We start from the raw sequence: 95,170 nt of genomic DNA, 5'->3' as shown, positions 1-95,170 counted from the left end.
TAGGGGTCGGTGGGCGGGTAGGTCCGTCCCACGAAGGACTGGTCGAGCGCCATGGCCCGGCACCTCCTGATCTTTGCTGTGCTGGCCCCAAATTAGCCGGATCCCGGCCGGGAATTGCGCGGGGGACGGGTGGCCGGCCAGTGGTTGAGCCGGTGACCGCCCAGCGAGTGAGCCGGTGAAACGACGCGAGGCCGTCCCCCCGGAAGGGGACGGCCTCGCGTACGAGCCTGTTTATCGCGTCTCGCGGTGCGCGGTGTGCGCGTTGCAACGCGGGCAGTGCTTCTTCATCTCAAGACGGTCCGGGTTGTTACGCCGGTTCTTCTTGGTGATGTAGTTCCGCTCCTTGCACTCCACGCAGGCCAGCGTGATCTTCGGGCGGACGTCGGTGGCAGCCACGTGAGTGCTCCTAAGACGAACGGATGGACTGATTCAACGCAAAAAAGAGTAGCCGATCGAAGGACCGACCCCGCAATCGGCTACTGTCAGTAGCGGTGACCGGACTTGAACCGGTGACACAGCGATTATGAGCCGCTTGCTCTACCGACTGAGCTACACCGCTGCGATGCGATCGTGCCCCGCCTTTCGACGGGGACCTCTCACACCAGAGCCCCAAAACGGAATCGAACCGTTGACCTTCTCCTTACCATGGAGACGCTCTGCCGACTGAGCTATTGGGGCGAGCGATGAAGACATTACACGGTCCGCCGCCGTTCACCCAAATCCGTATCCGGCCGCCCTCCACACCTCCCATCCCGGCCCTCGCAACGGCCTCATGAGCCGCAGCGGTGGCCGCCGACGGCCGCGGGAGAGGCGGCCGGGCCGCTCAGGGAGCGGGGCGTGTACGTCGCTCGCCGGGAGCCGAACGCCGAGCATCGAGCACGCGGTGCGAGGAACGGGCACGCGCGCGTGGGCGCCGTCGGGAGGGGCGGGGCCACGCGGGCGCGGGTGGGCGCCATAGATGCGAGCCGGAGCGGCTCGGGTGGACGTCATGGAGATGGGCCGGAGCCACGCGGGTGGGCGACAGATGTACCGCCAAGGGCGGACCACACCGGTACGACTATTGCGCTCCTGCGCGCCCCACGCGGCTCGCCACCCTAGGCTCGACTCACTCAGCGTGATCTTCGGGCGCCCGCGCCCCGGTCCCTGACGCGGGGGCCCGCCCGAGCCCCCGGCACCGACCCTGGAGCGCGATGCCCGACAGCCAGCCGCAACCCCACCCGCCGTCGAACTCCTCGGGATCCTCGGGACAGTCCGACCCGGCCGCCCTGCTGTTGTGCGGGGCGCGGCTCACCGACGGCCGGACCGTGGACGTACGGCTGGGAGGCGGACGCATCGAGGCGGTGGGCACGGCGGGCAGTCTGGCCCCGGGCCCGGCCCGGTCGGGCGCCACGCGCGTGGACCTGAGCGGCTACCTGCTCCTGCCGGCCCCCGCCGAACCGCACGCCCACGGTGACACCGCACTGTCCGCCGAGCGCCCCGGCCCGGTGTCGTACGCCCCGGAGGACGTGCAGCGCCGGGCGACGGAGGCGGCTCTGCTGCAGCTCGGGCACGGGGCGACGGCGGTACGCGCGCACGTGCGCGTGGGCGATGTCCAGGGGCTCGGCGCGCTGGGCGCCGTCCTGCACGCCCGGCGCTCGCTGCGGGGGCTCTCGGAGCTGACGACGGTGGCGATGCCGCGGCTGCTGACCGGCGCGGCGGGGGCCGACGGGCTGGCGATGCTGCGCGACGCGGTCAAGATGGGCGCCTCCGTGGTCGGCGGCTGCCCCGACCTGGATCCCGATCCCACGGGCTACGTCGAGGCCGTCCTGGATGTGGCCTCGGAACACGGCTGCCCCGTGGACCTGCACACGGATGCCTCCGACCCGGCCCGGTTGTCCCGGCTCGCGGCCATGGCGGGCGGCTTGCGCCCCGGCGTGACGATCGGGCCGTGCGCCGGTATCACGCGCCTGCCCGCCGAGGCCGCGTCACGTGCCGTGGACCAGCTGGCGGCGGCCGGCGTGACGGTCGTGTGCCTGCCCCAGGGGGGCTGCTGCGGCGCCGACCGCCGGGGCACCGCTCCGGTGCGGCTGCTGCGCTCGGCCGGGGTGCGCGTGGCGGCCGGCAGCGGCGCGCTGCGCGACGCCTCGAACCCCGTCGGCCGCGGCGACCCCCTGGAGGCCGCCTACCTCCTCGCCTCCGCCCACGGCCTGCGTCCCGAGGACGCCTACGAGGCCGTGAGCGGCTCAGCCCGCTCGGTGTTGGGCCTGCCGGAGGTACGCGTGGAGGCGGGCTTCCCCGCCGACCTCCTGGCCGTGCGCGGCGACCGCCTGCCCGGCGCCCTGTCCCTGGCCTACAGCCGGATCGTGGTCCACCGGGGCCGGGTGGTGGCGCGTACGAGCGCGGTGCGGGAGTACTGCAACTCGGCGGTCTCGGTGGAACTCGGATTGCCGCGGCAGGGGCGGGGCGAGTTGTCGTGAGGTGGCCGAGGCTGTCGTGAGGTGGTCCTGGGCCCGGTGAGGGGCTCGGCAGCCGTAAGCCCGCCCTGGCGCATGGTTGCGTTCGTGCGCCTCGCGCGCGCCCCTTGGCCCGCGCCACGCGTGTGACCGCGCGCCGGGCGCGTTCTGGTGCAGGTGAGCCCGGCGCGCTCCGGCCATGCCGGTTAACTCGTGCGGCGGATGCGCCCCTTCCGGCGTACGGTCGGAATCATGCGCATTGTCATTGCTGGTGGTCATGGTCAGATCGCGCTGCGGTTGGAGCGTCTGCTCTCCGCGCGCGGGGACGAGGTCGCGGGGATCATCCGCAAGTCCGAGCAGGGCGACGATCTGCGGGCGGCCGGTGCCGAACCGGTCCTGCTCGACCTGGAGTCCGCCTCGGTGGAGGAGGTCGCGGCGCACCTTCAGGGCGCCGACGCAGCGGTCTTCGCGGCCGGCGCGGGCCCGGGCAGCGGAGTGGGTCGCAAGGAAACGGTGGACAGGGGCGCGGCGGTGCTGTTCGCGGACGCGGCCGTCCGCGCGGGGGTGCGCCGTTTCGTGGTCGTGTCCTCGATGGGCGCCGATCCCGCGCATCAGGGCGGCGAGATCTTCGACGCGTACCTGCGCGCCAAGGGCGAGGCGGACGCGTATGTCACCCGTCAGGAGGCCCTGGACTGGACGATCCTGCGCCCCGGCTCGCTCATGGACGACGCGGGCACCGGTCTGGTCCGTCTGGAGGCGCACACCGGGCGCGGTGCGATCCCGCGGGACGATGTGGCGGCCGTCCTGGCGGAGTTGGTGGACACCCCGGCGACGACCGGCCTGACGCTGGAGCTGATCAGCGGATCGACGCCGGTGTCGGTCGCGGTGAAGTCGGTGGCCGGGAACTGAGGGCGGCCACCAGCCGTTGAACGGTCACCAGCCGTAGAACGATCAGGCTCGCCACCAACCCCTGCAGCACACCCGCTGTCACCTCGTCAGTTCTCGCACTCCCGCATCCCGCACCCCCCGGCATGCCTCAACCCCGCGGCTCAGAACAGAGGCAGCTGCCCGGGAAACTCCGGTACGGCGTACCCGTCCAACGCCGGCTGGACAGCCCCGAGTTGCGCCTGTCGTCGCGATCCGGCGCAGGAGACGAGTCCGCCGTTCTCCCGCGCCCCGGGCGGGTCGTGCCGCGCGAAGCGGCCCGCGACGACGGCGATGTCACGGCGGCACACGGGACAGGTTCTGCGTCGGGAGGACATGCCGCCAGTGTGCCCGCACCGAGACGGCTGCGACACCGCCGTCAGGTGCGGGTCTCTGCCTCCCAGCGATCGGGCCCCACCCCGCGCCAGTCGATCAGCGGCGAGTCGGCCACCTGCTCCGGCTCGATCTCCAGCCCCGCCCGGCGCAGGAACTCCACCAGGTCCCCCACGCTGTGCGCCAGGCCGAGGATCTCGCCGTCCACCCGGACCCGGCGGCCGCCGGTCGGGGACGGCAGCTGCACGATGATGGGTCGCTTCCCGGCCATGGCTCCAGCATCGTCCCGACCACCCGGGCCCGCACCCGGACCGGTCGTTCCAGAAACCCCGGCACGGTGTCGGGGCGCCGCAACAGGCACACGGAGACGCCCCCTTCGGCATATCCGCCTTCGGCCCGCGCCCGGTCGGCCTCGGAGGATCCCGGCGCCCCCGCCACTGAGACGCAGGTCACATTCACCGCTGTCACAGCACACGGGGCTGTTCGGTCTAAGAGGCGTAGCCATCGGACAACGAACGCAGGAGCACACCGTGGAAGCTCGTCTGAACGTCATGGTCAGCCCGGTCGCCGCCAAGGCCTTCAAGCACATCATCGCCGCGGGCAAGGCGCTCTCGGAATCCACCGTGCCGGCCTCGACGCGTGAACTGATGATGCTGCGCGCCAGCCAGATCAACGGCTGCGCCGGATGCATCGACATGCACACCAAGGAGGCCGCCGCGGCCGGGGAGACCGCGGTGCGCCTCCACCTGGTCGCCGCCTGGAGGGAGGCCAAGGTCTTCACCGACGCCGAGCGCGCCGCGCTGGAACTGACGGAGCAGGGCACCCGCATCGCGGACGCGGCCGGCGGCGTCCCGGACGAGGTCTGGGCCAACGCGGCCAAGTACTACGACGAGGAACAGCTCGCCGACCTGGTGACACAGATCGCCGTCATCAACGCCTTCAACCGCGGAAACGTCATCACCCAGCAGCCCGCCGGCGACTACGAGGCCGGCATGGCCGCCAAGTTCCACTGACGGTCCGCAACGACGAGAGCCCCGTGATCTGCTCTCACAGATCACGGGGCTCTCGTTCCCGTGTGGCGGCGCCAGGATTCGAACCTGGGAAGGCTGAGCCGGCAGATTTACAGTCTGCTCCCTTTGGCCGCTCGGGCACACCGCCGGGTCGGCCACCAGATCGAACCGCTCTGCGGCGGTGCTCCCTGGCGACGTCGTAAACAATACCCGATAGACGGGGGTGCTTCGCCACCCGGTTGATCTCCACCCCTTGGCTCGTGAGGTGACTAGGCTGGTGCGGATGCGGCCCGACGTCAGGCCGGGCCCGGCGGCCGCCGCGCGCACGCCGGCACGCACCCGATTCACACCCCGATACAAGGAGCCACAGGACATGGCCGACTCCAGTTTCGACATCGTCTCGAAGGTCGAGCGGCAGGAGGTCGACAACGCCCTCAACCAGGCCGCCAAGGAGATCTCGCAGCGCTACGACTTCAAGGGCGTGGGCGCCTCGATCTCGTGGTCCGGTGACAAGATCCTCATGGAGGCGAACTCCGAGGACCGGGTGAAGGCTGTCCTCGACGTCTTCCAGTCCAAGCTGATCAAGCGCGGTATCTCACTGAAGGCCCTGGACGCGGGTGAGCCGCAGCTGTCCGGCAAGGAGTACAAGATCTTCGCGTCGATCGAGGAAGGCATCTCCCAGGAGAACGCGAAGAAGGTGGCGAAGATCATCCGCGACGAGGGTCCGAAGGGCGTGAAGGCCCAGGTCCAGGGCGACGAGCTGCGCGTCTCCTCCAAGAGCCGGGACGATCTGCAGGCTGTGATCGCGCTGTTGAAGGGCAAGGACTTCGACTTCGCGCTGCAGTACGTGAACTACCGGTAAAAGACCGGAAGGACATCGGCAAGAGGCACGAGGCAAGAAGGGTGGGCACCCCCGAGCGGTGCCCACCCTTCCGTGCTGTCGGCTCCGTGCTGCTGACTCCGTACCGTCGACGCCGCGTTCAGTCGCGTGAGTTGCCGAACAGGATGCGGTAGACGATCAGCAGTACCAGGGAGCCGCCGATGGCCGCGGCCCAGGTGGCGCCGTCGTAGAAGTTCTTGGTGATCGGGTGGTGCAGCCAACGCGCCGAGATCCAGCCGCCGATGAACGCGCCCGCGATGCCGATGAGAGTCGTGCCGATGAAGCCGCCGGGGTCGCGGCCCGGCAGGAGGAACTTGGCGATGGCTCCGGCCAGCAGTCCCAGGATGATCCAAGCGATGATGCTCATGCCGTGAACCTGCCCTTCCGCGCTGTGTCCGCACTGTCCGACCGCTGAAAATCCGGTGAGGACTCGCTGTCCACGCGCGCGTGTTCGTGCCGTGTCGATGAAGAGGACGCCACGGGTCCACCACACGGTTGCCGTGCTCAGTAGGGTGCGGCGCATGACACCTTCCGGTACCGAACTGCGCCGGACCCTCGGTGTGCGGGACGCCGTGGTCGTCGGTCTCGGATCCATGGTCGGGGCCGGTGTCTTCTCGGCCCTGGGACCCGCCGCCCGTGCGGCCGGAACGGGGCTTCTGCCCGGACTGGCGCTCGCGGCCGTGGTGGCCTACTGCAACGCCATGTCCTCGGCCCGTCTCGCGGCCCGCTATCCGGCCTCCGGCGGGACGTACGTGTACGGACGGGAGCGGCTGGGCCCCTTCTGGGGGTACCTCGCGGGCTGGGCGTTCGTGGTCGGCAAGACGGCGTCCTGTGCGGCCATGGCGCTCACTGTGGGCGCGTACATCTGGCCGGGGCAGGCGCACGCGGTGGCGGTCGCGGCCGTGGTGGCCCTGACCGCCGTGAACTACGGCGGCATCCAGAAGTCGGCGTGGCTGACGCGCGTGATCGTGGCGGTGGTGCTGGCCGTGCTCGCGGCCGTGGTGGTCGTGTGCCTGGCCTCCGGGCGGGTGGCCGCCGGGCGGCTGGACATCGGGCTGTCGTCGGGAGCGGGCGGGGCGCTCCAGGCGGCGGGGCTGCTGTTCTTCGCGTTCGCCGGGTACGCGCGGATCGCGACCCTCGGTGAAGAAGTACGGAATCCGGCGCGCACGATTCCCCGTGCGATCCCGCTGGCTCTGGGGATCACACTTGTGGTGTACGCGTGCGTGGCCGTCGCGGTGCTCGGTGTCCTCGGCGCGGACCGGCTCGGGCAGGCGACGGCTCCGCTGGCCGACGCGGTACGCGCGGCCGGCATGCCGGGGCTCGTGCCCGTGGTGCGGGCCGGTGCAGCGGTGGCGGCCCTCGGCTCGCTGCTCGCGCTGATCCTCGGCGTTTCCCGTACGACACTCGCCATGGCCCGGGACGGGCATCTGCCGGGGATGCTGGCGGCCGTGCACCCCCGCTTCAAGGTGCCGCACCGGGCCGAACTGGCCGTGGGCGTGGTGGTCGCCGTACTGGCCGCGACGGTGGACGTACGCGGCGCGATCGGCTTCTCCTCCTTCGGCGTGCTCGCCTACTACGCCGTCGCCAACGCCTCCGCCTGGACCCTCAGCCCTGCCCCGGCGGCCAGCATGGTCCCCGTGATGGGCCTGCTGGGCTGCGCCACCCTGGGCCCACGGCCACACGCGCGTCCCCCGTCGTCCGCAGGGCCGGTGTGCTCAGCGGGTCGCGAACGGCTGGTCCGTGGGGACGATCTCGCGGCCCAGCGGCAGCAGGGAGACCGGGATCAGCTTGAAGTTGGCGATGCCGAACGGGATGCCGATGATCGTGATGCACAGGGCGATACCGGTGACGACATGCGCGATCGCCAGCCACCAGCCGGCCAGGATCAGCCACAGCACGTTGCCGATGCAGGAGGGCGCGCCCGCGTCCCGGCGCTCGACCGTGGTGTACCCGAAGGGCCACAGGGCGTAGACGCCGATGCGGAAGGCGGCTATCCCGAAGGGGATGCCGATGATCGTGATGCACAGCAGGACGCCGGCGAACAGGTAGCCCAGGAACAGCCAGAAGCCGCTCAGGATGAGCCAAATGACGTTCAGGATGGTCTTCACTGGTAGCGACCTGCCATCTTCTCTAGCCGGGCGATGCGGTCCGCCATCGGCGGGTGTGTGGAAAACATCTTGGTCAGTCCCTGGCCCCCGCGGAAAGGGTTCGCGATCATCATGTGGCTGGCGGTCTCGATCCGGGGCTCGGGGGGCAGCGGGAGCTGCTGGGTGCCGACTTCCAGCTTGCGCAGGGCACTGGCGAGGGCCAGCGGGTCGCCGGTGAGCTGAGCGCCGGAGGCGTCCGCCTCGTACTCCCGAGAGCGGCTGATGGCCAGCTGGATGAGGCTGGCGGCGAGCGGGCCTAGGATCATGATCAGGAGCATGCCGAGCAGGCCGGGGCCGTCGTCGTCGTCCGAGCGGCCGATCGGGATGAGCCAGGCGAAGTTCACCAGGAACATGATCACCGAGGCGAGCGCGCCGGCGACCGAGGAGATGAGGATGTCCCGGTTGTAGACATGGCTGAGCTCGTGGCCGATGACGCCGCGCAGCTCTCGCTCGTCCAGCAGACGCAGGATGCCCTCGGTGCAGCACACCGCGGCGTTGCGCGGGTTGCGGCCCGTGGCGAAGGCGTTGGGGGCCTCGGTGGGCGAGATGTACAGCCTGGGCATGGGCTGGCGGGCCTGCGTGGACAGCTCGCGGACCATGCGGTAGAGCGCCGGGGCCTCGAACTCGCTGACCGGGCGGGCGCGCATCGCGCGGAGTGCCAGCTTGTCGCTGTTCCAGTACGCGTACGCGTTTGTACCCAGGGCGATCAGGACCGCGACGATCAGCCCCATGCGGCCGAAGAAGCTGCCGATGACAATGATGAGTGCGGACAGTCCCCCGAGGAGTACTGCGGTCCTGAGCCCGTTGTGCCGGCGGTGCACCGTGCGCCCTCCAAGTCGTGCAGCTGGGGAACACTTTGGTCCAGTGGACCCTCCCGCTTGTGACAACGCCAGGCGACGGCCACGAGTTCCCTGTCACCTGCGCGAGCACCGATCGGCCGTACGGGTGACGTGCTCGTTCACGCGGACGCGCGCGTAACGGGGCGGATGCGCCACGCGCGCGGGGCGGCTTCTCCCAGCCGTCCGGTGTCCCTCTCGGAACGATCCGGCAGCCGTCTCAGAACAGGCCTGTGGCCGCGAAGCGAAGGACCAGCTGGGGCGCTCCGGACAGGGCGACGCCGAGGACGCCGGTGAGGGCGAGGGCTGCGGTGAGCGGGGCCGGGACGCGGTGCCGGGCCGGTTCGCCCTCGGGGGCGCGGAACAGCAGGGCCGTCCACTGCAGGTAGTAGAACAGGGCGATCACCACGTTCACGGCCATGACGACGGCGAGCCAGCCGAGGCCCGCGTCGACGGCCGCCGAGAACACCGTGACCTTGGCGAACAGCCCGATGACGCCCGGCGGCAGCCCAGCCAGACACAGCAGGAAGAACGCCAGCAGGAGCGCGGTGAGCGGGTTGGTGGCGTACAGGCCCCGGTAGTCGCTGATCCGGTTCAGGGCCCGGCTGCGGCCCACCAGGGCGGCCACCGCGAACGCGCCGAGGTTCACGGCGGCGTACATCAGCGCGTAGGCCACCGTGGAGCCGATCGCCTTCTGCGGGTCCTTGGCGTAGCCGGCGGCGGCGATCGGCACCAGCAGGTAGCCGGCCTGGCCGACGGAGGACCAGGCGAGCAGCCGTACGGCGCTGTACGCGCGCGTGGCCTGCTGGCGCAGCGCACCGACGTTGCCGACGGTCATGGTGAGGGCCGCCAGGGCGGCAAGCGCGGGACCCCACACGGCGGCGTACGAGGGGAACGCGACGACGGTGACGAGGATCAGGCCGGAGAAGCCGACCGCCTTGCCGACGACCGACAGATAGGCGGCGACGGGCAGTGGCGCGCCCACGTAGGTGTCGGGCACCCAGAAGTGGAAGGGGACGGCGGCCGTCTTGAAGGCGAAGCCGACGAGGGTGAGGACGACGCCCGCCTGGGCGAGCGTGTGCAGCTGGCCGTCGACGTGCGGGAGGCGCTGGGCGACCTGGGTGAGGTAGAGGGTGCCGGTGGCGGCGTAGACGAAGCTGATGCCCATCAGGCTGACCGCGGTGGCGGTCACCGAGGACAGGAAGAACTTCAGGGCGGCCTCGGAGGACCGTTTGTCGCCGTGCCGGATGCCGACGAGGGCGAAGGCGGGCAGAGAGGCGACCTCCAGGGCGACGATCAGGGTGGCCAGGTCGCGGGAGGCTGGCAGCAGCGCGGCACCGGCCGCGGAGGACAGCAGCAGGAACCAGAACTCGCCCGGCGGCACGCGCCGCTCGTCGTCCTTGAGGTTCGTGACGGACAGCAGGGCGGCGAGCAGGGCGCCGCCGAGGACGAGGAACTGGATGACGAGCGCGAAGTGGTCGGCGGTGTAGCTGCACGCGCGCGTGGCGCCGTTCACGCAGAAGGTGCTGCGGTCGCCGTTCAGGAGGGGCAGGAGCATCAGTGCGGCCACGGCCAGTCCGGCGACCGAGATCCAGCCCAGGACGGCCTTGCGGACCTCGGGCAGGAACAGATCGGCGACCAGGACGACGAGTCCCACGGCGGCGGCGATGGTCGGCGGGGAGACGGCGAGCCAGTCGACGGACTGGACGAGCGACTCGGCGACGGGCTGGACGCTCATCGGGTGCCTCCTGCGAGGAGCTGGTGCACGGCCGGGTCGGTCAGGCCGAGCAGCGCCCTCGGCCACAGTCCGGCGACGACGGTGAGGGCGACGAGCGGGGTCCAGGCGGCGAACTCGTAGCCGTGGACGTCCGCGAACTTCGGGACTTCCTGTTCCACGCCGCCCATGCAGACGCGGCGGACCACGATCAGCATGTAGGCGGCCGTCAGCAGGGTGCCGAACGCGCCGATCGCCATGAAGGTGAGGTATGCGGGCCGGCTGAGGTCGGCGGCGGGCTTGAACGCGCCGAACAGGGCCAGCATCTCCCCCCAGAACCCGGCGAGGCCCGGCAGGCCGAGCGAGGCGACGGCGCCGAAGGCGAGCAGCCCGCCGAGGCGGGGCGCCTTGCCGTACAGCGCGGCGCCGGTCTCCTCGGCCAGGGAGTCGAGGTCGGTCGTGCCGGTGCGGTCCTTCAGCGCGCCGACCAGGAAGAACAGCAGGCCGGTGATGAGGCCGTGGGCGATGTTGGCGAACAGGGCGCCGTTGACGCCGGTCGGGGTCATGGTGGCGATGCCCAGCAGGACGAAGCCCATGTGACCGACGGAGGAGTAGGCGATCAGCCGTTTGAGGTCGCCCTTCGCGCCCCGTTTGGCCAGGGCCAGGCAGGCCAGGGACCCGTAGATGATCCCGACCACGGCGAACGCGGCGAGGTACGGCGCGAAGGTGTGGAAGCCGTGGGGCGCGATCGGCAGCAGAATCCGGACGAACCCATACGTACCCATCTTCAGCAGGACGCCGGCCAGCAGGACCGAGCCAACGGTCGGCGCGGCGGTGTGGGCGTCCGGCAGCCAGCTGTGCAGCGGCCACATCGGCGCCTTCACCGCGAGCCCGATCCCGATCGCCAGAACGGCGATGACCTGCACGGATGCGGTCAGCGACCGGCCGTTGTCAGTGGCGAGTGCCACCATGTCGAACGTGCCCGCCTTGATTCCGATCAGGAGCAGGCCGAGCAGCATGACGACGGAGCCGAGCAGCGTGAACAGGATGAACTTCCACGCGGCCCGGGTCCGGCCCTCGCCGCCCCAGCGGGCGATGAGGAAGTACATCGGGATGAGCACCATCTCGAAGGCGAGGAAGAACAGCAGCAGGTCGAGGACGGCGAAGGTCGCGAGGGTGCCGGACTCGAGCAGGAGCAGCAGCGCGACGAAAGCCTTCGGGGAGCCGCCCGCGGGCGGCTTGAAGTAGGAGTACAGCGCGCAGAGGAAGGTCAGCAGCGCGGTCAGGACCAGAAGGGGGAGGGAGATGCCGTCGATGCCGAGGTGGATCCGCACGTCGAGCGCGGGGATCCAGCTGATGTCGGTCGTGGCCTGCATCTTCGACGGATGGTCGTGGTCGAAGCCGAGCGCGAGGACGATCGCGGCGATGAGGATCGCGCCGGTCACGGTCACGCCGTGCCGCAGCACGGCCTGCTCGGGCGACTTCCCCTTCAGTCCCGGCGGGGCCGGCAGGAGGGCGGCGACGGCGCCGAGGAGCGGGCCGGCGACGACGAACGCCAGAAGGAACTGCATCACGGACTCGTTGATATCGATCACGCCTGCTCACGCTCCCGTGGCGACGAGGACGACGGCGACCACCAGGACGACGGTGCCGGCGAGCAGCGCGCTCACATAGGTCTGCACATTGCCGGTCTGCGCCCGCCGTACGGCGGCCCCGAGCAGCCGGGGCAGCGCGGCCGCGCCGCGTACGTAGGTCTCGACGACCTCGCTGTCGAGGAAGCGGACGAGACTCGCTCCGGCCTGGACCGGGCGGACGAACAGCGCCGTGTACACGGCGTCCAGGTGGAAGCCGACGGCCGCGTGCCGATGGAGCCGGCCGAGGAGCAGCCGGCCGGGGTCGGGCGTGTGGACGAGGTCGGCCGGCCCGTGGTCTGCGAGGGCATGTGCCTCGACCAGGCTCGCGTCGCCCTCCGGATGGGCGGCGGCCTCGCCCTGGAGGTGCTCCCACTCGAAGGAGGGCGCGGGCACCGCCGGCACCCGTGCGGCGAGCGCGCTGGTGCGCTGCCAGGCGCCGTAGGTGAGCAGCCCGCCGACCAGGGCGAGGCCCGTGCTGAGGATGGAGGTGAGCAGGGTCGGGGTCAGATCGCGGCCGTCGAACCAGCCGGGCAGCGAGCGGTAGGCGAGCCCGCCGAAGGCCAGGGACGGCACGGCGAGGACCCACAGCACCACGGTCATCGTCAGCGGCTGGCGGCCGTGGTCGGGAGCCTCGGCGCCCCGGCCGCGGAAGGCCAGCAGCCACAGGCGGGCCGCGTAGGCGGCGGTGAGCAGCGCGGTGAGCAGGCCGGCGACGAGGACGATCCAGCCGGCGGCGCCCGGGGCGTGGCCGGTGCTCCCGGTGGCGACGTGCTCGGCGGCGCCGAGCACGGACTCCTTGGAGAAGAAGCCGCTGAACGGCGGGATCGCGGCGAGCGCGAGGAGTGCCACGGTCATCGTCCAGTAGGCGTCCGGGACGCGTTCGCGCAGGCCCTTCATGCGGGACATGGCGGCCAGCGAGTTGGTGCCGGCGGCGTGGATGACCACGCCGGCTGCGAGGAACAGCAGCGCCTTGAAGGCGCCGTGGGACAGGAGGTGGAAGACGGCGGCCCCGCGGTCGCCGACGGCGAGGGCGCCGGTCATGTAACCGAGCTGCCCGATCGTCGAGTAGGCGAGGACGCGTTTGATGTCGTCCTGGGCGAGCGCGGCGAGCGCCGAGCCGGCCATGGTGACGGCGGCCATGACGGCGAGGACCACCATCGCGGCCGAGGATGCCTCGAAGACGGGAAGGAGACGGGCGATGAAGTAGACACCGGCGGCGACCATCGTCGCGGCGTGGATCAGCGCCGAGACGGGCGTGGGGCCCGCCATCGCGTCCGGGAGCCAGGTGTGCAGCGGGAACTGCGCCGACTTGCCCGCGACGCCCGCGAGGAGCAGCAGGGCGATCAGGGTCGGGTGGTGCAGGTGGCCGCTTGCCACGGCGCCGAGGACGCGGGTGATGCGGAAGGATCCGGCGTCGGTGGCCAGGGCGAACAGGCCGATGAGGAACGGCACGTCGCCGAGCTTGGTGACCAGGAAGGCCTTCAGGGAGGCGGCGCGGGCCTCGGGGGTCTCCCAGTAGTGGCCGACCAGGAAGTAGGAGCAGATGCCCATGACTTCCCAGCCGACCAGCAGCACGATCAGGTCGCCGGAGTAGACGACCAGGAGCATCGCGGAGGTGAACAGGGAGACGAGGGCGGCGTACGAGGGGTAGCGCGGGTCGTCGCGCAGATAGCCCGTCGAGTAGATCTGCACGCAGGTCGCGACGAACGCGACGAGGATCGCGACGAGTGCGGCGAAGCCGTCGATGTGCAGCGCCAGCTCGATCGGGACCGAGCCGGTGGGCGTCAGCCCGGTGTGGGCGTCGACGGCCTGGTCGCCGCCCTGGCGTACGGCGACCAGCACGGCCAGGACGAGTGAGGCCAGCGGCGGCAGCACAGCGAGCGGGCGGACGAACCCGGGCGCGGTGCCGCCCAGCAGCAGTCCCGCCGCGGCGCCCAGGAACGGCAGGAGGGGGACGAGGACGGCGAGGGTGGTCGTGGTCACGCGGTGGCCTCAGCCTTCTCGCCCGCGGAGGTGCCGGGGCCCTCGGTGCCGGGACCGGCCGTGTCGGGGCCCTCGGCGGTGTCGCGGAGCTTGTCGATGTCGGAGGTGCCGCGGTTGCGGTAGACGGCGAGGACGATCGCCAGGCCGATGCCGATCTCGGCGGCGGCGATGGCGATGGTGAACAGGGTCAGCGCCTGGCCGGAGTGCAGGGTCTCCTTCGCTGCCCGGCTGAGCCAGACGTCGAAGGCGACCAGGTTGAGGTTGACGGCGTTGAGCATCAGCTCGACCGACATGAGGACCAGGATGGCGTTGCGGCGGGCGAGGACGCCGTACAGGCCGGTGCAGAAGAGGAGGGCGGAGAGTACGGCCGGGTAGGCGAGGTGCATCAGCGGGCGCCTTCCTGCTCGACCGGGTGAATTCCGGAACCCGTGACGGAAGGGGAACTCTCGGTGACCGCTCGGGAGTTCACAGGGGGAGGGTTCGACTCCGCCTTCGCCTTGCGGGACAGGACGATCGCGCCGACCAGGGCCGCGAGAAGGAGGACGGACAGGGCCTCGAAGGGCAGCACCCAGTTCCGGAAGAGGCTTGCGCCGGTGACGCGGGTGGAGCCGGCAGCAGGGCCGCTCAGGTCGATCCACGTCGTACGGAAGGCGTCGACGACCACCCACACCAGGGCGACGGCGGCGGCGACCGCGACGGTCAGGGCGGCCCAGCGGTTGCCGGAGTCGGCGTCCGGGGAGCGGCCGATGGGCGCCTTGGTGAGCATCAGACCGAACAGAAGGAGGACGACGACGGAACCGACGTAGATGAGGACCTGCACCCAGGCGATGAACTCAGCCGTGAGCAGCAGGTATTCGACGGCGAGACCGCCGAGCGCGGCCACCAGCCACAGGGCGGCGTGCACCAGCTGGCGGGTGGTGACGGTGACCAACGCGGCGCCGAAGGTGACCAGGCCGACGAGGAGGAAGGCGATCTCGACACCGGTCGGGGACAGGAAGCCGTGCTGAGCCGCGGCCAGGCTCAGGGACGAGGCGAGTCTCACGCGTCACCCTCCCCCGGCTCGGCCTGCGCGGCCGCCAGCTTCTCGGCGGTCTTGCGGGCAGCGGCGATCTCCTTCGGCTCCTCGGCGGCGGGATCCAGGGCCGGCGGGGCCGGGACGGTCCACATCCACTCGCGGAGCTTGTCCCGCTCGTGGGTGAGGTCACGGATGTCGGTCTCGGCGTACTCGAACTCCGGGGACCAGAACAGCGCGTCGAAAGGACAGACCTCGATGCAGATACCGCAGTACATGCACAGGGAGAAATCGATGGCGAACCGGTCGAGGACGTTGCGGCTGCGCTCGCGGCCACCGGGGGCGGCCGGCGGGACCGTCTCCTTGTGGGAGTCGATGTAGATGCACCAGTCCGGGCACTCACGGGCGCAGAGCATGCAGACCGTGCAGTTCTCCTCGAACAGGCCGATCACCCCGCGGGTGCGGGGCGGCAGTTCGGGCTGGGCTTCCGGGTACTGCTCCGTGACCGACTTCCTGGTCATCGTGCGCAGGGTGACGGCCAGGCCCTTGGCGAGTCCGGCACCAGGGATGGGGGCCACTACGAGATCACCACCTTGACGATGCCGGTGAGGGCGATCTGGGCGAGGGAGAGGGGGACGAGGAGGGTCCAGGAGAGCTTCTGGAGCTGGTCCTCGCGCAGCCGCGGGTAGGTGACGCGGAGCCAGATGACGAGGAAGGCCAGGATCGCGGTCTTCAGCAGGGTCCACAGCCAGCCGAGGCCGTCTGCGCCCCAGGGTCCGTGCCAGCCGCCCAGGAAGAGGACGGTGGTCAGGCCGCACAGGACGACGATGCCGGCGTACTCGGCGAGGAGGAAGAGTGCGAACCGCAGGCCCGTGTACTCGGTGTACGCGCCGAAGATGATCTCCGAGTCGGCGACGGGCATGTCGAACGGCGGGCGCTGCAGTTCGGCGAGTCCGGCGACGAAGAAGACGACCGCGCCGACGATCTGCCAGGGCACCCACCACCAGTGGAAGGAGTGCAGGATCCCGGGCAGGGAGACCGTTCCCGCGGCCATGGCGACCGAGGCCGCGGCGAGCAGCATCGGGAGTTCGTAGGCGAGCAGTTGGGCGGCTGTGCGCAGACCGCCGAGCAGGGAGAACTTGTTCGCGCTGGCCCAGCCGGCCATGAGCGAGCCGAGCACGCCGACGCCCATCACCGCGAGCACGAAGAACACGCCAGCGTCCAGGACCTGGCCGACGGCGCCCTCGCTCGGGCCGATCGGGATGGCGAGCAGGACAAGGAGGTACGGCAGCAGGGCGACGGCGGGGGCGAGTTGGAAGACGCGGCGGTCGGCGCCGGCCGGGACCACGTCCTCCTTCTGCGCGAACTTCACACCGTCGGCGATGAGCTGGGCCCAGCCGTGGAAGCCACCCGCGTACATCGGGCCGAGGCGGCCCTGCATATGGGCCATCACCTTGTGCTCGGTCTGGCCGACGATCAGCGGGAAAGTGAGGAAGACGACGAACACGACCAGGAGTCGCAGAGCGACGTCCAGCGCGCCGTTCACTGCGGGCCTCCTGTGGGGTCGTCGTCGGGGGTTTCGGGGACGGGCGGTTCGGCTTGCCCGCTCTGCGGCTCCGGCCGCTCGGGTCCGGGTTCGGGTTCGGGCTTCGGCTCAGGTTGCTCGCGCCGCGGTCCAGGCTCCGGCTTCGCCTCGGGCGCGGGCTCCGGCTCCGGTGCCGGTTCCGGTGCTGATGGCGGTTCGGGCTCTGGTACCGGTGCCGATTCGGGCTCCGGTGCCGATTCCGGCTCTCGTGCCTGTTCGGGCTCCGGTGTCGGCTTCGGCTCGTCGAAGGCCGGTCGGGCGTGGTGCCACGGAGCGTCGGAGCTGCGGGGGGCGGTGCTGCGGCGGGCCGTGCCCTCCGGCTCCGCCGGTGCGGGCTCCTGCGCTGGTGCAGGCGGCTGCTCCTGCTCCGGCCTTGGCGGCTGGGCCTCGGCCCGTTGTGAGGTCGAGCCCTCCGAGGCGCTGCGCACGCGGCGCGGGCCGGGCGGGGCGGGCGCACCCTGCGGCGGCGCCTGTCCAGCCTCCCCCTCGGCCGCAGGCTGCGCCCCCGTCCGGCTCACCGAGCCCTGGCTCGCGCTCCGCATCCGGCGCGGCTGGGCACCGGCTCCAGCGGCGGCGCCCGCGTCCGCACCGGCACCGGGAGTCGCGGCCCCCGGAACGGCCTCTCCGGCCGCCGGTGTCGGCTGGCTCGCCGAGCCCTCCGCCGCCGTACGGGTGCGCCGTACCGGGCGCTCCCCGGCCGCGCGGGCCGGGGCGGGCGGGAGCTGGCCCTTCAGGGGGCCCCACTCGTTGGGGTCCGGGACGCCCGGGGGCAGCATCTGGCGCCGCTTGGGGCCGCCGTGTTCGGATTCGCCGGGCTCCTTCGCGCCGGGCCAGGCCTTGGCGACGCGGGCGGCGAGGACGAAGTCCTTGCGCAGCGGATGGCCTTCGAAGTTCTCAGGGAGGAGGAGGTGCTCCAGCGACGGGTGGCCCTCGAAGCGGACGCCGAACATCTCGTGGGTCTCGCGCTCGTGCCAGGCGGCGCCCGCGTAGACGCCGACGGCGGAGGGCAGCGTCGGCGCCTCGTGCGGGACGGTCGTACGGACGAGGAGGCGGCGGACCGGGTGCAGGGCGACGACATGGGCGGAGACGCGGAAGCCCGCGCCCGGTTCGTCGACCGCGCTGAGCCAGTCGAAGTAGGTGCAGCCCAGGGTCGTACGGGCCGTCTCCAGTGCGGTCAGCCAGGAGGACGGCGGTACGTCCACGGTCAGGAGGTCGTACGACTCCTCGGCCGTGGCGTCCGTACCGAAGAGGTCCTCGACCGGGGCGGGGAGCCAGCCGACCGTGCTCATCGGGCCTCCCCCTCGGGGGCAGTAGCCGGGACCGGGGGCTTCACCAGGTCGCTGGTCAGCGCGGCTGCCGACGGGCGGAAGTCGCCGTACCGCTCCCCCAGGGACTCGCGGGCGATCTTCTCCTGGAGCTTGAGGATGCCCTGGAGCAGCGCCTCCGGGCGCGGCGGGCAGCCGGGGACGTACACGTCCACCGGGATGATCTGGTCGACGCCCTTGGTGACGGAGTAGGAGTCCCAGTAGGGGCCGCCGCAGTTGGAGCAGGCGCCGAAGGAGATGACGTACTTCGGCTCGGGCATCTGCTCGTAGAGCCGCTTCACGGCCGGGGCCATCTTGTCCGTGACCGTGCCCGAGACCACCATCAGGTCGGCCTGGCGGGGCCCGGGTGCGAACGGGATCACGCCGAGGCGGATGAAGTCATGCCGGGCCATCGACGCGGCGATGAACTCGATCGCGCAGCAGGCGAGGCCGAAGTTGAAGACCCAGAGCGAGTAGCGGCGGCCCCAGTTCAGGACCACCTTCATCGGCTCGGGGGCCAGGCGGGACAGGGCTCCGAGCCGCCTGGGCTCCGGCAGGTAAACGGAATCCGGGGTCACGTCCATGCCAGGACGCCCTTCTTGTATGCGTACAGCAGGCCTACGGCGAGGAAGCCGAGGAAGACGAACATCTCCACCAGGGTCGTGGCGCCGTAGCCAGGTGCGGCGAAGACCGTCGCCCAGGGGAAGAGGAAGATCGAGTCGACGGCGAAGATCACGTAGAGGAAGGCGTAGACGTAGTAGCGGACCTGGGTGTGGGCCCAGCCCTCGCCGACGGGGTCGACGCCGCACTCGTAGGTCAGGAGTTTCTCGGGGGTCGGTACGACCGGGCGCAGCAGGCGGCCGGCGCCGAAGGCGACCGCGACGAACAGCACGCCGATGAGAGCGAGCAGGCCCACCACCGAGTACGACCGGAAGTATCCGGCCGCGACGACCCGCGCCGCGGCGGCCGTCGAGTCCCCCAACGTCTCCCGCACCGTCGTCCGACCTCGCTCCCTGACCTCGTGACCCTGGTGAACCGTGAACCCTGAGATGCGCCGTGGTTCGGTTGACGCACCGTGATTCGACGATCTGTACGCACGGGAGTCTAGGCCCTGATAAAGAACTGGTAAGCAGCCCGTCACCGCGTGAGACAGGTGACGAGCCCGGGGGTGGGGTTTTCCCCCGTCGGCGGAGGGCGGCGTACCGCATGGCGCTCAGGGCGCCGGGCACGGCAGGCTGACCGGTATGACCGCTACCAGCAGCTCCGTCGCCGGGCGGGCGGACGGCACCGACCGGCTGCCGCCGACCCGGCCGGCGTACGACGCGCACACATGGAAGGAGATCCTGTATCTCCTGCTGAACCTGCCGGTGACAGTGTTCGGCTTCGTCTACGCGATCACCGCGCTGTCCGTCGGCGGGGCCCTGACGATCACCGTCGTCGGTCTCCCGCTGCTCGCGTTCAGTCTGCTGGGCGCAAGGCAGCTGGGGAAGCTGGAGCGGGCCCGCGCCCGGTGGCTGCTCGGGGTGCGGGTGGAGGAGCCGACACCGCTGCCGCTCGCGAAGAGCGGCGGGCCCGTTCAGCGGCTGTGGATGGCGCTGAAGGACCCGGTGGGCTGGCGGACGCTGCTGTACGACGTCATCCGGCTGCCCTGGGGCGTCGTCACCTTCTGCACGGTGCTGACCTCGCTGATCGTGCTGTGGCCGGTGCTGCCGTATCTGGCGCGGGGCCTCGCCAACGTGGACCGCTTCATGGTGTGCGGGCTGCTGTCGCCCTCGGACGAGCTGGAACGGCGTATCGCCGAGCTGGAGTCGGACCGGGGGGTCGTGGTCGACACGGCCGCCGCCGATCTGCGGCGCATCGAGCGGGATCTGCACGACGGGGCACAGGCCCGGCTGGTCAACCTCGCCATGGGGCTCGGTCTGGCCAAGGAGAAGCTGCTGGAGGACCCGGACTCGGCGGCGGCGATGGTGGAGGAGGCGCACGGCGAGGTGAAGCTGGCCCTGCAGGAGCTGCGCGACCTCGCCCGCGGCATCCATCCGGCCGTGCTCACGGACCGGGGACTGGACGCGGCTCTGTCCTCGGTCGCCTCGCGCTGCACGGTCCCGGTGAACGTCACCGTGGACCTGCCGGACCGCCCGGCGCCGGCCATCGAGGGCATCGCCTACTTCACGGTCTCCGAACTGCTGCAGAACATCAGCAAGCACAGCCGGGCCCGGTCCGCGTCGGTGGACGTCTGGCGCACGGAGAACCGGCTGCTCATCCAGGTCCAGGACGACGGCCGCGGCGGCGCCCGCCTGGAGGCCGGCACGGGCATGCGGGGCCTGGCCGGGCGACTGGGCGCGGTGGACGGCCTCTTCGTACTCGACTCGCCGCCGGGCGGCCCGACGGTGATCACAGCCGAGCTCCCGTGGCGAGACCGTACGGAGTAGCCAGCGGCTCCCCATGCGGGTGCGGCGGCTGCAACCCCCAGGGCGCGGGGAACTGCGCGACCGGCCAGGCCGCACCCGCGGGAGACCAACTGCAGAACCCCCGCGGCGACCGCGACCAACGGCACCGGAAAGACACCGGGCACTGGACAACGGCCAATCCGCCGGAGGCCGAGGTGGGGAAAACCCCCGCCCCAACACGCCGACGGCCTCCATGGCCCGGCAGCCCCACGGCGCACGACTCTGGAAACGCGGCTGAACCGCCGCACGGACGACGAGAACGGGACGAGATCGATGGCCACGGAGTACGGACAGGGGTACGGGTACGGGCGGGAGGACGGCGGGTCCACCGGAACCGGACACCGGCTGCCCGCCGCGCTGCGGGCGCCCTTCGAGGCGCGCAGCTGGCGCGAGTTCGGCTATGTCCTGTTGAGCCTGCCATTGGCCATCGTGCTGTTCACCTGGACGGTGACCATGGTGTCGCTCGGCGCCGGTCTGCTGGTGACCTTCATCGGCGTCCCGGTGCTCGCGGCGGCGCTCGCCGGCTGCCGGGGCTTCGGCGCGCTGGAGCGGGCGCGGGCGCGCGGGCTGCTCCGGCTGGACGTGGCCGAGCCGGAGCCGCTGCGGGTGCGCGGGCCGGGCGCGCTGGCCTGGATCGGCGCGGTGCTCAAGAGCGGCACCTCCTGGCGCAACGCGCTGTACGCGCTGCTGCAGTTCCCGTGGGCGGTGTTCTCGTTCTCGGTGGCGGTGAGCCTGTGGACGACTGGCTGGACTCTGCTGACCTACCCGCTGTGGTTCTGGGTCTTCCCGGCGTACGCCGGCCAGGGCGGGCTGCAGCTGTACGGCGACGAGCACCACAGCGTCTATCTGGACAACCCGTTCGAGATCACGGTGACCGCGCTGGTCGGGCTGCTGTTCACGCTGGCTGTGCCGTGGATCGTACGGGCCCTGACGACGGTGGACGGGCTGCTGGTCCGGGGGCTGCTGGGGCCGTCGCCGCTGTCGGCGCGGGTGGTGGAGCTGGAGTCGGACCGGGGGGTCGTGGTCGACACGGCCGCCGCCGATCTGCGGCGCATCGAGCGGGACCTGCACGACGGGGCACAGGCCCGGCTGGTCAACCTAGCCATGGACCTGGGGCTGGCGAAGGAGAAGCTCCAGGAGGATCCGCGCGCGGCGGCGCAGATGGTGGAGGAGGCGCACGGCGAGGTGAAGACGGCGCTGCAGGAGCTGCGCGACCTCGCCCGTGGCATCCATCCGGCCGTGCTGACCGACCGCGGTCTGGACGCGGCCCTGTCCGCGGTCGCCTCCCGCTGCACGGTCCCGGTGCGGGTCGAGGTCGATCTGCCGGCCCGCCCGGCGCAGGCCATCGAGGGCATCGCCTACTTCACGGTCTCCGAACTGCTGCAGAACATCAGCAAGCACAGCCGGGCCCGGTCCGCGTCGGTGGACGTCTGGCGCTCGGAGGACCGGCTGATGCTGCAGGTGATCGACGACGGGGTGGGCGGCGCGGACGTCTCCCGCGGCTCGGGCCTGGCGGGCCTCGGCGGCCGTCTCGACGCGGTGGACGGCGTCCTCGTCGTGGACTCCCCCACGGGCGGCCCCACCCGGGTGATCGCGGAACTGCCCTGGCGTGCCGCCTGAAACCCGGGACAGCACGCGTCGGCAGTCCCCGGCCCCCCGTCACCCATCACCCGTCACCCGTCACCCGTCACTCATTCGTCATGCACTCGTCACTCACGGCGACACCGCCGGTCCCCCCGCCCTCCCCCGGCGGGGGGATTGTTCTGGTGGGGCGGCGGCACGGACCGAATGCTGGAATGCTGGACCTTCGTACGGCGTACCGGCGTACCGACGACCGTCGTCGGAGAGCGGGATCGGGCTTGGGGGGCCAGGAGATCGTGAAGGACAGGGTGCGGGTGGTCATCGCCGAGGATTCAGTGCTGCTCAGAGAGGGCCTGACCCGGCTGCTGACCGACCGCGGGCACGATGTCGTGGCCGGTGTCGGCGACGCGGAGGCGCTGGTGAAGACCGTCGCCGATCTGGACGCACAGGGCACGCTGCCCGACGTGGTCGTGGCGGACGTACGGATGCCGCCGACGCACACCGACGAGGGCGTACGGGCGGCCGTACGGCTGCGGAAGGCGCATCCGGGGCTCGGGGTGCTGGTGCTGTCGCAGTACGTGGAGGAGCGCTACGCCACCGAGCTGCTGGCCGGTTCCAGCCGGGGTGTGGGCTATCTGCTCAAGGACCGGGTCGCCGAGGTGCGCGAGTTCGTGGACGCGGTGGTTCGGGTGGCCGAGGGCGGTACGGCGCTGGACCCGGAGGTCGTCGCACAGTTGCTCGGGCGCAGCCGCAAGCAGGACGTGCTCGCGGGGCTGACCCCGCGCGAGCGCGAGGTGCTCGGGCTGATGGCCGAGGGACGGACGAACTCGGCGATCGCCCGGCAGCTGGTGGTCAGCGACGGGGCGGTGGAGAAGCACGTCAGCAACATCTTCCTGAAGCTCGGCCTGGCCCCGAGCGATGGTGATCACCGGCGCGTTCTGGCCGTGCTCACTTACCTGAACTCCTGAGCGAACGACACTCGATCAGCGCAATCCGCCCGCACGCTCTGTCCGCACGCTGTCAGCACACGCTGTCAGCAACGCGTCAGACCGTCCGGCTTCTGTGGGAAGCCGGATACCGAGGTGGAAGACCGGAGGAGGCGACGGGGGAAGGACGTTATGGCGCGTCAGTGCTCAAGGCCGACTCGAAATCAGCGCTCAGTGCCGCCTCGATAGCGCTACAGGCCGACTCGAAATGTCGACCAATCTGCGGATCGCCTCGGGAAGGCGACCCTAACCGACGTAGTGTTGATCCTGGGATGGTCCGTGGGACGACCACGCCCCGGACAGCCGCCTCGAAGGAGGTCCAGTTCAGTGACCAGCCAGGTCAGCAGCCCAACGGAGCAGGCCGACGGAACCGTCGTGGGAGAGCAGCGCACACCGGGCGGCGCGAAGGACGTGCGGCGTCTGGACCGGGTCATCATCCGGTTCGCGGGGGACTCGGGTGACGGTATGCAGCTCACCGGTGACCGGTTCACCTCGGAGACCGCGTCCTTCGGCAACGACCTCTCCACCCTTCCGAACTTCCCCGCCGAGATCCGCGCGCCCGCCGGCACCCTGCCCGGCGTCTCCAGCTTCCAGCTCCACTTCGCCGATCACGACATCCTCACCCCGGGCGACGCGCCGAACGTGCTCGTCGCGATGAACCCGGCCGCGCTGAAGGCGAACGTCGGAGATCTGCCGCGCGGCGCCGAGATCATCGTCAACACGGACGAGTTCACCAAGCGCGCCCTGCAGAAGGTCGGCTACGCCGCCTCCCCGCTGGAGGACGGCTCGCTGGACGGCTACCACCTCCACCCGGTGCCGCTGACCACCCTCACGGTGGAGGCGCTGAAGGAGTTCGACCTCTCCCGCAAGGAGGCCGAGCGCAGCAAGAACATGTTCGCGCTGGGTCTGCTGTCGTGGATGTACCACCGGCCCACCGAGGGCACCGAGAAGTTCCTGAAGTCGAAGTTCGCGAAGAAGCCGGAGATCATGGCGGCGAACATCGCCGCGTTCCGCGCCGGCTGGAACTTCGGCGAGACGACGGAGGACTTCGCGGTCTCCTACGAGGTAGCCCCGGCCGCCCAGGCCTTCCCCGTGGGCACCTACCGCAACATCTCCGGCAACCTCGCCCTGGCCTACGGCCTGATCAGCGCCTCCCAGCAGGCGGACCTGCCGCTGTTCCTGGGCTCGTACCCGATCACGCCGGCCTCGGACATCCTGCACGAGCTGAGCAAGCACAAGAACTTCGGTGTGCGCACCTTCCAGGCGGAGGACGAGATCGCGGGCATCGGCGCGGCGCTGGGCGCGGCGTTCGGCGGCTCGCTCGCGGTGACCACGACGTCCGGTCCCGGTGTGGCTCTGAAGAGCGAGACGATCGGCCTCGCCGTCTCCCTGGAGCTGCCGCTGCTGGTCGTCGACATCCAGCGCGGCGGCCCGTCCACGGGTCTGCCGACCAAGACCGAGCAGGCGGATCTGCTGCAGGCGATGTTCGGCCGCAACGGCGAGGCGCCGGTGCCGATCGTCGCGCCGCGGACCCCGGCGGACTGCTTCGAGGCCGCTCTGGAGGCGGCGCGGATCGCGCTGACGTACCGCACGCCGGTGATGCTGCTCTCCGACGGCTATCTGGCCAACGGCTCCGAGCCGTGGCGGATCCCGGACCTGGACGAGCTGCCGGATCTGCGCGTGCAGTTCGCCTCCGCCGCGAACCACGCGCTGGAGGACGGCACCGAGGTCTTCTGGCCGTACAAGCGGGATCCGCAGACCCTCGCCCGGCCGTGGGCGATCCCGGGCACGCCGGGTCTGGAGCACCGTATCGGCGGCATCGAGAAGCAGGACGGCACCGGCAACATCTCCTACGACCCCGCGAACCACGACTTCATGGTCCGCACCCGGCAGGCCAAGGTCGACGGGATCGAGGTCCCGGACCTGGAGGTCGACGACCCGGACGGCGCGAAGACGCTGGTGCTGGGCTGGGGCTCGACGTACGGACCGATCACGGCGGCGGTACGGCGGCTGCGCCGCGCCGGCGAGTCGATCGCACAGGCCCATCTGCGCCACCTCAACCCGTTCCCGGGCAATCTCCAAGCGGTGGTCACGTCGTACGACAAGGTGGTGATCCCCGAGATGAACCTCGGGCAGCTCGCCACCCTGATCCGGGCGAAGTACCTGGTCGACGCCCACTCCTACAACCAGGTCAACGGCATGCCGTTCAAGGCGGAACAGCTCGCCGCGGCGCTGAAGGAGGCCATCGATGACTGACACCGGCAACGGGCTGCTGCAGCTGGTCCCCAAGGCCGAGGCCAAGCAGTCGATGAAGGACTTCAAGTCGGACCAGGAGGTGCGCTGGTGCCCCGGCTGCGGTGACTACGCGATCCTCGCCGCCGTCCAGGGCTTCATGCCGGAGCTGGGGCTGGCCAAGGAGAACATCGTCTTCGTCTCCGGCATCGGCTGCTCCTCCCGCTTCCCGTACTACATGAACACGTACGGGATGCACTCCATCCACGGCCGCGCCCCGGCCATCGCCACCGGCCTCGCCACCAGCAGGCGGGACCTGTCGGTGTGGGTGGTCACCGGTGACGGCGACGCGCTGTCCATCGGCGGCAACCACCTGATCCACGCGCTGCGCCGCAACGTCAACCTGAAGATCCTGCTGTTCAACAACCGGATCTACGGCCTGACGAAGGGCCAGTACTCGCCGACCTCCGAGCTCGGCAAGATCACCAAGTCGACCCCGATGGGCTCGCTGGACGCGCCGTTCAACCCGGTGTCGCTGGCGATCGGCGCGGAGGCGTCCTTCGTCGCCCGCACCATCGACTCCGACCGCAAGCATCTGACCGAGGTGCTGCGCGCGGCCGCCGACCACCCGGGCACGGCCCTGATCGAGATCTACCAGAACTGCAACATCTTCAACGACGGCGCCTTCGACGCCCTGAAGGACAAGCAGCAGGCCGAGGAGGCACTGATCCGGCTGGAGCACGGGCAGCCGATCCGGTTCGGCGCCGACCGGGCGCGCGGTGTGGTGCGCAACCGGGCCACCGGGGACCTGGAGGCCGTCACCGTGACGCCGGAGAACGAGGCGGACATCCTGGTCCACGACGCCCACGCCGCGTCCCCGACCACCGCCTTCGCGCTGTCCCGGCTCGCCGACCCCGACACCCTGCACCAGACCCCGATCGGAGTCTTCCGCTCGGTCGAACGGCCCGTCTACGACACCGCGATGGCCGAGCAGCTGGACACCGCGATCGAGCAGAAGGGCAAGGGCGACCTGGCCGCGCTGCTGGCGGGAGGCGACACCTGGACGGTCGTCGGCTGAGACCGCCTTCGCTCGCATACGCCTTCGCTCGGCTACGAGGCCCGGGACTGGATTTCCCGGGCCTCGTCGTATGCCAGGCGCGCCTTCTCCACCGCCGGCATGCGGTCGTGGGTCCACTGGGCGAGGGAGCGCACCTGCTCCGCCGCCTCCCGGCCGAGGCCGGTGAGCGAGTAGTCGACGCGGGGCGGGATGACCGGCTTGGCGTCCCGGTGGACCAGGCCGTCGCGCTCCAGGGTCTGGAGGGTCTGGGTGAGCATCTTCTCGCTGACGCCGCGCCCGCCGACGAGGTTGATCGCCCGGCGCAGCTCGCTGAACCGGTACGGCCGCTCCAGCAGAGCGATGAGGACGAGGACACCCCAGCGGCTGGTGACGTGCTCCAGGACGAGCCGGTAGGGGCACATGGCCTCGACGTCCGCCGCGTTCTTGCTTACTGCCATGCCAGTACCTTACTTCAAAGTGGGTACTTTCGCTTGGTTAGTGCCTCTCCTAGGGTGAGTGTCATACAGCGATACGGCCATACGGCACCCCCACAAGGAGTTCTGAACCATGAGCATCGTCGTCACCGGAGCCACCGGACACCTCGGCCGCCATGTCGTGGAGCAGCTGCTGGAGCAGGTGCCGGCGGGGCAGATCACCGCGGTCGTGCGCGACGGGCAGAAGGCCGCCGGCCTCGCGGCCCGCGGGGTGAAGCTCGCGATCGCCGACTACAACGCGCCCGAGACCTTCGACGACGTCTTCGCCGCAGGCGACAGGGTCCTGCTGATCTCGGGCAACGAGTTCGACAAGGGCCGTCCGGCCCAGCACCAGGTCGTCATCGACGCCGCGAAGGCGGCCGGCGTGGCGCTGCTCGCGTACACCAGCGCGCCGGGCAGCCTCACGGCCGCGCTCGCGGACGACCACCGGGCGACGGAGGCGGCACTGCTCGCCTCCGGCCTGCCCTACACCCTGCTGCGCAACGGCTGGTACTTCGAGAACTACACCGAGAACCTCGCCCCGGTACTGGAGCACAGCGCGGTCGTCCAGGCCGCCGGTGACGGCCGGGTCTCGGCCGCCTCCCGCGCCGACTACGCCGCCGCCGCGGTCGCGGTACTGACCGGCACGGGCCACGAGAACCAGACGTACGAGCTGGGCGGCGACGAGGCGTTCGGCTTCGCCGAGTACGCGGCCGAGCTGAGCCGGCAGACCGGTAAGGAGATCGTCTACACCCCGGTCTCCGCCGAGGCCTTCACCGGCATCCTGACCGGCGCCGGGCTTCCCGGCCCCCTGGCCACGACCCTGGCGGGCGTGGACGCCTCGATCGAGAAGGGCGAGCTGGTGATCTCCTCCGGCGATCTGTCGCGCCTGACCGGCCGCCCGACGACGCCGCTGACGGAGGCGGTCACCGCCGCGCTCAAGAGCTGATCCCTCCGAACCCTCCGGCCTGTCATGACCGTATGCCGATACACACATGACAGGCGGGGCGCTCGGCGCTACCTTCGTTCTCGCATGCCTGATGTGAGAGGGAGGGCCGGTGACCGGGACGTCCAGGGGTGAGCACCGAATAGGCCTGCTCAACGGCTTCGCCGCCTACGGCATGTGGGGCCTGGTGCCCCTGTTCTGGCCGCTGCTCAAGCCCGCCGGGGCGGTGGAGATCCTCGCCCACCGCATGGTGTGGTCCCTCGGCGTCGTCGCCGTGGCGCTGCTCTTCGTACGGCGCTGGGCCTGGGCCGGGGAGCTGCTGCGTCAGCCGCGCCGGCTCGGGCTGGTCGCCGTGGCCGCCACCGTCATCTCGGTGAACTGGGGCGTCTACATCTGGGCCGTGAACTCCGGCCATGTGGTCGAGGCCTCCCTCGGTTACTTCATCAACCCGCTGGTGACCATCGCGATGGGCGTACTGCTGCTGAAGGAGCGGCTGCGGCCCGTGCAGTGGGCGGCGGTCGCGACCGGCTTCGCCGCCGTCGTCACCCTGACCGTCGGCTACGGCCGGCCGCCGTGGATCTCGCTGGTCCTCGCCTTCTCCTTCGCCACCTACGGCCTGGTCAAGAAGAAGGTCGGCCTCGGCGGTGTCGAGTCGCTGGCCGCCGAGACCGCGATCCAGTTCCTGCCCGCGCTCGGCTATCTGCTGTGGCTCGGCGCGCACGGGAAGGCCAGCTTCCTGAACGACGGGACCGGACACGCCGCCCTGCTCGCCTCCACCGGCCTCGTCACCGCACTGCCGCTGGTCTGCTTCGGCGCGGCGGCGATCCGCGTGCCGCTGTCCACGCTGGGCCTGCTGCAGTATCTGGCGCCCGTCTTCCAGTTCCTGCTCGGCATCCTCTACTTCCACGAGGCCATGCCGCCCGAGCGCTGGGCCGGGTTCGCGCTGGTCTGGCTGGCGCTGCTGCTGCTCACGGGCGACGCGCTGCGCGCCGCACGCCGGGCCGTCCGCAGGCTCGCCGGGACGGCCGGAGTGCCCAGCACCACCGTGACGACCGGCGCGATCAGGGCCGTACAGAACGTGGAGAGCGCGCCTTGCGGGCCGGAGCCGGACCCCGAGGCCGCGCGGCCGTAGCCGGCAGCCGGCGGTCACGGCTGCTCCTCATCGCGCTCACCGCGCGAGGGTGAGCCGGCCTCTTGCCGTGGCGACGGGCAGTGAGCGGCCACGCGGAATCAGCGCGTCCGGCACGGGCGGCGGCTATATGTGGTCTCCATGACCACCCAGACACCCGAACCCACGCCCGCCCCGCTGCACTGGAAGCTCGTCATCGACGCCGCCGACCCCCACGCACAGGCCGACTTCTGGGCCGCCGCGCTGCACTACACGGCCGAGGACAACAGCGCCCTCGTCGAACGGCTGCTGTCCGCAGGCGCGCTGCCCGGCGAGGCCACGGTCGAGTACCACGGCCGCCCCGCCTTCCGTGACCTGATCGCCGTACGGCATCCCGACGACCCGTACGACCCGCAGACCGGCACCGGACTGGGCCGGCGCCTGCTCTTCCAGCGCGTCCCGGAGCCGAAGACGGTCAAGAACCGGCTCCACCTGGATCTGCACGCCGGCCCCGAGCGGCGTGCGGCGGAACTGGCCCGGCTTCGGACACTGGGCGCGCAGGTCGTGCGCGAGGTCAAGGAGCCCGGTGGGGAGTGGCTCGTGCTGACGGACCCGGAGGGCAACGAATTCTGCCTGCAGTAGGGCGCGTCGCCGCCCATGCCACCGGTTACGGCTGTGCGGCGCGGGCCGCCCGGCCGGCCAGGCGGACCATACGGGCGCGGGCGGACTCCAGCGGGCCCGGGTCGTCGGCGGCGGGGCCCGGCTCGGTGGCGAGGTCCGTCCACAGCTCGATCAGGTCCCGGCCCAGCCGCAGGCCCTCCTCGGGGTCGCGCACGGCACGCCACGCGGTCGCCGCGCTCCGCACGTTGCCGTAGGCGGACTCCGCGTCCCGCGCCTGCCGGCGCAGCCGGGCCAGGTCCAGGGACAGCTGGAAGGCACGGACCGGCTCACCTCCCAAGTAGGCAATGTAGGCGGCCAGTTCACGCAGGTGCAGCACCTCGGCATGGCGGGGGCCCAGCATGGTGGTCGCCTCGGTGACCGCATGGTCGGCGAGTTCCGCCGCCGCCTCGATACGACCGGCCCGCACGGCCTCGTTGATCCGCGTCATCGGCTCGGTGAGCAACTCGGCACCCTCCGCGGTCTCGGTCACGGGCCCGTCCCCGAGCACCTCCTCGGCGACGGCGTCGAAGCCTCGCGCGGGGGTGTGAGTCGGACCGGGGTCGGGAGCGGAGAGCATGGGCTCGGGTTCGAGATACAGGGCGGGGGCGGGGGCCATGGGAGCCGGCGTCGAGTTCGGGAGCGGGGCGGGGGCCATGGGGGCCGGCGTCGAGTTCGGGAGCGGGGCGAAGGCGGGGGCCACGGAGGCGGACACAGGGACCGGGGCGGGGGCCGGGACGGGCGCCGCGTAGGCCGGCTCGGGGTCCCGGACGTCGGCGGTGGGCGCCGTCGCCTGCCTGGCCGGCATGACCGGCGCGGGCCCGAACTGTCCCGTCGGGGCCTGCACGGTACCGGCCGGCACGGGTGCCGAGTCGCCGGCCGGGGGAACGTCCCGCGCACCCGCGGGCGAGGGCACCGCGCTCACGCCCCGCAGCACGCCCTCCCGGGCGCCCTCCGGTGAAGCCACCCGTACCGGCTCCCCCGTCATCCGGCTGGAGCCGTCCGCGAAGACCTCCAGGGGGACCACACAGCCCGCGCCGTCGTCGTGGATTGTGGCGCGTATCGGGGCGCCGAGGCTGATGGCCAGGCGCTGGAGGTGGTTGAGGACGGCCTGCTGGATCTCCTCGCCCGGCGCCACCACCACCGACGTCCCGCCCACCGACGCGCCTCCCGCGCCGAACACCCGGACCGGTACCACCGCCGGATACGCCGCGGGCTGCTGCGCCCGCTTCTTCTCGAAGCTGAGTCGAGACATCGGTTTTCCCTCACTCCCCCGGCGTCGCGCGATCCGGTCGTACGCGTCCTGCCCACCAGTGTGTCGGCTCGCCCCGGCTTCCGCGTCACCGCAGCGTCACAGCCTCGCACCAGCCGCACCCTGGTCAAAATTGATTGCGTATGCATAAGATGCGCATGCCTTTAATCCTCGTGCGGCAGTACTCATCTGGGGGACCCATGAGCCGTCGTTTCCTCTTCGTCCTGGGCAGCGCCCGTGCCGAGGGCAACACCGAACTGCTGGCCCGCGCCGCGGCCGAACAGCTGCCCGGTGACGTCGAGCAACGCTGGATCCGCCTGGCCGAGCATCCGCTGCCCGACTTCATGGACCTGCGGCACGACAGCGACCATGTCCGGCCGCCTTCGGACAGCGCCACCGGTCGACTGCTGGACGCCACGCTCGCGGCCACGGACATCGTGATCGCCTCCCCGCTGTACTGGTACTCGGTGTCCAGCCTCACCAAGCGCTACCTGGACCACTGGTCCGGCTGGCTGCGCATCCCCGGTCTCGGCTTCAAGGCGACCCTGGCCGGCCGCACGCTCTGGGGCATCGCCGCGCTCGCCGACAGCGAGCCGTCGGTCGCCGACCCCTACGCCGGCACGCTCAACAACTCGGCCGCCTACATGGGGATGCGCTTCGGCGGGGTACTGCTGGGCAACGGCAGCGCCCGCGGCGACGTGCTGAAGGACACCGTCGCACTGGCCCGCGCGAAGACGTTCTTCGCACAGGACGCGCCCCTCGCCCGCTTCCCGCACCAGGCCGTCTGAGACTGCCCGAAAGGGTCAGGCGCTGATGTCCTTCGTCGTGAACCGCGCCCAGGCCGCAGATCCGAACACGGCCGCGTACAACGCCTGGAGGCCGAGGTTCTTCACCAGGTCGTCCCAGTAGAGGGGGTCGCGCATCAGGTCGGCGAAGGACAGCCAGTAGTGCGAGAAGAGGTACGGCTGGAGCGCGTGCAACTGGGGTATCTGGTCGAGGATCTGCACGCTTATGAGCAGGCCGACGGTGGTCGCCATCGCCGCGATACCGCTGCCCGTGAGCGTCGACACGAACAGGCCGAGCGCCGCCACGCCGACCAGTGAGGCGGCGACCACCAGGGCGATCAGCAGAGCCCGGCCGAGGCCCTCGGTGAAGCTGATCCGGGTACCGGAGATGGTCGTGAGGTCGCCCAGCGGGAAGAGCAGCGCGCCGACGAGCAGCGCCGAGACGGCGACGACCAGGGTGGCCAGCACGCAGAAGGCCATCACCGTCGTGTACTTGGTGAGCAGCAGCCGGGTGCGGCCGGCCGGGGCGACCAGCAGATAGCGCAGGGTGCCCGCGCCCGCCTCACCCGCGATGGCGTCGCCCGCGACCACTCCGACGGCCATCGGCAGGAAGAACGGCAGGGTCGCGGCCAGCGCCGTGAACACCAGGAACAGGCCGTTGTTGGTGATCTGTGAGATGAAGGCCGGGCCCTGGCCACTGTGGTCCGCCGTCCCGCCGCCCCGTGTCTGGATCTTCACCGCGATCCCGACCAGCACCGGCACCGCGGCCAGCACACCGAGCAGGGCGAGCGTGCGCCAGCGCCGGACGGTCGTGACCAACTCGCTGCGCAGCAGCCCGAACGTCCACAACGGACTCGGCCGGCGGACGGCGGATCCAGGGACCGGCTTGTCTCCGCCGACCGGCTCGGATCCGGGAACGGTCTCTGCGCCGGCCGCCGTCTCAGCCCGCGACATCGAAGCCCTCCCCCGTCAGCGCCACGAACGCGTCCTCCAGCGAGGCCCGTTCGACCATGAAGCCCCGGACCCGCACCCCCGCCGCGACCAGGGCCGCGTTCACCTCGGCGAGGTCCCGCACGGGCGGTTCGCCGGTGACCCGGTCGCCGTCGACGGTGACGTCCCCGACACCCTGCTCCTTCAGCACCCGGGCCGCCTCGGCCGGATCCGGGGTGGTCACCACCAGCCGGCCGCGCGCCCCGGCCGCCAGGTCGGCCACCGCGCCCTGCGTAAGAAGCCGGCCCCGCGCCATCACCGCCGCATGCGTGCACACCTGCTCGATCTCGTCGAGGAGGTGGGAGGAGAGGAAGACGGTGGTGCCGTCGGCGGCCAACTCCCGGATCAGGGTACGGATCTCACGCATGCCCTGCGGGTCGAGGCCGTTGGTGGGCTCGTCCAGGACGAGCAGCCGACGCGGCTGGAGCAACGCGGCGGCGAGGCCCAGGCGCTGTTTCATGCCGAGCGAGTAGGCCTTCGCCTTCTTGCCCGCTGCCGCCGCGAGACCCACCCGGTCCAGGGCGGCGGCGACGCGGGCGCGCCGGGTGCGGGGGTCGGCGGTCGGGTCGGCGGCGTCGTAGCGCAGCAGGTTGTCCCGGCCGGAGAGGAACCCGTACAGGGCCGGGCCCTCGATGAGCGCGCCGACCTGCGGCAGTACGGCACGGGCCGCCCGGGGCATCGGGCGGCCCAGCACGCGGGCCGTGCCCGCCGTCGGTTCGATCAGGCCCATCAGCATGCGGATGGTGGTGGTCTTGCCCGAGCCGTTGGGACCGAGGAAGCCGAAGACGCTGCCCGCCGGGACGGTCAGGTCGAGCCCGTCGACGGCGAGCTGTCCGCCGCGGTAGCGCTTGGTGAGACCACGGGTGACGATGACGCCGTCCTGCACCCGCCCCGGCTCCGGGGCGGTGACAGCGCCGCTCGCCTCCGCACGGCCCGGAGCCGGGGCTCGCTGCTCGGCGTCCCCCGCTTCCCCCGCGCCCCTCGCGTCCCGCTCCGTGGCGGACGGTTCGTCCATCGGCTCCCCCTCGATTCGTCCTGCCCCCGAAGGATCAACGTACGATCACGTCCCGCCGTGCCCGGAAGGGGTCACTCACTTCCCCGCGTCGGCCGCCTTCACCAGGGCGTCCTTGGTCACCGTGCCGGCGTAGACCTTGCCGTTGTCGGTGATCAGGGCGTTGACCAGGCGGGTGGAGAAGACCGTGCCCTTGCCGAACTTGCCGGAGACCTTCTCGCCGAGCGAGCCGACGAAGCCGCCGAGGTCGCCGCCCTGGGAGCCGGTCGGCAGGCCGCCCTTGGCACCGGTGTCGAAGGTCGCGATGGACGTCCAGCCCTTGCCGAGGACGCCCGTGCCCTTCATGCCCTTGGCGAAGCCCTCGCGTGACTCGCGCCCGTGCTCCCGGGCCGCGGAGTCCTGCTTCTCCTCCGTCACCTTCGCGCCCTTGGGCGGCGTGAAGCTGAAGGCGGACGCGGCCGGCTTGGCGAAGGAGACCTGGGTGAAGCCCGCGTCGAGGACGGCGGCGCCGCCGCTCTTCGGCGTCAGCGTGAACTTCAGCGGCATGCCCGTCTTCGCGTCTACGGCGATGCTGATCGCGCCGACCGTGGTGCCGGACTGCCGGGGCTTGATCAGCAGTTTGTAGGCGTCGCGGCCGGCGACCTGCTCGGTGCCGTCGACGGTGACGGACGTGGTGTCGTCCACCGACTTCAGCGCCTGGTCGGCGAAGTCCTTCGGCGTGGCCGGGGGCTCGGCCTTGCGGTCCTTGCCGGAGTCGGCCGAAGTGGAGTGGTAGACCGCGTTGCTCTTGCTGTCGTACCCCCACACGTCCTTGCCGTTGTGGATCAGGCTGTACTCGGAGCCGCTCTCCAGCAGCGACAGCTTCTGCTTCTCCGGGCCGTCGGCGGCGACGCGCAGCGTGTGCGTGCCGGAGACGAGCGAGGTGAGCTGCGACTGCGGGTCGGCGGAGGAGCCGTCGCCGGAGCCCTTCGCGGCGCCGGAGGCCAGGTTGTTCTCCAGCCCCCCGAGGTTGGGCAGGCCCAGGTCGGTGCTGACTCGCACGGTGCCGGACAGCTGCTGCACGTCCGACTTGGCGATCTTCTCGATGAGCTGCTTGGCAGTGATCTTGGGCAGGTCCGGGTTACCGGAGGCGGCGAGCGCCGGGACCAGCCCGATCGTGGCCGCCGCCACCCCCACCACCGCGACCGGGACCGCGTAGCGGGCGGCCTTGCGGCGTCCGGCGCGCGGGTCCTCGTCCCGAGCGGCGTCCGCTTGCGCGGCGTCCACTGCGTCGTCGGATTCGTACGGTGCCATGTGTGCCTTACCTCCGTCGTCGGCGGCGGCTGTCCTCACGCTGGTCCACCAGAGCCGCCATTCTCACCCGAATCGGTGAGGGGTGGTGATTTCCGTGGCTTCCATCCCATCAAATCAGCCTTGAGGAAGCGTCAGACCTCGGAGCCAACTACGTGTACGACTGCGGTATGACACGTAGGGGCAGTCGCTCCCCCGACCCGTAAGGGTCTCACCGGAACGGACAGGGCTGTAAGGGGTCGCACGGGTCCGTACGACCGGCCGCACCGCGAGGCGTGAACACGGCGGCCGGCAGCCGGCCAGGGCCGGCCGGGGGCGAGCCGACACGGCCGACCGGGCATCAGCCGCTGCGGTCAGCCGGGGTCGGCCGACCATGTCGGCCGAGGTGATCGGCCGGACGTCAGCCGGCGCGGTGGACCACCGCGTCGCACAGCTCCATCAGCGCTGCCTTGGCGTCGCATTCCCTGAGCGGCGCCAGCGCGGCGCGGGCTTCCTCCGCGTACCGGACGGTGTCCCGGCGGGCCTGCTCCAGCGCGGGGTGCGCGCGCAGCCCGGCCAGCGCCTCGGCGTGCCGGGCGTCGTCGCTGAGGTCGGAGTCGAGGAGTTCGCACAGCGCGATGTCCTCGGGCAGGCCGAGCCGGGCCGCCCGCTCGCGCAGCCGGAGCACGGGCAGGGTGGGGATGCCCTCGCGCAGGTCGGTACCGGGAGTCTTGCCGGACTCGTGCGAGTCGGAGGCGATGTCCAGGACGTCGTCGGCGAGCTGGAAGGCGACCCCGAGCCGCTCGCCGTACTGGGTGAGCACGTCGACGACCGTCTCGTCGGCACCCGACATCATCGCGCCGAACCGGCACGAGACCGCCACCAGCGAGCCCGTCTTGCCGCCGAGCACGTCCAGGTAGTGCTCGACCGGGTCGCGGCCGTCCGAGGGGCCGGCGGTCTCCAGGATCTGGCCCGTGACCAGCCGCTCGAACGCGAGGGCCTGCACCCGGACCGCCTCGGGGCCGAGGTCGGCGAGGATCTGGGAGGCGCGAGCGAAGAGAAAGTCGCCGGTGAGGACCGCGACGGAGTTGCCCCAGCGGGTGTTGGCACTGTCCACACCGCGCCGCACGGCAGCCTCGTCCATGACGTCGTCGTGGTACAGCGTGGCGAGATGGGTCAGCTCCACGACCACGGCGGACGGCACGATGCCCGGCGCGTAGGGGTCGCCGAACTGGGCCGCGAGCATCACGAGCAGCGGCCGGAACCGCTTCCCACCGGCTCGCACGAGGTGCTGCGCGGCCTCCGTGATGAACGGGACCTCGCTCTTGGTGGCCTCGAGCAAGCCTTCCTCGACAGCCGCCAATCCGACCTGGACATCGGCTTCCAGAGCCTGGTCCCGCACGCTCAGCCCGAACGGCCCGACGACGGTCACGAGGGGTCTCCTGTCTGCTGGTGTCTGCTGGCGATTACACGGTTTGTCGATAGGTCGCTGCCATCACTCAAGTCAGCGTATCCGGTCCTCTTTCGATCACCGATAGCGCCCACCGGTCCAGCCCAGGCGGTATCAGATCATGACCGGTATGTTTTTGATCAAGTGCTAATAACGGACATTCATCGACTTAACAGGAACCCGCCCGCTTTGTCGCGAACCAAGAGGCGAGCGGAGTAACGCGCACCCCCTCCGCGCAACCCTCCCGCACACCCCTCCGCCATGATTCCCCCTGCGACCCTTCGCGCGGACGCGACCGCCACGACAACGACAGGCATCGCACCATGGGCTCCACCATCCAACCGAACCACCCAAATCCCCTATGTCCGATTTGCTTTACTTTGCTACTTCGTGAGTTGAGTCACTGACACCCACCCGCATCCCTACGCTCGCGCGAAACCCCTCCCCCCTTGCCGCGTCGACGAGTTGAGAATTGGCAACCGCAAAGGATCAAGCACCTCATAGGGCACAGATCAAGGTCAAATGGTGCGTTCTGTGAATCTGGTACTTGTTCCCGACATGTGCTCTCGCATACGTTCCCGGCCACCGGGCGGACGCCGAATCCTGCCGCCGCCCGCATAACCCATCGACGACCCCATTCGTACGGCAGGAGCGGGGGACCCAGGTAAGTCGCCGGACCGGTCGGCACACGTCGCACCGGAACGGCTAGGGGTGAAGCCGTGCCTTTCCCGAGGCACGGCCGGGCACCTCCCCGCCCGAACCCGACAGCTCACCTCGCAGGCGCCGGAGAGGACTTCCCCATGCCTGCTTCCGCTCAGCACCGCCGTACCCGGACCAACCGTCTCTTCCGCGCCCTTGCCGCCGTCGGCACCGGTGCCGCCGTCCTCGCCGTGCCGCTCATCGGCGCCACCAGTGCCTCCGCGGCCACCGGCACGAAGGCCGCCAAGGTGGCCTCCACCACCCCCGTCAGGTACCCGAACAACCTCGACGGCTGGATCCGCGAGTCGCTCGCGATCATGGCCCACAAGGGCATCCCGGGCAGCTACTACGGCATTTACCGCAACATCATGCGCGAGTCCTCCGGCAACCCGCTGGCCATCAACAACTGGGACTCCAACGCCGCCGCGGGCACCCCGTCCAAGGGCCTGCTCCAGGTCATCCAGCCGACCTTCAACGCCTACCACGTGGCCGGTACGGCGTTCGACCTCTACGACCCGGTCGCCAACATCACCGCGGCCTGCAACTACGCCGCCGCGCGCTACGGGTCGATCGACAACGTCTACAGCGCGTACTGACAGCCCCCGCCCGTCCGGCGGACCGGAGTGACACCGGCCGTTCGGCACGCACCCGCACCTGACGGACGGGGGCGTGCCGGACGGCCGCCGGGCATCCACCGGACCTGCCACGGGCGGTCGCGCACCGAGGGGCCGGTCAGCCGGTCGGGTAGCGATGTGCCGGTCGATCGGCCGTGTGCCGATGTGCGGTTCCATCGGTCGTGTACTGATGTGCCGGTCAGTCGGTCGGGAACAGTCTTTCGAGGACGACCGCGATGCCGTCGGCCTCGTTCGACAGGGTGATCTCATTGGCCACCGCCTTGAGTTCGGGATGTGCGTTGGCCATGGCGACCCCGTGTCCGGCCCAGTCGAACATCGGGATGTCGTTGGGCATGTCGCCGAACGCCAGGGCCTCCTGTGCGGCGATGCCGAGCCGCTCGGCGGCCAGTGCGAGACCGGTCGCCTTCGTCACCCCGGACGGCTGGAGTTCCACGGTCCCCGGCCCCGACATGGTGACCGTCGCGAGCGAGCCCACCACCGCGCGCGCGATGGCGGCCAACTCGTCGTCGGACAGGGTGGCATGGCGCAGCAGCACCTTGCTGATGGGCTCGCACCACAGGTCGTCACGCCGGCCGACCCGCACCGCGGGCAGGGTCGGGTGCGGCATCAGATAGCCGGGCTCGATGAGCGTGAGCCCGTCGACGCCGTCCTGGTCGACGGCCGCGTAGACCTGCCCCACCTCCGCCTCGATCTTGCCGAGCGCGGTCTCGGCCAGTTCCCGGTCCAACCGCACCGACCACAACAGGCGCCCGGATCCGGCGTCGTAGACCTGTGCGCCCTGCCCGCACACCGCGAGCCCCGTGCAGCCGAGGTACGCGAGGAGGGGCCGAACCCGCGGGGCCGGGCGGCCCGTCACCACCAGGTGCCGGGCACCGGCCCGCGCCACCCGCGCGAGCGCGGCGAGCGACCGTTCGGAGACGGTGTCGTCGCCGCGCAGCAGCGTTCCGTCCAGGTCGGTGGCGATCAGTGCACATGCGGGGGAGGCTGCCATGATCAGAGAATACGGATACCGCGCCCCGCCGACTCATCTTGTCGTCCTGCGTACTTACGTACTGATCATCCCCAAGTGGTACCCACCGCCTCCTTGCTGACGTCCTCAAGTGCTCGCGCCGGCCTTGCTCGGATTCAGCCGAAGGCCGCCGCCAGGTGTTTCGTCAGCCGCGGGGAGGCGAACTCCGTGCCGCAGACGAAGCGCATCACCGGGCCGTACGACGACGCCGCCGGCAGGCCGGTGAAGTACAGGCCGGGCACGGAGGAGACACAGCCGGGGCCGAGCTTGGGTGTGCCACGGCTCACCGCGAGCCGGGTGCGCAGTTCGGGGCCGAGGAAGTCCATCGCCGCAATGTCGACGCGGTAGCCGGTGGCCGCGATGACATGGTCGGCGGTGAGCCGCTCGGTGCTCCCGCCGTGCGTACGCACCGTGAGGACGGGGCTGCCGTCCGCCACCTCGGCAGCCACGACCCGCTCGACCTCCTGCACCTGCACGGCGCTCTCGAAACGCTCGCGCAGCCACCAGGCGCCGAGCGGTCCGAGGACGCGGCGGACCAGGTAGTGGCGGATGGCCTCGGGCAGGTAGCGGTAGGGGTGCGGGTAGTAGCTGAGCGCCCACAGCGACCACGCGTTGCCGAAGGGGGACTCGGGGCGCAGCTTCGGCTGCTCCCAGGGCGGGGCGCCGAAGGCGACCCGGCCGCGGCCGCGCGCGACGACACGCACGCGTGCCCCCGCTTCGGCGGCGAGCGCCGCCGTCTCCAGCGCGGACTGGCCGGCGCCGACCACGATCAGCTCCTTGCCCGCGAACCGGCTCAGGTCGTGGTGCTGGGAGCTGTGCGAGACCGGGCCCGTGGGTGCCGGTCCGTCCGCCGCGGCGCCCGCGAACTCCGCCGGCAGGTGCGAGAGGCCCGACAGTCCGGTGGCGACGACGACCGCGCGCGCGGTGAACATCTCACCCGAGTCCAGCTTCAGTTCGAAGCCTCCGCTCCTGGCGCGGTCCACGGCGACGACCCGCACCCGCTCCAGGTCGGGGACCAGCTTCTGCTGGAACCACTCGCCGTAGCCGATGAACGTATCCGCCGGGATGATGTCCTCGTCGGTCACCAGGCGGCGGATCCCGGCCGCGTCGCAGTAGTCGGCGAGGGCGTGGCCGGGCTGCGGGCAGTCGAAATTCGAGGCGGCGGGTGTCGACTTCAGGAGCATGCCGTCGGGCATGTGATCGCGCCAGCTGACCATGGGGTCACCGAAGACGCGGACGGGAATGCCGCGCGCCCGCAGATGGGCGGCGGTGGACAGGCCGAACGGCCCGGCCCCGATGACTGCAACCGGTCGAGTCACGAAGTCCCTCCCCAGGACACGGTGCGCCACTCTTGGTGGCCTTGCCTACTTCGTGGAGGTGCTGCTGCCGCGGCGGTTGGTCCGCCACAGCTGATAGAGGTGCTTCGCGCCCGGGCGCACGAAGCGGGCGAGCATCGTGAGGAACGGCAGCGGGTCGTCACCCGCGAGCCAGGCCAGCTCCGTCCCGCTCGCCCGGGCCGGCGCGTGCGGCGTCGTATAGCCGCTGCGGCGGTAGGCGAGAAGGGCGGGGAGGTCGATGTTCTCCACGATGTAGCGGTGGCCGGCGCGCTGCTCCCCCTCCGGTACGGCGCGGCCGGTCAGATTCAGGTGCATCGCGCGTACGACGTCCACTCCCGACTCGTTCTCGAAGAGGCGGAACTGGGCGCCCATGCGCGGGTTGAAGTCCAGGAGCTTGTACTGGCCGTCGCGCCGGTCGAAGCGCAGGTCGAGGTCGATGATGCCGCTGTAGCCGATCTGTTTGATGAAACGCGCGGCGAGGTCGGTGAGTTCCGGGTTGTCGACCACGTACGCGTTCGCCGTCATGCCGGCGTGCGGCGGCCACGAGCGGACCTTGACGCCGGTGAACAGCGCCAGGGGGCTGGAGTCCTGGTCGAAGCAGGCGTGCACGATCCAGTCCTCGGCCTCCTCGCGCGGCAGGTACTCCTGGAGGATCACGCCCGGCTCGTCGCCCCAGTCACGCGCGAGGGTGAGCAGGCCCTCGCGGGTGGCGATCCTCGTGGTGCCGTTGACTGCGGGCCTGCTGCGCCGGACGAACGCCTCGCGGTTCTTGGCCACCACCGGGAAGCGGGCCGTGTCGGCGAAGGCGACGATGTCGTCGTACGACTCCGGGAACGCCGACGCGGGGCTCGCGATGCCGTGCTCCACACACAGTTCGTGCAGGCCCTGCTTGCTGGCGAGCCGGCGCGGCAGCTCGGGGTCGACCCGCGGGAAGAGAAAGGATCCGGCCAGCTCGTCCTGGTGCTCGGCGATCAGTACGGCAGCCTCCTCGTCGGTCGGGACGAGGACGCTGGGGCGGCCGATACGGCGGCCGATGCGCAGCAGTCCCTCGACCAGGCGGCCCGGATCCTCCGCACCGGTCGTCGGCCACACGAAGGCCTTCTTCAGATAACGCGAGGAGGCCGCGGGCGTGTACGCGTCCTCGGTGACGGCATACATGGGCACGCCGAGCCGGCCCAGGCTGCGGATCGCTCCGACGCCGCCATGATGCAGCGGATAGTCGCCGAACTTGACGATCAGTCCCGGCACTTCACGGTCCGCCTCGAACGGCACACCGACGACACTTTCGGCCACGGGTCCCCCCACGTGTCCCCCCATTGGAACGGACCCACCCCGTCCGTGTCCCCAAAGGACGCTAAGCCGGAATTGCCCCTTCCGACAAGGCCTATTCGGACATTGCGAACTCTTTAGACAGGGTGCGAGCAACCTTTCGAAGACATCACTACGCACGCCTTTCGGACACCCCTGAGGGTGCCGTCCGAGGCACTGCCCAAGACACGCGTTGCGGCCGTAACGTGTGGCGCGACCACATGGAACGCATCGCCACGCACGGCCCGGATGAGAGTGAGGCAGTACCCCATGCCCCCCTTCGACGTCCCCGAGGGCAACCCCTTCGGCCCGCACAACCTCCCCTATGGCGTGTTCTCGCCGTCCGGCAGCACGGAACGGAGGGTCGGTGTCCGGTTCGGGGAGCACGTCCTCGACGCGGGCGCCGCGGCCGCCGCCCTGGGCTCGCCGTACCACTCCCTGCTCGCGCGGCCCACCCTCAACGCGCTGCTCGCCGCCGGCCGCCCGGTCTGGTCGGACGTACGGCGCGTGATCACGTCCTGGATCACGGACCCCGCGTACCACGAGGCGATCGAGCCGCTGTTCCGCCATCTCTCCGAGGTGACCCTGCACCTGCCCTTCGAGGTGGCGGACTACGTCGACTTCTACGCCTCGGAGAACCACGCGCGAAACGTCGGCCAGATCTTCCGCCCGGACGCCGCGGACTCCCTCACCCCCAACTGGAAGCATCTGCCGATCGGCTACCACGGCCGCTCCGGCACAGTGGTGGTCTCCGGCACGGACGTCGTACGGCCGTCCGGGCAGCGCAAGGCCCCGACCGATCCGGCGCCCGCCTTCGGCCCGTCGGTCCGGCTGGACATCGAGGCCGAGGTCGGCTTCGTCGTGGGCGTGCCCTCCGCGCTGGGCAGCCCGGTCGCGCTGGCCGACTTCCGAGACCACGTGTTCGGCCTCTGCCTGCTGAACGACTGGTCCGCGCGGGACATCCAGGCCTGGGAGTACGTCCCCCTCGGCCCCTTCCTCGGCAAGTCCTTCGCCACCTCGGTGTCGGCATGGATCACCCCACTGGAAGCACTGGAGCACGCGCGCGTGGCGCCTCCCGAGCGCACGCACCCGCTGCTGCCCTATCTGGACGACTCGGCGCCCGGTATCGAGCCCGGCGGCTACGACCTGCGCATCTCCGTCGCGATCAACGGCCATGTGGTCTCCGAGCCGCCCTTTTCGACGATGTACTGGACCGCCGCCCAGCAGCTCGCCCACATGACGGTGAACGGCGCCTCGCTGCGCACCGGTGACCTGTACGGCTCAGGCACGGTGAGCGGCCCCGAGGAACGCCAGCGCGGCTCCCTGCTGGAGCTGACCTGGAACGGCCAAGACCCCCTCGAACTCCCCGACGGCAAGCGGGCCTTCCTGGAGGACGGCGACGTGGTGACCCTGTCGGCCTGGGCTCCCGGGCCGGACGGGCGCCGCGTCGGGCTGGGGGAGGTCAGCGGGCGGGTCGTGGCGGGGTGAACGCCACCTTGTAGCAAGAGGTTGACACAAACCTGACGGAGTCGGCATCTTGTACTCACCGCTTGATACAAGCGGTGAGTACAAGACGTGCTTCCACGGGGACTTCCATGACCGACTTCGACGTGACCCTCTCCTCGGCCGCCACACGGGGGCCGGTCGACCGCTACGCCCGCTGGACGGGGGTCGCCGCGGGCGCCCTGGCAACCTGCCTGCTGTCCCCCCTCGACCACGGCAACGGCGTCCTGTACGCCGCCCCGGCGTTCGGACTGTGCGCGGCCGCCGGCGTCCTGGCAGGCGACGCGCTGACCGTGCCGGCCCGTGGAGCCGTCCGCACCGCCGGGCTCCAACCGCGCCGGGTCCGCGACCACGTACCGCCCCGGATGACCGCGCTGCTGGCCGTCCTCTCGGTCGCATTGACGGCATTGCTCGCGACGGCAGGCGCGGTGGCCTCACCGGACGACCTGGGACGGGCGGGCCGCCGACTCACCCTGACCTGCCACGGGGTGACCGAGGCGCACGGCCCCTGGCCCGGCCTGTACTACGGCCTGCCCATGCTGGCCTCCCTCGCCGTCGCCACGGGCGCCTGCGGCTGGTCACTGCGGCGCATCGCCACCCGGCCCGGCGACGAGCAGTCCCGCCGTGACCGCTCGCTGGCGATCGTGGCCGCCTGGGGGATCGTCGTCTCCACCTCGCTGCTGGGCGCGGCCGTGACGGCCTCGGCCGCCCTGATGAGCATGAGCTGCGACGGGACCGCGGGAACCGTGTCGACCGTGTTCCTGGTGCCGCTGGCCCTGGTCTCGCTGGTGACCGCCCCGTGGCTGCTCTTCACCGTCTGCTCGCCCCGGGCGGGACGGCTCCGCCGGGCGGACCGAGCGGTGCGCCGGTGAGTGGCGCAGCCGTCCGGGTCGACACGACCAGCCCGGTCCCGCCGTACGAGCAGATCCGCACCCAGCTCGCCGCCCTGATCAGCAGCGGACGGCTGGCCGAGGGCGAGCGGCTGCCGACGGTACGGCAGCTGGCCGCGGACCTTGGCCTGGCGGCGGGCACCGTGGCCCGCGCCTACCGCGCACTGGAGGCGGCGTCCCTGATCCGGACCCGGCGCGGCGCGGGCACGCGCGTGGCCCCTCCGCCACCGGGCGCCCGCCGCCGCGAGACAGCGGAACTCGCGGCTGGAACCAGGGACTTCGTGGCCTGGGCGGTGGCCTTGGAGTTCGCAGAGGACGACATCCTGGAGGCCGTACGGCAAGCCCTGCGGGAGCGGAAGACGTAAGAGCCCCACTCCCCTGGGGCGGGCAAGCCGGACATGCGGGAGAGCAGGCGGCGGAAACCGCGGGAAGGATCGCTGCCGAGACCTGCCTCCCGCGGCCCCTCACCGTCATACTGGGCGGACACGCACCACGCGACGCGCCCTCGGCGCATCGCCCCGCACCACCCGACACCCGCACAACTCTCCGACCAGGAACCGGAGCCCCGGCATGACCGTCTGCCTGCTCCTGCTGAGCGTCGTCGCCCTGACGGCCGCCCTGCCGGCACCGCGCGCGCTGACCCGTGCCACCTGGCCCGACCGGGAACCCGTGGTCGCGCTGTGGGTGTGGCAGTGCCTGGTCGCCACTGTCCTGCTGTGCTGCCTGGCCGCCCTGGTCCTGGGCACGACGGCCGTCTTCCACACCGTCCGCGACCGCGTGTTCGCCCCCGCGCCGCCGTCCGTCACCGCCGCCTACGACCTCTCCTCCGCGCCGGTGTGGGCCGCCGCCCTTACCGTGTTGCTGGCCTGCGGGGCGGCCTGGACGACGGCGATGCTGGCCCGGGAACTCGTCGAGGCGCGCCGCAGCCGCGGCCAGGCCCGCGCGCAACTGCGCGAGCGCGCCCCCGACCTGCCGGCCGGGCTGCCGGCGGCGCGCGGCCCCATGCTGGTGCTGGAGGACGAGTATCCGGACGCCTGGTGGATGCCGGGACACCCGCCGCAGCTGGTCGTCACCACGGGGGCGCTGCAGCGCCTCACCGACCACCAGCTGGACGCCGTCCTCACCCACGAACGCGGGCACGCGCGTGCCCACCACGACTGGCTGCTGCACCTGTCCACGGCGCTCGCCACCGGCTTCCCGCGCGTGCCGCTGTTCGCGCACTTCTGCGACCAGACGCACCGCCTGGTCGAGCTGGCCGCCGATGACACGGCGTCCCGCCGCTGCGGCCACCTCACCACGGCCCTCGCGCTGATCGAGCTGAACCAGCACCGGGGCGTCCTGTCCTGCGACTCCAGCCGCCGACTGCTCGGCGAGCGCGTGAACCGCCTGCTGGAGCCGCCGCCCCGGCTGCTGCGCCGGCACCGGGCCCTGACGACGACGGTGGCCGCCCTGGTGCCGCTGCTACCGCTCCTGATCACGTTCGCTCCGGGACTGACGGCACTGTCCTGACCGTCCCACCGGGTGGCAGATCTTCCCGCCCTTGACGGAAAGCCACAGCTCAGCCAGGCATCCAACGCCCCCGTACCTGGCGCAACACTTCAGCAACACGACTTTCCCTATCGCATCGGTATGGTTCCAGCCATGCCACCCACCGACCGCCCCCGCGACCACGCCGGTCAGGGCGCCGCGACCACCGTCGCCGCCCACCGCACGCGTCGCCGGCTGCGTGCGGACCGGGCCCGGCAACTCGCCGACCTGCTGCGCCACCAGATCCTCACCGGCGCCTTCCAGAACGGCCCCCTCCCCCACGAGTCGACCCTCTCCGTCGACTACCGCGCCTCCCGCAACACCGTCCGCCAGGCCCTGGACCTCCTCCGGGCCGAAGGCCTGGTGGAACGGCTGCCCGGAGTCGGCACCGTGGTCGTCGCCCAGAAGTACCCGCACGGGCTCGACCGCCTGATGGGCCTCGCGGAAACCCTCCGCGAACACGGCCACGTCACCAACGAGGTCCGCACGATGGGACCCGCACCCGCCCCCGCCCCGGTGGCCGACCGCCTCCGCGTCCCCGCCGGCGCCGACGTCCTCTACATCGAGCGCCTGCGCCGCCTGAACGGCCTCCCCCTCTCCCTCGACCTCACATACATCCCGCTCGACATCGGCACCGCCCTGCTCGGCGCCGACCTGGAGAACACCGATGTCTTCCGCCTCCTGGAAGGCATCACCGGCCAGCGCCTCGGCCACGCCGAGATCACCCTGGAGGCGGTGAACGCGGACACTCACTCCGCCGCCGTGCTCCAGGCCCCGCGCGGCGCCGCCGTACTGATGCTGGAACGCCTCACCCACCTCGCCGACGGCCGCCCCGTCGACCTGGAGTTCATCCGCTTCCGCGGCGACCGGATCACCATGAGCGGCCTGCTCCACCGGTCGTAGTCCTCCGCCTGCACACATCCCTGCCTGCACGTTTCCTGGAGACAGCCATGCCCTTGGCGCCCCAGCGGGCCGACGTGCCCGTGACCATCGACGAGTCGAAGTGCATCGACGGCTGCACCCTCTGCGTGGACATGTGCCCGCTGGACTCCCTCGCCATCGACGAGACCAACGGCAAGGCGTACATGCACGTCGACGAGTGCTGGTACTGCGGCCCCTGCGCGGCCCGCTGCCCCACCGGAGCCGTCACGGTCAACATGCCCTATCTGCTGCGGTGAGAGGGACAACCATCATGAAACGAAAGGCAGTTACCGCAGCGGCAGCCGTGCTCCTCCTTCCCCTGTCCGCCTGCGGCGGCAGTGCCGAGGCGGGCAACGGCTCCACAGTCACCGTGACCGTCGGCTACCAGTCCAAGACCATCAACACCGTAACCGCGGGCACCTTGCTGCGTTCCCTCGGCTCCTTCGAGAAGCAGCTCAACTCCCTGCACGACGGCCACACCTACAAGGTCGACTGGCAGGACTACGCCACCGGCGCCCCGATCACCGCCCAGATGACTGCCGGCAAGATCGACATCGGCTCGATGGGTGACTTCCCGCTGCTGCTCAACGCCGCCCGAGGCAAGCAGCTCGGCCGCCCCACCCAGCTGGTCTCGGTGACCGGCTACAACCTGCGCGGCGGCCTCAACACCGTCGTCACCGCGCCCGATTCGCAACTCACCAGCCTGAAGGACCTGGAGGGCAAGAAGATCTCCACGAGCGTCGGCTCCGCCGCCGACGGCACCCTCGTCCGGGCCCTGCAGCGCGCCGGCATCGACCCCGACAAGGGCATCTCCAAACTCAACCAGCAGCCTGCCGTGGGCGCTTCGGCGCTCTCCGCCGGCAGTGTGGACGCCCTGTCGCAGTTCGTCGCCTGGCCGGGCCTGCTCGCCTACCAGGGCAAGGCGAAGGCCCTGTACGACGGCGCCCAGCTGAACCTCCCCACCTTCCACGGCGTCACCGCACGCGAGGACTTCGCCAAGCAGTACCCGGCCGTCCTGGAGGCCTTCCTCAAGGCCCAGGAGGAGGCAACGGACTACCTCAACACTCGCCCCGTCGCCGCGGCGGAGAAGGTCGCCGAGGCCACAGGCCTTCCCGCCGAGGTCGTCTACCTCTACAACGGCGCCCACGGCATCGCCACCTTCGACCCCGCCGTCAAGCCCCAACTCGTCTCCGCGCTGAAGCAGGACGTGGCCGTGCTGAAGGCCGCCAAGCTGACCGGCGACATCGACGTGGCCTCTTTCGTCGACGACCAGTACGTCAAGAAGGCCCTCGGCTCCGCGTACACCCAGCAGCTCAACGCATCACCCGCGCCGGCCGCGAGCGAGGTGTGGCCCAAGGGCAGCGAGGAGACCATCTCCTTCAAGTCCGCGAAGGAGTTGCTGGCGTACCTGGCCGGGCACCGCAACGGCACCCGCGCCGCCTACGTGCCGGACGCCACCACCGGCACCCTGTGGTTCGCCAACAAGGCGGTCTGGGTGGCCGACGGCAACCAGTTGCTCCCCTTCGTCACCCCTGCGACCGCGCAGGCCTACGTCACCGCCCACGACGGCGCCCGTACCGTGTCGTACCGCGATGCTCTGGAGCAGGCCTCATGACCCGGCGGCCCCTGGCCCGGTATGCGCTGCGGACGGCCTCCCTGGCCGCTTTCCTCGGCCTGTGGCAGTTGCTGACAAGTCTGGACGTCGACCTGTGGCTGCGTTTCTCGCAGTTCCCGACGGTCACCGACGTGGCCCGCGCTTTCGCTGGCCGGCTCTCCGGCAGCGACTACTGGACCGACCTCACCGACAGCCTCACCCGGATCCTCACCGGCTTCGTGCTCGCCGCCGTCCTGGGCGTGGCGACCGGTGTACTCGTGGCCCGCTCGCGCCTCGCCGAGGATCTGCTGGGCCCGGTCCTGGAGGTGATCCGCCCGATCCCGGCGATCGCCCTCGTCCCGGTGGCGATCCTCCTGTTCCCCTCCAACGAGCAGGGCATCGTCTTCATCACCTGCGCCGCGGCCTTCTTCCCAGTACTGGTCTCCACCCGGCACGCGGTCCGCGCGCTGACCCCTGTGTGGGAGGAGGCGGTACGCACCATGGGCGGCGGACGGCTGCGGATCCTCGCCTCGGTCGTGCTGCCCGGCGCGCTGCCCGGCATCTTCGGCGGGCTGTCGGTCGGTATCGGCGTGTCGTGGATCTGCGTGATCTCCGCCGAGATGATCTCCGGCCAGTACGGGGTCGGCTACCGCACCTGGCAGGACTACACGGTGGTGAACTACCCCGACGTCTTCGTCGGCATGGTCACGATCGGCGTCCTCGGCTGGGTCACCTCCACGGCCGTGGAACTTCTCGGCCGGCGCCTGACCCGCTGGCTGCCCCGCGCCTCGTACGTCCCCGGTGGCCGCACCCGCACGCCCGGGCGTGTCGCCGCCCCCGTTCGCGCCGACGGCGATTCCGAGCACCAGGCCCAGTCCGAGCAGCAGGGTCAGAAGGACAGCGAGGAGGCCCTTGATGAGCAACTCGTCTGAGACCGTAACCGCTCCCCTAGCCGCGCCGGCGGCGGAGACCGCACGCGGTACCCGGCTCGTCTTCCGGTCCGCCGTGCTCGGCCGCCCGGATGCGCCCGTGTTGCACGACGTCGACCTGGAGGTGGCCCCCGGCGAGATCCTCACCGTCGTGGGCCCCTCCGGCTGCGGCAAGTCCACGCTGCTGCGCACCCTCGCCGGGCTGCTGCCTCCGCTGGGCGGCGCGGCCGAGGTGGACGGCGTGCCGCTGACCGGGCCGTCGGCCGACCGTGCGCTGGTCTTCCAGGAGGACGCGCTGCTGCCCTGGCGCACCTTGCGCGCGAACGTCGAGCTGCCGCTCGCCATCAGCGGCGTACCGCGTTCCGAACGCCGTTCCCGGGCCGAGTCCTGGCTTGCTCGCGTCGGGCTCAGCGTGCAGGCAGGGCAGTTGCCGCACCGGGTGTCCGGCGGGCAGCGCCAGCGGGCCCAGTTGGCCCGCGCGCTGGCCGACAGCCCGCGCGCGGTCCTCATGGACGAGCCCTTCGGTGCCCTCGACGCCCAGACCCGTTCCGGCATGCAGGACCTGCTGGTGGAGGTGTTGCGCGGCACGGGCGCGACCGTCGTCTTCGTCACGCACGACGTGGACGAGGCCCTCTTCCTCGGCGACCGCGTGGCCCTGCTCGGCTCCGGCCGGGTGGCCGCCGTCCGCGACGTACCCGGGCCCCGCGACCGTGGGGCCGTCGACGCCCCCGCACGCGTGGCCCTGCGCCGCGACATCCTCACCTCGCTCGGCTCCTGAAAGGCACCCCGGTGACCAGCCCCGCCGCCACCCCCTCGGAGATTCCCGCCGTCGCTGACGCCGAGGAGCTGACCTGCGACGTCCTCGTGATCGGCGGCGGCACCGCCGGCACCATGGCCGCCCTGACCGCCGCCGAGCGCGGCGCGAACGTCCTGCTGCTGGAGAAGGCCCACGTCCGCCACTCCGGCGCGCTCGCCATGGGCATGGACGGTGTCAACAACGCGGTCGTCCCGGGCCGTGCCGAACCCGACGACTACGTCGCCGAGATCACTCGCGCGAACGACGGCATCGTCGACCAGTCCACCGTCCGCCAGACCGCGACCCGCGGTTTCGCGATGGTCCAGCGGCTGGAGTCGTACGGGGTCAAGTTCGAGAAGGACGAGCACGGAGAGTACGCGGTCCGCCAGGTCCATCGCTCCGGCTCGTACGTACTGCCCATGCCAGAGGGCAAGGACGTCAAAAAGGTCCTCTACCGGCAGTTGCGGCGGCGCGAGATGCGGGAGCGGATCCGGATCGAGAACCGGGTGATGCCGGTCCGGGTCCTGACCGCCGGGGGGCGGGCCATGGGTGCCGCCGGCTTCCACACCCGCACCGGCGCCTTCGTCACCGTCCGCGCGGGCGCGGTCATCCTCGCCACCGGCGCCTGCGGCCGGCTCGGCCTGCCCGCCTCCGGCTACCTCTACGGCACCTACGAGAACCCCACCAACGCCGGCGACGGGTACGCCATGGCCTACCACGCGGGCGCCGAGCTGACCGGCATCGAGTGCTTCCAGATCAACCCGCTCATCAAGGACTACAACGGCCCGGCCTGCGCCTACGTCGCCAACCCCTTCGGCGGCTACCAGGTCAACCGGCACGGCGAGCGCTTCGTCGACTCCGACTACTGGTCGGGGCAGATGATGACCGAGTTCGCCGCGGAGGTCGCCAGCGACCGCGGCCCGGTCTACCTCAAGCTCAGTCACCTCCCCGAGGAGTCCGTCTCCGCGCTGGAGTCGATCCTGCACTCCACGGAGCGGCCCACCCGGGGCACCTTCCACGCCGGCCGCGGGCACGACTACCGCACCCACGACGTCGAGATGCACATCTCCGAGATCGGCCTGTGCGGCGGCCACTCCGCCTCCGGCGTCCGCGTCGACGACCACGCCCGTACGACCGTCCCGCGCCTGTACGCCGCCGGGGACCTCGCCTGCGTCCCGCACAACTACATGATCGGCGCCTTCGTCTTCGGTGACCTCGCGGGCGCGGACGCCGCCCAGTACACGGCGTACGACGGCGAACTGCCCACGGACCAGGTCCGCGAGGCGCACGAGCTGATCTACCGCCCGCTGCGCAACCCGGACGGCCCGCCGCAGCCCCAGGTCGAGTACAAGCTGCGCCGCTTCGTGAACGACTACGTCGCACCGCCGAAGTCCGGTGCGCGGCTCTCCCTCGCCCTGGAGGCCTTCGAGCGGATGCGCGCCGACATCGCCGCCATGGGCGCCCGCACCCCGCACGAGCTGATGCGCTGCGCCGAGGTCACCTTCATCCGGGACTGCGCCGAGATGGCCGCCCGTGCCTCTCTTGCCCGCACCGAGTCCCGCTGGGGCCTCTACCACGACCGCCTCGACCACCCCGGGCGCGACGACGTCTCCTGGTTCCACCATCTCGATCTGCACAAGTCCCCCTCTGGTGCGATGGAGTTCACGGCCCGTCCCGTGGCTCCGTATCTGGTCCCGGTCGAGGAGTTCACGCCGGTCGGCGGTGCCTCCCGGCGGATCGGCGAGGTCCGTCCCGAGCACGTGGCCACGGCCGGGCCGCGTCAGGTGGCGCCGGTCGCCGCGGGACCGACGTCCGCGCGTACCGCCGCCTCCGCCGACCGGAGCGGCGCGCCGGGCACCGCCTCACCCCGGCTGCTGGAGCTGCTGAGGCTCGCCGAGATGGAACCCGAACTCGGCCTGGTCGAGCCGTACTTGACCGATCCGGATGCCGCCGTCCGCCGTACGGCCGTCTCGGTCCTCACCGAGACCGTGCCGCCCGGCACCGGACAGGCCCTGGCCGGAGCCCTGTCCGATCCCGACACCGACGTCCGCGCGACCGCCGCTGCCTCGCTGCGCGAACTGGTCGAGACCCTGCCGCCCGAAGCAGCCCTGGGCAGCGCGCTCACCGGTGCCCTCGCCACGGCCGACCCTGTGGTCCGTGCCGCCGCCCTCGATGTGCTGCGCGCCCTGCGGCTCGGCGAGGCCGGGGTGTTCGCGGCGGCGCTGGACGACCCCGACATCGCCGTCCGTACCGAGGCCGTACGGGCGCTCGTCTCCGTCGACGCGGTCCGGCCGCTGGCGGGCGCCGCGGACGATCCCTCCCGGGAGGTCCGGGTCACCGTGGCCAAGGCTCTGGCCTCTGTCGGCTCGGCGTCCCTGACCGAAGCCGATCGCGAGCTGCTCACCGCCACCCTGGACCGGCTCTCCGAGGACACCGATCCGCTGGTGCGCGGCGCCGCGCTCGCCGCGCTCGCCGGCACCGGCTGCCCGGCCCCGCTCGCCGCCCGCTCCGTCGCCGCACTGTCCGACCCGGCGTGGCAGGTCCGCTCCGGTGCCGCCACCGCGCTGTCGGCCGCGGCCGCGGAGACCGCCGTACCCGCCTTGGCCAAGGCGCTGGCCGACCCGAACGCCGACGTGCGCAAGGCGGCGGTGCTGGCCCTGACCCGGCACCGGGCCACGGAGGAGGCCAGCGCGGCCCTTGCCACCGCCACGGCCGACTCGGACGCGGACGTCAGGGCTTACGCCGCGCGAGGACTGTGACACCCCCGGCATCGCCTCGGACCGGCTCGCGGAAGCCAGTCGTCCACGTCCAGTCGGCTATATCCAGTCGTCGGGCCCCGGCTCCTCGTCCGGCTCCGGCCAGTCGGCGTCCTGTGCGCCACCGGCAGCCGGAGCCGACCCGTCCAGGGAGGCCAGCACCGCCAGCACGCCCTCGCCGTACGTCGCCAGCTTCTTCTCGCCCACACCGCTCACCGTGCCGAGCTCACGCACCGAAGCGGGGCGACGGCTGACGATCTCCCGCAGCGTGGCGTCGTGGAAGATGACGTACGCCGGTACACCCTGTTCACGGGCCTGTTCGGCTCGCCAGGCGCGCAGTGCCTCGAAGGCGGGCAGCAGTTCGCCGGGCAGCTCGGCCGCGGCGGCCTTGGCCTTGCGGTCGCCACCGGAGGCGCCGGTCGAGCGCGAGCGGGAGGTGGCCGGCTTCTTCGGCTCCTTGCGCAGCGGCACCTCCCGCTCGCTCCGCAGTACGGTGCCGCTCGCCTCGGTGAGCACCAGAGTGCCGTACTCCCCCTCCACCGCGAGCAGTCCCTGCGCCAGCAGCTGCCGGACGACGCCCCGCCACTCGGTTTCGGTGAGGTCGGTTCCGATGCCGAAGACGGACAGCTGGTCGTGGTCGAACTGGATGACCTTGCCGGTGCGCTTGCCGAGCAGGATGTCGACGATCTGTACTGCGCCGAACTTCTGCCCGCGCTCGCGCTGCAGGCGTACCACCGTCGACAGCACCTTCTGCGCGGCGACCGTGCCGTCCCAGGTCTTCGGCGGGGTGAGGCAGGTGTCGCAGTTGCCGCAGCCCGCCGCGTCGGGGTCCTGGCCGAAGTAGGCGAGCAGCTGGCCACGGCGGCACTGGGCCGTCTCGCACAGCGCGAGCATGGCGTCGAGGTGAGCGGCGGCCCGGCGGCGGAACGCCTCGTCGGCCTCGCCTGACTGGATCAGCTTGCGCTGCTGTATGACGTCGTTCAGGCCGTATGCCATCCAGGCCGTGGACGGTATCCCGTCGCGGCCCGCGCGACCGGTCTCCTGGTAGTAGCCCTCGATCGACTTCGGCAGGTCGAGGTGGGCGACGAACCGTACGTCCGGCTTGTCGATGCCCATGCCGAAGGCGATGGTCGCCACCACGACCAGGCCCTCCTCGCGCAGGAACCGTGACTGGTGCGCGGCGCGCATGCCCGCGTCCAGGCCCGCGTGATAGGGCACCGCCTCGATGCCGTTGGCGGTCAGGAACTCGGCCGTCCGCTCCACCGAGTTCCGGGAGAGGCAGTAGACGATCCCCGCGTCGCCCGCGTGCTCCTCCCTGAGGAACGCGAGCAGCTGCTTCCTGGGGTCGGCCTTGGGCACGATCCGGTACTGGATGTTGGGCCGGTCGAAGCTGGCGACGAAGTGGCGGGCCGTCGGCAGGTTCAGCCGTTGGGTGATCTCCTCGTGCGTGGCGCGGGTGGCCGTGGCGGTGAGGGCGATCCGCGGGACGTCCGGCCAGCGCTCACCGAGGAGGGACAGGGCGAGGTAGTCGGGGCGGAAGTCGTGGCCCCACTGGGACACGCAGTGCGCCTCGTCGATCGCGAAGACGGAGATCTTGCCGCGCGAGAGCAGGTCGAGGGATGTGTCCAGCCGCAGCCGCTCGGGCGCCAGATACAGCAGGTCCAGCTCGCCGGCCAGGAACTCGGCCTCGACGACGCGCCGCTCGTCGAAGTCCTGCGTGGAGTTGATGAAGCCGGCCCGCACGCCAAGGGCGCGCAGGGCGTCCACCTGGTCCTGCATCAGGGCGATCAGCGGGGAGATCACCACGCCTGTACCGGGTCTGACCAGGGCCGGGATCTGATAGCAGAGCGACTTGCCGCCGCCGGTCGGCATGAGGACGACGGCGTCTCCGCCCGCCACCACATGCTCGATGATCGCTCCCTGCTCGCCCCGGAAGGCCTCGTATCCGAAGACCCGGTGCAGCGTGGCCAGCGCCTCGCTGTCGGCCGCACCCGGCCCCTCGGTCACCTGTGGCATCTCGCTGATCCCGCCCGTCACGCCCATCGTCCTGTCCCCCGCCGGTCCCCCGTGTGTCGTCTCTCGACCGCTGCATCCACGATAGGGGCCCGGACCGACAGCCACGGACTTATCCACAGGCTCCCCGAGCCATCGCACGTCAAGGACACGATGGTCGTTCACAGGTTCGCAGGAGACCTGCCCGTTTCCCGCCAATAGTCTGAAGGCACCGGTGAGACTCCGTCCCATGGGAGCACCGATGAGCGTCGCACCGAAGGCGTCCGCGTCCAGCTGGCCGATGCCGCCGGAGGGCGGCTGGACCGCCGACGACCTGGACCGGCTTCCGAATCTTCCTCCGCACACGGAATTGATCGACGGGAGCCTGGTCTTCGCGAGTCCGCGGACCATCTTTCACGAGCGCACTATCGACTTCTTCAAGTGGCAGCTCCAGTCACTGGCACCTGAGGAGCTCGAGGTGTTCCGTGAGTTCACCATCGACCTGGACGATCAAAACCGGCCCGAGCCGGGCGTGGTCGTTGTGCGCGCGGACGTGGTGGAGGACCCATACCAGACCCGCCTCCCGGCGGAATCGGTCGTCCTGGCCATCGAGGCCGCCTCCGAGGACTCCGTCTCCCGAGACCGCGAGGCCAAGCCCATCATGTACGCCCGAGCCAAGATCCCCCAATACTGGCGGGTCGAGAACGAGAAGGGCCGGGCCGCTGTACATGTGTTCGAGCTGGAGCCGACGACCGGCGCCTACACCAGTACGGGCATCTTCCGCGAGCGGATGAAGCTGGACGTGCCGTTCCCGGTTGATCTCGATCTCGCCCAGATCAAGACGCGCCGCGACAGGAATCAGTGACTCCGGAGACATGCCACTGCCCGACACCCTCGTGAAGGAGGGTGCCGGGCAGCGGCATGTCCGAGCGGAGCGTCAGCGCACGAACACTCCCGCCTGGCTGGCCAGGTTCAGGAAGTACTGCGGGGCCACGCCGAGGACCAGGGTCACCGCCACGCCCATGGCGATCGCCGCCATGGTCAGCGGGGACGGTACGGCCACGGTGGGGCCCTCCGGCGTCGGCTCACTGAAGAACATCAGCACGATCACTCGGATGTAGAAGAACGCGGCGATCGCCGAGGAGATCACACCGACCACGACCAGCGGGGCCGCACCGCCGTCCGCCGCCGCCTTGAACACGGCGAACTTCCCGGCGAAACCGGAGGTCAGCGGGATGCCGGCGAAGGCCAGGAGGAATACGGCGAAGACCGCGGCCACCAGTGGGGAGCGGCGGCCGAGACCCGCCCACTTCGACAGGTGGGTCGCCTCGCCGCCCGCGTCGCGGACCAGCGTGACCACGGCGAAGGCGCCGATCGTCACGAAGGAGTAGCCGGCCAGGTAGAAGAGGACCGACGAGACGCCGTCCTTCGACGTGGCGATGACACCCGCGAGGATGAATCCGGCGTGCGCGATGGACGAGTATGCCAGCAGCCGTTTGATGTCGGTCTGCGTGATCGCGACGATCGCACCGCCGAGCATGGTGATGATCGCCACCGCCCACATGACCGGCCGCCAGTCCCAGCGCATGCCCGGCAGGACCACGTACAGCAGGCGCAGCAGCGCGCCGAACGCGGCCACCTTCGTCGCGGCCGCCATGAAGCCGGTCACGGGCGTCGGCGCGCCCTGGTAGACGTCCGGCGTCCACATGTGGAACGGGACCGCGCCCACCTTGAACAGCAGGCCCATCACGATCAGGGCGCTGCCGAGGAGCAGCAGTGCGTCGTTGCCCATGGTGTTGGCCAGCGCAGGGTCGACGTTGGTGACCGTGCCGTCGACGACCTGGGCCATGCGCGCGTACGACACCGAGCCCGCGTAGCCGTACAGCAGGGCGATGCCGAACAGGGTGAAGGCGGAGGCGAAGGCGCCGAGCAGGAAGTACTTGACCGCGGCTTCCTGCGACATCAGCCGCTTGCGGCGGGCCAGCGCGCACATCAGGTACAGCGGCAGGGAGAAGACCTCCAGGGCCACGAACAGCGTCAGCAGGTCGTTGGCCGAGGGGAACACCAGCATGCCGGCGATCGCGAAGAGGAGGAGCGGGAAGACCTCGGTGGTGGTGAAGCCGGCCTTCACCGCGGCCTTCTCGCTGTCGCTGCCCGGTACCGAGGCGGCCTGCGCGGCGAAGGAGTCGACGCGGTTGCCGTGCGCGGCCGGGTCCAGGCGCCGCTCGGCGAAGGTGAACAGGGCGACCAGACCGGCCAGCAGGATCGTGCCCTGAAGGAACAGGGACGGCCCGTCGACCGCGATCGCGCCCATCGCCGCGATGTGCGCCTTCGTGGTGCCGTAGCCGTCGGCCGCGAGCGCGACCACCGCGGCGAACGCGGCGCACAGGGCCACGACAGACACGAACACCTGTGCGTAGTAACGGGACTTGCGCGGGAGGAACGCCTCGATCAGCACGCCGACCAGTGCCGCACCGGCGACGATCAGCGTCGGCGACAATTGTCCGTATTCGATCTTCGGTGCCGGGATCTTCGAGATCGGGTCGGCCGCGGTTGTCCACAGGCTGTGGACGGCTGTTGTGCTCATTTGGCCGCCTCCACCGAGGGCTTGGGGTCGGTCTTGTGTACGTCGGACATCGTCTGCTTGACCGCCGGGTTGACGATGTCCGTGACGGGCTTCGGGTAGACGCCCAGGAAGATCAGCAGCACGATCAGCGGGGCGACGACCACGAGTTCACGCGCGCGTAGGTCGGGCATCGCCGAGACCTCGGGCTTCACCGGGCCCGTCATCGTCCGCTGGTACAGGACGAGGGTGTAGAGCGCGGCGAGGACGATGCCGAAGGCGGCGATGACGCCGATCACCGGATAGCGCGCGAACGTGCCGACCAGGACCAGGAACTCGCTCACGAACGGGGCGAGTCCGGGCAGCGAGAGGGTGGCGAGGCCGCCGATCAGGAAAGTGCCGGCGAGCACCGGGGCGACCTTCTGCACGCCTCCGTAGTCGGCGATGAGCCGCGAGCCGCGCCGGGAGATCAGGAAGCCGGCGACCAGCATCAGCGCGGCCGTGGAGATGCCGTGGTTGACCATGTAGAGCGTGGCGCCGGACTGGCCCTGGCTGGTCATCGCGAAGATGCCCATGATGATGAAGCCGAAGTGCGAGATCGACGCGTACGCCACCAGGCGCTTGATGTCCCGCTGGCCGACGGCGAGCAGTGCGCCGTAGACGATGCTGATCAGGGACAGCACGAGGATGACGGGCGTCGCCCACTTGCTGGCCTCCGGGAACAGCTGGAGGCAGAAGCGGAGCATCGCGAACGTGCCCACCTTGTCGACGACCGCGGTGATGAGGACGGCGACCGGGGCGGTGGACTCCTGCATGGCGTTGGGCAGCCAGGTGTGCAGCGGCCACAGTGGCGCCTTGACCGCGAAGGCGAAGAAGAAGCCGAGGAACAGCCAGCGTTCGGTGCTCGTCGCCATGTGCAGCGAGCCGTTGGCACGAGCCTGTGCGATCTCCTGGAGGCTGAAGTTTCCGGCCACTACGTAGAGGCCGATCACCGCGGCCAGCATGATCAGGCCACCGACCAGGTTGTAGAGCAGGAACTTCACGGCCGCGTACGACCGCTGCGTCGAGGCCGCCTTCTCGCCCTGCGCGTGGGCGCGGTCTCCGAAGCCGCCGATGAGGAAGTACATCGGGATGAGCATGGCTTCGAAGAAGATGTAGAAGACGAAGACGTCGGTGGCCTCGAAGGAGATGAGCACCATCGCCTCGACGGCGAGGATCAGCGCGAAGAAGCCCTGGGTGGGCCGCCAGCGCCGGCTGCCGGTCTCCAGCGGGTCGGCGTCGTGCCAGCCGGCGAGGATGATGAACGGGATCAGTACGGCGGTCAGCGCGATCAGTGCCACCGCGATGCCGTCGACGCCCACCTCGTACCGCACCCCGAAGTCCTTGATCCAGGCGTGGGATTCGGTGAGCTGGTAGCGGGCGCCGTTCGGATCGAAGCGGACCAGGACGGTGCTCGCCAGGGCGAGCGTGGCGAGCGAGACGAGCAGTGCCAGCCACTTGGCGGCGGTGCGCCACGCGGCCGGTACGGCGGCCGTGGCGACGGCCCCTACGGCCGGGAGGGCCGCCGTCGCTGTCAGCAGAGGAAAGGACATCGGTATCAGACCGCCCTCATCAGCAGGGTCGCGGCGACCAGGAGGGCCGCACCGCCGAACATCGAGACCGCGTAGGAGCGGGCGAAGCCGTTCTGGAGGCGGCGCAACCGCCCGGACAGGCCGCCGAAGCCGGCCGCCGTGCCGTTGACGACACCGTCGACCAGGGTGTGGTCGACGTACACCAGGGAGCGCGTCAGGTGCTCGCCGCCGCGTACCAGGACCACATGGTTGAAGTCGTCCTGGAGCAGGTCGCGGCGGGCCGCGCGGGTGAGCAGCGAGCCGCGCGGGGCGACGACAGGGACAGGCTTGCGGCCGTACTGCGCCCAGGCGATGCCTACGCCGATGACGAGGCACACCATGGTCGCGCCGGTGACCGTCCAGGCGCTGACCGGGGAGTGGCCCTCGCTGTGTCCGGTGACCGGCTCCAGCCAGTGCAGGAAGCGGTCGCCGATGCTGAAGAGGCCACCGGCGAGGACCGATCCGACGGCCAGCACGATCATCGGGATCGTCATGACCTTCGGGGACTCGTGCGGGTGCGGCTCGTTGCCGTTCTCGTCCGGCTGCCAGCGCTTCTCTCCGAAGAACGTCATCAGCATCACGCGCGTCATGTAGAAGGCGGTGATGGCCGCGCCGAGCAGGGCCGCGCCGCCGAGGATCCACCCCTCGGTGCCGCCCTTGGCGAAGGCCGCCTCGATGATCTTGTCCTTGGAGAAGAAGCCGGACAGGCCCGGGAAGCCGATGATGGCGAGGTAGCCGAGGCCGAAGGTGATGAAGGTGACCGGCATGTACTGCCGCAAGCCGCCGTACTTGCGCATGTCGACCTCGTCGTTCATGCCGTGCATGACGGAGCCCGCGCCGAGGAACAGCCCGGCCTTGAAGAAGCCGTGTGTCACCAGGTGCATGATCGCGAAGACGTAGCCGATCGGGCCGAGGCCCGCGGCCAGCACCATGTAGCCGATCTGCGACATGGTCGAGCCGGCCAGTGCCTTCTTGATGTCGTCCTTCGCGCAACCGACGATCGCACCGAAGAGGAGCGTGACCGCGCCGACGACGGTGACGGCGAGCTGGGCGTCCGGGGCCGCGTTGAAGATGGCTCCCGAGCGGACGATGAGGTACACGCCCGCGGTCACCATCGTCGCCGCGTGGATCAGGGCCGAGACCGGGGTCGGACCCTCCATGGCGTCACCGAGCCAGGACTGCAGCGGCACCTGGGCGGACTTGCCGCAGGCGGCGAGCAGCAGCATCAGGCCGATGGCGGTGAGCTTGCCCTCGGATGCCTGGGTGGCGTGGCTGAGGACCGGGCCGAAGGCGAAGCTGCCGAACGTCGTGAACATCAGCATGATCGCGATCGACAGACCCATGTCGCCGACGCGGTTGACCAGGAAGGCCTTCTTCGCGGCCGTCGCGGCGCTGGGCTTGTGCTGCCAGAAGCCGATCAGCAGGTACGAGGCGAGGCCGACGCCCTCCCAGCCGACGTACAGCAGCAGGTAGTTGTCGGCGAGGACGAGCAGGAGCATCGCCGCGAGGAACAGGTTCAGGTAGCCGAAGAAGCGGCGGCGCCGCTCGTCGTGCTCCATGTAGCCGACCGAGTACAGGTGGATCAGTGAGCCGACGCCCGTGATGAGCAGGACGAACGTCATCGACAGCTGGTCCAGGCGGAGGGTGGCGTCCGCCTGGAAGCCGGCCACCGGGACCCAGCTGAACAAATGCTTGATGAGGGTGCGGTGTTCTGCGCTCTTGCCGAGCAGGTCGGCGAAGAGGATCAGGCCGAACACGAAGGAGGCGGCCGACAGGAGCGTGCCGATCCAGTGGCCGACGCGGTCGAGGCGCCGGCCGCCGACCAGGAGGACGGCCGCTCCGAGCAGGGGCGCCGCGATGAGCGGCGCGATCAGGTTCTCCACGATTCTTCCGACCCCTTACAGCTTCATCAGGCTGGCGTCGTCGACCGAGGCCGAGTGGCGGGTACGGAACAGCGACACGATGATCGCGAGGCCCACCACGACCTCCGCGGCGGCGACGACCATCGTGAAGAAGGCGATGATCTGGCCGTCGAGGTTGCCGTGCAGCCGGGAGAAGGTGACGAACGCGAGGTTGCAGGCGTTCAGCATCAGCTCGATGCACATGAAGACCACGATGGCGTTGCGCCGGATCAGCACGCCGGTCGCGCCGATCGTGAACAACAGGGCGGCGAGGTAGAGGTAGTTGACCGGGTTCACTTCGACGCCTCCTCGGGCCGCTTGAACGTCGCCGGTTCGATCTCCGTGCGCTCCAGGCGTTCCTCCGCTCGCTGCTCCAGTGCGCGCAGGTCGCCCAGCGCCTCGGCGGACACGTCACGGATCTGGCCGCGCTCGCGCAGCGTCTTGCTGACGGTCAGCTCGGACGGGGTGCCGTCGGGGAGCAGGCCCGCGATGTCCACGGCGTTGTGCCGGGCATAGACACCGGGGGCGGGCAGCGGCGGGACGTGCGTGCCTTCGCGGACGCGCTGTTCGGCCAGCTCGCGCTGGGTCTTGGCGCGCTCGGTGCGCTCGCGGTGGGTGAGCACCATGGCGCCGACGGCGGCTGTGATCAGCAGGGCGCCGGTGATTTCGAAGGCGAAGACGTACTTGGTGAAGATGAGGGAGGCGAGGCCTCCCACGTTGCCGTTCGCGTTCGCCTGGCCGGTGCCGTTGAACTCCTTCAGGGACGCGTTGCCGATGCCCGTGAGGAGCAGGACGCCGAAGCCGACTCCGCACAGAAGAGCCAGCCAGCGCTGGCCCTTGATGGTCTCCTTCAAGGAGTCCGCTGCCGTGACGCCGACGAGCATCACCACGAACAGGAACAGCATCATGATCGCGCCGGTGTAGACGACGATCTGCACGATGCCCAGGAAGTAGGCGCCGTTGGCGAGGTAGAACACCGCCAGGACGATCATGGTGCCGGCGAGGCAGAGCGCACTGTGCACGGCCTTCTTCATGAAGACGGTGCACAGGGCGCCGAGCACCGCGATGGTGCCGAGCACCCAGAACTGGAAGGCCTCACCGGTGGAGGTCGCGTAGGCGGCGAGCTGCGGGCTCATGCTTCCACCTCCTGGTCCTCGGGCGTCTCTCCTTTGGAGACGGCGACCTGGCGGACCGTGCCGGGCGCGGCCTGTGTCACCAGGCCCCGGTAGTAGTCCTGTTCGTCGGTCCCCGGGAAGATCGAGTGGGGTGTGTCGACCATGCCCTCTTCGAGCCCGGCGAGGAGCTGTTCCTTGGTGTAGATGAGGTTGGCGCGGCTGGAGTCGGCCAGCTCGAACTCGTTGGTCATCGTCAGCGCGCGCGTGGGGCACGCCTCGATGCACAGGCCGCACAGGATGCAGCGGGCGTAGTTGATCTGGTAGACGCGGCCATAGCGCTCGCCCGGCGAGTAGCGTTCCTCGTCGGTGTTGTCGGCGCCTTCCACATAGATGGCGTCGGCGGGGCACGCCCAGGCGCACAGCTCGCAGCCGACGCACTTCTCCAGGCCGTCCGGATGGCGGTTGAGCTGATGCCGTCCGTGGAACCGCGGAGCCGTGGTCTTCTTCTGCTCCGGGTACTGCTCGGTCAGCCGCTTCTTGAACATGGCCTTGAAGGTCACGCCGAAGCCGGCCACGGGGTTCTGGAAACCGGGTTTGGTCTCCTTGGGCTCCTCAGCCATCGGACGCCTCCTTTCCATCCGAAGATCCGTCACTGACAGTGTCCGACCCACCACTGACAATCAGCTCCCGCTCGCGGCGCGGGCGGCGCCTCGGCACCGGCGGCAGTTCCTGTCCAGGCAGCGGCGGTACCGGGAACCCGCCCGCCAGCGGGTCGAATCCGGCCTGCTCGGCGTCGGGCCGCTCGGCCCTCCCGGCCTTCTCGCGGAACATGTCGGCGACGAAGGAGATCAGCAGCAGGGCGAGGACTCCGCCGCCGACGTAGAGGGCGATGTCGGCGAAGTCGTAGTGCTCGTTGCGCAGGGCCCGTACGGTCGCCACCAGCATCAGCCACGTCACGGAGACCGGGATGAGGACCTTCCAGCCGAGCTTCATCAGCTGGTCGTAGCGGACCCGCGGGAGCGTGCCGCGCAGCCAGATGAAGAAGAACAGCAGCAACTGGACCTTGATCACGAACCAGAGCAGTGGCCACCAGCCGTGGTTCGCGCCCTCCCAGAAGGAGCTGATCGGCCAGGGGGCGCGCCAGCCTCCGAGGAACAGGGTGGTCGACACGGCTGAGACCGTCACCATGTTCACGTACTCGGCGAGCATGAACATCGCGAACTTGATGGACGAGTACTCGGTGTTGAAGCCGCCGACCAGGTCGCCCTCGGACTCCGGCATGTCGAAGGGGGCGCGGTTGGTCTCGCCGACCATCGTGACGATGTAGAGGATGAAGGAGACCGGCAGCAGCAGGATGAACCAGCGGTCGTGCTGCTGCTCCACGATCGTGGACGTCGACATCGACCCCGAGTACAGGAACACGGAGGCGAACGCGGCGCCCATGGCGATCTCGTAGGAGATCATCTGTGCGCAGGAGCGCAGGCCGCCGAGGAGCGGGTAGGTGGATCCAGAACTCCAACCCGCGAGGACGATGCCGTAGATGCCGACGGAGGCGACCGCGAGGATGTAGAGCATCGCGATCGGCAGGTCGGTGAGCTGCATCGTGGTGCGGTGGCCGAAGATCGAGATCTCGTTGCCGGCCGGGCCGAAGGGGATCACCGCGATCGCCATGAAGGCCGGGATGGCCGCGACGATCGGCGCGAGGACGTAGACCACCTTGTCCGCGCGTTTGACGATGACGTCTTCCTTGAGCATCAGCTTCACGCCGTCGGCCAGCGACTGGAGCATGCCCCAGGGGCCGTGCCGGTTGGGGCCGATGCGCAGCTGCATCCAGGCGACGACCTTGCGCTCCCAGACGATGGAGAACAGCACGGTCACCATCAGGAAGGCGAAGCAGAACACGGCCTTGATGACGACCAGCCACCAGGGGTCGCGGCCGAACATCGAGAGGTCTTCAGCTGCGAGGTACGGGCTCATGCCTCCACCTCCTTGGGGGCCTGTTCGGCGGGTGCCGCCGGGCCGATACGGACGAGTGAGCCGGGCCGGGCCCCGGTGTCGGAGGCGACCCCCGCGCCGACGGAGTTCAGCGGGAGCCAGACCACCCGGTCGGGCATCTCGGTGATCCGCAGCGGGAGTTCGACAGTGCCGGTGGAGCCGGTGACGGCGAGGGCGTCGCCGTCCTTCACGCCCGCCTCGGCGGCGGTCGCCGCCGACACGCGCGCGTGGGCGGCGTGCCGGGTGCCGGCGAGCGCCTCGTCGCCCTCCTGGAGGACGCCCTGGTCCAGGAGCAGCCGGTGCCCGGCGAGCACGGCCTCGCCGACGGCCGGGCGGGGCAGCACGCCGGCGGACTCCTGGGGTCCGGTGGCGCGCGGGCCGGTCCAGGAGCCGAGCCGGTCGATCTCCGCGCGCGTGGTGCGCAGATCCGGCAGGCCCAGGTGGACGTCCATGGCGTCGGCCAGCATCTGCAGCACGCGCGCGTCCGTCGGTGCCAGGCGGCGGGTCATCTGGTCGGGCTTGAGCGCGGCGTCGAAGAACCGCACTCGGCCTTCCCAGTTGAGGAACGTGCCCGCCTTCTCGGCGACCGCGGCGACCGGGAGGACGACGTCGGCGTGCTCGGTGACCTCGCTGGGCCGCAGTTCCAGCGACACCAGGAAGCCGACGTCGTCGAGTGCTTCACGCGCGCGTGCCGGGTCGGGCAGGTCGGCGAGCTCGACGCCGGCGACGACGAGTGCCGACAGTTCGCCGGTGGCGGCAGCCTCGACGATGTGGTGGGTGTCGCGGCCGTAGCGCAGCGGGAGTTCGGCGAGCCCCCAGGCGGCGGCGACCTCCTCCCGCGCGCGCGGGTCGGTCGCCGGGCGGCCGCCCGGCAGCAGCGACGGCAGCGCGCCCGCCTCGACGGCGCCACGCTCGCCGGCCCGGCGCGGGATCCACACCAACTGGGCGCCGGTCGCGGTGGCGGCGCGTACGGCGGCGGTGAGGCCGCCGGAGATGGAGGCGAGGCGCTCGCCGACGACGATGACCGCGCCCTCGGTGCGCAGGGCCTCCGCGGCCCGGCTGCCGAGCTCCTCCAGGCCGCCGCCGCTCCCGAGGGCGTCCAGCCACTCGGTCTCGGTGCCCGGCGCGGCCGGCAGCAGGGTGCCGCCCGCCTTCTCAAGGCCCCGGGTCGCGTGCGTGGCCAGCGCGAACACCTGCTGCTTGTGCTTGCGCCAGGCCTTGCGCAGCCTGAGGAAGACGCCGGGTGCCTCCTCCTCCGACTCGAAGCCGACCAGCAGGACGGCGGGCGCCTTCTCCAGGGAGGTGTACGTGACGCCCGTACCGTCGAGGTCACGGCCGCGGCCGGCCACCCGGGACGCCAGGAAGTCGGCTTCCTCGCCGCTGTGTACGCGCGCGCGGAAGTCGATGTCGTTCGTGTCGAGCGCCACGCGCGCGAACTTGCTGTACGCGTAGGCGTCCTCGACGGTCAGCCGGCCACCGATCAGGACACCGGCCCGGGAGCGTGCCGCGCTCAGTCCGCGCGCGGCCGCCTCCAGCGCCTCCGGCCAGGACGCGGGCTCCAGGACACCGTCGGCGTTGCGGACGAGCGGGGTGTCGAGGCGGTCCTTGAGCTGTGCGTACCGGAACGCGAAGCGTCCCTTGTCGCAGATCCACTCCTCGTTGACCTCGGGGTCGTTGGCGGCCAGCCGCCGCATGACCTTGCCGCGCCGGTGGTCGGTGCGGGTTGCGCAGCCGCCTGAGCAGTGCTCGCAGACCGACGGTGAGGAGACCAGGTCGAAGGGCCGGGAGCGGAAGCGGTAGGCCGCCGAGGTCAGCGCGCCGACCGGGCAGATCTGGATGGTGTTGCCGGAGAAGTACGACTCGAACGGGTCGCCCTCGCCGGTGCCGACCTGCTGGAGCGCGCCGCGTTCGAGGAGCTCGATCATCGGGTCGCCCGCGATCTGGTTGGAGAACCGGGTGCAGCGGGCGCACAGCACGCACCGCTCGCGATCCAGCAGCACCTGGGTGGAGATCGGTACGGGCTTTTCGTAGGTGCGCTTCTTGCCGTCGAAGCGGGAGTCGGCGTTGCCGTGCGACATGGCCTGGTTCTGCAGCGGGCACTCGCCGCCCTTGTCGCAGACCGGGCAGTCCAGGGGGTGGTTGATGAGCAGCAGCTCCATCACGCCGTGCTGGGCCTTCTCGGCCACCGGCGAGGTGAGCTGGGTCTTCACCACCATGCCGTCGGTGCAGGTGATGGTGCAGGACGCCATCGGCTTGCGCTGGCCCTCGACCTCGACGATGCACTGCCGGCAGGCGCCGGCGGGGTCGAGCAGGGGGTGGTCGCAGAACCGGGGGATCTCGATGCCGAGCTGCTCGGCGGCCCGGATGACCAGGGTGCCCTTGGGCACGCTGATCTCGATGCCGTCGATCGTCAGCGAGACGAGGTCCTCCGGCGGGACCGCCGCCGTTCCCCCTCCGGTGGGGGAACTCGTGGTCACGGTCATGCGTTCACCTCCGGGCGGTCCGCCCAGGCCGTCGACTTGGCCGGGTCGAAGGGGCAGCCCCGGCCCGTGATGTGCTGCTCGTACTCCGCGCGGAAGTACTTCAGCGAGGAGAAGATCGGGGACGCGGCGCCGTCGCCGAGGGCGCAGAAGGACTTGCCGTTGATGTTGTCGGCGATGTCGGCGAGCTTGCCGAGGTCGGACATGGTCCCCTTGCCGGCCTCGATGTCCCGCAGCAACTGCACGAGCCAGTACGTGCCTTCGCGGCAGGGCGTGCACTTGCCACAGGACTCGTGGGCGTAGAACTCGGTCCAGCGGGTCACTGCCCGCACCACGCAGGTCGTCTCGTCGAAGCACTGCAGGGCTTTCGTGCCGAGCATGGAACCCGCGGCGCCCACTCCTTCGTAATCAAGAGGGACGTCGAGGTGCTCGTCGGTGAACATCGGCGTCGAGGAGCCGCCGGGGGTCCAGAACTTCAGGCGGTGGCCCGGCCGCATGCCGCCGCTCATCTCGAGGAGCTGGCGGAGCGTGATGCCGAGCGGCGCCTCGTACTGGCCGGGGCTCGCCACGTGGCCGCTGAGCGAGTAGAGCGTGAAGCCCGGGGACTTCTCGCTGCCCATCGACCTGAACCATTCTTTCCCGTTTTGCAGGATGGCGGGAACCGACGCGATGGATTCGACGTTATTCACCACAGTCGGACAGGCGTAGAGGCCTTCCACCGCAGGGAAGGGGGGACGGAGCCGCGGTTGACCACGGCGGCCTTCGAGCGAGTCGAGCAGTGCGGTCTCCTCACCGCAGATGTACGCGCCGGCGCCCGCGTGCACGGTGAGGTGGAGGTCGAGGCCGCTGCCCAGGACGTTCTCGCCGAGGTAGCCCGCCGCGTAGGCCTCGCGCACGGCCTCGTGCAACCGCCGCAGAACGGGGACGACTTCACCACGCAGATAGATGAAGGCATGCGACGACCTGATGGCATAGCACGCGATCACGATGCCCTCGATGAGGCTATGCGGGTTCGCGAAGAGGAGCGGGATGTCCTTGCACGTCCCGGGCTCCGACTCGTCGGCGTTGACAACTAGATAGTGCGGTTTCCCATCTCCCTGCGGAATGAACTGCCACTTCATTCCGGTCGGGAATCCCGCGCCGCCGCGGCCGCGCAGCCCGGAGTCCTTGACGTACGCGATCACGTCGTCCGGTGACATGGCGAGCGCCTTGCGGAGCCCCTCGTACCCCTCGTGCCTCCGGTAGACGTCCAGAGTCCAGGACCGGTCCTCGTCCCAGAAGGCCGACAGCACGGGTGCGAGAAGCTTCTCGGGGCTCGTGTCCTTGAGTTCGGCTGCCACGGTCATCACTCCCCCTCCTCTTCGGCCTCGCCCGCGGACGGCGCATCCTGGGGTTCCTGTGCACGCGGATGGACCACGCGCGCGGGTGCGGCCTCTCCCCTTGCCAGGCGAAGGCCCACCAGCGACGCGGGTCCCGCACCGCCGCTCTCCTCGACGGCCCCTGGCCGCTCGTCGGGGAAGCCGGCCAGGATCCGCGCGGTCTCCTTGAACGTGCACAGCCGCGCCCCGCGCGTGGGGTGCACGGGCCGTCCCTCGCGCAGATCGTCGACCAGGCGCTTGGCGCTGCCCGGCGTCTGGTTGTCGAAGAACTCCCAGTTGACCATCACGACCGGCGCGTAGTCGCAGGCCGCGTTGCACTCGATGTGCTCCAGGGTGACCTTGCCGTCGTCGGTGGTCTCGCCGTTGCCGACGCCCAGGTGTTCCTGGAGGGTCTCGAAGATCGCGTCTCCGCCCATCACCGCGCACAGGGTGTTGGTGCACACACCGACCTGGTAGTCACCGGACGGCCCCCGCCGGTACATGGTGTAGAAGGTGGCTACGGCCGTGACCTCGGCCGTGGTCAGGTCCAGCATGTCCGCGCAGAACCGCATTCCGGTGCGCGTGACATGGCCCTCCTCCGACTGCACGAGGTGGAGCAGTGGGAGCAGGGCGGACCGGGAGTCCGGGTAGCGCGCGATGATCTCGCGTGCGTCCGCCTCCAGGCGGGCCCGGACATCGTCCGGGTACGCGGGCGCGGGCAGTTCGGGCATACCCAGGCTGACGCCCCGCTCCGAAGAAGAGGTGGTCACCGGTCGACGCCTCCCATCACGGGGTCGATGGACGCGACGGCGACGATGACGTCGGCGACCTGGCCGCCTTCGCACATCGCCGCCATGGCCTGCAGGTTGGTGAAGGACGGGTCACGGAAGTGGACCCGATAGGGGCGGGTGCCGCCGTCGGAGACGGCGTGCACGCCTAGCTCACCCTTGGGGGACTCGACGGCCGCGTACGCCTGTCCCGGCGGGACGCGGAAGCCCTCGGTGACGAGTTTGAAGTGATGGATCAGGGCCTCCATGGAGGTGCCCATGATCTTCTTGATGTGGTCGAGGGAGTTGCCGAGTCCGTCCGGTCCCAGGGCGAGCTGGGCGGGCCAGGCGATCTTCTTGTCGGCGACCATGACCGGCCCCGGCTGGAGCCGGTCCAGGCACTGCTCGACGATCCTGAGCGACTGGCGCATCTCCTCCAGCCGGACCAGGAAGCGGCCGTAGGCGTCGCAGCTGTCGGCGACCGGGATCTCGAAGTCGTACGTCTCGTAGTCGCAGTACGGCTGGGCCTTGCGCAGGTCGTGCGGCAGGCCGGTGGAGCGCAGGATCGGGCCGGTGGCGCCGAGGGCCATGCAGCCGGCCAGGTCGAGGTAGCCGATGTCCTGCATGCGGGCCTTGAAGATGGGATTCCCGGTGGCGAGCTTGTCGTACTCGGGGAGGTTCTTCTTCATCTTCTTCACGAACTCGCGGATCTGGTCCACCGCGCCGGGCGGCAGGTCCTGGGCGAGTCCGCCGGGGCGGATGTACGCGTGGTTCATCCTGAGGCCCGTGATGAGCTCGTAGAGGTCGAGAATCATTTCACGATCACGGAAGCCGTAGATCATGATCGTGGTGGCGCCCAGTTCCATGCCGCCGGTGGCGATGCACACCAGATGGGAGGACATCCGGTTCAGCTCCATCAGGAGTACCCGGATGATCTTGGCGCGTTCGGTGATCTCGTCCTCGATGCCGAGGAGTTTCTCGACGGCGAGACAGTAGGCGGTCTCGTTGAAGAAGGACGTCAGGTAGTCCATGCGCGTGACGAAGGTGGTGCCCTGCGTCCACGTGCGGAACTCGAGGTTCTTCTCGATGCCGGTGTGCAGATAGCCGATGCCGCAGCGGGCCTCGGTGACGGTCTCGCCCTCGATCTCCAGGATCAGGCGGAGCACTCCGTGGGTGGAGGGGTGCTGGGGACCCATGTTGACGACGATGCGTTCGTCGTCGGCGCGGGTCGCGGACTGGACGACCTCGTCCCAGTCGCCACCGGTCACCGTGTACACGGTGCCTTCGGTGGTCTCGCGCGCCGAGGCGGCCGACGCGTCGGATGCTGACTGCGTGCTCACGAGTACGACCTCCGCTGGTCCGGAGCCGGGATCTGGGCGCCCTTGTACTCGACGGGGATGCCGCCGAGGGGGTAGTCCTTGCGCTGCGGATGGCCCTGCCAGTCGTCCGGCATCATGATCCGCGTCAGCGCCGGGTGACCGTCGAAGACGATCCCGAAGAAGTCGTAGGTCTCGCGCTCGTGCCAGTCGTTCGTCGGGTACACCGGGACGAGCGACGGGATGTGCGGGTCGGCGTCGGGGGCGCTGACCTCGATGCGGATCAGCCGGTTGTGGGTGATCGAGCGCAGGTGATAGACGGCGTGCAGCTCGCGGCCCTTGTCGTGCGGGTAGTGGACGCCGCTGACGCCGGTGCACAGTTCGAAGCGCAGGGCCGGGTCGTCGCGCAGGGTGCGGGCGACGCGGACCAGGTGTTCGCGTTCGATGTGGAAGGTGATCTCGTCGCGGTCGACGACCGTCTTCTCGACGGCGTTGTCCGGGACGAGTCCCTGTTCCTCCAGGGCGCCTTCCAGTTCGTCGGCGACCTCGTCGAACCAGCCGCCGTAGGGGCGGGTCGCCGGTCCCGGGAGTCGGACCGAGCGGACCAGGCCGTCGTAGCCGGAGGTGTCGCCGCCGTTGGCAGCACCGAACATGCCGCGCTGGACGCGGATCTCCTCGCCGCCCTGGCCGCGCTGGCCGGGGAGGTTGGAGGCGGAGAGGTCCTTCTCGGGGTTCACCCCGTTCGCGGACCCGTTCACGCCGCCTGCGCCGTTGCCGTTCGCGTCGCTCATCGCAGCAGCCCCTTCATCTCGATCGTGGGCAGGGCCTTGAGCGCGGCCTCCTCCGCCTCGCGGGCGGCCTCCTCGGCGTTGACGCCGAGTTTGGAGGTCTGGATCTTGTGGTGGAGCTTGAGGATCGCGTCCATCAGCATCTCGGGGCGGGGCGGACAGCCCGGGAGGTAGATGTCGACCGGGACGATGTGGTCGACGCCCTGGACGATCGCGTAGTTGTTGAACATGCCGCCCGAGGAGGCGCAGACGCCCATGGAGATCACCCATTTCGGGTTGGGCATCTGGTCGTAGACCTGCCTCAGGACCGGCGCCATCTTCTGGCTGACCCGGCCGGCGACGATCATCAGGTCCGCCTGGCGCGGCGAGCCGCGGAAGACCTCCATGCCGAAGCGCGCCAGGTCGTAGCGGCCGGCGCCGGTGGTCATCATCTCGATGGCGCAGCAGGCGAGGCCGAAGGTGGCGGGGAAGACGGACGCCTTGCGCACCCAGCCCGCGGCCTGCTCGACGGTGGTCAGCAGGAAGCCGCTCGGCAGCTTTTCTTCGAGTCCCATGTCTAAAGGCCCCTCAGTCCCATTCCAGGCCGCCGCGCCGCCATACGTACGCGTACGCGACGAAGACGGTGAGCACGAAGAGCAGCATCTCCACGAGCCCGAAAATCCCCAGGGCGTCGAAGGTGACGGCCCAGGGATAGAGGAAGACGATCTCGATGTCGAAGACGATGAAGAGCATCGCCGTCAGGTAGTACTTGATGGGGAAGCGCCCGCCGCCGGCCGGCGTGGGGGTCGGCTCGATACCGCACTCGTAGGCCTCGAGCTTGGCGCGGTTGTACCGCTTCGGACCGATCAGCGTGGCCATGACCACGGAGAAGATCGCAAAGCCTGCCCCGAGGGCTCCCAGTACGAGGATGGGCGCATACGCGTTCACCGCTCCTCGCTCCTCTCAGTCGGCGCTGACTGCTGGCGGTTGCACTGGTGCACCGGACTCACATCCGCCTCACCGGTCCCACAAGCCCCGCTCGTCCGGGCGAAGATCGAGAACATGTGAAGCAGGTCACAAGCCCAGCTGCCACGCATCTTATGCCCGTCACTCTGTGATCTGCGACACGGCGTATTCCACAAGCTTTGTGATCTCCACCACCTGACGAAGGATCATGAAGTCGGATGATGGGTGATCTTCGTACGTGAAGCGTTCAGTTGATCACCAGAGGTGACATTTTCGCCAGTCATCGCAGGCCGGAGGGGTCGTCTCAATATCAAGAGAGTTCCGCTGCATGCAAATTGGCGCTGGACGCAGCTGGCTGATAGTGGACCCCATTCACACATGAGAGGGAGGCACGGGGCGGGATGTGGACGTGGCGCGGACGCGTGCACGCATTCACGAGCTCCGCGCACACGGGACGCGACGGTTCCGGTAACCGTTCCGTGACCTCCGCCACATCGATGAGAGGTCCCTGGGAAGCGGGCTTGGCCAACCATCTCAACCAGTGGTAGGCGTGGGGCAATTCGGACGTAATGATCAAAGACCGTGATCAAGGGCTTGATCACCGACGTCCGCAATGTCCGTTACGGCGTCAATAAAGAGCGGCACGCTCGGGATTCTCGGTCTCGATTGAGCAACTGTGGCGCAGCACACGTTTCTTGAAGATATGAAGGAGCCCCTGGTACCGGTTGTTCCCATGTCCCACACCGCTCACATACGCAGCCACCGGAAGCCCCGCCGCAGCGCGTCGTCCCTCGCGATGCGGGCCGGAGTTGCCGGTGGCGTCCTCAGCTCCCTGGCAGTCGCCGGGGCGTCCGGCTCGGCGAACGCCTCCGAGCCGGTGACGCAGACCCTCGAACTGCCCACCCTGACGGCCGACCTGGCCGCTCAGGCTGCCAAGTCCGCGGACGCCACCCAGCAGGCCGCCGCGAACTACCAGCTGCAGGCCGAGCGTGACGCGGCTGCCGCAAACGCCGCGAAGCAGGCCAAGGCGGACCTCGCCGAGGCCAAGCAGAAGGCCGCCGAGGCCAAGAAGAAGGCCGACGAGGCCGCCCGTACGGAGGCCGCCGCCCGCGCCTCCCGCAACGCGGAGCGGACGACGCTCTCCGCCACGTCGGACTCCGGCAGCACGTCCACGGCGACCGGTTCGGCCGCGTCCGTCATCTCCTTCGTGAAGGCGCAGATCGGCAAGTCCTACGTCCTGGGCGCCTCCGGCCCGAGCGCCTACGACTGCTCCGGCCTGGTGCAGGCCGCCTTCAAGGAGATCGGCGTCAGCCTGCCGCGCGTCTCCCAGGACCAGTCGACCTCCGGCACGCAGGTCTCGCTGAGCAACCTGCAGCCGGGCGACATCCTCTACTGGGGCGGCGCGGGCAGCGCGTACCACGTAGCGGTGTACGTCGGCGACGGCATGTTCGTCGGCGCGCAGAACCCGTCCACCGGCATCGTCGAGAAGCCGCTGTCGTACGACCCGCCGACCGGCGCCGTCCGGGTGCTCTGAGCGCTCCAGGCGCCTCTCAACGCGCGTAGGGCCGCAGCCGCTCGGGGCAGCGGCCCTTGCGTCGTTCCCGGCACACCAGGGCGCGGTCCCTGGCAAGCTCGGCACGGGCCGCCGTCCGGCGGTCCGTCCACGAGCGAAGGAGACCGCGCCATGCCACGCGTGTTCGTACAGGGAAGGCCAGCCGACTACCACCCCCGCCACACCCCCGAGGCCCGGCGCGGTGCGGTGCGCCGCATCACCGAGGTCGGCGAGGAGATCCTGCACAAGCCGTGCCGGGACGTCACGGAGTTCGGGCCCGACCTCGCCGCACTCATCGACGACATGTTCCTCACCCTGTATGTCGCCGAAGGGGCGGGACTGGCGGCGAATCAGGTCGGGGTCGGTCTACGGCTCTTCGTGTACGACTGCCCCGATGACGACGGTGTCCGACATGTCGGGCACATCGTCAATCCGGTGCTCGAAACGCCCACGAGCGGGCGGCGGTTGCTGGACGAGGGCGAGGGCTGTCTGTCGGTGCCGGGTGCCGTGATGACCGTGCCGCGGCCGGACCGGGCCGTCGTACGCGGGCAGGACAGGGACGGCCGGCCGGTCGTCATCGAGGGCACGGGGTACTTCGCGCGCTGCCTCATCCACGAGACCGACCACACCAACGGGTACCTGTACCTGGATCGGCTCTCCAAGCGGGAGAAAAAGGACGCGCTGCGGCAGATGGCGGACCGGCGGGACGAGGTGTTCGCCCGCCGGGCCGCCCGGGCCGAGGAGCTGAGCCGGGCCTAGAAGAGGCTCTGGAGGCCCGGGAAGAGGCTCACGCCTTCGGGGCCACCTTGCTCAGGCCGTTGATGATGCGGTCCATCGCATCGCCGCCCGTGGGGTCGGTGAGGTTCGCGAGGAGCTTGAGGGTGAACTTCATCAGCAGCGGGTGCGTGAGGCCGCGCTGGGCGGCGATCTGCATGACCTTGGGGTTGCCGATGAGCTTCACGAAGGCGCGGCCGAGCGTGTAGTAGCCGCCGTAGGTGTCCTTGAGGACGCGCGGGTAGCGCTGCAGGGCGATCTCGCGCTGGGCGGGCGTGGCCCGCGCGTGGGCCTGGACGACGACGTCGGCGGCGATCTGGCCGGACTCCATGGCGTAGGCGATGCCCTCACCGTTGAAGGGGTTCACCAGGCCGCCGGCGTCGCCGACCAGCAGCAGACCGCGCGTGTAGTGCGGCTGGCGGTTGAAGGCCATGGGCAGGGCGGCGCCGCGGATGGGGCCGGTCATGTTCTCGGGGGTGTAGCCCCAGTCCTCGGGCATGGAGGCGCACCAGGCCTTGAGGATCTCGCGCCAGTCCAGCTCCTTGAAGGCGGCGGAGGTGTTGAGCACACCGAGGCCGACGTTGGACGTGCCGTCGCCCATGCCGAAGATCCAGCCGTAGCCGGGCAGCAGCCGGTCCTGGGGGCCGCGCCGGTCCCACAGCTCCAGCCAGGACTCCAGGTAGTCGTCGTCGTGGCGGGGGCTCTCGAAATACGTCCGGACCGCGACGCCCATGGGGCGGTCCTCGCGGCGGTGCAGGCCCATCGCGAGGGACAGGCGGGTGGAGTTGCCGTCGGCGGCCACCACCAAAGGCGCGTGGAAGGTGACCTCGCGCTTCTCCTCGCCGAGCTTGGCGGTGACGCCGGCGATACGGCCGGTGCGGTCGTCGAGGACGGGGCCGGAGACGTTGCAGCGCTCGTAGAGGCGGGCGCCGGCCTTCTGGGCGTTGCGGGCGAGTTGCTCGTCGAAGTCGTCGCGCTTGCGGACGAGGCCGTAGTTCGGGTACGCGGCGAGATCCGGCCAGTCCAGCTGAAGTCGGGAGCCGCCGCCGATGATGCGCAGCCCCTTGTTGCGCAGCCAGCCGGCCTCCTCGGAGATGTCGACGCCCATGGCCACGAGCTGCTTCACCGCGCGCGGGGTGAGGCCGTCGCCGCAGACCTTCTCGCGCGGGAACTCGGTCTTCTCCAGGAGCAGGACGTCGAGACCGGCCTTGGCGAGGTGGTACGCGGTGGTGGAGCCGGCCGGCCCCGCGCCGACGACGATCACATCGGCGGTGTTCTCGGAGAGGGGCTCCTTCACGACGGTCACGGCGGGATCTCCCCAAGTTCGAAATCTGCGTGCCGACCGGCACTGGACATGGGCAGTCTATTCAGCAGAATTGATCACCCGGCTGAAGGGCTGCCCTGTGAACCGACCCCTCCCCGCGGTACGGCTGCGCGTCCCCACCCATGAGGACGCGATCGCCTGGCACCGGGTCTTCAGCGACCCCGAGGTCATGGAGTTCTACGGCGGCAGGCCGGCCCCGCTGTCGGTCTACGAGGAACTCACCGCGCGGCAGCGGCGGCACGACGCGGAACTCGGCTTCTGTCTGTGGACCATGCTGGACGAGTCCGGCGAGGTGATCGGCTTCACCGGAGCGCAGCCCTGGCGGCCCGGCTGGGGTCCGGTCGGCGAGATAGAGATCGGCTGGCGGCTCGGACGGGCGCACTGGGGCAAGGGCCATGTCACCGCGGCCGCACGCGAGACGCTTCAGCGGGTGCGGGCGGCCGGAGTACGGCAGGTGGTGGCGATGGTCCGGCCCGGCAACGAGCGGTCGATCGCGGTGACCCGGCGGCTCGGCATGGAGCCGGCGGAGACCTATCCGCACCCCACGCTGGACGAGCGCGCCCTCTGCTTCCGACTCACACTCAATCACACACAGTAAGCATCTGTTACAGAAAGACACCGATCCCTTCCGGCCGAGGCGCACGGGGGTTACTCTTCCAGTACCGCTGGGGGTGACATCTGTGCGCATAACACCCAAAACACCCGAAGTGCGCGTGCCGCGGCTGGTCGGACTGATGGCCGTGGACGCGCGCGAAACGGCCCGGGCGCAGGGCCTGTTCCTCAACGCGCCCGACCGCCCGGACTTCCACCTCACGGTCGTCGACTACGTCGTACGCCAGTACCCGCAGGCCGGCGCCGAGGTGCCCCGGGAGTCGATGGTGTACGTCTGGTTCGACTTCGGCGAGGGAGAGGGCGGCGGGGGCGTGCGCGAGCCACGCATCCCGCGGCCGCCCTCAGGCGGAATGCAACGCGAACTCGGTGAGCCCGGTGACGCCTTCGAGATGATCAACCGCTGAGCCTCGGCCGGAAGAGAGCACGGCAAAACGGGCTCGGCGGCAAAGGCCCGGCGAAAAGGGGCTCAGCTCTCCTTGAAGCCCCGGTGCAGTGCGACCACGCCGCCGGTGAGGTTGCGCCAGGCCACCTTGGACCAGCCCGCCTTGCGCAGCCGGTCGGCGAGGGCGGGCTGGTCGGGCCAGGCACGGATGGACTCGGCCAGGTAGACGTAGGCGTCCGGGTTCGAGGAGACCGCGCGGGCGACCGGCGGCAGCGCCCGCATCAGGTACTCGGTGTAGACGGTGCGGAACGGCGCCCACGTCGGGTGCGAGAACTCGCAGATCACCACGCGCCCGCCGGGCCGGGTCACCCGGTACATCTCGCGCAGGGCCGCGTCCGTGTCCTGGACGTTGCGCAGCCCGAAGGAGATCGTCACGGCGTCGAAGGTGTCGTCCCTGAACGGCAGCCTGGTCGCGTCGCCAGCCGTGAACGGCAGCCAGGTGTGCTTCTTCTTGCCGACCTGGAGCATCCCGAGCGAGAAGTCGCAGGGGACGACGTACGCGCCCGTCCGCGCGAAGGGCAGCGAGGAGGTGGCCGTACCGGCGGCCAGGTCGAGAATCTTCTGGGCGGGGCGCGCGTCGACCGCCTGCGCCACCTCCTTGCGCCAGCGCCGGTCCTGGCCGAGCGACAGCACGTCGTTCGTCAGGTCGTACCGTTCCGCCACGTCGTCGAACATCGAGGCGACTTCGTGCGGCTGCTTGTTCAGGGAAGCGCGGGTCACCCGCCCATTGTGGCAGCAGGGGGTACGGCACCCCGGAAGCGCCCTCGGCTACGCCCACGCGGCGCCCGCCCGGCCGACGAAGGTCCCGAGTCCGTCCGGTGCCCCGGGTTCAGCGGCCCCGGTACACCAACCGTCCGCCGATCACGGTCGCCACACAGGTTCCGGCGCCGCGGCGGACCAGTTCGGCGCGGTCCGCGACGTCGAACACGGCGAAGCGGGCGGGCCCGCCCGGGACGAGCCGCGGCAGCAGGATCAGCGGGGTCGGGGACAGCGCCGCCGGGCCCGGAAGGCGGTCGGGCCGCTGCCCCACCGCGAGCCCGGCCCTGCGCACCGCGTCGAGCACGGCGCGCGACCGCAGTTCCCCGGCCACCGCCACCGTGCCGTGCGCCAGCATCCGCTGCACCCCGCGTCGCGCGCTCGCGCCGAGGCGTGCGGGATCGGCGCGGAAGATCTCCCGGGCCCGCTCCCCGCCGATGGGCTCGGTGCCGAGGACGTCGGCCTCGCGGGGGTCGGGGTGGTAGGTGGCCTCCAGCAGCTCCGGACCGTACGGGTTCAGCAGTCCCGGGGTGAGGATGCCGGGCCAACGCCGCACCTTGGCCCGGGACTCGGCGGCGGCCAGTTCCTCGTACGGGCCGACGGCGGCGACGGAGGCCCCGTCGACCAGAACCGCCGTCTCGGGAGACCGCTCGGCGACGTGAAGTGTCAGCACGGTGCGCCTAGTTGGACGCCAGCAGCTTCAGCTCGGGGTGGGCCGTGCCGCCCTCGATGGCCGTGGAGGAGATGTGGGAGACCACGCGGTCGTCGACCGGGTCGTTCGCGGGGTCGTCGTGCACGACCAGGTGCTCGTACGTCGTGGCGCGCTGCGCCGGGACGCGGCCCGCCTTGCGGATCAGGTCGATGATCTCCAGGCGGTTGGAGCGGTGCTTGGCGCCGGCCGAGGAGACGACGTTCTCCTCCAGCATGATCGAGCCGAGGTCGTCCGCGCCGTAGTGCAGCGACAGCTGGCCGGCCTCCTTGCCGGTGGTGAGCCACGAGCCCTGGATGTGCCGGACGTTGTCCAGGAAGAGGCGGGCGATCGCGATCATGCGCAGGTACTCGAAGAGCGTGGCCTGGGTGCGGCCCTTCAGGTGGTTGTTCTCGGGCTGGTAGGTGTACGGGATGAAGGCCCGGAAGCCGCCCGTGCGGTCCTGGACGTCCCGGATCATGCGCAGGTGCTCGATGCGTTCGGCATTGGTCTCGCCCGTGCCCATCAGCATGGTGGACGTCGACTCCACACCCAGCCTGTGCGCCGTCTCCATGATCTCCAGCCAGCGCTCGCCGGACTCCTTGAGGGGCGCGATGGCCTTGCGGGGGCGCTCGGGGAGGAGTTCCGCGCCGGCGCCGGCGAAGGAGTCGAGGCCCGCCTCGTGGATCCGGGTGATGGCCTCCTCGACCGAGACGCCGGAGATACGGGCCATGTGCTCGACCTCGGAGGCGCCGAGGGAGTGGATCACCAGCTGCGGGAACGCGTCCTTGATGGCCTTGAAGTGCTTCTCGTAGTACTCGACGCCGTAGTCCGGGTGGTGGCCGCCCTGGAACATGATCTGGGTGCCGCCCAGCTCGACGGTCTCCGCGCAGCGGCGCAGGATGTCGTCGAGGTCGCGGGTCCAGCCCTTGTCCTTGTCCTTGGGGGCCGCGTAGAAGGCGCAGAACTTGCACGCCGTGACGCACACGTTCGTGTAGTTGATGTTGCGCTCGATGATGTACGTCGCGATGTGCTCGACGCCGGCGTACTTGCGGCGGCGTACGGCGTCGGCGGCGGCGCCCAGCGCGTGCAGAGGGGCGTCGCGGTAGAGGTCGAGCGCCTCTTGCGGGGTGATCCGCCCACCGGCTGCGGCACGGTCGAGGACAGACTGGAGGTCGGCCTTCTCGGTCACAGGGCGTCCCTTTCGTCAAGGGTTGTGGACGGACCGAACCAGCCTACGCCAGGGCCTTTGGCGTCGCGGATCCGGCTCGGGTCTCCCTGGCCGGACGCGGCTGCGGCAGGCCAGGACGATCCAGTCCAGGAGAGCGCCGCCGTCGTGGCTGTCCGGTCCGTCCTGCGCACTACGCCGCGTACGCCCCCGCGAGCAGCCCCAGGAACGCCCCCGCGATCAGGAACGGCCCGAACGCGATCGCCGTCTTGCGCCCGGCCCGCCGTGCGACGACGAGCGCACCCCCGTACACCGCGCCGAGCAGGAAACCGGCGAAGGCGCCGAGCAGGACCGTGGGCCAGCCGTACCAGCCGAGTACGGCGCCCATGCCGACGGCCAGCTTCACATCGCCGAAGCCCATGCCGGACGGGTTGATGAGAAACAGCACGAAATAGCCGACGCCCAGGGCGAGGGCGCCGCACAGCGCGGTGAGCCAGTGCCCGGCGTGCCCGGGCAGCAGCGCGGCGAGGCCCAGCAGGGCGAGGGCGGCCACGGCGAGCGGCAGGGTCAGCGGGTCGGGCAGCCGCTGCACCCGGAAGTCGATCACGGCCAGCAACACCCCGACGGGCGCGAGCAGCAGCCAGACCACCAGCTCCGGCCGGGCGCCGGTGGCGGCGGCGAGAGCGGCACAGGTCAGGGCGGTGGCGAGGGCGAGGAGCGGGGCGGAGGGGACCTTCGCCGAGGTGGAAGGGACCCCGGGCGGGGTGGAGAGGGCCCCGGGCGGGGTGGAGAGGGCCCCGGGCGGGGTGGCGGTGGGGGGAGAGGGGCACGCGCGTGACGGCTCGGCGGCGTACGGCGGTTCGGCCGCATGCGACGGCTCGGTGGCGTAGGGCGGTTCAGGAGGACGACGTGCGCCACCCCGTGCGCACTCTCCGCAGCGCGCCGGTCCGAGCCAGCCCCGGAGCGCATGCCCGTGCGGGCACCGATCTCGCCAGCCCTCCCCCACCGGAACGGCGAAACGATAGGCGGCTCTGGGGAGCAGCCCGCCCGCCGCCGTGCCCCACAGCGCGGCGAGGGCCCACAGCAGTGCGGCGCTCATCCGGCGGTGGCGACCGTCGGGCCTGATGTGCCGCGTCGCACCATGGCTGATGTCCTGGGTCGTAGTCGTACAGACGGGGAAGTGGGGCTGGGGTGCTGAGAGCCTACAGAATTCCCATGACCCGGAACCGTCGGGCGCGGCCTTCGCTTGCTCCGGCATCCGGCCGGTCAGTGGCCGGAGGAGGCAAGGGAGTTGACGTGGTCCGTCACTCCGGCCGACTCCCGTGACGTCCCGGATGCCCTGGTCACGCTCCCGGAACACGGCCGCCGTATCGTTACGGCACATGTGGCCAGGAGAGCAGCCGTCGAGGGGCAGCCAGAACCCGCAGCAGCCCCCGAGCGGACATCAGCCGAACCCGTACCAGCAGCCCGGTCCTGGCCGACCGAATCCGTATCAGCAGCCTCAGCCCTGGCAGATGCCCCCGCAGCAGCCGGCCGCCGGTGCGCCCGTGCCTCCGCCGACGGGCGGCGGCCGTAACCGGACCAGCGTCGTCGCCGTCATCGCTGCGGCGGCCGTCGTGCTTGCAGCGGGCGTCACCGGATTCCTGGTGCTCGGCAACCGGAAGCACGACGGGCCTCATCCGAAGCCCACCAACACCGCTTCCCCGTCGCAGAGTTCCGACAATCCCCGGAGCTCCGACACCCAGGCCGCCACGATCAAGGGCTGGAAGGTCCTGACGAACCCGGAGCAGGGAATCGCGTTCGATGTCCCGGCCCAATGGGAGATCCAGTCCGCCGGCTGGGCCAGCTATGTCTCCAAGGAGGGGGACCCCAACGACAAAATACTCATCGCGATACGCAATGTCGCGATGCTGCAGAAGAAGTGGTGTTCCTCGGACGACGACCGGGACGGCACGGTGGAGGACACTCCACTGGCCCAGGTGGGAACGAGGGGCAACAACGGTTACCGAAGTACTCAGGAGATCGCCGGCTCCGACCCGGAGACCTGGGTGTACGGGGCGTACACCCAGCCGGACAGGACGAAGGTGAAGACCGGCACCGTCGAGGCCTTCACCACGAACTCCGGCCTCAAGGGCACTCTGGGCGCTGCCTGGTCCGTGGGCGTGAAGAAGTCGACGAAGTGCGCATCGGACGGCAAGTCCTGGGTCTTCGCCTTCAAGAACAGCGCGGGGGACCTGGTCTCCTGGCAGTTCTTCGGCGCCAGGAACGTGTCCGGCGAGGTACCGGACGCGACGATACGGAAAATCGCCACCACGGTACGGCTCTACAAGGCCTCGCCGGACTCCTGATTCCGACCCGGAAGGTGCTATTCGACCTTCGACAGGCGTGCCACCGGGTTGCCCTCGGCGGAACTGTCCGACGTGAACTTCAGGTCGTCGCCGACCGGCGTCAACTCCACCTGGTGCGGGGTCGGTACGCAGTGTCCGGGGTTGTCCGCCGCGCCCACCGATGTAGCGAGGATCTGTGTCTTCGTCACCTCCTTCAGCGTGAGGACGTCGGTGCACACGCCGCCGATCGCGTCGGTCTGCCGGAGTCGTCCCAGCTCCTTGCCCACCGCCGCCTGACGGACGGTGAGCCGGAAGGTGCCCATGGGCACAGCGCCGCCGAGGCCGGTGGCTGTTCCTTCCCAGGTGCCCAGGTAGCGGGCCGGGATCGTGCCGGGCGAGGGGCTGTTGTCCGGGGCGCCGGTGCCGCCCGTGGCCGCGCTGGAGGCCGCCGTCGGCGCGTGGGAGAGGGAGGGGGCGGTGCCTGCGCCCTTGTCCTCGTTCTGTTGGGACCAGGGGCGCAGTAGTGCGCCGAGGCCCAGGGCGCCGACGGCCAGCGCTCCGGCGACCGCCAGTACGACCGTGCAGCTCAGCCGGCGGCCGCGGGCGCCCTCCACCGGCGTGGCGGCCGCCGCCATGCTGACGGAGACCCGGCCGGGTGGAGGTGCGTCACGCTGCGCGGGCACGACGGTGGGTTCCCCGGGCGGTGTGGGCGGCGGTTCCGCCGGGTTCATCACGGGCGGAGGCCCGAAGACACCGGCTCCAGTGGCAGACGCGGCCGACGCCGGGGCCGGGGGCTCCGTCTTCGCAGGGGTGTCGAAGGGCACCGGGCCCGAGTGGGGTATCTCGCCCGTGTCCAGGTTGAGCAGGTGTACGGCGCTGCGGCTGACCTGTTCCACCAGGGGGCCCGGCAGCCAGCCACCGGTGATCAGGCGGGCGGCGCCCTCGGGGGCGAGGCGGCGGCTCAGGTCGGCGGGGGTGGGGCGGGCGGCCGGGTCCTTGGTCAGGCATGCTGCCGCCACCTCGTGCAACTCGCCGCTGAGGGGGCCGAGTTCGGGCTCCTCGTGGACGACCTTGTAGAGCAGTGCGGCCGAGGAGTCGCCGCGGAAGGGGGGTTCACCGGTGGCCGCGTAAGTGAGGACCGCTCCCAGGGAGAAGACGTCCGCGGCGCCTGTGGCTCCCTTGCCGAGGATCTGTTCGGGTGCCATGTAGCCGGGGGAACCGACCGAGACACCGGTCGACGTCAGGGACGCCGTACCGTCCATGGCCCGCGCGATGCCGAAGTCGATGAGGAGGGGGCCGTCCAGCGTGAGGAGGACGTTCGACGGCTTCACGTCCCGGTGGACCAGGCCCAGTTCGTGGACGGTCGTCAGCGCCTCGGCGAGGCCCGCGCCCAGGGCCCGTACGGTGTGCGCGGGCAGCGGGCCGGTGTCGGTGACGGCCGCGGCGAGGGACGGGCCGGCCGCGTAGGCGGTGGCGACCCAGGGCACCGGGGCGTCCGGGTCCGCGTCCAGGACCGGCGCGGTCCAGGCGCTGCCGACCCGGCGGGCGGCCGCCACCTCGCGCCGGAAGCGGGCGCGGAACTCCTCGTCCAGGGCGAAGTGCGGGTGGACGATCTTCACGGCGACGGTACGGCCGCCCGCGCTGCGGCCGAGGTAGACCCGGCCCATGCCGCCGGAGCCGAGCCGGCCGAGCAGCCGGTAGGGCCCGACGGCGGCCGGCTCGTCCACGTCCAGCGGCTGCATGGCGCGCTCCCCCCAACGCCGATAACTCCGACGCCTGCCTTGACTCCGACGGCTGCCTTCACTCCGACGGCTGCCTTGACTTCGACGACTTCGGTCCCCGGCGCCCGTCGGGTGTTCCCCACGGGCGGTGACCCCGAGGTCCCTACCCGACGTGTGTCGGGCAGAAGCCTAGTGACGTGGGCTCACGGCTGCAGCAGGTCCACCTTCACGTCCGCCGGGAAGCCGGTCGTCGGGCCGACGCGGCGGGCGAACTCGGCGACGGCCGCCAGCTGCGGGGTGCCGAAGCTGAAGTCGAGGGTGGTGAAGTACTGCGCAAGGGTCGCCTCGTCGAAGGCCTCCCAGCGGGCCGCCTGCTCGGCGACCTTGCCGACCTCCTCCAGGGAGAGGTTGCGGGATTCGAGGAAGGCCTCGTGGATCTTGCGGGTGAGGACCGGTTCGCGCTCCAGGTACTCCCGGCGTACGGCCCACACCGCGAAGACGAACGGCAGGCCCGTCCACTCCTTCCACAGCGCACCGAGGTCATGGACGTCGAGGCCGTAGCGCGGCCCGTCGTGGAGGTTGGCGCGCAGCGCGGCGTCGCCGATGAGGACGCCGGCGTCGGCCTCCTGCATCATCAGGCTGAGGTCGGGTGCGGAGGTGTAGTAGTCGGGCTGGACGTCGTAACGCTCGGCGAGCAGGAGCTGGGCGAGCCGGACCGAGGTGCGGGAGGTCGAGCCGAGGGCGACCTTGGCGCCGTCCAGCCGGTCGAGCGGGAGCTGCGAGACGATCACGCAGGACATCACCGGGCCGTCGCAGCCGACGGCGATGTCGGGGAAGGCGACCAGTTCGTCCGCGTGCTTGAGGAACTCGACCAGGGTGATGGGCGCGATGTCGAGCTCGCCCTGCACCAGCATCTCGTTGAGCTTGTCCGGGGTGTCCTTGGTCAGCTCGAAGTCGAGGAGGGTGCCGGTTCTCGCGAGCCCCCAGTAGAGGGGCAGGCAGTTCAGGAACTGGATGTGGCCGACGCGCGGCCGGGTGCGAGCATTGTCCACATCGCGACACTAGACCCCGTGCGGTACGGTGCCGGGACCGACCCCGCCGTCAATTGGCCCAACGGCCGTTCAAACATCCGGGTGAAGTGATCTTGACCTCTATTGCTTTCGGCCGCCCCCGTGCTAGGCTCGCCGCAAGTTGCAGTTTGGTTTCCCTTGCAGTACAGAGCCTGCGGAGCATGTGACCGCGGGCTCTCGTCGTTTTCAGACGAATGCAGTTGTGCAGCACCGTTTCGCACTTGCAGGTTCTGGAGCAGGGCAACCCTTTTGAGCCCAAGGAGGGCTTATGGCTACCGGAACCGTTAAGTGGTTCAACGCCGAAAAGGGCTTTGGCTTCATCGCCCAGGAGGGCGGCGGCCCCGACGTCTTCGTTCACTACTCCGCGATCAACGCGAACGGCTTCCGTTCGCTCGAAGAGAACCAGCAGGTGACCTTCGACGTGACGCAGGGCCCGAAGGGTCCGCAGGCGGAGAACGTCACCCCCGCCTGATCACTGCCTGATCGCAGAACCTGAGAGCAGTACCCAAGGAGCCCCGCGCCGTTCCGGCGACGGGGCTCCTGCCTTTCCCCTTGCGGTCGCCCGCCTCCCCGTGAATTCTCGGCGAATTCTCCGCGATCTCTACGTGTGCTGCATGACGAGGATGAAGGCCGTGTCCGGGGCCAGTGCCTCGTACGAGTGAGCGACGTCCCCCCGATAGGTCATGTAATCGCCGGGTCCGAGTTCGACCTCTTCCCCGGCCGGTCCCGCCTTCACCCGGCCCGTTGCGACGATCAGGTGTTCCACCGTGCCCGGGTTGTGCGGTTCCGCCGCGCGCACCGAATCCGGTTCGGCGCGGATCTGGTAGATGTCCCGCCGGGCCCCGGGAGGGCTCGCCGAGAGCAGGGTGCCGACGTAGCTGGCCTGCTCGGAGGCGACCGCCGGGCCCTGGCCGGCGCGGATCACCTGGACGCTGGGGGTCGGCGGCTCCACCAGCACGCTGAACGGGACCCCCAGCGCGACGCCCAGCGCCCAGATCGTCTCCACGCTCGGGTTGCCGCTCGCGGCCTCCAGTTGGGACAGCGTGGACTTCGCGATTCCCGCGCGCTTGGCCAGCTCCGACAGGGACAGGCCGGCGCGGGTGCGTTCCCGTTTGAGGGACGCGGCGATCCACTCCATCGGGAGCTTGCCGGGTGCCGTGGATCTGTCACTCATGTCGTCGTTCGCTCCATCGGTACGATCGTTCGCCTTGACGAACCGGGCCGTTCATGTCCAGTCTAGAAAACATGCGTTCGCTGCAACGAACCATTGCCTCGCCCGGTGATGCCTCGCTCGTCCGTGACAGCTCGCTGGTCTGGCTGGCCAGCGGCATCGTGGGTGTCTCCTTCGGTGCCGTGTCCGTCGCCGGTGGGCTGCCAGTGTGGGTGCCGGTGCTGATGTCGCTGGTGGTGTATGCCGGATCGGCCCAGTTCAGCGCGGTCGGTGTGCTGATCGCCGGGGGCGGGCCGGCCGCCGCGGCGGCCACGGGGCTGCTGCTGAACACCCGGACGGCGGCCTTCAGTCTGGCCGTGGCGGAGATCCTCGGGCCTGGGCGTACGGCTCGCTTTCTCGGCGCGCATCTGGTCACCGACGAGACGGTCGCCTTCGCTCTCGCACAGCCCGACCCGGTACGACGGCGTAGGGCGTTCTGGATCTCCGGACTCGGTCTGTTCGCCGTGTGGAACATCGGGGTGCTGGCCGGGGCCATGGCCGGGCGGGCGCTCGGTGACACGGCGCGGTACGGGCTGGATGCGGCGTTCCCCGCGGTGCTGGTGGCTCTGGTGCTGCCGTCGGTGCGGGCGGACGCGGTGGTACGGCGGTGTGCGGTGGCCGGCGGCGCCCTGGCCCTGGCGGTGACGCCCGCGGTGCCGGCCGGGGTGCCGGTGCTGGTCGCCCTGGCCGGGCTGTTTCTGTACCGCCGACGGTCCCTGGAGGCCGGATCGTGAACGCCACCGTTGTCCTGATTCTGGTGCTGGCTCTGGGCACGTATGCCTTTCGGCTGGTGGGGCCGGTGCTGCGGGGGCGGGTCGAGATACCGGCCCGGGTGGAGGAGCTGGCCTCCGCCGGGGCCGTCGTGCTGCTGGTCGCGCTGCTGGCCACGGGGGCGTTGGCCGAGGGCGGGGGTTTCGCGGGGTGGGCTCGGCCGGCCGGGGTGCTGGTGGGTGTGGCGCTGGCGTGGCGGAGGGCGCCGTTCGTGGTGGTGGTCGTGGGGGCGGCTGGGACCACCGCGCTGCTGCGGCTGGCGGGGTTCAGCTGAGCGCTGCGCCCACGGCGTTGCGGCGGCTGCCCGGACTTTCCTCACCCTCATCGCCCGCCCACCCGTCCGCCCGACTCGCTTGACCGAAAGTCCCTGTCCGGAGTGGCCGTGGGTCGCGAGGCGGGGCTCTGCGACCCACGGCGCCGCGAAAGATACCCGGAGTTCCCGAGTGCGGGTGCGGGTGGGCGTGGGGAACCTTGGGTGTGGGCCCGGCGCCGTCACCGCCCATCTCGGCTCCCTCCGACTCGACGTCTTCGGGATCGATCCGTCCGCTTCCCTGCTCGCCGTCGCCCAGCGCGAGAGTCCGCAACTTCGGTTCGAGCAGGGCTCGATGCCGCCCCCTGGCCGCGCGGACGCGCCTGCCCGTCAAGGAGCGGCGTCCGGTGCGTGCTCTCGGTGTGCACCAGTGCCCCGACCGGCATCTTCTCCTCGCCTCTCAGGCCGGTGAGGAGCTGCTCACGGCCGCCGGGTTCGCCCTCGGATCGCGTACGACTCGCGAACCCTGCGGGGCACCGCTCCGAATCCGTCTCGCAGGTCCCGCGGGACTTCCTGCTCGCCCAGAAGCCCACCGAGGACGCCTGACCCGGCAGCGACTCGACACGCGCTTGAGAGTCGCTCGAAAATCGCTTGAATCCAGGAGTACCGGTGGCCCGACCTGCTCCGGGAACCAGCGGGGACGGCATGGGGATCGGCGCCCAAGAGCATCGGTCGCGGCGCTGGGGAGAAGCCCCGGCGACCGCATCAGAGTCATCGGATCAGAGTCGTCGGATCGGGGTCGCCTGATCCGGATCGTCGGATCAGGTCGTCCGTTGCGGTCCGTCCGTAACGGTCCGTCCGTAACGGTCCGTTCGTAACGGTCCGTCCGTAGCGGTCCGTCCGTAACGGTCCGTCCGTCGCGATCCGTCCGCCCTGATCCGCCTGCTCTGAGCCACCTGTTCCGATCCGTCTCATTCCTGGGGGACTACCTATGCGCACCATCGCACTGCGTACGAAGACGGTTCTGGTCGCGCTCGCCGGCGCGGGTGTTCTGACGCTCGGCAGCGCGGCGGCCGGACCGGCGGCCGCCGTGGAGCACGACCTGGTGCAGATCGCCTCCGACCTGTCCGGCAACGGGACCCACGGGACGGGCACCACGCACACCGGCCCGGCCCTGGCGGACGACAAGCCTCCGGCCCTCGTCCACTCCTGACCGCGCCGGCTCGACGGCACCGGCCAGGGGCACGCCCCGCCGGTGCCGTTTCTCATGGGGGTACGCGATCGCCTACAGCCGCCGTCCCGCCTCCGTCACTCCCATCGCGTCGTACAGCTTCTCCGCCTCCCGGTGGCACCGGAGCGCCTCCTCCCGCTCGCCCAGGGCCTCGGCCGACTCCGCCATGCCCTGCAGAGCGCGGGCGATCTCGATGCGGTAGCCAAGGCGGGAGGCCAGTTCGTAGGCGTGCCGGTACAGCTCCCTGGCCCGGTCGGGGGCGCCGCCGCGCAGGTGGACCACGCCGACCACGTTCACCACGGCCGCCTGCCGCAGGGCCGTGCCCTCGGCGGAGACCAGGTCCAGTGCGCGCTCGGCGTGCTCGGCGGTCGAGCGCGTCTCGCCGAGGCGCTGGCAGATCCGTGCCCAGTGGGCCAGGACGAAGGCCACGTTCCCGGGCTTGCGGGACTCGTCGCACAGTTCGAGGGCCTGGGCCAGGCAGGCCCGCGCCCGCTCGTCCTCGCCGGAGCCGAGGTGGGCCAGGGCCAGCCAGGTCAGCGAGGAGATCTCGTTGTTGCGCTCGCCCAGGCTCCGGTTCAGCTCGGTGGCCTGGGCCGCGTAGCGCGCGCCGTCGGCATAGTGGCCCGCCCAGGTCTCCACGGTGCCGAGGTTGGCGAGGGCGATGGCCTCCAGTCCGGGCGCGCCCAGTTCCCGGTGCAGGGCGATGCCCTTGGCCAGGTGGACTCGGGCGTCGTCGAACTGGCCCACCGCCCCGTACAACAAGCCGAGCACGTCGGTGCAGTGCGCCACCGAACGGAGGTCGTTGACGTCGGTCAGTTCCAGGGCCTCGCGGGCGGTGCTGATGCCGTCCTGGAAGTCGCCGAGCCACCAGTGGGCCACGGCCAGGTTGCCCATGCTGAGGCTGAGAAGTGCCAGGTCGCCGAGCCGCCGGCCGGCGTCGACCGCGATCCGGCTGACCACCCGGAACTCCTCGTAGCGGCCGCGCAGGTCCAGGTAGAACAGGAGATTGCGGGCGAGGAGCACGGCCGGGCGGTGCAGGCCCTGCGCACTCGCGCGGTTGACGATCGACAACAGCGCCTCGTACTCGCGGTCGTACCAGCCCAGCGCCCGTGCGTCGGTGTCCAGGCGGGGCAGTTCCGACACGCCGGCGGGCGGGGGCTCGCCGAAACGCTCCCGGCCGGGGAAGAGCGCGTGGCTGGCCTGGTCGGTGGCCAGCAGGTAGTACGACACCAGGCGCTCGACCGCGCCCTCCTCGTCGTCCTCGGCCTCCCGCACGCTCATCGCGTATGTGCGCACCAGGTCGTGGAAGCCGTACAGCCCCGCCTCGTGCTGCTCCAGGAGATGGGCGTCGAGGAGGTTCTCCAGGGTGTCCTCGGTGTCGTGGACGTCCGTGCCGAGCAGGGCTGCCGCCGACTGGACGTCTATCGCGCTGCCGGGGTGCAGGCCCAGCAACCGGAAAGCCACCCTCTGGCTCTCCTCCATCGCCTGGTACGACAGCCGGAGTGTGGCCTCCACGCTGCGCTCCCCCGCGCTCAGTTCGCGCAGTCGCCGCGTCTCGTCGACGAGCCGGTCGACCAGATACTGCACCGTCCAGCGGGGGCGGTTGCGCAGCCGGGCGGTGGTGATGCGCAGGGCGAGGGGCAGTCCGCCGCACAGCTGGGCCAGCCGGGCCGTGGCCCCGGGTTCGGCGGTCGTACGGTCGGCGCCGAGCATCCTCGTGAGCAGGGTGGCACTGTCCTCGGCCGACAGCAGTCCCAGGCTGAGCCATTCGGCGCCGTCCAGGTCGAGCATCCGGACCCGGCCGGTGAGGATGGCCAGGCAGTCCTCGGAGGCGGGCAGCAGCGGCCGTACCTGCGCGGCGTCGGCGGCGTTGTCGAGGAGGAGCAGCAGCTTCCGCTGTGCGGAAACGGTTCGCCAGACGGTCGTACGACGCTCCAGGTCGTCCGGTATCCGGTCGTCCGGCACGCCGACGGAACGCAGCAACGAGTGCAGCACCGCCCCCGGCTCCTGCGCCTTCTCGCCGGGGCTGAACCCGCGCAGGTCAACGAAGAGCTGCCCGTCCGGATAGTCGGCGGCGAGCAGATGCGCGGCGTGCACGGCCAGCGCGCTCTTGCCGCTGCCGCCCATCCCGTCGATGCCGACGATCCGGGTGCTCCGGCCGCCCGCCGGAGCCCGCCCCACCTCAAGGATCCGTGCCAGCTCGTGTTCCCGCCCGGTGAAGTCGGGAAGGTCGTACGGCAGGGTGCAGGGCGCGGGCTCGGACGGGGACGGCTGAAGGTAGGCGGCGGGTGCGAGGTGGGCCGCGCGGTCGGACACGGACTGCGGGACGCGCGGGGCGACTTCGGGGCTGTCGCGCAGGATGGCCTCGTACAGCCGGGTCAGTTCGGCGCCCGGGTCGATGCCCAGCTCCTCCACGAGCAGCGCGCGCACCCGGCCGAACTCCTCCAGCGCCTCCGCCTGCCGGCCCGCCCGGTACAGGGCGACCATCAGCCGGCCGCGCAGTGTCTCCCGCAGCGGATGCGCGGTGACCAATTCCCGTAATGGGCCGACGAGTTCGGTCGACTGGCCGAGTTCGAGCTGCAGCTCGAAGTACTGCTCGGCGAGCGCCATGTGCCGCTCTTCCAGCGCCGCCGAGGCCGCCGAGATCACCGCGCCGCCGCCACCCGCCATGACCGGCCCGCGCCACAGGTCCAGGCAGGCCCGCAGATGCCCGACCGCCTCGGCGGGCCGGCCGTCGGCGACCGCCTGCCGGGCCTGGCGGGCCCACTGGCCGAACTCGTGCAGATCCAGCTGGGGTTCGCCGAGGACTGCCCGGTATCCGGCGCCGTCGGTGACGATCACCGCGGCGCCGTCCGGGACACGGGTGCGCAGCGCGGCAACGGCCTTGCGGATCTGGTGGCCGGCGGTCTGCGGCGGCTCGTCGTCCCAGGCGGCGGCGATCAGCCGGGACACCGGCACCATGCGCCCCGGCTCCAGCAGCAGCGTGACCAGGACACGTTCGTGCGTCGGGCTGCCGAGCCGCAGCCGGTGCCCGTCGTGCCAGCCCTCCAGCGGCCCGAGGATGTTGAACCGTACGACAGGACGACCCGATGCCGCCGATTCCACGAAGTCGTCCCCTCCGCCCCGTCTCACCCCCAGGCCCGAGATGCTCGGGACCACCTAGGTTGTACCCGAACGAGCAGCGCGGAGGAGGTGATTCCGTCGTCCTGGCGCACCGCACGGCCGCCTCGGCGCACCGCTCGAACGCGCTTGCGCAACACTCGGCCCCGGACAGCTAACCATCTTCACGCGAGCTGGAGGAGGGTCGTGCGCGCATCGCCCGCCAGGGCCGGGTCGTGGCAGAGGATCGCGTGCTCCACCCGGCGCAGCGCCGGAGACGGCTCTATGCCCAGCTCGACGTCCAGAAGGTGCCGCATCCGGCGGAACACGTCGAGGGCGTCCGCCTGCCGTCCCGCGCAGTACAGGGCGACCATCAACTGCTCGCAGAACCGCTCCCGCAGGGGGTGGTTGGTGTGCGCCTCGGCCAGCTCCGCGAGCACGGCGGCATGCCGACCGAGCCTCAGCTCCGCGTCGAACCGCAGCTCCATCGCCCGCATCCGGTACTCCTCGTACCGGGCCCCCGCCAGCTGGCACAGTGTCCCGCCCGTGAACCCCCCGAACACCGGCCCCCGCCACCACGCCAGCGCGTCCCTCAGCAGCCGGGCCGTGCACGCCGCGTCGTCCGGGAAGGCCGCCTCGGCCTGCCGTACGGCCCGCACGAACTCGGCGGCGTCCAGCTCGCCCTCGCCCACGGTCAGCCGGTAACCGGAAGGATGGATGGTCACCCGCGAAGCGGCCCGGTCCGGCTCCAGCCCGCGCAGCTTGCGGCGCAGCCGGCTGACGTGCGCCTGCAGCGCGTTGGCCTGGTTGTCGGGTACGGCCTCGCCCCACATCTCCTCGGCGAGGCTCTCCCCGGACACCGCCTGCCCCTCACTGACGAGCAGCGTCTGCACGAGGGTGCGCTGCAGGTCACCGGAGATCTCCGCAGGACCGGACACGGTACGGATCTGCAGTGCCCCGAGGATCGAGAACTTCAGCATCCTGACTCCGCCTCCTGTTGACGTCGCTGGCGTCGTCGTCCTTCTTCCGGCGACATAGCAACAGTGCGGTCAGGCTCTACCGGTTCGTTCCCGATCCGTTCCCGGTGACCAGCGCCGTCAGCGGCGTCACCCGCCGGGCCGTGTCCACCAGCCGTCCGGCCAGCACCTCCAGGGCTCCGGCCACCAGATCGAACCCCGTGGCCTCCTTGAGCAGTTCGGGCACCGGGTCCGGCGCGAGCCCCGCCCGGCACCCGGTGATCACCGGACCCCGCGCGGTGAGTACGACGCTGGTGTGCGCCGGGCCGTACTGGTACCCGGTCAGATCCAGCAGCGCGGTCACCGCGGCCCGCACCTCGGCGGCCGCGTCCTCCGTCAGCGGGGCGGGATGCAACAGCCCGTGCGGCGTACGGGCCGTGATCCCCACGGCCTGATGCATACCGTGCACGCTCAGCGTCTCCACGCTCAGTCGTGTCGCGCTCACGTCGGGCTCGGCGTCGTCGAGGTCGGGCTCGGGTGAGAGCCGGCTGTCGCGGACCAGCCGCCGTACGGCCTCAGGGTCCGCGAGCAGTGCGAGGGAGCGGGCGGGGTTGACGAACAACCCCGCCGCCGCGGCCTCGTCCAGTACGGCGTGAAGGGCCCGTTCGTCGCGGAAGTCGGCCCGGGCCGAGCGCACTTGGACACCGGCGTGCGCGGCCTCCCGGAGGAGGCGGTGGTCCGGGTTGAGCAGGAAGATCCGGCGTACGTCGTTGTGTTCTTTCATGCCTCTGCTCGGGGGACGAAGTCGGCGAGGGTGGAACAGCAGGCTATGAGGGGGCGTTACCGATCCGGTCCCGGCCGGGTACCGACGCGAGGAACGCGGACCAGGTGGGGAGGGAGAGGGTGAGGTGGGGGGCGGTGGGGCGCTTGGAGTCGCGGATGTGGATGGCGGTGGGGTGGGTGGCTGTCTCCAGGCATTCGCCGCCCCCGCCGGTGCTGTACATGGACTTGCGCCAGTTGTGGGCGAGTTCGACACATTGCCCACCCTCGGCGCTGCTGTAGCTCGACTTGAACCAGGTCAACTGCTCTATGGTCATAGCTCTTCCAGCATCTTCTCGATCAGGTCCAGGGACTCGTGCGGGTTGAGGGCCTGCGCCCGGATGATCCCATAGCGAGCGGCGAGGACGCGGACCTCTTCTCGGTCGGTGATCAGCTTGGGGTACCCCTGTGACTCCATGTATGCAAGCTGCTCCTTCCCCTTCGGGATAAGCAAGGTAAACGAGTTGTCCAGGCAGGGGTGTTCGTGCCGAGCCGTCGGCATCACCTGCAGCTGCACATTCCGCCTCTGGCCGATCTTCAGCAACTGACGCAGCTGGTCACTGTGCACCTTCGATCCGCCAATCGGCCTCTCCAGCACGGCCTGCTCGACTACGAAGCTGCACTCGGGCGGCGGCCACTGCTCAAAGAACTGCTGACGTGAAAGCCGGTCAGCCACCCGCTTCTCAATGGTCTCCTCGTCAAGGGGTGGGTGCCCCTGTGTGAACACCGCCCGGGAATACTCCTCGGTCTGAAGCAGCCCGAGCACGCACATGGTGCTGTAGTCGTGCAAGGAGACTGCCTTTGCCTCCAGCGCCGCATACCCCCGGTACCACTCTGGATGCCGCGTCCGCGCCCTGGCCATCGCCTCCTCGACCTCCGGGATGACCGCCTTCAACAGCCCGCCCGCCTTGAGGATGTCGTCCGCCTTCTCCAGGAACTCCGGCCTTGGCGTCCGTACCCCCCTCTCCATGGCGGAGATCTGGTCGGGGCCGTACCCCACCAGCTTGCCGAACTCCGGCTGGCTCAGCCCCGCCCGTTCCCGCAGCAACTTCAGTTGCTTGCCCAGGAGGAGGAAGACCCCCACCGCCCCGTTCTGCTCCGCAGGCGTCTCCGGCCTGCGCTCCGTCTCTTCCGCCACGCCACCCACCACCGACTCCCGTACACCAGACATACCGCACTCGTACGACTACGCTCAGTCGCCGGATCTCCCCTGGTCAGCGTAGAGAGAACTGACCACTCTCGGTGACGTGAATCTGGAAATCTCCACCCCCACAACTCAGACAACCGAACTCGTCCAACGCCTCAGCGCCACCCCCCGCGGCGCCCGCCTGGCCCGTCGGCTCACTTCCACCCAGCTGGCCACCTGGGGCTACCCGCACGACAGCGACCCCAGCCACACCGCGCAGCTCCTTGTCGCAGAACTGGCGTCCAACGCGGTCACCCACGGTCGTGTGCCCGGCCGGGACTTCGAGCTGAAGCTGGTGCTGCTGCCGGAGAGGGACACCTTGCGCATCGAGGTGAGCGACACCCGGGGCGACCGTGAACTCCGCTTCCTGGACGGCGGGTTGGAGGACGAGAACGGCCGCGGACTGGTCGTCGTATTCGTGCTGTCGGCACGGTGGGGCGTGGCCAAGCGCGCCGTAGGCAAGACGGTCTGGGCGGAAATCCCGCTCAGCGCGCGGCAGCGACCGTGTCCGCGAAGGCGCGTGCCGGAGGGCTGAGGGCGTCCCAGCGGCGGACGGCCCAGCCGACGGGAAGGGGCCGCAGGCCCGGCAGCGGTATGAGCCGCAGCTCGCCCTCCCCCGGCACCGGGAGGCCCGGTACGGCCGGTACGACCGCCCGCCCCACCCCCAGCTCAGCCAGCAGCAGGGCCGTGTCCCAGTCGGCGACGCTCGTGTCGTATGCGAACCGCACGCCCAACTCGTCGCACGCCGCGTCGAGATGGGCGGCGGACGTGGAGTTCGGGGGGAGCCGGATGAGGCGGACGTCCCGCAGCTCGGCGGGGTCGAGATCCGGTCGTTCGGCCAGCGGGTCGTCGGCGCGTACGGCCAGCAGCCAGGGCAGCTTTGCGACCGTCCGCTGCTCGATGCCGCGCACCGGCGGGCCGATGGTGACCCAGGCGAGGTCGAGGGCGCCGTCGGCGAGCGCGTCGAAGCTGCTGCGGCCGGAACTGACCGTTCGGAATTCGAGGTTGACCTCGGGGTGGTGGCGGCGGAAGGCGACCACGGCGTCGGACATGAAGTGCCGGACCGTGGTCGCGCCGGTGGCGACGCGGACGTATCCGCTGTGGCCGTCGAGCAGATCGCGTAGCTGCCGTACGGCGAGGTCGAGGCCGGAGATGCCCTCGGCCGCGGCGGCCTCCAGGATCCGCCCGGCCTGCGTCGGGACGACGCCTCGCGGCTGCCGTTCCAGCAGTGCCACCCGGGTCTCCCGCTCCAGCCGTTTCACGTGCTGGCTGACGGCGGACTGGGTGCAGCCGAGGTCCCGGGCGACGGAACTGAGGCTGCCGGCACGGCACACGGCCACGAACACACGGAGGTCGTCGAGGGTCATGGCATCCAAGGTAATACTTGGGTCTGGTGAGGAAACCCAAGGATTGACTGAACGTCAGACTCCGTACGAGGATCGTTGGCGGGCCGCGATCGACCCAGGCGGCAACCCGCTCCCCGTCTCGCCGAGTCCGGACGACGCGGGATCAGCGGGGAGCGGGTGCCGACCGTTCACGATCGTGGTGCGGAGCCACTTCGAAGAAGAACAGCGCCTCAGCTCCCGTACAGGCTCTCCACCTCGCGGGAGAAGTCCCCCGTGATCGCCTCACGGCGGAGCTTCATCGACGGCGTCAGATGGCCCGCCTCCTCCGTGAAGTCCACCGGGAGTACGGCGAAGCGGCGGATGGACTCGGGGCGGGAGACCAGTTTGTTGGCCTCGTCGATCGCGCGTTGCAGGACGGCCTCCAAGTCCGGGTCGCCGACCAGGAGTTCCCTCGGCACCGGGTGCTTGCCGATCATCTGGCGCCAGTGGGTGATGCCGTCGGGGTCGAGGGTGATGAGGGCCGCGACGTAGGGGCGGGCGTCGCCCACCAGCATCACCTGGGAGATCAGCGGGTGCTGGCGCAGCCAGTTCTCCAGCGGGGCCGGGGCCACCGACTTGCCGCCCGCCGTGATCAGCAACTCCTTCTTGCGGCCGGTGATCGTCAGATAGCCCTCGTCGTCCAGCTCGCCTATGTCTCCGGTGGCCAGCCAGCCGTCCCGGGTCGCGGGGACGACTCCGCCGGCCTGCGGGTCCCAGTAGCCGCGCAGTACGTGGTCGCCGGCGACCAGGATCTCGCCGTCGGCCGCGATGCGGACACGGGTGCCGGGAAGGGGCCAGCCGACCGTGCCCAGGCGGGGTTTGAGCGGTGGGGTGACCGTCGTGGCGCCGGTGGTCTCCGTCAGGCCGTAGCCCTCGAAGATCTCGATGCCGGCGCCGGCATAGAACGCGGCGAGGCGCCGGCCGAGCGGGGAGCCGCCGCAGATGGCGTACCGGACGCGACCGCCCATGGCGGCCCGGATCTTGCGGAAGACAAGGGGGTCGTAGAAGCTGCGGGCCGTCTTCAGGGAGCGGCTCGGGCCGCTGCCGGTGCCGGTC

The 95,170-nt window shown here is 70.7% G+C and carries 91 protein-coding genes, 3 tRNA genes, 1 pseudogene and 1 riboswitch (1 of these 96 running past the window's edge); of the genes and pseudogenes, 37 read left to right on the top strand and 58 right to left on the bottom strand.

The genetic code is table 11. From position 1 onward, the window contains the following. Positions 1–231: 231 nt before the first annotated feature. The 3 genes from rpmG to AV521_RS33415 all read right to left on the bottom strand — a co-directional run bounded on the left by rpmG (position 232) and on the right by AV521_RS33415 (position 678). Positions 232–396 carry a 50S ribosomal protein L33 gene (gene rpmG / locus AV521_RS33425; protein ID WP_003948671.1) on the bottom strand — a complete coding sequence of 55 codons (165 nt, stop codon included), beginning with the start codon at positions 394–396 and terminating at the stop codon, positions 232–234. 90 nt (positions 397–486) lie between these two features. Then, positions 487–559: transfer RNA gene (locus AV521_RS33420), tRNA-Met, on the bottom strand. Positions 560–605: 46 nt separating this feature from the next. Continuing rightward, positions 606–678: transfer RNA gene (locus AV521_RS33415), tRNA-Thr, on the bottom strand. A 512-nt stretch (positions 679–1,190) separates the two neighbouring features. Between AV521_RS33415 and AV521_RS33410 the strand changes: the two genes are divergently transcribed. Continuing rightward, complete coding sequence (locus AV521_RS33410) at positions 1,191–2,456, top strand: amidohydrolase family protein (RefSeq protein WP_076093783.1); 1,266 nt, start codon at positions 1,191–1,193, stop codon at positions 2,454–2,456. 228 nt (positions 2,457–2,684) lie between these two features. Next, on the top strand, positions 2,685–3,341 hold the full coding sequence (locus tag AV521_RS33405; RefSeq protein WP_076093827.1) for an SDR family oxidoreductase: 657 nt from the start codon (positions 2,685–2,687) through the stop codon (positions 3,339–3,341). Between the two features lie 140 nt (positions 3,342–3,481). Here AV521_RS33405 and AV521_RS33400 read toward each other — a convergent pair whose 3' ends face one another. Continuing rightward, positions 3,482–3,694, bottom strand: coding sequence for a hypothetical protein (locus AV521_RS33400; RefSeq protein ID WP_076093781.1), 213 nt, complete (start codon positions 3,692–3,694; stop codon positions 3,482–3,484). Between the two features lie 41 nt (positions 3,695–3,735). Continuing rightward, on the bottom strand, positions 3,736–3,960 hold the full coding sequence (locus AV521_RS33395; RefSeq protein ID WP_179023570.1) for a hypothetical protein: 225 nt from the start codon (positions 3,958–3,960) through the stop codon (positions 3,736–3,738). A 259-nt stretch (positions 3,961–4,219) separates the two neighbouring features. Here AV521_RS33395 and AV521_RS33390 point away from each other — a divergent pair, with 259 nt between their 5' ends. Continuing rightward, on the top strand, positions 4,220–4,702 hold the full coding sequence (locus tag AV521_RS33390) for a carboxymuconolactone decarboxylase family protein (protein WP_076093779.1): 483 nt from the start codon (positions 4,220–4,222) through the stop codon (positions 4,700–4,702). Between the two features lie 63 nt (positions 4,703–4,765). On the opposite strand, the gene AV521_RS33385 is transcribed toward AV521_RS33390, so the two are convergent. Beyond that, a tRNA-Tyr gene (locus AV521_RS33385) sits at positions 4,766–4,847 on the bottom strand. A gap of 225 nt (positions 4,848–5,072) precedes the next feature. On the opposite strand from AV521_RS33385, the gene AV521_RS33380 reads away from it, so the two are divergent. Next, the gene (locus AV521_RS33380) at positions 5,073–5,561 is read left to right on the top strand and encodes a YajQ family cyclic di-GMP-binding protein (RefSeq protein WP_076093778.1); all 489 of its coding nucleotides are present in this window, start codon (positions 5,073–5,075) and stop codon (positions 5,559–5,561) included. Between the two features lie 118 nt (positions 5,562–5,679). Here AV521_RS33380 and AV521_RS33375 read toward each other — a convergent pair whose 3' ends face one another. Continuing rightward, a complete protein-coding gene (locus AV521_RS33375) occupies positions 5,680–5,946 on the bottom strand; it encodes a GlsB/YeaQ/YmgE family stress response membrane protein (RefSeq protein ID WP_076093776.1) in 267 nt (88 codons plus the stop codon). 154 nt (positions 5,947–6,100) lie between these two features. Between AV521_RS33375 and AV521_RS33370 the strand changes: the two are divergent. Then, a pseudogene (locus tag AV521_RS33370) lies at positions 6,101–7,247 on the top strand (APC family permease); the annotation flags it as partial. A 47-nt stretch (positions 7,248–7,294) separates the two neighbouring features. Here the strand turns inward: AV521_RS33370 and AV521_RS33365 are convergent. The 12 genes from AV521_RS33365 to AV521_RS33310 form a co-directional block, all read right to left on the bottom strand. Then, the gene (locus AV521_RS33365) at positions 7,295–7,687 is read right to left on the bottom strand and encodes a YccF domain-containing protein (protein WP_076093824.1); all 393 of its coding nucleotides are present in this window, start codon (positions 7,685–7,687) and stop codon (positions 7,295–7,297) included. Then, positions 7,684–8,547 carry a zinc metalloprotease HtpX gene (gene htpX / locus AV521_RS33360; protein WP_076093774.1) on the bottom strand — a complete coding sequence of 288 codons (864 nt, stop codon included), beginning with the start codon at positions 8,545–8,547 and terminating at the stop codon, positions 7,684–7,686. Before htpX ends, AV521_RS33365 begins: the two co-directional genes overlap by 4 nt. Positions 8,548–8,782: 235 nt before the next feature. Beyond that, positions 8,783–10,300 carry an NADH-quinone oxidoreductase subunit N gene (locus AV521_RS33355; protein ID WP_076093772.1) on the bottom strand — a complete coding sequence of 506 codons (1,518 nt, stop codon included), beginning with the start codon at positions 10,298–10,300 and terminating at the stop codon, positions 8,783–8,785. Further along, the gene (locus AV521_RS33350) at positions 10,297–11,871 is read right to left on the bottom strand and encodes an NADH-quinone oxidoreductase subunit M (protein WP_076093770.1); all 1,575 of its coding nucleotides are present in this window, start codon (positions 11,869–11,871) and stop codon (positions 10,297–10,299) included. Before AV521_RS33350 ends, AV521_RS33355 begins: the two co-directional genes overlap by 4 nt. A gap of 6 nt (positions 11,872–11,877) precedes the next feature. Further along, the gene (locus AV521_RS33345; RefSeq protein WP_076093769.1) at positions 11,878–13,893 is read right to left on the bottom strand and encodes an NADH-quinone oxidoreductase subunit L; all 2,016 of its coding nucleotides are present in this window, start codon (positions 13,891–13,893) and stop codon (positions 11,878–11,880) included. Next, positions 13,890–14,279: an NADH-quinone oxidoreductase subunit NuoK gene (gene nuoK / locus AV521_RS33340; RefSeq protein ID WP_076093767.1), complete on the bottom strand. Its 390-nt coding sequence runs from the start codon at positions 14,277–14,279 to the stop codon at positions 13,890–13,892. The genes AV521_RS33345 and nuoK (AV521_RS33340) overlap by 4 nt, the downstream gene beginning before the upstream one ends. Then, entirely contained in the window at positions 14,279–14,917 is a 639-nt protein-coding gene (locus tag AV521_RS33335) for an NADH-quinone oxidoreductase subunit J (protein WP_076093822.1), read from the bottom strand. The genes nuoK (AV521_RS33340) and AV521_RS33335 overlap by 1 nt, the downstream gene beginning before the upstream one ends. A gap of 14 nt (positions 14,918–14,931) precedes the next feature. Next, entirely contained in the window at positions 14,932–15,483 is a 552-nt protein-coding gene (locus tag AV521_RS33330) for an NADH-quinone oxidoreductase subunit I (RefSeq protein ID WP_076093765.1), read from the bottom strand. Next, entirely contained in the window at positions 15,483–16,451 is a 969-nt protein-coding gene (locus AV521_RS33325) for a complex I subunit 1 family protein (protein ID WP_076093764.1), read from the bottom strand. The genes AV521_RS33330 and AV521_RS33325 overlap by 1 nt, the downstream gene beginning before the upstream one ends. Then, positions 16,448–17,779 (bottom strand): NADH-quinone oxidoreductase subunit C, encoded by a 1,332-nt coding sequence (locus AV521_RS33320; RefSeq protein ID WP_076093762.1) that lies wholly within the window; start codon positions 17,777–17,779, stop codon positions 16,448–16,450. The genes AV521_RS33325 and AV521_RS33320 overlap by 4 nt, the downstream gene beginning before the upstream one ends. Next, positions 17,776–18,378 (bottom strand): NADH-quinone oxidoreductase subunit B, encoded by a 603-nt coding sequence (locus AV521_RS33315; RefSeq protein ID WP_076093760.1) that lies wholly within the window; start codon positions 18,376–18,378, stop codon positions 17,776–17,778. The genes AV521_RS33320 and AV521_RS33315 overlap by 4 nt, the downstream gene beginning before the upstream one ends. After that, a complete protein-coding gene (locus tag AV521_RS33310; RefSeq protein WP_076093759.1) occupies positions 18,369–18,788 on the bottom strand; it encodes an NADH-quinone oxidoreductase subunit A in 420 nt (139 codons plus the stop codon). The genes AV521_RS33315 and AV521_RS33310 overlap by 10 nt, the downstream gene beginning before the upstream one ends. A gap of 250 nt (positions 18,789–19,038) precedes the next feature. Between AV521_RS33310 and AV521_RS33305 the strand changes: the two genes are divergently transcribed. The 5 genes from AV521_RS33305 to AV521_RS33285 all read left to right on the top strand — a co-directional run bounded on the left by AV521_RS33305 (position 19,039) and on the right by AV521_RS33285 (position 26,118). After that, on the top strand, positions 19,039–20,223 hold the full coding sequence (locus AV521_RS33305; RefSeq protein WP_076093757.1) for a sensor domain-containing protein: 1,185 nt from the start codon (positions 19,039–19,041) through the stop codon (positions 20,221–20,223). 291 nt (positions 20,224–20,514) lie between these two features. Then, complete coding sequence (locus AV521_RS33300) at positions 20,515–21,861, top strand: sensor histidine kinase (protein WP_076093755.1); 1,347 nt, start codon at positions 20,515–20,517, stop codon at positions 21,859–21,861. Positions 21,862–22,130: 269 nt separating this feature from the next. Further along, complete coding sequence (locus AV521_RS33295; RefSeq protein ID WP_305965205.1) at positions 22,131–22,790, top strand: response regulator transcription factor; 660 nt, start codon at positions 22,131–22,133, stop codon at positions 22,788–22,790. Positions 22,791–23,135: 345 nt separating this feature from the next. Continuing rightward, on the top strand, positions 23,136–25,064 hold the full coding sequence (locus AV521_RS33290; protein ID WP_076093753.1) for a 2-oxoacid:acceptor oxidoreductase subunit alpha: 1,929 nt from the start codon (positions 23,136–23,138) through the stop codon (positions 25,062–25,064). Further along, positions 25,057–26,118, top strand: coding sequence for a 2-oxoacid:ferredoxin oxidoreductase subunit beta (locus AV521_RS33285; RefSeq protein ID WP_076093752.1), 1,062 nt, complete (start codon positions 25,057–25,059; stop codon positions 26,116–26,118). Before AV521_RS33290 ends, AV521_RS33285 begins: the two co-directional genes overlap by 8 nt. Positions 26,119–26,150: 32 nt before the next feature. Here the strand turns inward: AV521_RS33285 and AV521_RS33280 are convergent, their stop codons facing one another. Beyond that, entirely contained in the window at positions 26,151–26,555 is a 405-nt protein-coding gene (locus tag AV521_RS33280; RefSeq protein ID WP_076093750.1) for a helix-turn-helix domain-containing protein, read from the bottom strand. Between the two features lie 109 nt (positions 26,556–26,664). On the opposite strand from AV521_RS33280, the gene AV521_RS33275 reads away from it, so the two are divergent. The 3 genes from AV521_RS33275 (at position 26,665) to AV521_RS33265 (ending at position 29,266) form a co-directional block, all read left to right on the top strand. Continuing rightward, positions 26,665–27,519, top strand: a complete 855-nt coding sequence (locus AV521_RS33275) for an SDR family oxidoreductase (protein WP_076093749.1) — start codon at positions 26,665–26,667, stop codon at positions 27,517–27,519. Positions 27,520–27,628: 109 nt separating this feature from the next. Further along, a complete protein-coding gene (gene rarD / locus AV521_RS33270) occupies positions 27,629–28,648 on the top strand; it encodes an EamA family transporter RarD (RefSeq protein WP_079249518.1) in 1,020 nt (339 codons plus the stop codon). A 138-nt stretch (positions 28,649–28,786) separates the two neighbouring features. Further along, positions 28,787–29,266, top strand: coding sequence for a VOC family protein (locus AV521_RS33265; RefSeq protein ID WP_076093816.1), 480 nt, complete (start codon positions 28,787–28,789; stop codon positions 29,264–29,266). Positions 29,267–29,291: 25 nt separating this feature from the next. Here the strand turns inward: AV521_RS33265 and AV521_RS49600 are convergent, their stop codons facing one another. Next, positions 29,292–30,536 carry a hypothetical protein gene (locus AV521_RS49600; protein ID WP_076093747.1) on the bottom strand — a complete coding sequence of 415 codons (1,245 nt, stop codon included), beginning with the start codon at positions 30,534–30,536 and terminating at the stop codon, positions 29,292–29,294. 197 nt (positions 30,537–30,733) lie between these two features. Between AV521_RS49600 and AV521_RS33255 the strand changes: the two genes are divergently transcribed. Continuing rightward, positions 30,734–31,321, top strand: a complete 588-nt coding sequence (locus tag AV521_RS33255; RefSeq protein WP_076093746.1) for a flavodoxin family protein — start codon at positions 30,734–30,736, stop codon at positions 31,319–31,321. Positions 31,322–31,336: 15 nt separating this feature from the next. On the opposite strand, the gene AV521_RS33250 is transcribed toward AV521_RS33255, so the two are convergent. The 4 genes from AV521_RS33250 to AV521_RS33235 form a co-directional block, all read right to left on the bottom strand. Beyond that, a complete protein-coding gene (locus AV521_RS33250) occupies positions 31,337–32,272 on the bottom strand; it encodes an ABC transporter permease (RefSeq protein WP_256725772.1) in 936 nt (311 codons plus the stop codon). After that, positions 32,259–33,323: an ABC transporter ATP-binding protein gene (locus AV521_RS33245; RefSeq protein WP_256725771.1), complete on the bottom strand. Its 1,065-nt coding sequence runs from the start codon at positions 33,321–33,323 to the stop codon at positions 32,259–32,261. The genes AV521_RS33250 and AV521_RS33245 overlap by 14 nt, the downstream gene beginning before the upstream one ends. Before the next feature lie 75 nt (positions 33,324–33,398). Beyond that, positions 33,399–34,613: a sigma-E factor regulatory protein RseB domain-containing protein gene (locus AV521_RS33240; RefSeq protein WP_076093744.1), complete on the bottom strand. Its 1,215-nt coding sequence runs from the start codon at positions 34,611–34,613 to the stop codon at positions 33,399–33,401. A 397-nt stretch (positions 34,614–35,010) separates the two neighbouring features. Beyond that, on the bottom strand, positions 35,011–36,021 hold the full coding sequence (locus AV521_RS33235) for a polyprenyl synthetase family protein (RefSeq protein WP_076093742.1): 1,011 nt from the start codon (positions 36,019–36,021) through the stop codon (positions 35,011–35,013). A 634-nt stretch (positions 36,022–36,655) separates the two neighbouring features. Next, positions 36,656–36,835, top strand: a riboswitch (cyclic di-AMP (ydaO/yuaA leader). Between the two features lie 4 nt (positions 36,836–36,839). On the opposite strand from AV521_RS33235, the gene AV521_RS33230 reads away from it, so the two are divergent. After that, positions 36,840–37,334, top strand: coding sequence for a transglycosylase SLT domain-containing protein (locus AV521_RS33230; RefSeq protein ID WP_076093740.1), 495 nt, complete (start codon positions 36,840–36,842; stop codon positions 37,332–37,334). Between the two features lie 217 nt (positions 37,335–37,551). Here AV521_RS33230 and AV521_RS33225 read toward each other — a convergent pair whose 3' ends face one another. The 3 genes from AV521_RS33225 to AV521_RS33215 all read right to left on the bottom strand — a co-directional run bounded on the left by AV521_RS33225 (position 37,552) and on the right by AV521_RS33215 (position 40,991). Beyond that, positions 37,552–38,364, bottom strand: coding sequence for an HAD family hydrolase (locus tag AV521_RS33225; protein WP_076093738.1), 813 nt, complete (start codon positions 38,362–38,364; stop codon positions 37,552–37,554). A gap of 134 nt (positions 38,365–38,498) precedes the next feature. Further along, a complete protein-coding gene (locus AV521_RS33220) occupies positions 38,499–39,701 on the bottom strand; it encodes an FAD-dependent oxidoreductase (protein WP_076093810.1) in 1,203 nt (400 codons plus the stop codon). A 45-nt stretch (positions 39,702–39,746) separates the two neighbouring features. Next, positions 39,747–40,991 (bottom strand): ATP-grasp domain-containing protein, encoded by a 1,245-nt coding sequence (locus tag AV521_RS33215; protein WP_076093808.1) that lies wholly within the window; start codon positions 40,989–40,991, stop codon positions 39,747–39,749. A gap of 306 nt (positions 40,992–41,297) precedes the next feature. Here AV521_RS33215 and fahA point away from each other — a divergent pair, with 306 nt between their 5' ends. The 10 genes from fahA (at position 41,298) to AV521_RS33165 (ending at position 51,946) form a co-directional block, all read left to right on the top strand. Further along, positions 41,298–42,515, top strand: a complete 1,218-nt coding sequence (fahA, locus tag AV521_RS33210) for a fumarylacetoacetase (protein WP_076093736.1) — start codon at positions 41,298–41,300, stop codon at positions 42,513–42,515. Between the two features lie 107 nt (positions 42,516–42,622). After that, entirely contained in the window at positions 42,623–43,402 is a 780-nt protein-coding gene (locus AV521_RS33205; protein WP_076093734.1) for a hypothetical protein, read from the top strand. Beyond that, positions 43,399–43,785, top strand: a complete 387-nt coding sequence (locus AV521_RS33200; RefSeq protein WP_076093732.1) for a GntR family transcriptional regulator — start codon at positions 43,399–43,401, stop codon at positions 43,783–43,785. The genes AV521_RS33205 and AV521_RS33200 overlap by 4 nt, the downstream gene beginning before the upstream one ends. 205 nt (positions 43,786–43,990) lie before the next feature. Beyond that, complete coding sequence (locus tag AV521_RS33195; protein WP_076093730.1) at positions 43,991–44,929, top strand: M56 family metallopeptidase; 939 nt, start codon at positions 43,991–43,993, stop codon at positions 44,927–44,929. A 132-nt stretch (positions 44,930–45,061) separates the two neighbouring features. After that, positions 45,062–45,850, top strand: coding sequence for a GntR family transcriptional regulator (locus AV521_RS33190; RefSeq protein WP_076093728.1), 789 nt, complete (start codon positions 45,062–45,064; stop codon positions 45,848–45,850). 47 nt (positions 45,851–45,897) lie between these two features. After that, positions 45,898–46,125, top strand: a complete 228-nt coding sequence (locus AV521_RS33185; protein ID WP_031166915.1) for a ferredoxin family protein — start codon at positions 45,898–45,900, stop codon at positions 46,123–46,125. A gap of 14 nt (positions 46,126–46,139) precedes the next feature. Then, complete coding sequence (locus AV521_RS33180) at positions 46,140–47,483, top strand: ABC transporter substrate-binding protein (RefSeq protein ID WP_076093725.1); 1,344 nt, start codon at positions 46,140–46,142, stop codon at positions 47,481–47,483. Then, positions 47,480–48,394: an ABC transporter permease gene (locus AV521_RS33175; RefSeq protein WP_256725770.1), complete on the top strand. Its 915-nt coding sequence runs from the start codon at positions 47,480–47,482 to the stop codon at positions 48,392–48,394. Before AV521_RS33180 ends, AV521_RS33175 begins: the two co-directional genes overlap by 4 nt. Continuing rightward, entirely contained in the window at positions 48,378–49,169 is a 792-nt protein-coding gene (locus AV521_RS33170) for an ABC transporter ATP-binding protein (RefSeq protein WP_076093723.1), read from the top strand. The genes AV521_RS33175 and AV521_RS33170 overlap by 17 nt, the downstream gene beginning before the upstream one ends. 11 nt (positions 49,170–49,180) lie before the next feature. Then, positions 49,181–51,946, top strand: a complete 2,766-nt coding sequence (locus tag AV521_RS33165; RefSeq protein WP_076093721.1) for a fumarate reductase/succinate dehydrogenase flavoprotein subunit — start codon at positions 49,181–49,183, stop codon at positions 51,944–51,946. Positions 51,947–52,003: 57 nt separating this feature from the next. On the opposite strand, the gene recQ is transcribed toward AV521_RS33165, so the two are convergent. Continuing rightward, the gene (gene recQ / locus AV521_RS33160; RefSeq protein WP_179023567.1) at positions 52,004–53,986 is read right to left on the bottom strand and encodes a DNA helicase RecQ; all 1,983 of its coding nucleotides are present in this window, start codon (positions 53,984–53,986) and stop codon (positions 52,004–52,006) included. A gap of 211 nt (positions 53,987–54,197) precedes the next feature. Here recQ and AV521_RS33155 point away from each other — a divergent pair, with 211 nt between their 5' ends. Continuing rightward, on the top strand, positions 54,198–54,800 hold the full coding sequence (locus tag AV521_RS33155) for a Uma2 family endonuclease (RefSeq protein ID WP_076093719.1): 603 nt from the start codon (positions 54,198–54,200) through the stop codon (positions 54,798–54,800). A 72-nt stretch (positions 54,801–54,872) separates the two neighbouring features. On the opposite strand, the gene nuoN is transcribed toward AV521_RS33155, so the two are convergent. Genes nuoN through AV521_RS33085 form a run of 14 tightly spaced genes read right to left on the bottom strand, consistent with a single transcriptional unit; the run spans position 54,873 to position 70,755 of the window. Then, positions 54,873–56,522, bottom strand: a complete 1,650-nt coding sequence (nuoN, locus tag AV521_RS33150) for an NADH-quinone oxidoreductase subunit NuoN (RefSeq protein WP_076093717.1) — start codon at positions 56,520–56,522, stop codon at positions 54,873–54,875. Further along, positions 56,519–58,090, bottom strand: coding sequence for an NADH-quinone oxidoreductase subunit M (locus tag AV521_RS33145; RefSeq protein ID WP_076093716.1), 1,572 nt, complete (start codon positions 58,088–58,090; stop codon positions 56,519–56,521). Before AV521_RS33145 ends, nuoN begins: the two co-directional genes overlap by 4 nt. A 5-nt stretch (positions 58,091–58,095) precedes the next feature. Further along, complete coding sequence (gene nuoL, locus AV521_RS33140) at positions 58,096–59,991, bottom strand: NADH-quinone oxidoreductase subunit L (protein WP_076093714.1); 1,896 nt, start codon at positions 59,989–59,991, stop codon at positions 58,096–58,098. A 15-nt stretch (positions 59,992–60,006) separates the two neighbouring features. Beyond that, positions 60,007–60,306 carry an NADH-quinone oxidoreductase subunit NuoK gene (gene nuoK / locus AV521_RS33135; protein ID WP_076093711.1) on the bottom strand — a complete coding sequence of 100 codons (300 nt, stop codon included), beginning with the start codon at positions 60,304–60,306 and terminating at the stop codon, positions 60,007–60,009. After that, a complete protein-coding gene (locus tag AV521_RS33130; protein ID WP_076093710.1) occupies positions 60,303–61,145 on the bottom strand; it encodes an NADH-quinone oxidoreductase subunit J in 843 nt (280 codons plus the stop codon). Before AV521_RS33130 ends, nuoK (AV521_RS33135) begins: the two co-directional genes overlap by 4 nt. After that, positions 61,142–61,744, bottom strand: a complete 603-nt coding sequence (gene nuoI, locus AV521_RS33125; protein WP_076093708.1) for an NADH-quinone oxidoreductase subunit NuoI — start codon at positions 61,742–61,744, stop codon at positions 61,142–61,144. Before nuoI ends, AV521_RS33130 begins: the two co-directional genes overlap by 4 nt. Continuing rightward, on the bottom strand, positions 61,737–63,101 hold the full coding sequence (gene nuoH / locus AV521_RS33120) for an NADH-quinone oxidoreductase subunit NuoH (protein WP_076093706.1): 1,365 nt from the start codon (positions 63,099–63,101) through the stop codon (positions 61,737–61,739). Before nuoH ends, nuoI begins: the two co-directional genes overlap by 8 nt. Continuing rightward, entirely contained in the window at positions 63,098–65,602 is a 2,505-nt protein-coding gene (locus AV521_RS33115; RefSeq protein ID WP_076093704.1) for an NADH-quinone oxidoreductase subunit G, read from the bottom strand. Before AV521_RS33115 ends, nuoH begins: the two co-directional genes overlap by 4 nt. Further along, a complete protein-coding gene (gene nuoF, locus AV521_RS33110) occupies positions 65,599–66,948 on the bottom strand; it encodes an NADH-quinone oxidoreductase subunit NuoF (RefSeq protein WP_179023565.1) in 1,350 nt (449 codons plus the stop codon). Before nuoF ends, AV521_RS33115 begins: the two co-directional genes overlap by 4 nt. Continuing rightward, on the bottom strand, positions 66,945–67,727 hold the full coding sequence (gene nuoE, locus AV521_RS33105; protein WP_076093699.1) for an NADH-quinone oxidoreductase subunit NuoE: 783 nt from the start codon (positions 67,725–67,727) through the stop codon (positions 66,945–66,947). The genes nuoF and nuoE overlap by 4 nt, the downstream gene beginning before the upstream one ends. Further along, a complete protein-coding gene (locus tag AV521_RS33100; RefSeq protein WP_076093697.1) occupies positions 67,724–69,064 on the bottom strand; it encodes an NADH-quinone oxidoreductase subunit D in 1,341 nt (446 codons plus the stop codon). Before AV521_RS33100 ends, nuoE begins: the two co-directional genes overlap by 4 nt. Beyond that, positions 69,061–69,831 (bottom strand): NADH-quinone oxidoreductase subunit C, encoded by a 771-nt coding sequence (locus tag AV521_RS33095; RefSeq protein ID WP_076093695.1) that lies wholly within the window; start codon positions 69,829–69,831, stop codon positions 69,061–69,063. Before AV521_RS33095 ends, AV521_RS33100 begins: the two co-directional genes overlap by 4 nt. Next, positions 69,828–70,382, bottom strand: a complete 555-nt coding sequence (locus tag AV521_RS33090) for an NADH-quinone oxidoreductase subunit B family protein (RefSeq protein WP_023547484.1) — start codon at positions 70,380–70,382, stop codon at positions 69,828–69,830. Before AV521_RS33090 ends, AV521_RS33095 begins: the two co-directional genes overlap by 4 nt. Positions 70,383–70,395: 13 nt before the next feature. Further along, positions 70,396–70,755, bottom strand: a complete 360-nt coding sequence (locus AV521_RS33085; RefSeq protein WP_003992243.1) for an NADH-quinone oxidoreductase subunit A — start codon at positions 70,753–70,755, stop codon at positions 70,396–70,398. Between the two features lie 751 nt (positions 70,756–71,506). Between AV521_RS33085 and AV521_RS33080 the strand changes: the two genes are divergently transcribed. Together AV521_RS33080 and def are read left to right on the top strand one after the other, a co-directional pair. After that, positions 71,507–72,307, top strand: a complete 801-nt coding sequence (locus AV521_RS33080; RefSeq protein WP_079249517.1) for a C40 family peptidase — start codon at positions 71,507–71,509, stop codon at positions 72,305–72,307. A 150-nt stretch (positions 72,308–72,457) separates the two neighbouring features. Further along, positions 72,458–73,084: a peptide deformylase gene (def, locus tag AV521_RS33075; protein ID WP_076093693.1), complete on the top strand. Its 627-nt coding sequence runs from the start codon at positions 72,458–72,460 to the stop codon at positions 73,082–73,084. 28 nt (positions 73,085–73,112) lie between these two features. Here the strand turns inward: def and AV521_RS33070 are convergent, their stop codons facing one another. Next, complete coding sequence (locus AV521_RS33070; protein WP_076093691.1) at positions 73,113–74,405, bottom strand: geranylgeranyl reductase family protein; 1,293 nt, start codon at positions 74,403–74,405, stop codon at positions 73,113–73,115. A 97-nt stretch (positions 74,406–74,502) separates the two neighbouring features. On the opposite strand from AV521_RS33070, the gene AV521_RS33065 reads away from it, so the two are divergent. Both AV521_RS33065 and AV521_RS33060 read left to right on the top strand, forming a co-directional pair. Beyond that, positions 74,503–75,021 carry a GNAT family N-acetyltransferase gene (locus tag AV521_RS33065; protein ID WP_076093801.1) on the top strand — a complete coding sequence of 173 codons (519 nt, stop codon included), beginning with the start codon at positions 74,503–74,505 and terminating at the stop codon, positions 75,019–75,021. 109 nt (positions 75,022–75,130) lie between these two features. Beyond that, complete coding sequence (locus AV521_RS33060; RefSeq protein WP_076093689.1) at positions 75,131–75,439, top strand: PASTA domain-containing protein; 309 nt, start codon at positions 75,131–75,133, stop codon at positions 75,437–75,439. A gap of 62 nt (positions 75,440–75,501) precedes the next feature. Here AV521_RS33060 and AV521_RS33055 read toward each other — a convergent pair whose 3' ends face one another. The 4 genes from AV521_RS33055 to AV521_RS33040 form a co-directional block, all read right to left on the bottom strand. After that, complete coding sequence (locus AV521_RS33055; protein ID WP_076093687.1) at positions 75,502–76,197, bottom strand: demethylmenaquinone methyltransferase; 696 nt, start codon at positions 76,195–76,197, stop codon at positions 75,502–75,504. Positions 76,198–76,306: 109 nt separating this feature from the next. Then, a complete protein-coding gene (locus AV521_RS33050) occupies positions 76,307–76,906 on the bottom strand; it encodes a hypothetical protein (protein ID WP_076093685.1) in 600 nt (199 codons plus the stop codon). Between the two features lie 7 nt (positions 76,907–76,913). Continuing rightward, the gene (gene mqnC / locus AV521_RS33045) at positions 76,914–78,113 is read right to left on the bottom strand and encodes a cyclic dehypoxanthinyl futalosine synthase (RefSeq protein ID WP_076093683.1); all 1,200 of its coding nucleotides are present in this window, start codon (positions 78,111–78,113) and stop codon (positions 76,914–76,916) included. A gap of 169 nt (positions 78,114–78,282) precedes the next feature. Beyond that, positions 78,283–79,188, bottom strand: a complete 906-nt coding sequence (locus AV521_RS33040) for an A24 family peptidase (RefSeq protein ID WP_076093681.1) — start codon at positions 79,186–79,188, stop codon at positions 78,283–78,285. A 415-nt stretch (positions 79,189–79,603) separates the two neighbouring features. Here AV521_RS33040 and AV521_RS33035 point away from each other — a divergent pair, with 415 nt between their 5' ends. After that, a complete protein-coding gene (locus tag AV521_RS33035; protein WP_305965204.1) occupies positions 79,604–80,437 on the top strand; it encodes a hypothetical protein in 834 nt (277 codons plus the stop codon). Positions 80,438–80,454: 17 nt separating this feature from the next. Here the strand turns inward: AV521_RS33035 and AV521_RS33030 are convergent, their stop codons facing one another. Further along, a complete protein-coding gene (locus tag AV521_RS33030) occupies positions 80,455–82,158 on the bottom strand; it encodes a serine/threonine-protein kinase (RefSeq protein ID WP_076093677.1) in 1,704 nt (567 codons plus the stop codon). Between the two features lie 182 nt (positions 82,159–82,340). Next, positions 82,341–83,189 carry a menaquinone biosynthetic enzyme MqnA/MqnD family protein gene (locus AV521_RS33025; RefSeq protein ID WP_076093675.1) on the bottom strand — a complete coding sequence of 283 codons (849 nt, stop codon included), beginning with the start codon at positions 83,187–83,189 and terminating at the stop codon, positions 82,341–82,343. Positions 83,190–83,475: 286 nt separating this feature from the next. On the opposite strand from AV521_RS33025, the gene AV521_RS33020 reads away from it, so the two are divergent. After that, positions 83,476–83,679: a cold-shock protein gene (locus AV521_RS33020; protein ID WP_023547521.1), complete on the top strand. Its 204-nt coding sequence runs from the start codon at positions 83,476–83,478 to the stop codon at positions 83,677–83,679. 129 nt (positions 83,680–83,808) lie between these two features. Here the strand turns inward: AV521_RS33020 and AV521_RS33015 are convergent, their stop codons facing one another. After that, positions 83,809–84,381, bottom strand: coding sequence for a helix-turn-helix domain-containing protein (locus AV521_RS33015; RefSeq protein ID WP_076093673.1), 573 nt, complete (start codon positions 84,379–84,381; stop codon positions 83,809–83,811). Positions 84,382–84,452: 71 nt separating this feature from the next. Here AV521_RS33015 and AV521_RS33010 point away from each other — a divergent pair, with 71 nt between their 5' ends. The 4 genes from AV521_RS33010 to AV521_RS32995 all read left to right on the top strand — a co-directional run bounded on the left by AV521_RS33010 (position 84,453) and on the right by AV521_RS32995 (position 86,651). Beyond that, positions 84,453–85,151: an AzlC family ABC transporter permease gene (locus AV521_RS33010; RefSeq protein ID WP_076093671.1), complete on the top strand. Its 699-nt coding sequence runs from the start codon at positions 84,453–84,455 to the stop codon at positions 85,149–85,151. Next, positions 85,148–85,462 carry an AzlD domain-containing protein gene (locus AV521_RS33005; RefSeq protein WP_076093669.1) on the top strand — a complete coding sequence of 105 codons (315 nt, stop codon included), beginning with the start codon at positions 85,148–85,150 and terminating at the stop codon, positions 85,460–85,462. The genes AV521_RS33010 and AV521_RS33005 overlap by 4 nt, the downstream gene beginning before the upstream one ends. Beyond that, entirely contained in the window at positions 85,368–85,910 is a 543-nt protein-coding gene (locus tag AV521_RS52875; RefSeq protein WP_371917087.1) for a trans-aconitate 2-methyltransferase, read from the top strand. Before AV521_RS33005 ends, AV521_RS52875 begins: the two co-directional genes overlap by 95 nt. A gap of 519 nt (positions 85,911–86,429) precedes the next feature. After that, positions 86,430–86,651 (top strand): hypothetical protein, encoded by a 222-nt coding sequence (locus AV521_RS32995; RefSeq protein ID WP_076093667.1) that lies wholly within the window; start codon positions 86,430–86,432, stop codon positions 86,649–86,651. Positions 86,652–86,723: 72 nt separating this feature from the next. Here the strand turns inward: AV521_RS32995 and AV521_RS32990 are convergent, their stop codons facing one another. From AV521_RS32990 to AV521_RS32970, 5 genes are all read right to left on the bottom strand, one after another. Further along, positions 86,724–89,774: a BTAD domain-containing putative transcriptional regulator gene (locus AV521_RS32990; protein WP_076093665.1), complete on the bottom strand. Its 3,051-nt coding sequence runs from the start codon at positions 89,772–89,774 to the stop codon at positions 86,724–86,726. A gap of 179 nt (positions 89,775–89,953) precedes the next feature. Continuing rightward, positions 89,954–90,748: an AfsR/SARP family transcriptional regulator gene (locus AV521_RS32985; RefSeq protein WP_076093663.1), complete on the bottom strand. Its 795-nt coding sequence runs from the start codon at positions 90,746–90,748 to the stop codon at positions 89,954–89,956. Between the two features lie 76 nt (positions 90,749–90,824). Then, positions 90,825–91,508 (bottom strand): hypothetical protein, encoded by a 684-nt coding sequence (locus tag AV521_RS32980; RefSeq protein WP_076093661.1) that lies wholly within the window; start codon positions 91,506–91,508, stop codon positions 90,825–90,827. 43 nt (positions 91,509–91,551) lie between these two features. Further along, positions 91,552–91,821, bottom strand: a complete 270-nt coding sequence (locus AV521_RS32975; protein WP_076093659.1) for a DUF397 domain-containing protein — start codon at positions 91,819–91,821, stop codon at positions 91,552–91,554. Continuing rightward, positions 91,818–92,714 (bottom strand): helix-turn-helix transcriptional regulator, encoded by an 897-nt coding sequence (locus AV521_RS32970; protein ID WP_179023563.1) that lies wholly within the window; start codon positions 92,712–92,714, stop codon positions 91,818–91,820. The genes AV521_RS32975 and AV521_RS32970 overlap by 4 nt, the downstream gene beginning before the upstream one ends. Before the next feature lie 76 nt (positions 92,715–92,790). Here AV521_RS32970 and AV521_RS32965 point away from each other — a divergent pair, with 76 nt between their 5' ends. Continuing rightward, entirely contained in the window at positions 92,791–93,264 is a 474-nt protein-coding gene (locus AV521_RS32965; RefSeq protein ID WP_179023561.1) for an ATP-binding protein, read from the top strand. Here AV521_RS32965 and AV521_RS32960 read toward each other — a convergent pair. Together AV521_RS32960 and AV521_RS32955 are read right to left on the bottom strand one after the other, a co-directional pair. Then, a complete protein-coding gene (locus tag AV521_RS32960; RefSeq protein WP_076093655.1) occupies positions 93,215–94,096 on the bottom strand; it encodes a LysR family transcriptional regulator in 882 nt (293 codons plus the stop codon). The two genes, AV521_RS32965 and AV521_RS32960, sit on opposite strands and share 50 nt — an antisense overlap. A 209-nt stretch (positions 94,097–94,305) precedes the next feature. Next, positions 94,306–95,170, bottom strand: partial view of a long-chain fatty acid--CoA ligase gene (locus AV521_RS32955; protein ID WP_076093653.1) — the 3' portion only. 1,076 nt of this gene lie beyond the right edge of the window; 865 of the gene's 1,941 nt are visible here — the last part of the coding sequence; its start codon lies beyond the right edge, outside the window; the stop codon is at positions 94,306–94,308.

The sequence above is a fragment of the Streptomyces sp. IMTB 2501 genome, from assembly GCF_001953885.1.
Lineage (GTDB): Bacteria > Actinomycetota > Actinomycetes > Streptomycetales > Streptomycetaceae > Streptomyces.
The sequence above is the reverse complement of the archived record's forward strand: the minus strand, read 5'-3'. Positions and strand labels throughout refer to the sequence as shown.

Excerpts from the sequence above, each read along its gene's own strand:
- AV521_RS33115 (WP_076093704.1), bottom strand. The coding sequence starts at position 65,602 with ATGACCGTGACCACGAGTTCCCCCACCGGAGGGGGAACGGCGGCGGTC.
- nuoK (WP_076093767.1), bottom strand. The coding sequence starts at position 14,279 with ATGCACCTCGCCTACCCGGCCGTACTCTCCGCCCTCCTCTTCTGCACC.
- AV521_RS33230 (WP_076093740.1), top strand. The coding sequence starts at position 36,840 with ATGCCTGCTTCCGCTCAGCACCGCCGTACCCGGACCAACCGTCTCTTC.
- AV521_RS33225 (WP_076093738.1), bottom strand. The coding sequence starts at position 38,364 with ATGGCAGCCTCCCCCGCATGTGCACTGATCGCCACCGACCTGGACGGA.
- AV521_RS33190 (WP_076093728.1), top strand. The coding sequence starts at position 45,062 with ATGCCACCCACCGACCGCCCCCGCGACCACGCCGGTCAGGGCGCCGCG.
- AV521_RS33375 (WP_076093776.1), bottom strand. The coding sequence starts at position 5,946 with ATGAGCATCATCGCTTGGATCATCCTGGGACTGCTGGCCGGAGCCATC.
- AV521_RS33195 (WP_076093730.1), top strand. The coding sequence starts at position 43,991 with ATGACCGTCTGCCTGCTCCTGCTGAGCGTCGTCGCCCTGACGGCCGCC.
- AV521_RS32995 (WP_076093667.1), top strand. The coding sequence starts at position 86,430 with ATGCGCACCATCGCACTGCGTACGAAGACGGTTCTGGTCGCGCTCGCC.
- AV521_RS33040 (WP_076093681.1), bottom strand. The coding sequence starts at position 79,188 with ATGAGCGCCGCACTGCTGTGGGCCCTCGCCGCGCTGTGGGGCACGGCG.
- nuoH (WP_076093706.1), bottom strand. The coding sequence starts at position 63,101 with ATGAGCCCGTACCTCGCAGCTGAAGACCTCTCGATGTTCGGCCGCGAC.
- AV521_RS33315 (WP_076093760.1), bottom strand. The coding sequence starts at position 18,378 with ATGGACGTGACCCCGGATTCCGTTTACCTGCCGGAGCCCAGGCGGCTC.
- AV521_RS33395 (WP_179023570.1), bottom strand. The coding sequence starts at position 3,960 with ATGGCCGGGAAGCGACCCATCATCGTGCAGCTGCCGTCCCCGACCGGC.
- AV521_RS33320 (WP_076093762.1), bottom strand. The coding sequence starts at position 17,779 with ATGAGCACGGTCGGCTGGCTCCCCGCCCCGGTCGAGGACCTCTTCGGT.
- AV521_RS33240 (WP_076093744.1), bottom strand. The coding sequence starts at position 34,613 with ATGGCACCGTACGAATCCGACGACGCAGTGGACGCCGCGCAAGCGGAC.
- fahA (WP_076093736.1), top strand. The coding sequence starts at position 41,298 with ATGCCCCCCTTCGACGTCCCCGAGGGCAACCCCTTCGGCCCGCACAAC.
- AV521_RS33405 (WP_076093827.1), top strand. The coding sequence starts at position 2,685 with ATGCGCATTGTCATTGCTGGTGGTCATGGTCAGATCGCGCTGCGGTTG.
- AV521_RS33285 (WP_076093752.1), top strand. The coding sequence starts at position 25,057 with ATGACTGACACCGGCAACGGGCTGCTGCAGCTGGTCCCCAAGGCCGAG.
- AV521_RS33155 (WP_076093719.1), top strand. The coding sequence starts at position 54,198 with ATGAGCGTCGCACCGAAGGCGTCCGCGTCCAGCTGGCCGATGCCGCCG.
- AV521_RS33090 (WP_023547484.1), bottom strand. The coding sequence starts at position 70,382 with ATGGGACTCGAAGAAAAGCTGCCGAGCGGCTTCCTGCTGACCACCGTC.
- AV521_RS33255 (WP_076093746.1), top strand. The coding sequence starts at position 30,734 with ATGAGCCGTCGTTTCCTCTTCGTCCTGGGCAGCGCCCGTGCCGAGGGC.
- AV521_RS33180 (WP_076093725.1), top strand. The coding sequence starts at position 46,140 with ATGAAACGAAAGGCAGTTACCGCAGCGGCAGCCGTGCTCCTCCTTCCC.
- nuoI (WP_076093708.1), bottom strand. The coding sequence starts at position 61,744 with ATGGCTGAGGAGCCCAAGGAGACCAAACCCGGTTTCCAGAACCCCGTG.
- AV521_RS33010 (WP_076093671.1), top strand. The coding sequence starts at position 84,453 with ATGCGTTCGCTGCAACGAACCATTGCCTCGCCCGGTGATGCCTCGCTC.
- AV521_RS33020 (WP_023547521.1), top strand. The coding sequence starts at position 83,476 with ATGGCTACCGGAACCGTTAAGTGGTTCAACGCCGAAAAGGGCTTTGGC.
- AV521_RS33035 (WP_305965204.1), top strand. The coding sequence starts at position 79,604 with ATGCCCCCGCAGCAGCCGGCCGCCGGTGCGCCCGTGCCTCCGCCGACG.
- AV521_RS49600 (WP_076093747.1), bottom strand. The coding sequence starts at position 30,536 with ATGTCTCGACTCAGCTTCGAGAAGAAGCGGGCGCAGCAGCCCGCGGCG.
- AV521_RS33095 (WP_076093695.1), bottom strand. The coding sequence starts at position 69,831 with ATGAGCGACGCGAACGGCAACGGCGCAGGCGGCGTGAACGGGTCCGCG.
- AV521_RS33205 (WP_076093734.1), top strand. The coding sequence starts at position 42,623 with ATGACCGACTTCGACGTGACCCTCTCCTCGGCCGCCACACGGGGGCCG.
- AV521_RS32975 (WP_076093659.1), bottom strand. The coding sequence starts at position 91,821 with ATGACCATAGAGCAGTTGACCTGGTTCAAGTCGAGCTACAGCAGCGCC.
- AV521_RS33280 (WP_076093750.1), bottom strand. The coding sequence starts at position 26,555 with ATGGCAGTAAGCAAGAACGCGGCGGACGTCGAGGCCATGTGCCCCTAC.
- AV521_RS33355 (WP_076093772.1), bottom strand. The coding sequence starts at position 10,300 with ATGAGCGTCCAGCCCGTCGCCGAGTCGCTCGTCCAGTCCGTCGACTGG.
- AV521_RS33175 (WP_256725770.1), top strand. The coding sequence starts at position 47,480 with ATGACCCGGCGGCCCCTGGCCCGGTATGCGCTGCGGACGGCCTCCCTG.
- AV521_RS32970 (WP_179023563.1), bottom strand. The coding sequence starts at position 92,714 with ATGTCTGGTGTACGGGAGTCGGTGGTGGGTGGCGTGGCGGAAGAGACG.
- AV521_RS33250 (WP_256725772.1), bottom strand. The coding sequence starts at position 32,272 with ATGTCGCGGGCTGAGACGGCGGCCGGCGCAGAGACCGTTCCCGGATCC.
- AV521_RS32980 (WP_076093661.1), bottom strand. The coding sequence starts at position 91,508 with ATGAAAGAACACAACGACGTACGCCGGATCTTCCTGCTCAACCCGGAC.
- AV521_RS33015 (WP_076093673.1), bottom strand. The coding sequence starts at position 84,381 with ATGAGTGACAGATCCACGGCACCCGGCAAGCTCCCGATGGAGTGGATC.
- AV521_RS33400 (WP_076093781.1), bottom strand. The coding sequence starts at position 3,694 with ATGTCCTCCCGACGCAGAACCTGTCCCGTGTGCCGCCGTGACATCGCC.
- def (WP_076093693.1), top strand. The coding sequence starts at position 72,458 with ATGCCACGCGTGTTCGTACAGGGAAGGCCAGCCGACTACCACCCCCGC.
- AV521_RS33410 (WP_076093783.1), top strand. The coding sequence starts at position 1,191 with ATGCCCGACAGCCAGCCGCAACCCCACCCGCCGTCGAACTCCTCGGGA.
- AV521_RS33300 (WP_076093755.1), top strand. The coding sequence starts at position 20,515 with ATGGCCACGGAGTACGGACAGGGGTACGGGTACGGGCGGGAGGACGGC.
- AV521_RS33380 (WP_076093778.1), top strand. The coding sequence starts at position 5,073 with ATGGCCGACTCCAGTTTCGACATCGTCTCGAAGGTCGAGCGGCAGGAG.
- AV521_RS33265 (WP_076093816.1), top strand. The coding sequence starts at position 28,787 with ATGACCACCCAGACACCCGAACCCACGCCCGCCCCGCTGCACTGGAAG.
- AV521_RS33305 (WP_076093757.1), top strand. The coding sequence starts at position 19,039 with ATGACCGCTACCAGCAGCTCCGTCGCCGGGCGGGCGGACGGCACCGAC.
- recQ (WP_179023567.1), bottom strand. The coding sequence starts at position 53,986 with ATGGGCGTGACGGGCGGGATCAGCGAGATGCCACAGGTGACCGAGGGG.
- AV521_RS32960 (WP_076093655.1), bottom strand. The coding sequence starts at position 94,096 with ATGACCCTCGACGACCTCCGTGTGTTCGTGGCCGTGTGCCGTGCCGGC.
- nuoN (WP_076093717.1), bottom strand. The coding sequence starts at position 56,522 with ATGAGCACAACAGCCGTCCACAGCCTGTGGACAACCGCGGCCGACCCG.
- AV521_RS33080 (WP_079249517.1), top strand. The coding sequence starts at position 71,507 with ATGTCCCACACCGCTCACATACGCAGCCACCGGAAGCCCCGCCGCAGC.
- AV521_RS33275 (WP_076093749.1), top strand. The coding sequence starts at position 26,665 with ATGAGCATCGTCGTCACCGGAGCCACCGGACACCTCGGCCGCCATGTC.
- AV521_RS33245 (WP_256725771.1), bottom strand. The coding sequence starts at position 33,323 with ATGGACGAACCGTCCGCCACGGAGCGGGACGCGAGGGGCGCGGGGGAA.
- AV521_RS32985 (WP_076093663.1), bottom strand. The coding sequence starts at position 90,748 with ATGCTGAAGTTCTCGATCCTCGGGGCACTGCAGATCCGTACCGTGTCC.
- AV521_RS33185 (WP_031166915.1), top strand. The coding sequence starts at position 45,898 with ATGCCCTTGGCGCCCCAGCGGGCCGACGTGCCCGTGACCATCGACGAG.
- AV521_RS33170 (WP_076093723.1), top strand. The coding sequence starts at position 48,378 with ATGAGCAACTCGTCTGAGACCGTAACCGCTCCCCTAGCCGCGCCGGCG.
- AV521_RS33130 (WP_076093710.1), bottom strand. The coding sequence starts at position 61,145 with ATGAGCCCGCAGCTCGCCGCCTACGCGACCTCCACCGGTGAGGCCTTC.
- AV521_RS33030 (WP_076093677.1), bottom strand. The coding sequence starts at position 82,158 with ATGCAGCCGCTGGACGTGGACGAGCCGGCCGCCGTCGGGCCCTACCGG.
- AV521_RS33145 (WP_076093716.1), bottom strand. The coding sequence starts at position 58,090 with ATGTCCTTTCCTCTGCTGACAGCGACGGCGGCCCTCCCGGCCGTAGGG.